Source organism: Tardiphaga sp. 768_D3_N2_1, assembly GCF_052076105.1.
Lineage (GTDB): Bacteria > Pseudomonadota > Alphaproteobacteria > Rhizobiales > Xanthobacteraceae > Tardiphaga.
Genome location: NZ_CP197245.1, coordinates 3,737,819 through 3,850,326, shown reverse-complemented (window position 1 = coordinate 3,850,326; position 112,508 = coordinate 3,737,819). Strand labels below are relative to the sequence as shown.

Below are 112,508 nucleotides of genomic sequence, written 5' to 3'. Positions count from 1 at the left end.
AGCGTCATCTCCTTGTTGCCCGTCAGATAGAGCAGGGCATAGAGCAGCATCGAGCCGTGACCGGCCGAGAGGATGAAGCGGTCGCGATCCGGCCACTTCGGATCGGCAGCGTCAAATTTGAGGAACTGCGTAAACAGCACGGTTGCGATGTCGGCGGCGCCCATCGGCAGCCCAGGGTGACCGGATTTGGCCTTTTCCACGCCGTCCATGGCGAGGGCACGAATCGCATTGGCCATTTTCGAGTGATCAACCTGCGCCATGTCGGTTTCCGTCTAAATTGAAAGGAATGGAATATTTTGCGTCCGCGAGAGGGGCGGTCTGCAGCGAGATGTTGGGATCGCTTTGGAGAAATTGGTGGATAGCATCTGGGTTCTTGGGAGTCCAAGGTCTCCCGGACAGTTCTGGTCTGTGGATATATACCGGCGGTTTTTGTCGGCTTTGCGGTGCATAGCTTTTAAGCGGCGTTGCGTCCGGCTCGCTTGCAACCTAAGATTCGGGGCCTAAAGGCTTGCGGAGCCGTGGTTTTTGAGCTCCGGTCGCATCAAACCCAAGGTCCCGCGTAATCCAGTATGATCGAACGTCCCGCCCATCTCACAGCTTCTGAACCCGCCAATGGCGGTGCAGCCGAGATCGACGCCGCCACGCGGCGGTTGATGGCGGCGCTGGATGCTCTGGAAAGCGCGGTCGAGCGCCGCCGTGAGGCGGATCGCGACGAGGATGAGTTGGCCACCCGTATTCAGGCGCTTGGAGCCGACCGGTCCCGGCTCGCGGACGAACTCGACGGCACGCTGGTGAAATCGCGCCGGCTGGAACGCGCCAATCGCGAGATCGCCGACAAGCTCGATACCGCCATCGGCACCATTCGCGCGGTGCTGGCGACGGACAACGCGCATGAGTAAAGCGAGATGAGCCACGTCAACGTCACCATCAATGGCCGGCAGTACCGCATGGCCTGCGAGGAGGGGCAAGAAACCCGCCTGCTGCGGCTGGCGGAAAGTCTTGAATCCCGTGTCGAAAACCTGCGCGGCAAATTTGGTGAGATCGGCGATGCGCGGCTGACGGTGATGGCGGCGCTGACCATTGCCGACGAACTGGTCGATGCCAATCAGCAGATTCGTGCCCTGCAGGAAGAACTGGCCGCGTTGCGCGATGTGCGCGTTGTCGCTGCGGACCGTGCACGTGCCACGCAGACGGCAGTGGCTGCGGCGCTGAATGCGGCGGCCGAGCGGATCGAGAAGACCACGCAGGTGCTCAACCGCACCATCGGCGGCGGCGTTGCTATTGGATAAGGCAGGCTTCGGTCCTAACGGGCACTGGCGCATCCGTCTCATAACCCCTACATTACGCAGGCGAGGCTGCGTCGCGCGTCAGGAGCCATATATCCCCGGGGCCTTATCGATCCTTCAGGGAACTGTCCCTGACCAGGTCCGTGGACCTGGTCACATGGTGCCCACCTACTTTCGTAGGTGCTCCGGGATCGAGTGCTTCAACGGCCATCGCGGCTTCGCGCTTTCACTTGCTTGATGGCTGCAGCCCTCTAGGTGGCATTTGCCGCGCATCTTAACCTCGCTTTGCCAAAGGTGATGGCGAAGACCGGTCCTGCGCTTCCGCAGGCTCTTCGGACAGCATATCGTGCGGCATGTCCGATACGCCGCCCACTCCGACAAAGATTGAACTCCGCATCGCCGCGCTGGCGCGCCGAACGGCGCTGAGCGAGGCCGAGCGGTCGGCGGCCGCGCAGGCGATCGCAAGGCGGGGGCTGCCTTTCCCGATTAAGGCCGGGAGTATCGTTGCTGGCTATTCTCCCATTCGCAGCGAAATCGATCCGATCCCGTTGATGCAGCATCTCGCCGCCGCCAAAGGGGCGCGACTGGCGCTCCCGGTGATCATCGCCCGCGATGAGCCCCTGATGTTCCGGATCTGGAGCCCGAACGATGCGCTGGTGCGTGGTTCACTAGGCATTCCGGAACCAGCACCGGAAGCGCCGTCACTGACCCCCGATGTCCTGCTGGTACCACTCGCGGCCTTCGACCGCGCTGGCCACCGCATTGGCTATGGCGCAGGGCATTACGATCGCACCTTCGCGCAACTGCATGCCATCAAGCCATTTATCTCCGTGGGCGTGGCCTTCGACACCCAGGAAATCGAGACTATCCCCATGCAACCGCACGACGTGGCGCTGGATTATGTGCTAACCGAGACCCGGACGATCGATTTTCGGAGCATCTGACTTGCGTATTCTCTTCATCGGCGACGTGGTCGGCAAAACCGGCCGCGTGGTGATCCTCGAAAAACTGCCGGGCCTGATCCGCGACTGGAAGCTCGATCTCGTCATCATTAATGGCGAGAACGCTGCCGGCGGCTTTGGTATCACCGAGACGATCTACAATGATCTTGTCGACGCCGGCGCCGATGCAGTGACGCTCGGCAATCACGCCTGGAATCAGAAAGAGGCGCTGGTGTTCATCGAGCGCGCGCCGCGCCTGATCCGCCCGCTGAACTTCCCACGCCACACGCCGGGCCGCGGCGCCGCGCTGATCGATGCCAAGAACGGTGCGCGTGCGCTGGTGATCAACGCCATGGGCCGCGTCTTCATGGAGCCGCTCAACGATCCGTTCAGCGCGGTCGGCAAGGAGATCGATGCCTGTCCGCTGGTCGAAGCCGCTGATGCCATCGTGGTGGATTTCCACGGCGAAGCCTCGAGCGAAAAGCAGGGCATGGGTTACTTCTGCGATGGCCGCGTGAGTCTCGTCGTTGGCACGCATACGCATGTGCCGACCGCTGATCATCAAATCCTCGCAGGCGGCACCGCCTACATGACCGATGCAGGCATGACCGGCGACTATGATTCCGTGATCGGTATGCAGAAGGAAGAGCCGGTCAGGCGCTTTACGACTGGCATTCCCTCCGGCCGTTTCGAGCCCGCCTTCGGCCCCGCGACCTTGTCGGGCGTTGCAGTCGAGACCGACGACAAGACAGGGCTTGCCTCGCGCATCGCGCCGGTGCGGCTCGGTGGCCGACTATCGCAGGCCGTGCCTGAGTTCTGGCTGAACTAGTTCGGCCTACTGCTCCGTCTGCTTGCGTAGCTCCGCGACGTCGCTTGCCGTGATCTGGGATCCCTTGCTGCCGAAGCGCGCCGTTACATAGTTGGCGACGGCCGCAATCTCCATATCTGAATGGCTCTTGCCGAAAGCCGGCATCGACAGTGCGCCTTGCGGCGTATGCCGCTTGGTGCCGGAGATCACGATCTGGGCCACGTTCGTCGCGGCGGGATCGTTAACAGCCCACGCGCCGGTCAGCGTGGCCATGGGCGAGAGTGCGCTCTCGCCGGTCCAGCCATGGCAGCTCACGCAGGCGCCCTGGAAGACTGTCTTGCCAAGCGCGTTCGCCGTCATGCCATCCCTGTGCGAAGGCGGTGCGGGTGCCGCGAGTTTGGCGGGCAGATCAGGCGAGGGCACCGCCGGCACGGTGCGCAGGAATGCGACCATCGCCTTGATATCCGTCGGCGCCATCTTGCTGAAACTGTGGTCCACGGCTTCGCCCATCGGGCCCGACGCGGTGCCGTGACCCTTGGCGTGTCCGATCGACAGATAGGACACGACATCGTCGTCGCTCCAGCTACCAAGACCTGTCGTCTTGTCCGAGGTGATATTGAAGGCCCGCCACCCGGCGGTCAGGGCGCCAGCGAATTTCTTGCGGTTGTCGAGCGCGAAGCCGAGATTGCGCGGCGTATGGCATTCGCCGCAATGCGCCAGCGCCTCGACGAGATAGGCGCCCCTGTTCCATTCCGGGCTTTGCGACGTATCGGGTTCGAAGCGCGTATCGGGATTGAACAATGCCGACCAGAAGGTCATTGCCCAGCGCTGATTGAACGGAAAGGCCAGCGTATTCTCGGGCGGTGCTGCGCGTACCGGTGCGAGGCTGAACAGATAGGCTTTGACCGCGAGCGTGTCCGCATCGGTCATGTAGGTGTAGGACGTATAGGGCATCGCCGGATAGAGCCGGGCGCCGTCGTGGCGTTTGCCGCTTCGAACGGCGTCGAGAAACTGCTGATCGGTGTAGTTGCCGATGCCTGTTTCTTTGTCCGGCGTGATGTTGGTCGAGTAAAGTGTACCGAACGGAAGTTTGAATGCGAAGCCGCCGGCATATTCTTTGCCGCCGGGCGCAGTGTGGCAGACCATGCAATCCGCCGCACGCGCGAGATATTCACCGCGCGCGATCGGGCTGGCGTTGGTCATGTTGGCGGGAACGCCGGTGGGATTGGGGCCCTTGTAGTCGGCTAGCGCCACCTTCGGCCCGCCCGAGAAAGCCATCGGTCCGGGGCCCCGCACATAGAGCGCAGCGCCAGCGGCACCGACAACACCGATCAGGATGACGCTGCCGAGAATGCGGCGTGCGGCGGGCGTCATGACTTCTTCCTCTCGGCGATCGCATCGCGGTCGATCGGCATCCTCCGCAGCGCAACGCCAGTCGCGGCATAGATCGCATTGCGCAGTGCCGGCGGACCGCCGATCACGCCGCACTCGCCGATGCCGCCGGGCGCTTCAACGCTCTTGATGAGGTGGACATTGATTTTCGGCATCTGGTCGATCCGAAGCATGCGGTAGTCGTGGAAATTGGATTGCTGCACGCGTCCCTTCTCGATGGTGATATCGCCATAGAGCGCGGCGGTGAGGCCGAACACGATGCCGCCTTCGATCTGCGCCACGATGGTGTCAGGGTTGACGGCGATGCCGGTGTCGACCGCCACATTGACCTGACGCAGACGAATTTCACCCTGTGAATCGATCTCGGCTTCGACCACGGTCGCGATCGAGGTATCGAAGGTGGGCTGGATGCTCACGCCGCGTCCGACGCGCGCTGGCAGCGGCTGACCCCAGTTGGCCTTCTCCGCCGCGAGATTGAGCGCCGCCAGCATCCGCGGCGCCTTGCCGAGCAATTCACGCCGGAACACGACGGGATCCTTGCCGGCCTTGCGAGCGAGCTCATCCATGAAGCTCTCGATCGCGAACACGTTATTGTTCGGGCCGACGCCGCGCCAGAAGCCGGTCGGCACCGCCGGCGGTTCGACGCGGATATATTCGCATTGGAAATGCGGGAAGTCGTAGGGCGTGTCGGCGGCGCTATCGATGGCGTCGATGTCGATGCCCTTCTGGAACGCTGGCGGCAGCCAGCGCGCGAGAATGGCCGCGCCGGCGATCTTGTACTTGAAGCCGACCACTTTGCCGCCCGACAGCGTCGCCGAGATGTTGTCACGATAGACCGGGCGATAGATGTCGTGCTGAATGTCCTCCTCGCGCGTCCACACCACCTTGACCGGTCCATTGACCTGTTTGGCGATGCGCACCGCCGCCACCACCATGTCAGGCTCAAGCCTGCGGCCGAAGCCACCGCCGATCATGTGCTGGTTGACCGTCACCTTGTCGACCGGCAAGCCAGCGGCCTTGGCAGCCTCGGACTGCACCCGCGACATGATCTGCGTGCCAGTCCAGACCTCGCAGGAATCTCCCTTGAAGTGCACTGTGCAATTCAAGGGCTCCATGGTCGCGTGGGCCAGGAACGGCATTTCGTAGGACGCGTCGATCCGTTCGCCGGTGGCGAGACCCTTGGCAATGTCGCCGACGGATTTGGCGATCACGCCGTCCGTCTCGCTGGCGGCGCGCAAATGCGCCCAGATGTCCTTCGAACTGATCTTCGCGTTGGGGCCTTCGTCCCAGGTGATGTCGAGCGCTTCGAGCCCGGACTTGGCGGCCCACATGTGATCGCCAACCACGGCCACGAGGTCGTCGAGCACCACGATCTGCCGCACGCCCGGAATCTTCTTCGCCGCGCGGTCATCGACCTTGGCAACCTTGCCGCCGAACACCGGGCATTGCGCCAGCGTAGCGAATGTCATGCCAGGCAACATCGCGTCGATGCCATAGATCGTCTTGCCGTTGACCTTGTCCGGCGTGTCGAAGCGCTTCAGCGGCTTGCCGATCACCGAGAAGTCTTTCGGGTCCTTGAGCGCGACGTCCTTTGGAGGTGTGAGTTTGCTGGCGGCGTCGCACAACTCGCCATAGGACAGTTTACGCCCGCTGGCCGCATGCATCACTTGCCCGTTCGACGCCGTGCAGCTCGCGGGTTCAACTTGCCACTGTTCAGCTGCGGCTTGCACAAGCATGGCACGCGCGGTTGCGCCGGCATTGCGCAGCGGCTTCCAGAATGCGCGCACCGAAGTCGATCCGCCGGTCGCCTGGATGATGAAAATTGGATTTCCGTAGAGTTTGTCGCTGGGCGGCGCATGCTGCAGCGTGATCTGCGCATAATCTGCGTCGAGCTCTTCAGCGAGGATCATGGCGATGGCCGTATAGATGCCTTGCCCCATCTCGACTTGCGGCATCACCAGAGTGGTCTTGCCGCTGGTGTCGATCCGGATGAACGCGTTGGGCGCGAATTTACCCTCCGTCGTATCGGCAGGCTGCGTCGGCTCATTGGCCGCGCGTACCGGAAGATGGAAAGCGAGCATAAAGCCGCCGGCGAAGGCGCCAGCGAGCAGATTGCGCCGTGACAGGCCGGAAGGCTTGTTTGCAGGACCGGCCGCAACAAGCATGTTGTTTGCAAGTTTCATAGCCGACTCCTAGGTTTGCCGTTCGGAGGCAGCATGTTTGATGGCTTCACGCACCCGGACATAGGTGCCGCAGCGACAAATATTTCCGGCCATGGCGGCATCAATGTCAGAATCGTCGGGGGTCGGCGTAGAAGCGAGGAGCGCCGCCGCCGACATGATCTGTCCGGATTGGCAGTAGCCGCATTGAATGACTTCGAGATCGAGCCAGGCCTTCTGCACCTTGGCGCCGACTGGCGTGGCGCCGACGCCTTCGATGGTGGTGATCGCTCGCCCGCTCACCGCGCTGATCGGCAGCAGGCAGGAGCGCACAGCCTTGCCATCCACATGCACGGTACACGCACCGCAAAGCGCGACGCCGCAGCCAAATTTCGTGCCGGTCATGCCGAGAATGTCGCGCAGCACCCAGAGCAGGGGCATGTCGTCCGGTGCGTCGAACGTCTTCTGTTCGCCATTGATCGTGAGATTTGTCGCCATGGTGCCCCCATCGACCAACACCCACTGCGACGGAAGCGTCCACAACGCCCGTCAGAAGGTCGTTTGGAATGAGTATAAGCTTGCGATCATCATTTCAATAGAAGGAATATCGCAACTATGTGATGCGGGCGTGGTGTTTCAGCATTGGGCTGCAACTGCAGGCAATGACGCAACGTTCGCGAGCGTGCGATTACGGGCGTACAGGCGTTTTATTCAAAACGGAGGCGTTTTGTTCAAGGCACAACGTTGCCCGTCGGCAGGCCGCCATCCAAGGGCCGCCTGCCGCCGAGATGCTCAGTATTTTTCGGGCACATACATCTCGGCTGGTACCGGCGTGCGGTGATAGTCGGGATTGCGGACGCGCGCGGGCAGGATCACCGGCGGATGTTCGACATCCTGATAGCGGATCTGTTCGAGCAGGTGCGCGATGCAGTTCAGGCGTGCCTTCTTCTTGTCGACGGCCTGCACCACATGCCACGGGGCTTCCGGAATATGCGTATGTTCGAGCATCGCTTCCTTGGCCTTGGTGTATTGCTCCCAGCGGGTGCGCGCCTCAACGTCCATCGGGCTGAGCTTCCACTGCTTCAGCGGGTCGGCGATGCGCATCGAGAAGCGCAGGTGCTGCGCTTCGTCGGTGATCGAGAACCAGTATTTGATCAGAATGATGCCGGAGCGCACCAGCATGCGTTCGAATTCCGGCACCGAGCGAAAGAACTCCTGTACATCGTCCTCGGTGCAGAAACCCATTACGCGCTCGACGCCGGCGCGATTGTACCAGCTGCGATCGAACAGCACGATCTCGCCGCCGGCAGGCAGGTGCGAGACGTAACGCTGGAAGTACCACTGGGTGCGTTCGCGCTCATTCGGTGCGGGGAGGGCGGCAACGCGGCAGACGCGCGGATTGAGCCGTTGGGTGATCCGCTTGATCACGCCACCCTTGCCAGCGGAATCGCGACCCTCGAAGATCACCACGACCTTGAGCTTGTTCTGCTGCACCCAGCTCTGCAGCTTCACCAATTCACCCTGCAGGCGGAATAGTTCCTTGAAATAGAGGCGTCGCTCGATGGTCTCCGCCGGGCTGTGGTCGGACATTTCGTTGGTCAGGGCGTCGAGATGATCGTCATCGATCTCGAGCTCGAGTTCTTCGTCGAAGCCGTCCAGCATTTCTGCGCGAATGCGGTCGTGAATCGCTTGCGCGTCGTCGAGGGAATGTTCGGTCATGGCTGCTCCGCTGGTATCGAATGGGTCCACGGTTATGGACCGATGCAAATGTCAGCGGTGTGACACTGCCTCCCAACTTTATGGCGAGCGGTGAGAATGGCCCCCGACGGGTCTCGTCGCTGCTGTGTCGATGCAGGACGGGATACCGCAAGCTGAAATTCAACTACGCGTGATTGGCGCTGCCTTGAGGGCCAAGCGTGCGCATCTGAGGTCGCGGGGCTCATTGAGTTGGGCGCCGCTTTACTGATCGCCAGCACTACGAGCTGGACCGCGCAGGCCAAAGACGGGCATAGCGCTGCCAGCAAGCATCGACGGATCATGTCCTCTCACGCCCGGTATGAAGGAAGCGCCCCCGTCATGGTCTATCCCGGATTTGGTGCCGGCCCCGGTTCATATGGATACGGCGCGCCATACGGATATGGCGGCGGTTCATACGGCGGAGATGACAATGCGGAAGGCCGAACGAGCGGCGGCTAGGAGGGCTTGGCAGTTTTGGCCGCTAGCCCGCTCACAGACGGAATATGCGGCGCTGCGCCAGGTCTCAGGTGACAGCGCAGCGCCGTGTGCAAACTCAAATCATAATTTGTACGCCGTACGGAAGCCGCCCCAATGGCGTCCCTGTATGCGCACAGGCACGTCGATCTCGCGCATCATCACGGTCTGGCCATTGCCCATGTCGCGAGCATAGCTCTGGATCAGATAGGAGCGGGTGTTGCGACCGGCGGCCAATCCAGCCGGATCGTTGAAGATGCGGCGGTTGCGGCTGTTGGCAGTGTTCCAGGCGACGTCGCCGGGGCGCTGCGGCTTGGAATAGATGCTGTTATGCACCGGCAGATAGCCGTTGCGGTCGATCATGGCGCAGAACGCCATGCGGGAGTCTTTTGCCAGAAAGGCATCCTGGAATTCCGGCAGCGCGCGGTCGGCCCAGCCGAGAATCTTGGTCCGGTATTGTACCGGATTGGAGCCGGGGATCTCGACGTAGTTGTCATCGAACATGTCGTCGATGCTGATAGCACCGGATGCAATACCGTCGGCAAAGATCTTGTTGAGCACCGCGCCGGCATCAATGGCGCGGGTAACGAATTCGGTGTTTTCGTCATGAATTGCCCATAGCCGGTCTTCGATCCGGCTGATGAGATGGTTGTCGGGCGCGACGAACAGTGCCTGTGCCCCCGCGGGGGAATGTTCGGCAATGCGCAGGCGGCAGGGGCCGACCTCGCTCAGTTCGGCAGCAACGATGTCGTGCAATGGAAGCCGGTTCGCGTCTGGTCCGCCGATCAGGATGCCGTCCATCGAGATTTCATAGACCGGCGCGCTGATCTGGCCGGTGCGCGTCTGAAGATCGACATTGAGGTGACATGGCAGCTTTTCGCGTCGTCGCTCGTCTTCGCGCTCGCTTTGTTTAAGCAGCACTGCGCAACGCGACTTCAGCCGCGAGGCAAACATCGTCACGGCCTGACCGGCCAGCGCGACATGTTCGCCATGGGCGGCCGCTTCCTTTGCTGCGCTATCGATTTCCGCGGCGCTGTCGCCGACCGAGACGATGAATTGCGAGGCTGTGGCTGCGTTATGCGACATCTCGCTGGTTGTTGCGTTCTGCTCGGCGACCGCGCCGTTGACATTGGCAAAGACCGGGCGGATCGCGTCGATGGCTGTGGAGATGCGATGCACCGCGTCGACCGAACTCGCTGCGTCGCGCTGCAGGGTGTCGATCTTCTTCTTGATCTCTTCGGTAGCGTTCTCCGTCTGCACTGCGAGCGCCTTGACCTCGGTAGCGACCACCGAGAAGCCGCGGCCTGCGGCGCCGGCACGTGCCGCCTCGATAGTCGCGTTCAGCGCCAGCATTGTCGTCTGCCGGGCGATCTGCGCGATCAGGTCGAGGACGTTGCTGATCGCGGCAGAGGAGTCGCGCAGCCGGTCCACATTGGCGCTGGCTTCATGAGCGGCGGCGCCGGCCTCATCCGCGAGCCTAGAGGCATCGCGCACCTGCGCGCCGATGCCCTCGGCCGAATGGGTGAACTTGTCGGCAGCCTGCGCAAAGGTGGTGGCGGTGGATTGCGCGGCGCTGCTGCGGTCGGCCAGGACATCGGTGCGGGCGCGGATGGCGGAGAGGGTCGTCGCGGTCGATTCGGCGCCGCCGGCCACCGAAGTTGCCGCGCGCTCGAGCTGGCGGATAAGCGCGCCCAGTTCGAGTTCCAGCAACTCCAGGATGTCGCTTGCAGAATCTGCTTCCGAGGTCGTCGAAACCTCTGCTGCCACGATCTTTTCGGGCGGAGGTACCTGCGCAGCCTGATCGGGCTGCCGCTTGCGGAACAGTCCAAATGCCATAATCAAATCTCGCGGGGGTACAATCTATGCGGGTATCCTTACACCCGAAGGTGAAGTGAGTGTTAAGGATTGCAGCAGCGCCGGTTTTGGCCTGCGAGATTTCGACGCATACTTTTGATTTTGCAGGCTTTGCGGCCTATAACCCCGCGCCGCAGCCCCTAAAGACACCTGACGATTCAAGAGAGACCGCATGGCCGGACATTCCCAATTCAAGAACATCATGCACCGCAAGGGCCGGCAGGATGCCCAGAAGTCCAAGCTGTTCAGCAAGTTGGCGCGCGAAATCACCGTAGCTGCCAAGATGGGGACGCCGGATCCGGCGATGAACGCCCGGCTGCGCGCTGCCGTGATCGCCGCGCGTCAGGAGAATATGCCGCGTGACAATATCGAGCGCGCCATCAAGAAGGCGATCGGGACCGAAGGCGAGAATTACGATGAAATCCGCTACGAGGGCTATGGCCCCGGCGGCGTTGCTGTCATCGTCGAGGCGCTGACCGACAACCGCAATCGCGCTGCCTCCGACATCCGTTCCTATTTCACCAAATCCGGCGGCAATATGGGGGAAACCGGCTCGGTGTCCTTCATGTTCGATCACGTCGGCATTATCGAGTATGACGCCGAAAAGGCCTCCGCCGACGAGATGCTGGAAGCCGCCATCGAGGCCGGCGCCGATGATGTGGTGTCTGGCGAAGGCGGCCATGAAGTCTACGCCTCGCAGGAAACCTTTCGCGAGGTGGCAAGGGGACTGGAAGCCAAGTTCGGCGAGGCCCGCAAGGCCGCGGTGATCTGGAAGCCGCAGAACACACTCTCGGTCGATGACGAGACCGGCGAGAAACTGATCAAGCTGATGGACCTCCTGAACGAGCATGACGACGTGCAGAACGTTTATGCCAATTTCGAAGTGTCGGATGCCTTGATGGCCAAGATGGGCGGCTGAGCAGGAGCTCAGCTTCCCTCTCTTTCCCTTGGGACGGGCGCGCGTTTCTATTTCGTTCCGTTCCGACCGGCGTTATTCCTGTGGGATGACACACCCCGCGATTCGCCCACCTGTCCGCGTCATCGGCATCGATCCGGGCCTGCGCCGCACCGGCTGGGGCGTCATCGAGATCGACGGCAACAGGCTGACCTATATCGGCTGCGGCTCGGTGGAGCCGCCGGACACTCTGCCGCTCGCGAGCCGGCTGCTGGGCATTCATGAAGGGCTCGCCAAGATCCTCGGCGATTTCCAGCCGGCCGAGGCTGCTGTCGAGCAGACCTTCGTCAACAAGGACGGTGTTGCCACGCTGAAGCTTGGTCAGGCGCGCGGCATTGCGATGATGACGCCGGCGATGTTTGGCATCGCAGTCGCAGAATATGCGCCTAATCAGGTGAAGAAGACGGTGGTCGGTGCCGGTCATGCCGACAAGAACCAGATCCAGGTGATGCTGAAAATCCTGTTGCCGAAGGCTGAGCCGAAATCCGCCGACGCGGCCGATGCGCTCGCCATCGCCATCACCCATGCACATCATCGCCAGAGCACGATGCTGCGTCTCAAGGTCGTCGGCGCGTGACTATCAACACACACTGTCAGCTCCCTCCCCCCTTGCGGGGGAGGGCCGGGGAGGGGGGGAGCTGCGGGCGACTTCGCTTGTGGCTAACCCCTCTCCCGGCGCTGCGCGCCACCCTCCCCCGCAAGGGGGGAGGGGACGATGAACAGCGGCGTCGGACGCGTATGTTGGTTGGAGTATTGGCGTGATCGGCAAGCTCAAAGGTCTGATCGACAGCTACGGCGAGGACTACGTGATCCTCGACGTACAGGGCGTCGGCTATCAGGTGCATTGTTCCGCACGTACGTTGCAGGCATTGCCGCAAGCGGGTGAGGCTGCGGTGCTCTCCATCGAAACCTATGTCCGCGAAGACCAGATCAAGCTGTTCGGATTCCGCAGCGACTTGGAGCGCGAATGGTTCCGTCTGCTGCAGACCGTGCAGGGCGTCGGCGCCAAGGTCGCGCTTGCAGTGCTCAGCACGCTGCCGCCGGCTGACCTCGCCAATGCCATCGCGCTGCGCGACAAGACGGCCGTGGCGCGCACGCCGGGTGTCGGTCCGAAAGTCGCCGAGCGCATTGTCAGCGAATTGAAGGACAAGGCGCCGGCCTTCGCATCGGTCGATCCGGTGGTCGCGCAACTCGCCGGTTCGATCGACGACAGAAATGCACCGCGCCCGGTCACTGATGCGATCTCGGCGCTGGTCAATCTCGGCTATGGCCAGCCACAGGCTGCGGCTGCCGTCGCATCAGCGTCGCGCAGCGCAGGCGAGGGTGCGGAAACGGCGCAACTCATCAAGCTCGGGCTGAAGGAATTGGCGAAGTGAGCCTTGCCAGGATCGCCCGCGTGATCGGCATTGTCATGATCTTCGGTATTGTCGGTTCGCTGTCCGTGGCTGCGCTCGTGTCGTTGCTCGTCGTCGGTCTGGGGGCGTCCATCCTGCAACTGATCTTCTCTATCGCCGATCTCGATGGTTTCAGATCGCTTCTCTCAATTGCACTGTGGCTGTTGGCATTCGTTGCTGCATTGGCGGCGCTGCTGCCGTCGCTTGGTGCCGGCGTCGTCTTCGCGCTGTCGGCTGTCTATGCCGGGCAAAACGCGATCTGGATGGCGTGGCTCGCTGCGGCTGTCGGCATTGCCGGTTTCATCGGTTTTGGAATGTTCGTTCAACCCTCGGAATCGTCGGCGGTGATTTTGCCCGGCGTTCGATCGTTCACACAGGCGCTGTCGCTCTCGGTATTGCTCGCTTGTATTGCCGTGATTCCAGCCAGCCTGTGCTGGTGGTTCGCGCGGCCGTTGCACCGTGGTAACGTCGCATCATGAATACGCCACCCGATCGCATGATTACGCCTGAACGCCGTTCCGACGATGTCGGCGACACCGCGCTGCGCCCGCAGTCGCTCTCCGATTTCGTCGGCCAGGCGCAGGCGCGCGCGAATTTGCAGATCTTCATCGATGCCGCTCGCAAGCGCGGTGAGGCGCTGGATCACACGCTGTTCGTCGGCCCGCCGGGCCTTGGCAAGACCACGCTGGCGCAGATCGTCGCGCGCGAGCTCGGCGTTGGATTTCGCGCGACATCCGGCCCCGTGATTGCGAAGGCAGGCGACCTCGCGGCGCTGCTCACCAATCTCGAAGAGCGCGACGTTCTGTTCATCGACGAGATCCATCGCCTCAGCCCTGCCGTGGAAGAAGTGCTCTATCCGGCGATGGAGGATTTCCAACTTGACCTCATCATCGGCGAAGGTCCTGCCGCACGTTCGGTGAAGATCGAATTGTCGAAATTCACCCTGGTTGGCGCGACTACACGCGCGGGCCTGCTCACCAATCCGCTGCGCGATCGTTTCGGCATTCCGCTGCGGCTGAACTTCTACACGATTGAAGAACTCGAAAAGATCGTCACCCGCGGTGCGCGCGTGCTGGAGATCGGCATGACGCCGGAGGGCGCCAACGAGATCGCGCGCCGCGCCCGCGGCACGCCGCGTATTGCCGGGCGTCTCTTGCGCCGCGTGCGCGACTTCGCCTCGGCGGCCGATGCCGCCGCGATCAATCGCAAGATCGCCGACCATGCGCTCTCCGCATTGGAAGTCGACAGTGCGGGTCTCGATGCGATGGATCGCCGCTATCTCACCACCATCGCCATGAACTATGCCGGCGGCCCGGTCGGCGTCGAAACCATGGCGGCCGCTCTGTCCGAGCCGCGCGACGCCATCGAGGACATCATCGAGCCCTATCTGATCCAGTGCGGCTATCTGCAGCGCACTCCGCGCGGCCGGCTGCTGACCTCGCATGCGTTCAAGCACCTGGGACTGCAGGAGCCGAAACGCGATGCGAGTCAGATCGGGTTGTTTGGCGAAGAGGAGTAGCGCGATGACCGATAAGATTATCGGCGTGGTAGCCGCGCTGATCCGCGACGATAACGGGCGCATGCTGGTAGTGCGCAAGCGCGGCACCGAGGCCTTCATGCAGCCGGGCGGCAAGCGTGACGCTGGCGAAGACGATCTGGCCGCGCTGGAACGCGAGATTAGCGAGGAGCTCGGTTGCCGGATGGTGCCAGGCTCCGCGCAAGCGCTTGGGCAGTTCAACAGTATTGCCGCCAATGAACCGGGATGGCAGGTGCAGGCGAGTGTCTATGCGGTGAAGGTCGATGGCGCGATCATGCCGCAGGCCGAGATTGCCGAAGCGCTCTGGATTGATCCGGCTGCACCGGAGGCCATCGTTTTGGCACCTTTGACGCGCGATCACGTGTTGCCGCTCGCATCTCACGGTTTTTCGCAATGACAGTCTCGACGACCTCCCATCTTGACGGCGCCATCGCCGACGGCTTGCATCGCATGCAGGTGCGCGTCTATTACGAAGACACGGATTTTTCCGGCATCGTCTATCACGCCAACTACCTGCGCTTCATGGAGCGCGGTCGCACGAACTATCTGCGGCTGCTCGGCGCCGATCAGCGCGCGCTGTTTGCCGAGGCCGAAAGCGAAGCGCCGGGTTTTGCGTTCGTGGTGCGTTCGATGCAGCTTGAGTTCCTCAAGCCGTCGCGGATGGACGATCTGCTGGAGATCGTGACGCGGCCGCTCGATGTGAAGGGTGCCTCGATCACGTTGCATCAGGAAGTGCGGCGCGGCGATGAGTTGTTGCTCGAAGCCAAGGTAAAGGTGGCTTTCGTGTCCGGCGGCCGCGCCAAGCCGATCCCGAAAGCGCTCCGGATCGCCATGAAGGCCGATCAGATTTAACAATCGTGCGATAGGCGAAACGGCATCGACTCCACATGCGGCAAGGCTACAATCCCCGGCACATCGCAAAGCCGAGGGTCCCATGTCGCGTCCACCGTTTCCGCCCTTCACCCGAGAAACCGCCGCCCAGAAGGCCCGCATGGCCGAAGACGCGTGGAATTCACGCGATCCGGTGAAAGTGTCGCTCGCCTATACCGAGGATTCGACCTGGCGCAATCGCGGCGAGTTCTTTCAGGGGCGCCCGGCGATCGTCGAATTCCTCACTCGTAAATGGGCGAAGGAGCACGAATACCGGCTGATCAAGGATCTGTGGGCATTCGACGGCAATCACATTGCCGTGCGCTTTCAATATGAATGGCACGACGACGCCGGCAACTGGCATCGCTCCTATGGCAATGAGCAGTGGGAATTTGATGAGGCCGGCCTGATGCGTCGCCGCGAGGCAAGCATCAACGATGTGGCCATTGCCGAGAAGGATCGCCGTTTCCTGTGGCCGGCGCCGGGGCCGCGTCCGGCGGATGTGCCGGGTCTTGGCACCGATCCGTTCTAACTAGAGCGAGCCGCTATCGACCACGAATTCGACGCGCTCGGCGACGAAACGTGAATGTGTGGCGCTCAGCGGGGTGCCGTCGGCATCCACATCGATGGAATCGACAATCAAGATCGGACGCCCGAGTGCGACACCAAGCCGTGTCGCATCGGTGGCATCGATGATCCCCGCGGTGACCCTCGTCGAGGCGCGGCGATAGTCCTTGATACCGTAATGCGCCAGCGCCTTGGTCATCGAGCGCACGCGCTCATAGACCTTGCCGAAATCGGGAAAGCGTTCGGCCGAGAGCCAGTTGGTGCCGACGCAGATAGGCGTCTTGTCAGCGAGGCGCAACGCCTCGATGCGGATCAGCGGAGCGCCGGCTTTGAGGCCAAGCTGCCTGGCGAGATCGCGTGTTGCCACATCGTCCCAGGCTCCGATCAACTGCGCTTGCGGCTCGCGCCCGCCGGCACCGGCAATTTCCGAGAAGCGTGTACGTGACCGCAAGGGATATGCAAGCTTGGGAGATTCCACATAGGTGCCGCTGCCGCGCTCGGCGCGCACCAGGCCGCGTTCGGCCAGGGTTGCGAGGGCGCGGCGCACCGTGTGGCGATTGACGCGGTAGATGTCAGCCAGTTCGGTCTCGCCGGGCAGCTTTTCGCCAGCGCCATAGCGGCCATCGGCGATGCCGCGCTCGATGCCGTCGGCGACGTGCCGCCACAATGCAACGCCTGTTGGCTTGTCCTGAATGGTCACAAAATCGGTCCCGGAATGATGTCGACCACGCATTAGCGAAAAATCGTGCCGCTGTCACGAAACGGTCATTGCCTCCGCCTATAAAGTTGTCTAGTAAACCATACAACTTGTTGAGCGACGGTGACATGACTTCATCCTCCCTGAACGACCAGCAGACCCGGCGCCGTGAGGCAATGGGGGTCCTTGGGCACTGCGCCACGGCGGATATCGCCGGATATCTCGATGCGGTCGCTGTTCCCGCCCATGAACAATTGCGTCAGCCGGAAAACGGCCTGGTGATGCTGCGTGGCCGGATCGGCGGCGATGGCGCGCCATTCAATCTCGGCGAGGCGACGGTGTCGCGTGCCGCTGTACGGCTCGCAAGCGGCGAGGTTGGCTTCGGTTACACGCTCGGCCGTGACGGTGCGAAAGCGCACCTGATCGCGCTCTGCGATGCGCTCATCCAGACCGCTAAATTTTCAGATGCTGTCGAAGCCCAGGTGCTGACCCCGCTGCGTGCGCGTGTCGTTGCGGATGTCAAGCGGAAAGCCGCAGAGACGGCGGCGACCAAAGTCGATTTCTATACGCTCGTGCGCGGGGAGGGCTGATCATGACGACAGTTGCGGAAATGCCGGCCGGTTTCGCGGACAAGGTGCTTGCGGCGCAATCGACCTTCCGTTCGGTGATGGATGCGATGGCGCGTCCGGGTACCGTGCAGCGCATTCAGGCTGTTTCGGGTGTACCCGCGCCGATGATGCGCGGCGCGGCCGCCATCGCGCTGACGCTGTTCGATCAGGATACGCCGGTCTGGCTCGATAGCAGGTTGGCGGCGACGATGGATGTCGCCAAGTGGATCAAGTTTCACACCAGCGCGCCCGTGATTGCAGATCCGGCGGTATGCGCCTTTGCCGTGGTGGCGGATCCCGCGGCGCTGCCGTCCTTCGAGCAGTTTGCATTCGGCTCCGGCGAATATCCGGATCGCTCCACCACGATCATTCTGCAGGTGGCGAGCCTGACTGAAGGCCCGGCCTATGAATTGCGTGGCCCCGGTATCGACGGTGCCACAATCCTGCGTGCTGCGATCGGCGTGCCGGACTTGCTGGATCGTCTTGCGCTGAATGCTTCACTGTTTCCGCGTGGTATCGATCTCGTGCTGGTGTCTGGCGAAGCCATCGTCGCGTTGCCCCGCACCACGCGCCTCGTCCCGAAGGAGGGCTGAGCATGTATGTTGCCGTCAAGGGTGGTGAACGTGCCATCGAAAATGCGCATCGTCTGCTGGCCCATGAGCGCCGGGGTGATCGTGCTGTGCCGGAAGTGTCGCTGGCGCAGATTTCCAATCAGCTCGGTCTCGCCGTCGATCGCGTGATGACCGAAGGCTCGCTCTATGACCGCGAGCTCGCGGCGCTGGCCATCAAGCAGGCGCGCGGCGACATGATCGAGGCGATCTTCCTGCTACGTGCCTTCCGCGCGACGCTACCGCGCTTCGGATCGAGCGAGCCCGTCGATACCTCGCAGATGCAGGTGCGTCGCCGCGTGTCCTCGACCTTCAAGGACATGCCGGGTGGTCAGGTTCTCGGCCCGACCTTCGACTACACGCATCGCCTGCTCGATCCCGAACTGACCGGCGAATCCTCACCCGAACAGCCGGTCACGATAAATGCAGAGCCGGGCGTGATGCCGCGCGTGATGGATATTCTCGGTCGTGACGGTTTGATCGAGGCCTCGCCCGCAGAAGATCCGGAGAAGCCGGTCGGAGATCTCACCCGCGACGCGTTGAGCTTCCCGGCGGATCGCGATCTGCGCCTCCAGAATCTGGCGCGGGGTGATGAGGGTTATCTTCTCGCGCTCGGTTATTCCACCCAGCGCGGCTATGGCCGCAGCCATCCGTTCGCCGGCGAAATTCGCCTCGGCGAAGTCGAGGTCGAATTCATGGCCGAGGATGTCGGTTTCGCGGTGCCGCTTGGGTCGATCACGCTGACCGAATGCCAGATGGTCAACCAGTTCAAGGGCTCGGACACCGAAGCGCCTTGCTTTACTCGCGGCTACGGTCTCGTCTTCGGCCAGAGCGAGCGCAAGGTGATGTCGATGGCGCTGGTGGATCGTGCGCTGCGCGCGCGCGAGCTCGGCGAGGACGTCAAGGCGCCGGCGCAGGACGAGGAATTCGTCATGTCGCATTCCGACAATGTGCAGGCGACCGGCTTCGTCGAACATCTGAAGCTGCCGCATTATGTCGACTTCCAGTCCGAGCTTGGCTTGCTCCGCAAGCTGCGCAAGGAATTCGCCGATGCCAACGAGACGCCAGTTGCTCTTCAGGAGGCTGCGGAATGAACGCGCCGACATATAATTTCGCCTATCTCGACGAGCAGACCAAGCGGATGATCCGCCGCGCGATTCTCAAGGCCATCGCGATCCCCGGCTATCAGGTGCCTTTCGCTAGCAGGGAAATGCCGATGCCCTATGGCTGGGGCACCGGCGGCGTGCAGGTGACGGCAGCAATTCTCGGACCGATCGACAAGCTGAAGGTCATCGACCAGGGCTCTGACGATACGACGAACGCGATTTCGATCCGCAAGTTCTTCGAGAAGACCGCTGGCGTTGCGGTGACGACGATTACGAACGATGCGACGGTGATTCAGACCCGACATCGCATTCCCGAAGCGACGCTGCAGGCGCATCAGGTGCTGGTCTATCAGGTGCCGATCCCAGAGCCGCTGCGCTTTCTCGAGCCCCGCGAGACCGAAACACGCCGCATGCATGCGCTCGGCGAATACGGTCTGATCCACGTGAAGCTGTATGAGGACATTGCGCGCTTCGGCCATATCGCGACGGCCTATGCCTATCCGGTGAAGGTCAATGCGCGCTATGTGATGGACCCGTCGCCGACGCCGAAATTTGACAATCCGAAGATGGATAATTGCGCGGCGCTGCAACTGTTCGGCGCCGGCCGCGAAAAGCGCATCTATGCGATTCCACCTTACACATCGGTGGTGTCACTGGATTTCGAGGACCACCCGTTTGAGCCCTACAAGCACAAGGCCTGCTGCGCCCTGTGCAACGCCGAGGATAGCTATCTCGACGAGATCGTCACCGACAACAAGGGCAGCCGGATGTTCGTCTGTTCCGACACCGACTATTGCGAAACGCGGCAATCGCAGGGACATCGCGGCAGCGAGAATGCCGCGCCTTATGCGGAGAGCGCAAATGCTTGATGTGACAGCGAATTCAAATGCATCGACCACGCGCGTGCCGGTCATCGACGAGCCGTTGCTTGTTGCGACAGACCTAGGAAAATCCTATGGCCGTCTTGCGGCATGTCGCGACGTGTCGTTCGAACTCTATTCCGGCGAAGTGCTGGCCATCGTCGGCGAGTCCGGTTCCGGAAAGTCGACGCTGCTGCAAATGCTCTCCGGCCAATTGACGCCAGGCACCGGGAGCGTCTCCTATCGCATGCGCGATGGCGTGACGCGCGATCTCGCGGAGATGGGCGAGGCTGAGCGGCGCTTCCTGTTCCGCACCGATTGGGGCTTCGTGCATCAGGATCCCGCGATGGGTCTGCGCATGGCAGTTTCCGCGGGAGCCAATGTCGGCGAGCGGCTGATGGCCGTCGGCCAAAACCACTACGGCAAGATTCGCGACACCGCGACTTCGTGGCTCGAACGCGTCGAGATTTCTCCCGATCGTATCGACGATGCGCCGCGGACCTATTCGGGCGGCATGCGACAGCGGCTGCAGATCGCGCGTAATCTCGTGACCGAACCGCGCCTCGTCTTCATGGACGAGCCGACCGGTGGCCTCGACGTGTCGGTGCAGGCGCGCCTGCTCGACATGATGTGCACGCTGGTCTCGGAGTTGGGTCTCTCGGCCATCGTCGTCACCCATGATCTCGCGGTGGCGCGGCTGCTGTCGCACCGCGTGATGGTGATGCAGGGCGGCCGCGTGATCGAAACCGGACTGACCGATCAGGTGCTCGACGATCCGCGCGAGCCCTATACGCAATTGCTCGTTTCCTCGATCCTGCCGGCGTGAGGTCAACATGATTCCGATGATCGATATCCGTAACGCCGAAAAGACCTTCGTGATGCACCTGCAGGATGGCGTCCGGCTGCCGGTGGTGCGCAACGTGTCGTTTCATGTCGCGCCCGGCGAATGCGTGGTGCTGTCCGGCCCCTCCGGTGCCGGCAAGTCGTCGATCCTGAAGATGATTTTCGGCAACTATCGCTGCGATGGCGGCGTGATCGGCGTGCGTCACAAGGGTGATGTCGTCGATATCGCTACTGCCGAGCCGCGACAGGTGCTGAATGTGCGCCGGGACACCATCGGCTATGTCAGCCAGTTCCTCCGCGCTGTGCCGCGTGTGGCCGCGATCGATGTCGTGGCTGAGCCGCTGCTGGCTGCCGGTGTCGTACGAGAGGAAGCGCAGGCCCGTGCTAGTGTATTGCTGCGCCGTCTCAACATTCCCGAGCGCTTGTGGAAGTTGCCGCCTTCGACCTTCTCCGGCGGCGAGCAGCAGCGCGTCAATATCGCGCGCGGCTTCATTTCCGATCTGCCGATCCTGTTGCTGGATGAACCGACCGCGTCGCTCGATGCCGCCAACCGCGCCGTGGTTGTCGAACTGGTTGCCGAGAAAAAACGTGCGGGTGTTGCCATGGTCGCCATTGTGCATGACGACGAAGTGCGGCACTTGATCGCCGACCGGCTGGTGGATGTCACGTCATTCGCCGCTGCTGCTGCCTGAGAAAGAGAACCATGACCGCATCACCGACCGAAACCGTCATCGGCAACGCCAGGATCGTTCTCGCCGACCGCGTGATCGACAAGGGCTGGGTCGCCTTCGTCAATGGACATATCGCTGAATTCGGCGAGGGCGATGCGCCGCGGGGCAGCGACGATGCGAAGGGCGACCTGATCATGCCAGGCCTCGTCGAATTGCACACCGATCATCTCGAAGCGCATTTCATGCCGCGGCCGAAGGTGTTCTGGGATCCCGTCGCGGCGGTCGTGTCCTATGACGGCCAGCTCGCCACCTCGGGGATCACCACCGTGCTCGACTCGGTGCGGGTCGGCTGTGAGGATTCCAGCCAGGGCATCGACAGCTATGCCGGCGTGCTGGTGGATTCCATTGCCTCTGCAAGCGATTCCGGGTTGCTGCGGGTCGATCACTTCCTGCATCTGCGCTGCGAGATTCCGATGCCCTCGGTGGTCGAGGAAGCCAAGGCGCTGCTCGGGAAGACGGAAGTGCGGCTGATGTCGCTGATGGATCACACGCCGGGCCAGCGCCAGTTCCGCGACGAGGAAAAGCTGCGCACCTATTACCGCGGCAAAAGCGGCAAGACCGACGCTGAACTCGATCTCCTGTTCGCCAATAGGCTCGCATGCCAGCAGCAATATGCTGCCAGCAATACACGCGCGATTGTGGCGCTCGCGCATGGACGCAATATTCCGCTGGCGAGCCATGACGACACCACGGACGGTAATGTGAATGAGGCGATCGCCGACAAGGTGTCGGTGGCGGAATTCCCGACGACCATGGAAGCGGCACATGGTCTTCACAAGGCCGGCATCGGCATCCTGATGGGGGCGCCGAATGTCGTTCGCAACGGCTCGCATTCCGGCAACATCGCGGCGATCGATCTTGCGCGTGAAGGCATGCTCGACATCCTGTCGTCGGACTATGTGCCGTCGAGCCTGCTGATGGGAGCGTTGCAGCTCTCGAGCAAGGTCCCTTCGATCGATCTGGCCAGGGCGATCCGCACTGTGACCAAGCGGCCCGCGGAAGCCGTCGGCCTCATGGACCGCGGCGAAATCGCAGTCGGCAAGCGCGCCGACGTAATCCGTGTCCATGTCGCCCGTGATGTGCCGGTGGTGCGCAGCGTCTGGCGCGAAGGACATCGCGTCGCATGACCGACACCGCGGCGATATCCGAACCGCAATCAGGTCGGATCGGCCCCGGCCGGTTGGTGCTGGTGGTCGGCCCGTCGGGTGCCGGCAAGGATACGCTGATCGGCCTGGCGCGGGCCGCCTGCGCGGATGACGACAATGTGGTGTTCACGCGCCGCGTGGTGACGCGCGAGGCGTCGGAATTCGAGAATAATGCGCAGGTCACGCTGGAGGCGTTCCGTCAGGCACAGGCCAGCGGCGCCTTTGCCGTCCACTGGGAAGCGCATGGTCTTTGTTATGCGCTTCCGCGCTCGATCGATGACGCGCTTCGTGCCGGCCGCAATGTCGTTGCCAATATCTCGCGGACGGCTATCCCGGCGCTACGTGCCGCTTATGAAGATGTCGTCGTGGTGTCGATCACGGCGCCGCCGGAAGTGCTTGCGGCGCGACTTGCGGCGCGGGGACGCTCAAGCGATGGCCCGATCGGCGATCGGCTCAAGCGCAGTGTCGAGACATCAGGTGCCGACGTCACGATCAACAATATCGGTGTCGCGGAAGATCATGCGGATGACCTGATACGGGTCATCAGGGGTCAATAGATACGGCGAGGGGGAGTACGGCCATGTTGGTGATCGAAACCATCGAGCAGCTCGAAGAGATCTACGGCCGCCTCGATGACATCGGCGAAGCCTCCACCGCCAAGGTCGCGGATTGCGTAACGGCGCAGTACCGGCGGTTGATCGAGGTCTCACCCTTCGCCGCTCTGGCGACCACCGGGCCGGAGGGGCTGGATTGCTCACCGCGCGGCGACAGACCGGGCTTCGTCCGCATCCATGACGAGCGCACTTTGATGATGCCGGACCGCCGCGGCAACAATCGCGTGGACTCCCTGCGCAACATCGTGCGCGATCCCAACATCGCGCTGCTGTTCCTGATCCCCGGTGCCGGCACCACGCTCCGCATCAACGGGACGGCGCATCTCTCGACGGACCCGGACCTGCTGGCGTCGTTCGCGGTGGAGGAGAAGGCGCCGCGCACGGTGATCGTGATGACGGTCGGGGAGATCTATTTCCAGTGCGCCCGCGCCATCGTGCGGTCCGATCTCTGGAATCCCGACAAGCGCATCGATCCGAAGACCCTGCCGACGCCCGGCGAGATCCTGGCCGAGATGAGCGAGCGCCGGGTTGGCGGTCCGGAATATGACCGGCAATGGCCGGAGAGGGCGCGCCAGACCATGTGGTGAGGGGGGCGAATCTGCGGGTGATTTTTGCGGTGCGTTTCCGTCACTTCCAGCGAATCCGTAGGCCCTTTATTTCAAGTATTTTGCGCTTGCGAGGTGCCCGAAACCCTGCCGTACAAGTCGAATCGGGTCCTGACGGTCAAAAAACACCATTTTTCCCGGCAAAATCTGTGAAAATTTCATTGAGCACGGGTTTTTTCCCGTAATTCCTCATAGTGTCTGTCTCACCGAATCACGGCAAACCAAAAGGTGCAAAATGGCAGACCAAATGACGAAGTCGCAGCTCATCGAGAAAATCGCTGAGACCACCGAGCTCTCGAAGAAGGACGTCAAGGGCGTCATCGAGACCATGGCGACCCTGGGCTACAAAGAGCTGAAGAAGAGCGGCGTGTTCCTCGTTCCGGGCTTCGCCAAGTTCGTCGTCATCAAGAAGCCCGCCACCAAGGCACGCAAGGGCACCAACCCCTTCACCGGCGAAGCCATGACCTTCAAGGCCAAGCCGGCTCGCAAGATCGTGCGCGCCCGCCCGGTCAAGGCTGCGAAGGACGCGGTCTAAGCGGACCTCCGGCGCGGTCGCCATAAGGTGACCGCAGCCGACCTGAATTGAGAACGGCGCGGCACTCCCGAGGGAATGTCGCGCCGTTTTCGTTTGGGGGCAGGATCTAGTCGTTCAGTCGCTTCTTGTAGGCGACGGGGTCCATGTCCCGGATATCGACGCTGAGGCTCTTGGTCTGTGGCAGCAGTTTGGCCATCGCAGCCCGCAGCGCTTCGCTGACGGCAACCTTCTGCTCGGGCGTGCGGCCTTCGAGCATCGATACGGTGACATGGCAGAAGCCGTCGCGCTCCCTAGCAAGCAGATAGTCCGTATAGGCCATCGCGCGGACCTTGATGTCCCCCGCCTGCATCACGCCGGTAGCAGCTGCTGCATCATGCAGGGCCTGCATCAGGCTGGTGGCGTCGAACAGGCCGCCATGGCCGTCGGTGGAGTGTTCGATGACGAGATGGGGCATGGGCTGTCCAGTCGGATCAAAGAAGCAGCGGTCTCACCGAGTCGGCGGCATCGCGCAGCAGCGGCAGGAAGCGGTCGATCATTTCCCCGGTGGAGACGCGGTCCACATGGGCGCCCATATTGATGGCGGCGACGATGGCGCCATCGTAGCGCCGCACGGGCACGGAGATTGAGCGGAAGCCCGGTTCGGCCTCGCGGTCGACCAGCGAGTAGCCTTTCTCGCGATCGGTGATGATGGTGGCCTTCAGCAGTTCCTTGTCGGTCACCGTGAAGGGCGTCATCGCCACGAGATCCATGGCATCCAGCGTTGCGGTGAGGTCGTCGTTGGAATACTTGCCGAGCATGGCGCGGCCCACCGACGAGCAGAACGCGGGCAGCCGGTAGCCGAGATCGATGCCGGCGGAGAACACCCGCGCCGGGCTGGCGCGGGCGACGAAGATCACCTCATGGCCATCGAGCACCGCGAGCGACGAAATTTCCTGTGCGTCGCTGGAGATGCTGTCGAGCACCGGCTGCAGGATGGTGACGACCTGATTGGAGGTCATGTAGGAGCCGGCCAGCGCCAGGACGCGCGGCGAGAGCGCAAACAGCTTGCCGTCGCTGGTCACATAGCCTTTGCGTTCCAGGGTAAACAGGATGCGGCGCGCAGTGGCACGTGGCAGATCGGCGGCCTTGGCGACATCGCTCAGCGTCATCGGGCGCGAATGCGCGCCGAACAATTCGAATACCCGTAAGCCGCGATCGAGGCTCTCGATGAAGTCGGTATTGCCGCGTTCGTCGTCGGGGCGCTTGATCTTGGGCATGAGCCGCGGGTCCGACCTATTTTCCTGCTTCGAACTTTTTCAGATCGAATGACAGATCGGCGGCCTGCTCCGGCGTCGGCGACAGCGATGCGGTGATCAGGCGACGCGCGATCATCTGGTCGCCCGGCCGGTTGATACTGTCGACGGCGGTGAGCTTGCCGTCGCGATAATAAAACACCGAGAACTTGCCATCATCCATCGAACCGCGGATCACCGCGCTGTCGGTCGGCGCAGAGAGGCCGACGATCTGCAGCTTGGCGTCATATTGATCCGACCAGAAACGCGGCACTGCGTCATAGGCTTCCGGCTTGCCGGCGATTATCGCGCCCACAGCCTTGCCCTGATCGGTGGCGTTCTGCACGGCTTCCAGCCGCACGCGGCGGCCGGCAAAGCCGTTGTGGTGATTGCTGACGTCGCCGGCGGCATAGATGTTCGGCGCGCTGGTCAGGCCGTGTTCGTCGACATCGATGCCATTGGTGCAGGTGATATCGGCCTGCGCGGCCAGCTCGTCATTGGCGATGCCGCCGATGCCGGCGACGATCAGGTCGGCGCGCACCCGCACGCCACTGGAGCAGACGACCTCATGCACGGCGCCATTGCCTTCGATGGCAACGACGGATTCGTTGAAGCGGATGTCGAGACCATGGGAGCGATGGCTATCCAGAAGGAATTGCGAGATCAGCGGCGACACCGCGCGTTCCAGCAGGCGCGACTGCGCCTCGATCAGCGTCACCTTCTTGCCGGCCTTGGCAGCGGTCGATGCCACTTCGAGGCCGATGAAGCCGCCGCCGACAATGACGACGTCACTTGCCGCTTCGAGCCGGGGCTTGAGATGCAGGGCATCGTCGAGCGTGCGCAGATAGACGATGCCGTCGCGCTCATGGCCGGGTACGCTGAGGCGCCGCGCGCGCGAGCCGGTGGCGATGACGAGTTGATCGAAGGATAGGCTGTCGCCACCTTCCAGCGCGATCCGGCCGGCTGCACGATCGAGCCCGATGGCGCGATGGCCCAGCACCAGCTCGATCCCCTGGGTCTTGAAATAGTCCTCGCCGCGGAGGAAAAGGCTGTTGTGCGCGACGTCGCCAGACAGAAATGCCTTGGACAGCGGTGGTCGCTGATAGGGCAGATGGATTTCGTCGGCTACGATGCGGATCGGCGCCTGATAGCCCTTCTCGCGCGCGCTGATGCCGGCCTGGACGCCCGCGTAAGAGGCGCCGATGATCACGAGGCCGCTCACGAGCGCGCTCCCTGAGTCCGATCCTTCCGCGAATTCAAAGTCTTCGACATCATCAGCTCCTGAATTGCGTCCGTATATTGAACAAGTGTTCGTTCTGCGCAAGGTGATGCTTTAGGCGTGAATTGCTGCATTTGCTCACTAACGCATCAGTTCATGCTGCAAAATTCTGCTTGCTTAGAATTAGTCCAACGCTAATATTCGCACGTTCGTTCGTCTATTGAACATTTTGGTGGAGCGGCGAGATGCACCTGGTTGCGAAATCCATCATTGCGGGGGCAATCGCCGTTGGCGCCTCGGTCTTGCCGGCTGTGGCGCAGCAATCTGACCAGAACGCCCCTCAGGTTGTCCTGACGGGCGGCAAGATCCTCACCCTCGACGGCCAATCGACGATCGCGCAAGCGCTGGCGATCCGCGACAGCAAGATCCTCGCGGTCGGCAGCGACGCTGTCATCAAGCCGCTCGCGGGTCCGCAGACCCGGGTCATCGACCTCGCCGGCAAGTCGGTGGTCCCTGGCCTGATCGACACCCACGCCCATTTCAGAGCGGCCGGGCTCGGCGACTATGTGGTCAATCTCGGCGGCGCCAAAGACGTGGCCGGCGCGCTCGAGCTCATCAAAGCGTTCGTTGCGAAGAAACAGCCCGGCGCATGGATTACGACCGGCGGTTGGCATCCGCCATCGCAGCTCGCGGAAAAGCGCTACCTGACCCGCCAGGAGCTCGACAGCGTTTCGCCGAACAATCCGGTCTATCTGCGGACCGTCGGTCACTTTGCGATGGCCAATTCGCTGGCGTTGCAGAAGGCGGGCATCGGCAAGAGCACGCCCGATCCAGCCGGCGGCTCATTCGAGCGCGACGTAAGCGGCGACATCAATGGCGTGCTGGTCGAGACGGCGATCCCGCTGGTCGAGAACATCGTGCCGCCCTTCACCGAAGACGAGGAGTTGCGGCAATATCGTCTCGCCGAGGCCGCGCTCAATCGCCTCGGTATCACCAGCGTCGTCGAGGGGGCGACAAGCGCGCGCGAGACGCAGATCTTGCAAAAGCTCGCTGTGGCAGGCGATGCGACTGTGCGGGTCGGAACGATGTTTCGACCGGAACCGCCCGCAGACTCGGCCAGTTGGGACGCCATCATGAGCGGCAACGGCGCCACGTCGGGCTTCGGCGACGATTGGCTGAAGCTCGGCGGCATCAAGATTTTCTATGACGGCGGCATGACCCTGAAGACGGCCATGATGCGCGAGGCCTATCCGGACTCGCATGACGATTATCATGGGATCGCGCAGGTCACGCCCGAGCGGCTGAAGCAGCTGGTGTCGATCGCCAACAATCGCGGCTGGCGGGTCGGCGTTCATGTCGTCGGCGACCTCGGCATCGATCAGGTGCTGGATGCGTTCGAGGCCGCCGACAAGGAAAAGTCGATCAAGGACCGCCGCTTCGTTTTGATCCATGCCAGCCTGATCCGCCCCGAACAGATGGAGCGGGCGCGCCGCGTCGGGGCACGGATTGATTTCCAGAACGCCTTCATGTGGGACAAGGCGGCGACGGTCGCGCGTTTCCTCGGCAGGCCGACAGCGGATCGTGCGGTCCCGACGCGCACCCTGATCGAGAAAATGGGACTGGACAATCTCGGCGCCGGCACCGATTTCCCGGTCAATCCGCTGAACCCGTTCCTCACGATGTATATCATGGTGACGCGGAAGGACCCTGCCGGCCAGGTCTATGGCGCGTCCGAAGCGATCGGGCGCGAGCAGGCGCTTCGTCTCTATACCAGTGCGGCATCGCGCTACATGTTTGAGGAAACGCGGAAGGGGACGCTGGAGGCCGGCAAGCTGGCCGATCTCGTGGTGCTCTCCGCCGACTTCATGACGGTGCCGGACGACCAGATCAAGGACATCACTGCCGATATGACGATGGTCGGCGGCAAGATCGTATTTCAGCGTTAAGCGGCGCATCGCCAGAGTTAAAAAGGAAATCTTGCCATGATGAGCCAAGAGCAGAACGACCTGATCACCCGCATTGGGCCCAAGGCGCCCGCCGGCAAGCTGATGCGCATGTATTGGCAGCCCGCTGCGCTTACCGCCGAGCTGGAAGGCGAGCGTCCCATCCGTCCGGTCAAATTGCTCGGCGAAGATTTCGTCCTCTTCCGCGATGAACAGGGCCGCTACGGTCTGCTCGATCGCGACTGTCCGCATCGCGGCGCCGACCTCGCTTTCGGTCGTCTCGAAGGCGGCGGCGTGCGCTGCGCGTTTCATGGCTGGCTGTTCGACGTCGAGGGAAAGTGCCTGGAGACGCCGGCCGAACCGAAGAATTCCCGTCTGTGCCAGGGCATCAAGCAGCGCGCTTATCCAGTGGTCGAGAAGGGTGGCATCCTGTGGACCTATCTCGGCGAAGGCGAGCCGCCGGCTTTCCCGGAAATCGACTGCTTTGCTGCGCCCGAACAGTACACCTTTGCCTTCAAGGGCCTGTTCGAATGCAACTGGCTGCAGGCGCTGGAGGTCGGCATCGATCCTGCTCATGCCTCGTTCCTGCATCGCTTCTTCGAGGACGAGGACGTCAAGGCGTCCTATGGCAAGCAATTCCGCGGTGCATCGGCCGGCACGGAAGTGCCGATGACCAAGATCCTGCGCGAATATGATCGCCCGATCATCAATGTGGAATCGACTGAATACGGCCTGCGTCTCATTGCGCTGCGCGAGCTCGATGAAGAGCGCACCCATGTGCGCGTCACCAACCAGCTGTTCCCGCATGGCTTCGTCATTCCCATGAGCTCGGAAATGACAATCACCCAGTGGCATGTGCCGGTGGACGACGAAAATTGCTACTGGTATGCGATCTTCACCAGCTACACCAAGCCGGTGGACAAGAAGAAGATGACCGACCAGCGGCTCGAACTTTACGAGCTGCCGAATTACACCTCGCGCAAGAACAAGCGTAACGACTACGGCTTCGATCCGCACGAGCAGAAGCACGAGACCTATACGGGCATGGGCGCCGACATCAATGTCCACGACCAGTGGGCGGTGGAATCGATGGGCAAGATCCAGGACCGCACCCGCGAGCATCTCGGCTCCAGCGACAAGGCGATCATCGCCTATCGCAAGCTGCTGCGTGCGGAGATCGAGAAGGTCGCCGGTGGCCAGAAGCCGATGCTGTTCCTCGACGCCGACAGCGCGCGGAGCATTCAAGGGCCGGGGACTATGGACGGCATCGGGCCGAGCAAGGGCTGGGAAACCTACTGGATGGAGGTCGACGTCGCCCGTCGCCGCGGCGCGCCCTGGATGGCGCCTGTGCCGGCGGATCAGACCGAGCCGGGATCCAACGTCGTGCATCTGCCGGCGGCAGAATGAAGATTGATCAGAACAGCCGCGGGAGAGTGCGTTGAGTTTCGTTGAACGTCACGGTTTGTGGTCCGCGGAGCAGAAGGAAGCAGCGGTCCGGCTGCGCAGGATGGTCGAAGAGCACAAGCTCGAAGTGATCCGGCTGTCGTTTCCGGACCAGCACGGCATCCTGCGCGGCAAGACATTGATCGCCAGCGAGGCATTACGCTGCCTTGAAAGCGGCTGCTCGATCACCACGACCATGTTCGCCAAGGACACGTCGCACAAGACGGTGTTTCCGGTGTTCACTGCGGGTGGCGGTTTCGGCATTCCCGAAATGCAGGGCGCGGCCGACGTCCTGATGATTCCCGATCCGACGACGTTTCGCATTCTGCCCTGGGCGCCGGAGACCGGCTGGCTCCTTTGCGACGTGCATTTTGCCGATGGCCGCCCGGTGCCGTTCGCGACGCGCAATCTCTTCAAGAGGGTGCTCGGCGATCTCGGCAACCGCGGCTACGATTTTATCGCGGGCCTCGAAGTCGAATTTCATATTTTCCGCGTCGAGAACGAGCGGATGAAGCCGGAGGATGCCGGCCAGCCCGGCAATCCGCCGGAAGTGAGCCTGCTGTCGCACGGCTACAACTATCTCACCGAGCAGCGCTACGATCAGATGGAGCCGGTGCTGGAGATCATCCGGCGTGATGTGCTGGCGCTCAATCTGCCGCTGCGGTCGGTGGAGGTCGAATACGGCCCGAGCCAGTGCGAATTCACGTTCCAGCCGACGGTGGGCCTTACGCCCGCCGACAGCATGGTGCTGTTTCGCAGCGCCGTGAAGCAGATCGCGCATCGCCACGGCTATCACGCCACCTTCATGTGCCGGCCGAAAATTCCCAATGTCGTGTCATCGGGCTGGCATCTGCATCAGTCGATCGTCTCGCGCGACACCGGTGCCAATGCATTCATGTCATCGGATGAGACGCAGCCGCTATCGCCGTTCGGGCGCGGCTATCTCGCCGGTTTGCTGGCGCATGCGCGCGCGGCGACGGTGTTCACGACGCCTACCATCAACGGCTACAAGCGTTATCGCTCCTATTCTCTGGCGCCGGATCGTGCGATCTGGGGCCGCGACAATCGTGGCGCGATGCTGCGCGTGCTCGGCGGCGCCGGCGATTCCGCGACGCGCATCGAAAACCGTGTCGGCGAGCCTGCGGCCAACCCTTATCTTTATATGTCGTCGCAGATCCTCTCTGGTCTTGACGGCGTCGATCGCAAGCTCGATCCCGGCCCATCAGCCGATACGCCTTACGAAACCAATGCCGATCTGCTGCCGAAATCGCTCCGCGAGGCGACCTTTGCGCTCAAGGAAGATCCGTTCTTCCGCGAGAAGATGGGTGCGACGATGGTCGACTATTATACGCACATCAAGAATGCTGAGATCGATCGCTTCCAGGCGGAAGTCTCCGACTGGGAGCAGCGGGAATATTTCGAGATGTTCTGACGCTGCAATCTGTCGCGTCTTGTCGAATTGAAACGCGCCAGTTAGGCACGTTTATTGAATACAGGTTTGCCGAATAGCTTTCCAACTTTTGTAACGGGGACTACTGCAATGAATAAAGGCGCTCAATCGATCCTGGCTCTGGCCATTCTTGGCCTGATGACCGGTACTGCATCCGCCGACGTCATCAAGGTCGGCGTCATCGGCACGTTTTCGGGCCCGTATGCGCTGTTCGGCAAGAACTTCAAGATGGGCATCGACGCCTGGGTTACGCAGAATGGCAACAAAGTAGGCAATCACACGGTCGAGTTTGTTTACAAGGACGAGGAAGCCCCGAACCCCGCCAAGTCGAAGGCGCTGGCGCAGGAGCTGCTGGTCAAGGACAAGGTGCAGTATCTCGCCGGCATCTACTTTACGCCGAACGCGCTGGCGGTTGCGCCGCTGCTCGAAGAATCCAAGACGCCGCTGATCGTGATGAATGCGGCGACCTCGGCCATCGTTGAGAAGAGCCCCTATATCGTCCGTACCTCCTTCACCATGTGGCAGAACACGGTGCCGGCGGCAAAGGTCGCGTTCAAGAACGGCGCCAAGAAAGTCGCAATCGCGGTCAGCGATTACGGTCCGGGTATCGATGCCGAAGCAGCGTTCAAGAAGACCTTTGAAGGCGAGGGTGGCGCCGTCGTCGAGGCGGTCCGTATTCCGCTCGCCACCACCGACTTCAGCCCGATCATGCAGCGTATCAAGGACTCCGGCGCCGACACGATTTTCACCTTCCTGCCGTCGGGTCCGCCGACCCTTGGCTTCGTGAAGGCCTATCTCGACAACGGTCTCAAGGCCGGCGGCGTCAAGCTGATGTCGACGGGTGACGTGGTGACCGAGCCGGATCTGCCGAATATCGGCGACCCCGGCATCGGCATCCTGTCGACCTATCACTATTCGGTGTCGCATGACTCGAAGGAAAACGCCGCGTTCCTCGCGGAGCTCAAGAAGGGCGGCGCCAATGTGGACGAGGTCACCATGACCTCGGTCGCGGCTTACGATGGCGCGCGCCTGATCTACAAGATGATCGAAGCCACCGACGGCAAGCGCGACCCGGCCAAGGCGGTAGACGCGGTGAAGGACATGAAGTGGGTCTCGCCGCGCGGTCCGGTATCGATCGATCCCGCCACCCGCCACATCCGCCAGAACGTCTATGTGCGCAGCGTGGCGAAGGTGGACGGCAAGCTGATCAACAAGGAAGAGCAGACCTTTGCCGATCAGCCCGATTGGGCGCTCAGCAAGCAGTAAGAGCTAGCCAATCCGAGGCGCGTGCAGCACCGGCTGCGTGCGCCTCGGAATCTCCAGATGTTTAAGTCTCCGATGACCCATGCCGTGCCTTCCATCCTGCTGACCAACGGCCGTATCTATCGTTCCGCCTGGGACGAAGTTCCCGCGGAAAGCATCGTCGTCAGCGATGGCAAGGTGATCTGGACCGGCACCGCCGATGCCGCGCCAGCTGCCGACGAGACCATCGATCTCAACGGCACGACGGTCATCCCCGGCCTGACCGATGCGCATATCCATCTGTTCGCCATTGCGCATGCGCGCTTGCAGGTGCCGGTGACGCCGCGTGATGCGGCATCGATCACTGGCGTGCTCGATCTGCTCGCTGCCCGCGCGACGGAGCTCGCCGCTGGCAAGTGGGTCTATGCCGCCGGCCTCGACGAGAACGGTCTTGCCGAGCATCGCCTGCCGACGCGTGCGGAGATCGATGCGGTCATTCCCAATCATCCCGTGATGATCCGCCGCTTCTGCGGCCATATCGGCGTCGCTAACAGCGCGGCGCTTGAGTTGCTGAATATCGATGATCGCACTGCCGATCCGGAAGGCGGCCATTTCGGCCGCGATTCGAACGGACGTCTCGATGGCAGCGCCGTGGAGAGTGCGGCTGAACTAGTGTTCCGTTCGGTGCCGCCGCTGGATACGCTTGAACTGATCGACGCACTGCGCAGCACGATCATCGACAGCACGAAACTCGGCCTCGTTGCCGCCGTGGAAGCGGCCGTCGGCTTTACCGTCGGTTTTGACGAAGAATTCGCAGTCTGGAACACAATGCGCGCTCAGGGCGCCACGCAGCCCATGCGGCTCGGATTCATGAATCAGCTCGATCCCTCGGAGGCTGCTGAGCGTCAACTGAAACCAGCGCTGGATGCCGACTGGCAGTCCATGACCTTGAAATACTTTGCCGACGGCATTGTCGGAGGGCGGACCTCTGCGGTCAGCGAGGATTTTGCGGATACGCCGTCGCGCGGCATGTTCATGCGCGACGAGGCCGAATTGCAGCGCGTGATCGGCGAGGCCCATGCCGATGGCTGGCAAGTTGCTGTGCATTGCACGGGTGATCGCGCCATCAACTGCATTATCGAGGCCTATGAGAAGGCACAAGCCACGCATCCGCGTGTTGATGTCCGTCATAGGGTCGAGCATTACTTCGTGCCGCCCGCAGGTGGTTTCGCGCGAATGAAGGCGCTCGGCGCACTCGTCGTCACACAGCCGAGTTTCCTGACGCGGATGCGACGCTCGATCACGGGTGCCTTCGGGCCGCGCGCCGATGTCTGCTATCCTGGCCGCACCGTCATCGATGCCGGTGTCACCTATATCGCAAGCTCCGATGCGCCGACCGGATCATGGTCGCCATGGGACGGCATCGGCGATGCCGTGGGCCGTGCCTTCGACAGCGGTGCGCCGATCGGGACAGGCGAGGCGGTTACCGTCCGTGAAGCCGTCCACAGCTATACCGTTGGCGGCGCCATTGCGATGAAGCAGGAGAACTGGCGTGGTACATTGGAGAACGGCATGGCGGCCGACCTGATCGTGCTCGACCGCGACCCCTTCACCACGGATGCCGCTTTGCTGAAATCGACACAGGTTCTGCTCACAATGGTACGAGGCGCCGTCGTTCATGACGTCTTGAAGCAAGACGCCATGCCGCACCAGGGCGAATGGCGCTCGGCTGCGCATTCGGCATAGGATCACTCATGCGCACCATTTTCAGCATCATGACCGACGCCGTCGCCTACGGGATGGTGCTGTTCATCATCTCCATCGGCCTGTCGATCATGATGGGCCTCATGCGGGTGGTGAACCTCGCCCATGGCGCCTTCGCGATGATTGGCGGCTATCTCGCTTCCTATGCGCTACGCGATCTCGGTGTGCATTACGGCGTCGCCATCCTGATCGCCGTGGTCGGGACGATCCTGGCCTCGATCCCGTTCGAGTTGCTGCTGTATCGCCGCATCTATCGTAAGTCCGATCCGCTGATCCAGGTGCTGATGACCATCGGCATCACCTTCTTCATCATCGGCATCGTCAATTTCATTTTCGGCCCGTCGCTGAAGCCGATCCCGCTGCCGCAGACCTTGAGCGGCCCGCTCGATATCGGCTTCCGCATGCTGCCGACGCACCGCGTCTTTGTCATCGCCTGCGGTATCGTCGTGGCGCTGGCGCTCTGGTTCCTGATCGAGAAGACCGAATTCGGCATCAAGCTGCGCGCCTCTGTCGATCACAGCGACATGGCCGATGCGCTCGGCATCCGTACCGAGATCATCTATGCGGCGACTTTCGCGTTGGCCATCGGGCTTGGCGCGTTTGGCGGTGTGGTCGGTGCGGAGATCCTGCCGATCGAGCCGTTCTACGCGCTGCGCTACATGGTGACGTTCCTTGTTGTCGTCTCCGTGGGTGGTGCCGGCTCTATCCTTGGTGCGTTGTCGGCGTCGCTTCTGCTCGGCCTTGCCGACACGACCGGAAAATATCTCGCGCCGGAATTCGGTGATTTCTTCTTCTATCTGTCGGTGATCGTCATCGTGTTTCTGTTTCCGCACGGCCTGTTCGGCAAGGCGCACGCATGAGCGACGTCGCCGCGACTCACGTTCCGCACAAGCGCAGCATCCCGTTCGCCCAAGAGGCCGCGGGTGCACTGGTCATCCTGGCGCTCGGTGCCATCGGCTATTTCCTCTATCCGGATGATCTCGCCTTCCTGACGCGGCTGATCGGCATCGCCTTCCTGGTGCTGTCGCTCGATCTCGTCACCGGTTATTGCGGCGTCGCCACGCTCGGCCATGCCGCGCAGTTCGGAGTGGGCGCCTATGCCGCCGGCATCGCCTGTATCCGCGGCGTCAGCGATCCCATTGCATTGCTCGCCGTCGGCCTGTGTGCCGGCACGGTGATGGGCCTCATCTCCGGCGCATTGATCACCCGCTTTCGTGGACTGCCGCAGCTCGTGCTGTCGATCGCGGTCGGTCAGCTCATTGCCGGTCTCGCCAACAAACTATCCTGGCTCACGGGCGGGAGCGACGGCCTGTCGGGCATCGAGCCCGGCAAGGTGTTCGGCGTGTTTGGGTTCGACATGTATAGCCGCACGGCTTTCGTGTTCTCGCTCGGCGTGCTGGTGATTACCTTCGTGGTGCTGCAGCGTTTCGTCCGTTCGCCATTCGGCCTCATGTGCCGCGGCATCAAGGATGACGATCTGCGCGCCAAGATGATCGGTGTCTCGATCTATCCGCGCCTCGTCGTGATGTATGGCGTTGCTGGTGCCGTTGCCGGGATCGGTGGAGCGCTGACAGCGATCTCGACCGGCGTTGTCGGCCTCGACAGCGTCAGCTTCGAACGATCAGCCGAAGTTCTGGTGATGCTGGTGCTCGGCGGTGCAGGGCATCTGTGGGGCGCGCTGGCCGGCACGGTGATCTTCATGATCTTCGAGCATATCGTGGCCGCAGCCAATCCATTCCACTGGATGACTCTCGTGGGCCTGCTGCTCATTCTCATCGTGGTGTTCGCTCCGCGCGGTTTGATCGAGCCGGTTCTGTTGCTCTGGGCGAAGTTCAGGCGCAAGGGGAGCGTCGCATGAGCGATCTTCTCGAAGCCCGCAGCGTTTCGCGCTCCTTCGGCGGTCTGCATGTGACGCGCGACGTCAATTTCAAATTGACGACAGGCGACCGCGTCGCGCTGATCGGCCCCAATGGCGCTGGCAAGACCACGCTGGTCAATCTGATCACCGGCGACATCGCACCGAGCGAAGGCCAGTTCTTCATGGGTGGTGACGAGATCACCGGTCTCAGCATTCCCGATCGCGTGCGTCGCGGTCTGGTGCGTACGTTCCAGACCACGCGGCTGTTCGCCAATCTCACCGTCGCCGACAATGTCGCGCTGGCGATCATGCAGCGTAAGCGGATCACGCGCCGGTTTTTCTCGTCATCGACCGAGTTGCCGGAGGTGCGTGCCGAGTGGAGCGAGATCCTGAGCCATCTGGGTCTCGACAAGCTCGCCTATCGCAAGGTGGTCGAGCTCGCCTATGGCCAGCAACGCCTGATCGAACTCGCTATCGGTCTCGCGCTGCATCCGAAGGTGCTGCTGCTCGACGAGCCCGCCGCCGGCGTGCCGCATGACGAGGCGCCCAAAATCCTCGAGGCGATCAATCGTTTGCCACCTGATATCGCCGTGCTGATGATCGAGCACGACATGGATCTGGTGTTCAAGTTTGCCAAGCGCGTGCTGGTGCTGGCAGCCGGGCGGCTGATCTTCGAGGGATCGCCTGATCAGGTCACCGCCGATCACGAAGTGCGCCGCGCGTATTTGGGGAGCTATGCCGATGCCCGCCGCCCCACTTGAGATACAGAATCTGAGCGCCGGTTACGGCCCGACCCGGATCATCGAGGGCGTTTCGTTCTCGGTGAAGGCTGGCGATCGTTTGGCCGTGCTCGGCCGCAACGGCATGGGAAAGACCACGCTGCTGGCGACGCTGATGGGCCTGACGACGCGCCATGGCGGTGAGATCCGGATCGGTGACCAGGACGTCACGATCAGGCGCACCTCTGCACGCGCTGACCTCGGTATCGGCTATGTGCCGCAGACCCGCGACATTTTCGCCTCGCTGACGGTGGAGGAGAATCTGCGCACCGGGCTGAAGGGGCGGCCGGTCTCGGCGCTCGATGAGGCCTATGCGATGTTTCCGCGCCTGCGCGAGCGCCGCGGCAATTACGGCAAGCAGCTGTCAGGCGGCGAGCAGCAGATGCTGTCTATGGCCCGGACGCTGCTGGGCAAGCCCTCGATCCTGTTGCTCGATGAGCCTCTGGAAGGTCTGGCGCCCGTGATCTGCGACGAGTTGATGGCATTGCTCGCGAAGCTGGCCGCCACCAATGAAGTCACCATCATTCTGGTCGAGCAGCAGATCGAACGCGCGCTGGATTTTGCCAGCAGCGTCATGGTGATGGAGCGGGGCCGGACCAGCTGGAGCGGCACGCCGGACGTGCTGACCGCCGATCGCGCGCTGGTCGATCGGCTAGTCGGCGTCGGCATTCACTAGATCCCGGATTGGCGCGCCGGCCGCCGGCGGGCGCGTCAGGCCCGAAAGATCGTGATCCCCAAGACCAGCAGCACGATACAGATCACGAGGAAAATATAGAAAAGCACGCGCGCGACATCCGCCGTCGCGGCGGAGATGCCGGTGAAGCCGAACAGGCCGGCGGCGACGGAAATCAGAAAGAAGATCAGCGCCCATTTCAGAAGGCTCATCGGGGAACTCCGGTTGCAGCAATTCCGGAACGCCCTGCTGCGACATTTGGTTCCGGCTTGCAACTATGTTGCCAACGTACCTGGCTCTCTAATGCGGCACCGGCCGGGGCGATGCGCGTAACAGCCTACTAATTAGGCAGCGCAAAGGTATTAATTAGTATTTTAAACCCGCCCTTAACCAAAACATCCCTAATGAATGGATAGTAGGCCTGCTCCCGCAGTGGATTTGTGGTTCGGGGGACAAAGGGTTCAGTATGCGTGTCGTGGTCGTTCATGGGTGGTTGCGCTGGGTGAGCACCGTTGCCGCGCAGGGATGTGCGGTGCCAGCGCCCCATAGTAAAGTCTGACACGCATGTTCACCAGACGCGCCATCGTTACGAATACGGAAGCCGCCGATGGCACGGCGGGCGAGAGCCCGCTGCTCAGGGTTTGGCGCAATCGTAGCCTGTTCGGCGCTGTGTTTCTCGGCGTGATGATCCTGACGGTCATTGCGTTGATCGTGCTGCCGGTGCGCTATCTCGCCACAGGTTCGGTGATCGTCGCCGAGCAGGAGCCCAGCAACAGCAACGCCTCGGCCGCCTGGGCCCAGAAAATTGGCGATCCCGCTGACGTCGAGAGCCAGCTCTTGATCGCGCGCTCGCCGCGGGTGATGCGGCTCGCCCTGCAGCAGCCGGGCATCACGGAAGCCGCCATTGAAGAGTGTCAGAGCAGGAGCAGCAGCTCGACCTGCGAAAAGATGCGGACCGATATGACGGCGCTGATCGACTACGTGTCGGGAAATTTCACGATCGGTGCTGTCGGACGTTCCCGCGTCATCAATATCTCCTATACCTCGTCGATCCCCGAAGTCGCGCAGAAGATGGCGAACGCGCTGACCAATGCGTTTCTCGACGAGCAGCGGACATCGGGTGCGAACAGCCGCGAGGTCGCCGCATCCTATCTCTGGAAGGAAGCCAAGCAGCTCGATGCAGAACTGCGCGACGCTGACGCCAAGATCCAGGCGTTTCGCCGCAACAAGGGCCTGATGCGCGGGTCGCTTGCCCCGATCAGTTCGGAACGCCTGACCAGTATCAGCCAGCAACTGTCCACCGCGGAAACCGCGCGTGCCGATGCGCTCGCCCGCTTGCAGGAGATCAAGACCAATCAGGCGCGCGCTGTCGATTCCCCTTCAGTGCTGTCGAACCGCTCGATCGCCGATCTCAAGCAGCAGCTCACGGTCGTCACCGCGCAGCTCGCCAGCCAGGCCAATGTACTCGGGCCGCGGCACCCGTCGCTGCGTGCGCTGGAGCAGGAGCAATCCGCGATCAAGGAGCGCATGGCCACGGAAGTGGCGAGCATTGCGGCCAGCGCGCAGAAGGCGTTCGACGCTAATGATGCTCTCGTGAACTCGCTCAAGAAGCAGATGGATGCCGTGAAGGCGGAAGTCGGCTCGGCGACTTCGGACGAAGCCTCGATCGAGAGCATGGTGCGCAGCACCGAGATCAAGCGCCAGCAATATGCCGATCTCTACAAGCGCGCCAGCGAACTCGAAACCGAGCGCCGCGTGCTGATCGGTAATACACGACTGGTCAGCCTGGCCGAACTGCCGACCAAGCCGTTTTTCCCGAAGAAAATTCCGTTCCTGGCCGCTGGCGGTACGCTCGGCCTGCTGCTCGCATTCGTCGCAGCCTTTTTCGGCGATCGCGTCAATCTTGCGGGTCTGTCCCGGCTGCGGACTGCAACTCTTCGCCCGGCGCGCGCAGCCGCGCCCGAGCCCGCGCCGGTCGCCGCCGTTGCTCCGACCGCTCCGGCTCCTGTCCCGGCAGCAGCGCCCATCCCGGTGGCGCCGCGTCCCGGACCGCCGTTGGCGACACCGTCATCGGAGCTGGCTGTCGTCACCGGCGCGCCTATTCTGGCACGGTTGCCGACCGTCAAGCGCGATCCGTCGGAATCGCCGATCGGTGCGATCCTCACGGCGCAGTCCGGTGCCTCGCTGGCGCGTGCGCTGCCAATGGCGCTGCAGGACCCGCACTATCAGGATGCGCTTCGCGATCTGGCGACGGGCCTGCTGGCGTCGAGCGACGCCAGGACACGCCGCAAGATTCTGGTCGCGTCGCCGACGACCGCCGAGGGCAAAACATTTCTGACCCTCACTCTGGCGCAGCATCTCGCAATGGCGGGCCGCAGCGTTCTGGTGATCGAATGCGATCTCGGCGCGCCGAAGTTCGAGACCGCGCTCGGATTGCGCGGTAACCTCGGCCTGCAGGGGATCTTGCGCGGCGATGTTACGCCGCGTGAAGCGGTGGTCCGCACCACGACGCCCAATCTCGACGTCATTTCAGCAGGACCGTTCTCAGCGTCGTCTGAACTCTTGATGCGCAAACCGCTCGGCGATCTTCTGCTGTGGAGCCAGATCTACGACGTTGTCCTGATCGACGCACCATCGCCGGGCATCCAGACCGATCTCGGCGTGCTGGCCAGGCAGGTCGACGGCGTGCTGCTCTGCATGCGCTCCGGCCGCTCGTCGATCGGGCAGGCGGTGGCGACATCCAGCGCGATCCGTGTCGCCGGTGGCAACGTCTTCGGCATTGCCGTCACCATGATGCCCGATGCCAATACGCCGCGCAGCACAGGCGGGGTTTCGAACAATGCCTATGCCGGGGCGACGTGATGTCCGCTCCGCGCGTTCTGTTCGTCTGCCATACGGGCTCGATCTCTGGCGCAGAGCTCGTTCTGATCGATCTCGTTCAGCCATGGGCGGGCGAGGCGGCCTTTCTGTTCGAGGATGGCCCGCTGCATCAGGCGCTCGCAGCCAGGGGCCTGAAGGTGCGCGTGTCGCGCTGGGGCGAAGGACTCTCGGATGTCAGGCGCGATAGCTCGATCCTGAAAGTCTTTCCGCTGATTGGCCGGCTCGGGGCGATCATCGCCGAATTGACGCGTGAAGCACGCCGCCATGACGTCATCTACGCGAATTCGCAGAAGGCCTTTGTGTTATCGGCCGTCGCTGCCAGGCTGGCGCGGCGTCCGCTGATCTGGCACCTCCACGATATCATCAGCAGTGAGCATTTCGGCGCCATGCAGCGCCGCGTGCAGGTCGCGCTGGCGAATTATTGCACGGCAAAGGTGATCGTCCCCTCGCAAGCTGCTGCAGATGCCTTCATTGCCCAAGGCGGTTGGAAGGAGCTGGTCGCGATCGTGCCAAACGGCCTTGATGTGCCGCCGGACGCCAGCACGCCGCTCGAGATCAGGCGCGAGTTGAAATTGCCCGAAGGACCGCTCGTCGGAGTCTTCAGCCGCCTTGCGGCATGGAAGGGGCAGCATATCGTGTTGCAGGCCCTGGCAAAGACGCCAGGCGTCAGCTGCATCATTGCGGGATCTGCCTTGTTTGGCGAAGAGCCTTATGCCGAGAAGCTGAGCCGGATGGTGGCGGATCTCGGTCTTGGCGATCGCGTGCATTTCCTCGGTCAGCGCAGCGATGTGCCGAGGTTGATGCGCGCCGTCGATGCGATGATCCATCCGTCGATTGATCCCGAACCCTTCGGTCGCACGCTGGTCGAAGCCATGCTCGCGGATGTGCCTGTGATTGCGACGGATGCTGGAGCGGCGTCCGATATTCTCGAAGCTGGCAAAGCGGGGACGCTGGTGCCGCCGGGGGATGCCGACGCGCTGGCCGCCGCTATTGCCAAGGTCATGTCGCGGCCGCCTGAATTGGCGGGCCAGTTGCAATATGCCGAAGCGCGGGCGCGCTCGCATTACAGCGTCGATCAGATGCTGCAGACGGTTTCAAACATCATCGGGCGAGCGGCCGCGGGAGCGCCCGTGTGACCGCGCATCGCCGCTCAGTCTGCAATTTGAATTCCCGGACGGTCCCTGACCGGACCGTAGCGGCGCACCCATGAGCGGTGCCCGGCATTCGACGCGCAAGTTTACGGCGATTCTCATCAGTGGTGCGCTGACGAGCAAGCTGCTGGGCTTCGGCCGCGAGATCCTGATGGCGCAGGTGCTTGGCGCCTCGCTGGTCGCCGACGGCTTTCGTGGTGCGATCACGGCGGTGATGCTGCCGCTCGCCTTCCTGCAGAACGAGACCGTCCCTGCTGTGATGATCCCGATGCACCGGGATGCGCTGAAGGACGGCAACGGACCTCAGCGCCTCGGCGCGATGACAGTGGCAATCACCGGCATCGCCATGATCCTGATGGTTGCACTACAGGCGCTCGGCGAGCGGGCTGTGGACGCGCTGGTTGGTGGCTTTTCCGCCGAAGGGCGCAGCCTCACTCTCGACTTCATTCGGATCATGGCGCTGGGCATGCCGGCCTCGGCGATGATCAATGTGCTCGCCGCGGGGGAAATCGCGCTCGGTCGGACGCGCCTGACGAATGTCCGCGCCAGCATCCTGAACATCGCCGTGCTCATGGGCATTGCCCTGGTTGCTGTCTCCGGCAACTTCCATACGCTGGCCTGGTCGTTCTCGGCTGCCTTCAACGTGCTTGGCGCGTGGGGCCTCTACACGATGTGGCGCGAGGGCGTGCTCAGCTTCAAGGGCCTGTCGCTGTCATCCGTGCTGGCCTCGGGTCGCGACTTCTTCCACCGGCTGCGGCCGCTGCTCGCGCTGCCGCTCGCCGAACAGGCCAATGTCTGGATCGAACGCCTGCTGGCATCGCGCATCGGGACCGGTGCGGTGGCCTCGCTGGATTATGCGCGGACCTTGACCGAGAGCGCATTGCTGCTGATCAGCCAGCCGGTCGGCCTCGCGGTGTTGTCCAGCCATCCATCGAAAGATGTCGGTGCACAGATCGAAGGGATTGCGCGGCCTATTCTCGCACTGGCGGTGCCGGCGTCGGTCTTTCTCGCGATGTTCGCGCCAGAGATCGTGCGGCTGGTGTTTTTGCGTGGCGCCTTTAACGAGCACGCGCTGTTTCTGACCAGTCAGGCCCTGCGCGGGATTGCACTTGGCCTCTGGGCCGCGACCCTCGGCTGGATCCTGATCCGTATCCTGAACGGCGCCGGGCGGAATTTTGCCGCCGCTATCATCATCATCAGTGCCTATCTGGTTAATACCGTAGTTAACCTTCTGACGTCATATCTGCCGGCCGCGCACGAATGGGGCACGCTGTTGCTTGGACTGGGTGAAGCGGCTCGTGGTATCGTTCTTCTGGCTGGCGTCATGATCGTCCTGGGGTCCCGGCGCAAGCTGCTTTACCTGATGCTTCTGGCGTGTTTTCCGGCGGCGCTGATGGCACTCCTCAGCTGGCAAATTCATGAGGTTTTGACGGGCCCGTGGCAGCGGCTTTTTGCCGGTGGCTTTGCCTATCTGGTCTGCCTTGCACTGTCTGTCGGGATGCTGATGCCGGGCGTGTACATTGCGGCATTTGCGCGCGTCCGGGGTCGCTTGTGACTTTTACATGCGTTTTTGTATTAGAGAGTGCCTTGATCGTTTGAGGGCTTTTTGATGAAGCAGCTGTTATCCATCGCCGCCCGACGTATGGCGTCGTCCGAAGCGCTGGTCCGTCCGATCAGCATGGCTGCCGATATGCTCATGGGCACCCGCGGCTGCCTGATGACATTCCATCGTGGCGCTTCCGCTCAAGCCTGGGAAAAGCTGCCGAACCGCGACTTCTATCTCGATACCAATTTTCTCGATCAGTTCCTGTCGCATCTGAAGGAGCGCGGCTGGGACGTCGTGACGATGGAGGAGGCGATCCATCGCTCGAAGGCTGGAAAGCCGAACGATCGCTTCGTCAATTTCTCCGTCGATGATTGCTATCGCGATACGTATGAGGAGATCGTGCCGCTGTTTCGCCGCCACAACGTGCCGGTGACACTGTTCGTCACGACGGGCATCCCGGACGGTACGCTTCCGCTATGGGCCGCAGGTCTGGAAGATACATTGCTCAACAACGATCGCGTCATCCTCGAGGACGGTGCGATCGACGTGCCGACGTCTGAGGCGAAGCGCGCGGCGTTCCATCGAATTGCTGATCGCTGGGATGGTCCGCAGGCGTCAGCTTCTTACAAGAAATTCTGCGAGCTCAATGGTGTCGACATCGACGCGATGCACTGGAAGCACGCGATCACCTGGGAAATGCTCGAAGAGTTGCGCGACGATCCGCTGGTGGAAATCGGCGGCCACACCGTGACGCATGCGCGGATTTCGTCGCTGTCGCCCGATGGCGCACGCTTCGAGCTCAAGGGCGGCCGCGACCGGCTGGTCGAGCGCCTTGGCATTCCTGCAAGGCATTTCGCATTCCCGTATGGCCGCTCCGGCGATTGTGGTCCGCGTGATTTCGCAATCGCGCGTGATGCCGGTTATGCGAGTGCAGCGACGACCCGCAAGGGTCTCGTCCGCAATGGCCAGGATGCCTACAATCTTCCGCGCTGCACGATCAACGGCGCGGATCGCAGTCTCGCAACCATGGAATTGCATCTGTCTGGCCTGACGGGCGTGGCCGCGAGGATGACGGGGCGTGTCTAGCAGTCGTCGTCTCACGGTTCTCTCGATTGCACATTCTGCCGTCAGCCGCGATGCGGGGCGTCTGCGATACTATCCCCTCGTCGGGCGCGACGACGTCGATATGCATCTCGTCGTCCCCGCCACCTGGTATCAGTTCGGCCGTACGATCATTGCGGATCCGTCCGACGATCCCGGCATGACCGTGCATGTGATGCCGATCCGCCTGCCGCGTGCGGGCCCGATGAGCTGGTATTTGCATTTCTATCCCGGCCTGCGCCGCATTATCCGCGAGGTCGATCCGGATGTGATCCATCTCTGGGAAGAGCCGTGGGGCGTCGTTGCGATGCAGGCGCGGGTCCTCAAGGGCCGCGCCGCGATGGTCCTGGAAGTCGATCAGAACATCCTGAAGCGCTTGCCGCCACCATTCGAGTTCATCCGCAAGGACGTGCTGCGGAACACCGATCATATTCTCTCGCGCAGTCCGGAAGCGACAGCAGTGGTCCGCGCGCGCGGCTATGCGGGGCCAGTGTCGCCAATTGGCTATGGCGTCGATCTCGCGACCTTCAATCAGACCGGCGCGCGCCAGGCGCCGATTGCGCCGGGGCGGGGACTACGCATCGGCTATGTCGGGCGTCTCGTCGAGGAGAAGGGGCTCGACGACGCGCTCGATGCGATGAAGCGCGTCACAGCGGCGGTGACATTGGCCATCATGGGCGAGGGTCCGCATGAGGGGGCGCTGAAGCAGCGCGTTGCCGAACTCGGCCTGACCGATCGCGTGACGTTTCAGGGCTGGGGCAAGCCGGCCGATGTCGCGACGTTTCTGAGCAGTCTCGATGCAATGATCTTGCTGACGCGCACCACCAGCGCCGTGCGTGAGCAGTTCGGCCGGGTGATCGTCGAGTCGCAGGCTTGCGGCGTGCCGGTGATCGGTTCGACGGGCGGCGCTATTCCCGATGTTGTCGGCAAGGGCGGCTGGACTATTCCCGAGCGCGATCCGGATGCGCTGGCGACACTGCTGGATCGGCTTGCTGCCGAGCCGCAGCAGTTGCTGGATCGCGGCGCGGCGGCACGCGACAACGTGCTGACGCGTTTCACTTACGAGGTGGTGGCGAATGCGCTGGTGTCAGCCTGCCAGCAGGCTGCCGATGCAAAACAGGGAGCTGACCGGCGCCGCCCTTGAAGCAGGCGTTTGCGATCAGGCGCCGACTGCCATGGCGCCCGGCGCAAATTCGTTCTTCGACGCCTGCACCTGCTCCAGCAGTTCGATGTAGCGCGAACCCACATAGTCCCAGCCGTAATTCAGTGCCGTGGCATGCGCTCCTTCGCACAGCCGGGCCAGCGTCGCCGGATCGGAGAACGCCATCGCGATCTTCTCGGCGATGTCTGCGCCGTCCATCTTGATCTGATAACCGTTCACGCCGTCGACAAGGTAATCCTCGATCCCACCGACCGGTGTTGCAAAAACCGGCGTCGAGCAGGCCATGGCTTCCATGCAGACCAGCGAGAAAGTCTCGTAAGCAGTCGGCAGCACGAAGGCATCGGCCGCGGCGTAGAAGGCCGGCATGTCGGTACGCGATCCCGCGAAGACCAGCCGATCGGCGGAGGTTGTCGCCAGTTTGCGATAGGGCGCGGGATTATCCGAACCCACCACAAGCATCCAGACATCGGGGCCGAGGCGTTCGAGCGCGCCAATGGCATGCGCCAGACCCTTGCGGCGAAATTCATGGCCGGCGAACAGCAGCAGTCTGGCGTTTGCCGGGATGCCGAATTCCTGACGGACCCGGAGACCGGCTGCGGTGTCGCGGGCGAAGCGATTGAGATCGATGCCGTTGGGGATCACGCGGATGCGTGACGCTGGCACCTTGTAAATCTGCTGCAGCTCGGTTGCGACGCGCGGCGAGACCGCGACATACATGCGATAGCGCAGGCCACCGATCATCCAGCGATCGCGCAGGGCGACCCACAGATGCATGGGATTCAGCATCCATAACCAGGAACCGGCGTTGCGCTTCTCGGCGAGGCTCTGTGCGTTGACCGCGTGCACGACAAGTACGTCGCCTGTCAGGCTGTCGCCATGGCTGATGATGACGGCCTTGGGATGATGATGGGCGGCGCGCGTCGCCAGCAATGTGAAGGCGGGAACGACAAAAGCGCGACCGAGATAGCGCAGGATGCCGCGCGTCTTGATGTGCGAAAGCCAGGCACCGACGCGCTCGATGCGCGTGCCTGGCGTTACCTTTTCGCCAACGGTGCTGGCGAGAACTGTGTTGGCGATTTTGGCGCGGCTGAACGCGCATGCGAGTTCGCTGGCCACGCTTTCAACGCCACCGACCGAACTCAACTCCTGGACAATCTGGACGATCTCGATGGTCATGGGCCGACACTATGAAAAGGGGTGAACGCCAATTCCGTAAGTGCGCTGATAAGTCGCAATTTCATCAATGTCCTGCTTTCGCAGGCTTTCGTCGCCAAGACAACGTCTAAGATTTGACCTTCGCGATAAGGCATATCGGCAGAAACACTCGGACACAGTCGGGTGAATGCAACCTCGTTGCGCCAAGTAGTATTCTGCTCCACCTGATGTCGGTAATTGGCGCTGTCGCATGCGTCGTATCGGTGCGATCCTACGTCGATGGCGCTTTGTGGGACGATTTTTGCCAGCGCTTTGAGCTGAATGGTGAACGGTGTCCTGAAATGAAATCTGAAACAGAGCGCGCAAACAGATGTTGTGACCCCGATTCAATCTCGAGTCATGCTTAACGCGTGCTGTTCCAAATTGATCACGCAGGTTTCAAAGAGACACAGCGCTGATCGAGGGTGGGACAGTTACGGCCAGGCTGCATAGGACGGGCCGAGCTGACCTGGATCTTGCCGCGCGCGTCGCCGATAGGCGCCTGGCGAGGCGTTTTGATACTTGCGGAAGAAGCGATTGAAATAGCCGGGATCGCGGAAGCCGAGGCCATAGCCGATCTGCTCGACTGGAAGATCAAGCTGCCGCAACCGCATGCAGGCTTCGTGGATCAGGCGTTGATGCACGATGGCGCGCGGGCTGCAGCCCTTCTCACGTTTGCAATGTGCGTGCAGCTTGTCGTCAGTGACGCCGAGTGCGGCCGCATAGCGTGCGATGGGCCAGCCATCGCGATAATGCAGTTCGACCATCTGTAGGAAATTGCCGACGAGGCGAGGGCCGTCGCCGCGCTGTGCTGCATCGTCGGAGGCTTCCTCCGAGATCACCGATCGCCAGAGATGGAGGCACAGCAACAGCACATGCGTCGATGTCATCGTTGCGCTGCCGCGGCCCGGCGTATTCAACTCACGCACCAGCGTGCTGCAGGATTCCGTGATGGCCGCAAAGGTCGTCGCGAGTTGCGTACCTTCGCGCAGGACAAGCCGGTCGATGGTTCGCCGCAGATGCAGCGCCTCGGCACTGCCAGCCACGGTACGGGTGAGGACATCGTCCGACACTGAAATCAGATAGCCTTGCGCGCCGGCTTCGACCTCCAGCGTGCCCTCGTGATCGCCGGGCAGCCACAGCAGGCCGGGGGACTGAATGGCAACCGTGGTGCCGCGCATCGTGGCGGTGCCGCGCCGGGTCTCGACCACCAGCAGATGCGAGCGCCGGGGAACCGACTGCCGGATGGTCCAGCTGCGCGGCGCCAGTCCGGGTACGAATCTGTCGGCATGCAAAGCGGGAAGCAGCTTCTCCATGAAGCCGGCCGGACCTGAAACGATGTGCGCGGTCTCAAGCACTGGGACAATCCGTCGCGTGAAATAGCTCGCCTACACGGATCAATACAATCTTTCCCCGGATGCGTCCAATTCCCAGCCCCAAACGCTGGACTAGTCTCCCGCTGTCGAACGCCACAAGGCGTCGGTGAAAAGAATTCGGGGAGGATAACATGGTGTCAGCAGTCAAGCGCCTTGCGGCGGGACTACTCGCAGTGGCTGGTGTGGCGACCGTCGGATGCGGCGGTGCAGCCGAGGCCCAGACGTCGGTCAAGATCGGTTATGCCATCTCGCGCACCGGCCCCGCCGCCGGCGGCGCTGCGGTGACGACGATTCCGAACTACGAGCTGTGGGTCAAAGAGGTGAACGCGGCCGGCGGCCTCAAGCTCGGTGACAAGCGCGTGCCGATCGAAGTCGTCCAATACGACGACCGCTCGAGCGCCGAGGAAGCCGCCAAGGCGCTGGAGCGCCTGATTACCCAGGACAAGGTCGATTTTATCCTGCCGCCCTGGGGCACCGGCCTCAACCTCGCGGTCGGCCCGATCCTGAACAAGGCCGGCTACCCGCACATTGCATCGACGGCCGTGACCGACCGCGCGCCTGAGCTGGCAAAGCGCTGGCCCAACAGTTTCTGGCTGCTCGGCACAAGCGCCGATGCCGCCAAGACGCTGGTTGAGCTGCTGACGAAGCTGCGCACCGAAGGCAAGATCGGCGACACCGTGGCGATGGCCAGCATCGCCGACGGCTTCGGCATCGATCTCTCTGGTGCAGCCCGGCCCGCACTCACAGCTGCCAAGTTCAAGCTCGCCTATGACAAGACCTATCCGGTCGGCACGCAGGATCTCAGCCCGATTATCAACGAGGTGAAGGCGCTGAACCCCGACGTGTTCATCGCCTTCAGCTATCCGCCGGACACGATCGCGATTACCGAACAGTCTCGCATCTCGGGTTTCAATCCGAAGATCTTCTACACCGGCGTCGGCACGGCTTTCCCGCTGTTCAAGCAGAAATTCGGCGCCAATGCCGAGGGCGTCATGGGCATCGGCGGCTGGAGCGGCGACAGCCCGGCCATCAAGGACTATCTGGCGCGGCACAAGGCGTCGGCGGCGAATGGCGCAGAGCCGGATCGCTGGGCCAGTGCGGTTACCTATGCCGGTCTGCAGATGCTGCAGCAGGCGATCGAGCGCGTCGGTAAGGTCGATCGCGCTGCGGTCATCAAGGACCTGCAGACCGGCACCTTCGATACAGTGATCGGCAAGGTGAAGCTCGAGAACAACATGCCGACCAAATACTGGTGGGTCGGGCAGTGGCAGGACGGCGAGTTCTACGGCATCGGCCCGTCGGGTAACGAGGGCGCGCGTGCGCCGGTCGTGCCGAAGCCGGCATGGAAGGCGCAGTGATCGCGTCGATCCTGTACCTGGTCTGACAGAATGACAAACGCGGTTCTCACCGGCCTCGTGCTGGGCGGCATGTACGCGCTGATCGCCATGGGGCTGACCCTGCAATATGGCGTGGCGCGGATCATGAACCTGTCCTATGGCGAGTTCCTGATCGGCGCGGCCTTTGCGTCCTATTGGCTGTTCACCGGCTGGGCGCTCAATCCGCTCGCAGGACTGGCGTTTGTCATTCCGGTCAGTTTCGGCATCAGCTATCTCCTGTACCGCGTGTTGCTGACGCCGCTGGTGCGCCGTGCGCGCACCCGCGACGCCCTTGAGGTCGATAGCATTCTCGCCACCTTCGGCATGATGTTCATCGTGCAGGGCATCATGCTGACCATGTTCGGTGGCGCTTACTTCAGCTATTCGTTCCTCGCCATTCCCGTGAAGATCGTCGGCGAAGTGTTGGCGCTGAACCGCCTGATTGCTTTTGGCCTCGCGGTCGTCGTTGGTCTGGCGCTCTATCTCACGCTGACCCGCACGCGGATCGGCACCTCAATCCGCGCCGTAGCCGTGGATCCCATCGCGGCGCAGCTCGTCGCCATCGATGTCACCAGGACATCGGCGCTGGCCTTTGCGCTCGGCGGCGCGTTGGTGGCGTCTGCCGGCGTGCTGATCAGCATGTTCCTGACCTTCAGCGCCACCTCCGGCGTGGTGTTCACCATGAAGGCCCTGATCGTGGTCGTGATGGGCGGCGTCGGCAATCTGCTGGGCTGTCTCGTCGCCGGGCTGGCGCTGGGATTGAGCGAAGCGCTGGTGGCGACCTTCATCGATCCCGGCCTGACTTTGGCGGTGAATTTCGCGCTGTTCCTCGGTGTGCTGCTGGTGAAGCCGGCCGGTATTTTCGGGAGGGCGCAGCGATGAGCCGTGCCCAAATGATGACTGGCGCGATCTGTCTCGCAGCAGTGGTTGCGCTCGCCTTCGTCCCGATGATTGTCGATGCCTATCACCTCGCGCTTGCGATCAGCCTCCTGCAATTCACGGTGCTGGCGACCGCATGGGGCATGTTCTCCGGTCCGACGCGCTATGTGTCGCTGGCAACTACCGCCTTCTTCGGTGTCGGCGCATACACCGTCGCTGTTCTGGGCGAACAATTGCCGTGGTCGCTGGTGCTGCTCATTGCCGCCGTGATCGGCGCGGTCATGGCCATCATTGTCGGCCTGTCGACGCTGCGGCTGAGCGGCGTGCATTTCGTCATCTTCACCTTCGGTCTCGCCGAACTCGTGCGCCAGATCGTGGTCTGGTACGAGGTCAACAAGACCCGCGTGCTCGGCCGCTACGTCTTTGTCGATATCACCCAGAACGACATTTACTGGCAGCTGCTGGCGCTGGCCGTCATCGTCTTCGGTACGGGCTGGCTGATCGCCCGCTCGCGCTTCGGCTTCGCGCTGCGCATCATCGGCGAAGATGAGACCGTGGCGCGGCATTGCGGCATCAACGTCACCATCGCCAAGGTGGCTCTGTTTACGATCTCGGCGACATTCATGACGCTGGTCGGTGCGGTCATGGCGCCGCGCTTCACCTATATCGAACCATCAATCGCCTTCAACGCCACGATCTCGTTCGAAGTGGTGATCATGGCATTGCTCGGCGGCGCACATCGGCTGTGGGGGCCGGCGCTCGGCGCCATTCCGCTGACACTGCTGTTCGACTTTCTGTCGGCGCGCTTCCCCAGCACTTCGACCTTGATCATGGGCGTGGTGTTTCTGCTTATCGTCTATGCGCTGCCATCAGGTGTGGTCGGCCTCTGGGAGAGGCTGAAAGCCTGGCGACCCACAGCCTCGAAGATGCGGGGAGCGCAGGCATGACCCCCGACACAACGCCAGTCTTGCGCGTCGAAGGCCTGACCCGCGCCTTTGGCGGTCTCATCGCCGTCAACGGCATCGACTTCACTGTCCATGCTGGCGAGATCGTTGGCTTGCTCGGCCCCAACGGCTCGGGCAAGACCACGGCGCTCAACCTGATCTCCGGCGTGCTGTCGCCCAATGCAGGCGTGATCGCCTTCGCCGGCCACGATATCGCGGGCTGGCCGACGCATCGCATCGCGCGGCTTGGACTCGCACGCACCTTCCAGCTTGTGCGTGTGCTCGATGGCATGACCTGCGGGGAGAATGTCGAGGCCGGACTGGCCTTCCACCATGCGCCGCTTGCACGCGGCGCGATGACGCTCGCTGCGGAAGGTCTGCTCGCGCGGGTCGGTCTCGCTGGCTTTGCCGGACGGCCCGCATCGGAGCTCACTTATATCGATCGCAAGCGGCTCGAACTGGCACGCGCGCTGGCATTGCAGCCGCGCCTGCTGCTGCTCGATGAATGGCTTGCCGGTCTGAACCCGTCCGAATTGCTGATCGGGATCGAGCTGATCCGATCGCTCAAGGAGGAGGGGTTGTCGATCCTGCTGGTCGAGCACGTGATGGATGCGATCCGCTCACTCTGCGATCGCTGCGTGGTCATGAGCAGCGGCCGCAAGATCGCGGAAGGTCCGGTAGACGCTGTCTTGTCCGATCCGGCTGTGATCGAGGCCTATCTGGGAGCGCCGCTGGATGCTTGAGGTCTCCAATATCAGCGTCACCTATGGCCAGCATCACGCACTGAGCGACGCCGCATTGCATGTGGAGCGCGGCGAGATCATTGTCATTCTCGGCGCCAATGGCGCCGGCAAGTCATCATTGCTCAAGGCCATTGCCGGTTTGCTGCCGTCACCAGCCAAGATCGTTAAACTCGCCGGCCGTGATCTGTCCCGTCTGTCGCCTCATGAGATCGTGGAAGCGGGGCTTGCGCTGGTACCGGAAGGGCGCGGCGTGTTCGGCGAATTGACCGTGGCCGAAAACCTGTTGCTCGGCGCCAATCCGAAGCGTGCCCGAGCAGTTGAGGCAGCACAGCGCGCCAAGGTGATGACGCTGTTTCCGCGTCTCGGTGAACGCCTGACGCAGACGGTCCGCACCATGAGCGGCGGCGAACAGCAGATGGTCGCGATCGGCCGCGCGTTGATGTCCAATCCCGACATCCTTCTGCTCGACGAACCGTCGCTCGGCCTGTCGCCGTTGCTGGTGCGCGAGCTCTTCGCGGCGTTGCGCAAGGTGCGTGAGACCGGTGTCGGTTTGCTGCTGGTCGAACAGAATGCACGCGAGAGTCTGGCTATCGCCGATCGCGGCTATCTCATCGAGAACGGCAAGATCACCGGCAGCGGTACCGCTGCGGCCCTGCAATCCGACGACGCCGTGCGCCGCGCCTATCTCGGCGGAATCGCCAGCGGCGCTGCATGATTACTCAACAAGAAAACATCCAACGGAGGACGTCACCATGAACCAGATCAGTCTGTTGCTCGAGAACCAGGATGTGCAGGCCATCGACGGCGCCACCTTCGATCGCCTCAATCCGATGACCGGGGATATCGCGTCGCGCGCTGCGGCCGCGCAGATCGCCGATGCCAAGCGTGCGGCCGATGCCGCCGCTGCTGCTTTCCCTGCATGGTCGGCGACGGGCCCGGGAGCGAGGCGCGCCATTCTGTTGAAGGCGGCTGATATTCTTGCCAGCAAGGCACCTGACTTTATTGCCTTGATGGCATCTGAAACGGGCGCGACCGCCGGCTGGGCCGGCTTCAACGTTCATCTCGCCTCCAACATGCTGCGCGAGGCGGCGGCGATGACGACGCAGATCTCGGGCGAGGTGATCCCGTCGGACAAGCCCGGCTGTATCTCGATGGCGATCCGCCAGCCTGCCGGTGTCGTGCTCAGCATCGCGCCGTGGAATGCGCCGGTTATTCTTGGCGTGCGGGCTGTGGCGCTGCCACTGGCCTGCGGCAATACGGTCATCCTGAAGGCGTCGGAAATCTGCCCGGGCACACATCGGTTGATCGGCGAGTGCCTGCGCGAGGCTGGTCTGCCGCCCGGCGTGCTCAACGTCATCACCAACGCGCCGGAAGATGCGCCCGCGCTGATCGATGCACTGATCTCGCATCCCGCCGTGCGCCGGATCAACTTTACCGGTTCGACCCGCGTCGGCCGTATCATCGCAGAGACCGCCGCTAAATATCTCAAGCCGGTGCTGCTGGAGCTCGGCGGCAAGGCGCCTCTGGTCGTGCTCGACGACGCGGACCTCGATGCGGCGGTCGCGGCGGCGGCCTTTGGCGCCTTCATGAATCAGGGGCAGATCTGCATGTCCACAGAGCGGCTTGTGGTCGATCAAAAGGTTGCTGACGCCTTCGTGGCCAAGCTCGCGGCCAAGGCGGGTGGCTTGGTGGCCGGTGATCCGCGAAAGGGTGATACACCGCTCGGCTCACTGATCGGCAAGGATGCTGCGGATCGTATGCAGGCGCTGATCAAGGACGCCGTGGGCAAGGGCGCGCGCGTTGTGGCGGGCGGCGGCGTCGACGGCACGTTGATGTCGGCGACGGTGCTTGATCACGTCACCTCGGCGATGCGCATCTATAGCGAGGAATCCTTCGGCCCGATTGTTACCGTCGTACGCGTCGATGGCGTGGATGAGGCGCTGCGCGTTGCCAACGATACCGAATACGGATTATCAGCGGCTGTGTTTGGCCGCGATATCGCCCGCGCGCTGGATGTTGCCAAGCGGATCGAGTCTGGCATTTGCCACATCAATGGTGCGACCGTGCATGACGAGGCGCAGATGCCGTTCGGCGGGGTGAAGGCGTCGGGCTACGGTCGGTTCGGCGGCAAGGCTGGCATTGCGGAATTCACCGAACTGCGCTGGATCACCATTGAGACGGGTCCGCAGCATTATCCGATCTGATCGTGGTGGTTACACGCGGCTGTCAGAGGCTGACGGCCGCGTAAGCCTTGCTGATATTCGTGGCCGCATGCTGCAGATGTTCGCGCAGCTTGATCTGGCTGGCTTTCGGCGTACGGAATGCCGGTGTCACGAAAGAGATCGCGGCGATCACGCCAGTGGAATCGCGGACGGGAACGGCGACAGCGTAAACATGCGGTGTGATCTCCGCGCGCGACTCCGACCATCCCAGCTCGCGGATCATGGCGAGTTCACGCACCAGCAGCTTGCGATGCGGCGCGAAGCCGGGATCGCGCCGAATAGCGTCATCGAGGATTGTCTCGCATTCCGCTTCGGGCATATGCGCGAGCAACATCTTCGGGCCGGCGCCGCGGTGCAGCGGCAATGCCGTTCCGACCTCGAAGGTCAGGCGGATGCGTGACGACGATTCAGCGCGCTCGATACATACGGCGCGGTCGGCCGAGCGGCGCAGCAGGATGATGGTTTCTCCGACCTCCTGAGAGACGCGCTTCATGAAGGGGCGCGCAATGGAGGCGAGGTCGGTGCCGGCTCTGGCCGCCTGAGCTAGGCCGATGACGCGTGGTGCGAGTACGAACGAGCCGCGGCCGTCTTCGTCGATGAGGTCGGCTTCGCGCAGGATGCCGATGTACCGATAGGTCGACGACAGCGGCACCCCGATCTGTTCAGACAGGCTTTCTGCGGAATGCCGCGGACGATCGGTGGAGAAGGCCAGCAAGGCGCGAAGTATCTTTCGCGAGCTGCCGTCCGCAGCAGCAGGACGGTCCGTCTGGTCGATGCGTTTCGTTGCAGCTCTCTTGATGGCCAACGGAACCTCCATTCGGTAATGCTTGCCAACGGAAAGGGCAGCATGTGGATATCCTTTGCGCACGAACAAACATTGCCACGCGCTGCTATTCTTATAAGATAAGATGGTGTTCTCAGCAATTGAGAAGTAGCGAACTGGCCCATGAAGCTTCCGCCTCTGGACTACATTTGCCCTGCTACACTGACCGAAGCGATCGCCGCGCTTGCGGTTCATGGCGGCGATGCCAAGGTGATCGCTGGTGGACAGAGTCTGGTGCCGATGCTCGCATTCCGGCTGGCGGCACCGACTGTGCTGGTCGATATCGGGCAACTGCCAGATCTCAAAAGTATCAGTATTTCCGCTGAGGGCATCGACTTTGGCGCCCTCGTGACCTGGCGCGATATCGAGCGTGATGCGCGGCTCGCACAGGCCCATCCGCTCCTGGCGGCGGCCATCGCCCATGTCGCGCATTACCAGGTCCGTAACCGCGGCACCGTCGGTGGCAGCATGGCCCATGCCGATCCGGCCGCTGAAATGCCGGGCATTGCGGTGACCTGCGACGCAATGCTGACGATCGTCGGACCAAACGGGACCCGCATCCTGCGCGCAGATGAGTTCATCACCGGCGGCCTCAGCACGGTTCTGGAGGTCGACGAAATCTTGACCAGCATCCGTCTGCCGCTCTGGAAGAAGACGCGGCGCTGGGCCTTCGAGGAATTCGCACGTCGCCGCGGCGATTTCGCGCTGGCGGGTGTTGCGGCATTCTACGACATCGACGCCCAGGGTCTGGCGTATAATGCGCATATCGGAGTGATCGGCGTTGCCGATCGTCCGATGCGGCTGCCCGGCGTCGAGGTCGTCCTCGATGGTCGCCGGATCGATGCCGACGTGATTTTACAGGCCGCAGCTGCCGCGCGGGACGCGGTCGATCCTGCCGATGATATCCACGCGGAAGCCGCTTATCGGCGTGATCTTCTCGGCGTGTTGCTGGAGCGGGCGCTGGCGCGTGCGGCCGACATCACTTTACCGGAGGCAGCATGATATCGGCGCGCCCCGTCCGTTTGACCGTCAACGGCACGCAAACGACCGTCATCGTCGAACCGCGCACCACGCTGGCGGATGCGCTGCGCAACGAGCTCCGCCTGACCGGCACGCATCTGGGCTGCGAGCATGGCGTCTGCGGCGCCTGTACGGTGATCGTCGATGGTGCCGCTATGCGCGGCTGCCTGATGCTGGCAGTGCAGGCGGAAGGGGCTGAGATAACCACCGTCGAGGGTCTCGGCAGCGCCGCGCATCTCAGTGCGTTGCAATTGGCATTCCGCAAGCATCACGCCTTGCAATGCGGTTTCTGTACCGCGGGCATTCTCACCACTGCCCATGCACTGCTGACAGACGAGCCGCATGCGGACGAGGACCGCATCCGTGAGGTGGTTTCCGGAAATCTGTGTCGCTGCACCGGTTACCTGCCGATCATCGCGGCGATCATGGAAGCGCGTATTGCCTATAGCGATGTGCAATGCGAGGCCGCGCAATGAGTGATGCCGCCAAGCTCCTGGTCGGCAGCGCGGTCGAGCGTATGGAAGATGCGCGCTTTCTGTCGGGATCCGGCAATTTTGCAGATGACCTTGCCGTCGAGGGGATGCTGCATGCGGCAATCCTGCGCAGCCCCATCGCCCATGCGCGGATCGTGGCGATCGACGCATCGGCCGCACTGGCCATGCCGGGCATTCGTTCGGTGATTACAGCCCGCGACATCGGCGACGCCATCCCCATCATCCCGTTGCGCCTGGCGCCACTGCCCGAATTCGAGCCATTCTGCCAGCCGGTCATCGCAAGCGACAAGGTGCGCTATGTCGGCGAGCCTATCGCGGTCGTTATTGCCGAAAGCCGCGCCTTGGCCGAGGATGCGCTGGAGACGATCGGCATCGAATTTGAGGCGCTGTCCGCAGTCACGGAGCGCCGCGCAAGTGAAACCCCGCTGTTCGACTTCGCCGAAGACAACGTTGCACTGCGCTACGATGCCGGATTTGGCGATGCCGATGCGGCCTTCGCCTCGGCAGACTATGTGCGCACCGAGTGCTTCAGCGTGCAGCGCCACACCGCGCTGCCCATGGAGACGCGGGGCCTCCTCGCAGAATGGAATTCATCGGCCGGTCGGCTCGTCGTCACAGGCGCGACAAAGGTCACGTTCTATAACCGGCGCGCGCTGGCGCGGATGCTGGGCCTTGACCAGGATGACATCGACCTGATCGAAATCGATGTCGGCGGCGGCTTCGGTGTACGCGGCGAATTCTATCCCGAGGATTTCCTGATCCCCTTTGCGGCCCGCAGGCTGGCACGCCCGGTCAAATGGATCGAGGATCGCCGCGAGCATCTGATGGCGATCAATCACTCACGCGATGTCGCCTGTGAGTTGTCGCTCGCCTGTCGCAGTGACGGGCTGATACTGGGTCTGCGCGGCCGGGTCTTCGCCGATATGGGCGCCTATATCCGCACCAATGGCGGCGTGGTGCCGGCCAAGGCGGCGCAGTTTCTGCCCGGCCCTTATCGCATCCCCAATGTCAGCGTGTCCGTCGAAGCCTTCATGACCAGCAAGACGCCGGTCGGCACCTATCGTGGACCGGGCCGTTTCGAGGCGAATTTCTTTCGCGAGCGGTTGCTGGATATGGCCGCGATGGATCTCGGTATCGACGTTGTCGAATTCCGGCGCAAAAACCTGATCACCGAACAGGAACTGCCTTATCCGATCGATGGGCTCGTCCCCTATGAAGGGCCGACATCCTACGACACCGGCGACTATGTCGAGGTGTTCGAGCGTGCCTTGAAAGAGATCGGTTGGCACGAGAAACGTCATCTACAGGGAAAACTGATCGATGGCGTACGTCATGGCATCGGGCTGGGCTGTTTCGTCGAGAGCGGCGGTGCCGGCCCGAAGGAAAACGCTGCGCTTACCCTGGAAAAGGACGGCTCGCTGACCGTTGCCGTGGGGTCATCCGTGCTGGGGCAGGGATTGGAGACGGTGCTGGGCCAGATCGCATCGGATACGCTGTCGATCCCGTTCGATCGCATCCGCGTGCTGCATGGCTCGACCACGCTGCTCGATGAGGGTTTCGGCACCTATCATTCGCGTGCGGTGGTGATGGGCGGCTCCGCCGTGCTCGATGCCGCCACCCGACTCCGCGAGAAGATACTGCAGCAGGCGTCCAATCATCTGGGCAGGCCGAACAGCGAATTGAAGGTCGTCAACGCGAACGTCGTCGCTGACAACGGCGGATCCGTGTCGTTCGCAACGCTCGCCGCCGGCGGCGAACTGCAGGCAGACGGCACATTCTCCAATAATGTGCGCACCTACAGCTACGGCACCCATGCGGCACATGTCACCGTCGATCCACGCACGGGCGCGGTGAAAGTTCTCGATTACGTAGCGGTCGAAGATGTCGGTCGCGCCATCAATCCTGCCATCGTACACGGCCAGGCGATCGGCGCCATCATGCAGGGACTGGGTGGCGTTTTCCTCGATCATCTGATCTATGACGATCAGGGACAGCTCTTGAACGCCTCTCTGGCCGACTATCTGGTACCGACCGCGAGCGACTTTCCGGTGCTGCGCGCGGTAACGCTGGAGCTTCGTCCATCGCCGAGCAATCCGCTGGGTGCCAAGGGCGCGGGCGAGGGCGGTATCGTTGCTGTGGCCGCAGCGACGGCCAATGCGGTGGCAGCAGCGCTGGCGCCGCTGAATGTTGATATTCATCACTTGCCGCTGACGCCGCCGCGTCTGTGGCGCCTCATCAAGGATGCGCGTGATCGCGCAATTTACGCTGCATAGGGACTGATCGTGCCGATCGATATCCATGCCCATTATGTGCCGCCGCAGCTCCTGTCTGCGATCGAAGGTCGCGGCGCCTATTGCGGCGTCAGGCTGCTACCGGCCGGGAATGGCAAGCCGCCGGCCCTCGGCTTCGACTACGGATTCCGGGTTCGGCCGTTCTTCCCGCAACTGGTCGAGCCGGTTGAGCAGCGTCGTGCCAGCCTCGACCGCCAGGGTCTCGACAGGCAGCTCGTCGCCACATGGCCTGATATCTATGGCTACGGTTTGGCGAAAGATGCCTGTGCGCATTGGCACCGCATGCTCAATGATACGCTCGGCGAGTGGTGTCATACGAACAGCGACCGTTTTTCCTTTGTCGCATCGGTGCCGCTGGTCGATGCTGCCGACGCTGCGGCTGAACTCGATCGCGCGGTTGATCTTGGCGCCGTTGCAGTCATGGTCCCGGCCAATATTGAAGGTGTCAACATAGGCGAGACGCAGCTTGATCCGTTCTGGGCCAAGGCGGAAGCGCTGGGACTGCCGGTCATCCTGCATCCCGTGCTGGTCGATGCCGCGCCGCGTGCCGCGAAATTCGCGCTGACGCAGATCGCGCAATACACATTCGACACCACGCTCGGTATCGGTTCGATCATCTTCTCGGGCGTGCTCGATCGTTTTCCTACGCTCTCGATCGTCCTCAGCCATGGTGGCGGCACATTCCCTTATCTGCTGGGTCGCTTCGATGTGATGCATGCGCGGATGGACCGCGCGGGACAGGGCGATGTCGCGCAGAGCGACCCGTCGGTCTACGCCTCGCGCATCGGCTATGACAGCATCGTGCATGCGCCGAAAGCGTTGCGTTTTCTCGCCGATACTGTGGGCATCGAACGCGTGGCGCTCGGCACCGATGAATCCTTCCCGCCAGCGGATCGCGATCCCCTCGCCAGCATCAAGGCTGCGGGCTTCTCGAAAAACGATATCGAACTGATTACCGAAACCAATCCGAGGCGTCTGTTTCCACGTTTGCCCTGAGCTGTGCCGCGTTCTGCCGTATCTTTCATGCGAAATAAAGAGGACCGATCATGCTGAAACGTCTGCTTGTTGCCGCTGGTGTCGCGATGTCGATGGCGGGCCATGTGCACGCTCAGGAGATGAAGACGGTCAAGGTCGGGACCACCAATCTGTCATCGGATATCGGCCTGTTCCTCGCCGAGAAGCGCGGTTACTTCAAGGAAGAGGGCGTCAAGGTTGAACTGATCCCGTTCGATTCCGGTGCCAAGATGGTGGCCCCGCTCGGCGCGGGCGATCTCGACGCATCGGCAGGCGCAGCCTCCGCCGGGCTCTATAATGCCGTCAACCGCGGTCTCAAGCTGAAGATGGTGGCCGACAAGGGCACCAATATCGCGGGCTATAGCTACAAGGCGCTGATGGTGCGCAAGGACCTGATCGAGTCAGGCGCGTTCAAGTCGCTCGCCGATCTCAAGGGCAAGAAGGTCGCGATCATTGCCAATGGCGCGGCCGATGAATCGGTTATCAATCAGGCGCTGAAAAAGGCTGGGCTCAAGGACGAGGACATCGAAAAGGTTTTCCTGCCGTTCCCGCAGCATCTCACCGCTTTCGCCAACAAGGCGATCGACGCGGCGATCTCGGCGGAGCCGGGCGTGACGGCGATGGTGCGCAACAATGTGGCAGTTCGCTTCGTCGGCCTCGACGATTTCTATCCGGTGCAGCAGACCGCCATGCTGCTGATCAACGGCAAGTTTGCCGAGGACCGCAAGACGGTGACAGCCTTTCTCAAGGCCTATCTGCGCGGCGTGCGCGCCTATGCCGCGACCCTCAAGGACGGCAAGATCGCAGGGCCCGGCGCCGAGGACATGATCAAGGACATTGCCGAAATGACGGGTATCAAGGACACGGCGTTGCTGCATCAGATCGTGCCGGTGTTCATCGATCCCGACGGTCAGATCAACCTTCCCAGCGTCGAGACCGATCTCGCTTACTTCAAGTCGCGCGGGCTGGTCACCGGCGACATCGAGGCAGCCAAGGTCATCGACATGTCCTATGTCGATGCGCTGAAACCGGTGCTCGGTCCGTTCGCGCGGCCGAAGTGAGACGGTGAAGAGAAGCGTGGCGATGGCGGTGCAGACGACCACAGTAGAACTCCCGGATGGTGGACAGGCGCCTGCGTCGAAGATCAGCCTGCGCGACGTCACCAAGCGGCATGATCAGCACTTGGCGCTGGACCGGATCACGCTCGATATCCCGGCCAGTACCTTCTTCGTCGTGGTCGGTCCGAGTGGCTGCGGCAAGACTACCTTGTTGCGCATGCTCGCCGGGCTGGATGCGCCATCGCAAGGCCAGATCGACATCGCCGATCCAGAGCCCGGCCATCCGCAGAATTCCATGGTGTTCCAGGGCGACTCGTTGTTTCCCTGGATGACCGTCTGGGACAATGCGGCCTACGGATTGAAAATGCGCAATGTTCCGAAGGTGCGCATCGACGAGGTGGTCGGGCACTATCTGAACAAGACCGGCATGTATGGTGCCCGAACGCTCTATCCGCATCAGCTGTCCGGCGGCATGCGCCAGCGCGTGTCCATCGCGCGTGCCTTCGCCAATGATCCCGACATTCTGCTCATGGATGAGCCGTTCTCGGCGCTCGACGAGCAGAACAAGACGCTGCTGCACGAAGAGCTGCTGCGGATCTGGGAAGAAACGCGCAAGACCGTGGTCTTCATCACCCACAGCGTCGATGAAGCCGTGACGCTGGGGGACAGGATCATGGTGATGACGGCGGGACCGGGGCGCATCAAGACCATCGTGCCGGTGGATCTGCCGCGGCCGCGCAATGTCGTCGAGCTCAGGCACATGCCGGCCTATGGCGAACTGGTCTATGATATCTGGGCCCAGCTCCGCGAAGAGGTCGATCGCGCGCGCAGCCGCGAGCCGGGGAGCAAGGCATGAGTTCGGCCCGCACCAGTTCGCTGTGGAGCGACCGGACCATCAGCATCCTGTCGCCGCTGGTGCTGCTCGGCCTGTGGGAAATCTGCGCGCGCACCGGCATCGTGGATGTCAGGTTCTTTCCGGCGCCCTCGAATATCGTGAAGCATCTGTTCGAACTCGCTTCCTCCGGCGCGCTGTGGCGTCATGTGGGAGCAAGCCTGTATCGCCTCGCTGCGGGTTTTGTTGTTGGCTGCGTGCCGGCAATCGTGATCGGGCTTGCCATCGGGCTCTATCGTCCCGTGCGAGCTGCCTTCGATCCCTTGATTTCGGCGACCTATCCGATCCCGAAAAGTTCGCTGCTGCCGCTGATCCTCCTCATCTTCGGCCTCGGTGAAAGCTCGAAGATCGCCATGGTCGCGATCGGCGTGTTCTATCCTGTGGTGATCAATACCGCCGCGGGAGTGCGCCAGATTGCGCCGATCTTCCTCGATGTCGGCCGCAATTTCGGCGCCAGCCGCTTCAACATGTTTCGCACCGTGGCGCTGCCCGGTGCATTGCCGCTGATCATGACCGGTATCAAGCTCGGCGCCGGCATGGGGCTGGTGCTGATCGCCATCGCCGAGATGGTCGGCGCCAAGCAGGGGCTCGGTTACATGATCTGGAATGCATGGGAGTTGTTCGACGTTCAGACGATGTATGTCGGCCTCTTCGTCATTGCGATCATCGGCTTCGTGATGAATGCCGGCTTCGACGCGCTGGAGCGCGCCATCGTGCCGTGGCGGAAGGGCTAGAGCTTCTCCAACTTCTCGCGCACGGCCAGCAACTGTCGCCGGATGTTGGACGCGGCTGTCACTTCCCAGAACGCGCCGCGTGTCGCCGGGCCGATGGCATAGAAGCCGGGCTGAACATGACCGGCGCTGTCACGCAGCTCGCAGGTTGGGGCGACATCGAGACCGAGGCCGTTGAAGCCGGTGCGGACGTAGCCGGTTGCGAGCAGGGATTTGACGAGCGGATCGGCCAGGCGATCATAGCGCTCTTCCGGGCCGGTACAGTTCAGGATCCAGCCAGTCTTGAGATCGATGGTCGCGCCGTGTCCGCGCTTGCGGATCGTGACGTCATGTCCCGACGGTGTCGCAACCGCGCTGGTGATGCGACCTGCGATCACGTCGAGCCGCTTGTCGCGTTGCAACTGCTCCAGCAGTTCGGCGACATCGGGTGCCAGCCGATGCCGGTGCACCATCCAGATCGCACGCAGGTGTCGCGCGAAGCGGGCACGTTCGGTCTCGGAGGCGTTCCTGTAGAGCTCTCCGATGGACAATCGGAACGTATCGACCATCGTCTGCCATGGAATGCCTGCGGCAACCTTGCGGCGGGTGTCCTTGAGCAACGCCGCCAGAAGGCCGCGCGCGGTGGGCACCGGGAATGAGTTCATCGGGTCGGGGTCGGTCTGCGCTGGCGTGTCGATCAGCGGCAGCAATCCGCGCCGCGATACCATGGTGATGGGGGCGCGCGTGCCACGATGGACCAGGTCGATCACCATATCGACCGCAGTGGCGCCGGTGCCGATGACCAGCACGCGATCGTCCTTGCCGATCGGATCGAGTGCGCCCGGCGACCAGACATTGGTGATCGAGCGCGGTGACGCTTCGACACCAGGGAATGGCGATGGCGGCTGGTTGCCGAGACAGAGGAACACCAGATCGGCATCGATGGTCGCGCCCGATGCCGTCGTGACGCGATAGCCATGGTCGTGCCGTGTGACACTCAGCGCCACATCCTGCCGCGGCGTCACACGCCCGGTGCCGGTCAGTTCGTTGAACTTTGTCGAGATGTAGTCGCCATAGACCCGGCGGGGCACGAAAGAGGTTGAATAGTCCGGCCAGTCTGCCTGGCCGGTCTCCGTCAGCCATTCGACGAAGCCATCATCGTCGGCGCCGAGGCCGCCCATCTTGTAGGCGGGGACATTGATGCGGTGCCACCTGGCCTTTGCGGAATAAGCGAGCCCGCGCCCGAAGGCGCCGTCGCGATCCTGCACGGTGATCGATCCGATCTGCGGAAGCTTGGACAGGATGATCGCGGCAAATGCGCCGGCCACGCCGCCGCCGATGACGGCAACGCGCAGGGATGTGGGAGGGGCTGATGTCATGCTGCCAGACGATGCGAGGAAAGGAGACCGAGGGATATCAGGTCGGCGGCGCGTAGGCGGCCGGATCGACCGATGTTGGGCGGCCATCGAGCGCCAGTCGGCCGATCCGCGCGGGCGTCTCGGCAATCACCTTGCCACGGCGGACGACCGCGAGCCGCGTTGCCTTCAGCCGGATCGCCTCGATGGGATCGAGCGCCTGCAGCAGCACGAGATCGCCATTGCAGCCGACGTCGAGACCATAGCCGTCGAGGCCCATGATCTTTGCCGGATTGGTGGTGACGGTGTCGAAGCAGAAGCGCATCGCGTCGCGGCTGGTCATCTGCCCGACATGCAGACCCATATGCGCGACTTCCAGCATGTCCGCCGAGCCCAGCGAATACCATGGATCCATGCAGCAGTCCTGGCCGAAGGCAACGATGATGCCATGGGGCCGCATCTCGGGCACGCGGGTCTGGCCGCGCCGCTTCGGATAGGTGTCGTGGCGACCCTGCAGCACGATATTGATCAGTGGATTGGCGATGGCTGCGACGCCGGCCTCCGCGATCAGCGGCAGCAGTTTCGAGACGTAGTAATTGTCCATCGAATGCATCGAGGTCAGATGCGAGCCGGCGACGCGGCCTTGCAGTCCGAGACGCTGGGTCTCATAGGCCAGCGTTTCGATGTGGCGCGACAGCGGATCGTCGCTTTCGTCGCAATGCATGTCGACGCGCAGTCCGCGCGCAGCGGCGATCTCGCAGAGTGCCTTCACCGACGCGGCGCCATCGGCCATGGTCCGCTCGAAATGCGGAATGCCGCCGACAATGCTGACGCCCTTGTCGAGGGCGCGTGCAAGATTTTGCGCAGCGGTTGGCGAGCGGAAATAGCCGTCCTGCGGGAACGCGACCAGTTCGAGGTCGAGATAGGGCGCGACCTGCTTCTTGACGTCGAGCAGTGCATCGACAGCCAGCAGCCGGTCGTCGCAGATATCCACATGGGTACGCACCGCGAGCAGGCCCTGTGTCACCGCAAGATCGCAATAGCGCAGCGCCCGTTCGACCAGAGCCTCATAGGTCAGCAGCGGCTTCAATTCACCCCACAGCGCGATGCCCTCGAGCAGGGTGCCGGAGACATTCAGCCGTGGCAGCCCGAGCGACAGCGTCGCGTCCATATGGAAGTGGATATCGACGAATGGCGGCGAGACCAGAAGCCCGGCAGCGTCGATCACGCGGCCGGCTTCACCGGTCAGATTGGGCTGCACCGCGACGATACGGCCAGCTTCGATGGCGATATCCTGGCCGGTGCGGCCGTCGGGAAGCGTGGCGTTGCGAATGAGGAGGTCGAACGGCATGAGATCCTTGCTGCGGCCGGCGTGATCAACGAATTATCTCCGTTGCGCTGCAGCAATGCAAGACTGTCCCACGCGGCGGCATCCGCCGAGCCGCGCGCAGATAGAGCCTGTATCAGTGAAAGGATTGTTCTGCCGCACGAAGCAGATCGATCGGGCTCCACGGCTTGGCCATGAACAGCGTGCCGTCAGGCAGGCGCCGGACGCGGGGCGCGCCTGATGTCACCACTACATGCATGTCGGGGTATCGTTGCTTGGCGAGATAAGCGAGCTCGATCCCGTCCATCAGGCCGGCGAGTTCCACATCGGTGAAGACCATCGCGACATTATCGCCGGATTCTTCCAGCACCAGCACGGCCGCTTCTGCGCTCTCGCATTCGATCACATTCATCTCGCTCTCTTCGAGCAGCAGACTGACCAGTGTGCGTTGTGCTTCGTCGTTCTCGACCACCAGTGCTGTCGACCTGTGTGCATGACCCATGGGGAAATCTCCGTGGTTTGTTGCGACAGGAAGGCAATGCATCAGCTGATCGGGAGTTCAGATAAAAGTGAGTTCCCGTGAGCAACAATGTTACTCATGCACAGGCATGCCTGCGCATGATGATGCGCCCGGCAGAACTACAGTCAACCCGTAACGGAAGTTGAAGTCGCAATCTGTTGCATCATCTGCGGCAGCAGATAGGGCGCGCCATCGTCGGTGCGTGCGACGGCGACGTCGATATCGAACACGCGGCGGATCACGTCGCTGGTGATCGTTTCTGCAGGTGTTCCTTCCGCCGCAACGGCGCCGTTGCGCATCACGATGATGCGGTCGGCAAACCGAACTGCGAGATTGAGATCGTGCAGCACTGCGATCACAGCCGTGCCGCTGCGTGCACGCTGCCGCGAAATTTCGACGAGTTCGATCTGGTGACGCAGATCGAGAGATGATGTCGGCTCGTCAAGCAGCAGGATGCCAGCACCATGCGCAGCTTCGCCGCAGGCGAGCTGCACGAGGATGCGTGCGAAATGCGCGCGCTGCTGTTCGCCTCCTGACAGCGTCGGTAATTCGCGATGGCGGAAGTCGCCAAGGCCCACTTCGTCGATCGCGGCATCGACGAGTGATTGCGCAGACGCCAGCGGCAGGTTGCCCCGACCCATCTGCACGACTTCCTCGACCGTGAACGGGAAGCTCACACTGACATGTTGTGACAGCATCGCGCGCCGCATCGCCAGTTCGGCAGGCGACCAGGAATGGAGGTCGCGGCCCTTTAGCGTAATGGCGCCGCGCGACGCACGCAGATCGGCCGATAGCAGGCGCAGCAGCGTTGATTTGCCGGCGCCGTTGGGACCGACGATGGCGACCATCTCGCCGCTGTTGACGATGAGATCGACATGATTGAGCAGCGTGGCCTGGCCAATGGTCAGCGAGATGCCGGATGCTGTGAGGACAGGCGTATTGGCCATCTGTGTCATAGCCCCACCAGCCCGCGCTGACGCAGCAGGATTAGCAGGAAGATCGGCGCACCCACGGCAGCGGTCAGGATGCCGATGGGCATCTCGGCCGGAGCGACGATGGTGCGGGCCAGCGTATCGGCGCCGACCAGCAGGCTGGCGCCGAGACCGACGGATGCCGGTAGCAGCAGCCGATGGCCCGGGCCGATCATCAGCCTAAGTAGATGCGGCACCACAATGCCGACAAAGCCGATCACGCCACAGACGGAAACTGCAGCACCCGTCATGACGGAGACCAGCACGATGCAGATGCGCTTGAGGCGCTCCACATCGACGCCGGAATGAAACGCTTCGGATTCGCCGAGGATCAGCACGTCAAGGCCGCGGCTGGTGAAGAACATCCCGATCAGGCCCAGGGCCAGCATGGGCGCAATCGTCGCCGCCTTGCTCCAGGTCGCGCCGCTGAGCGAGCCGAGCAGCCAGAACGTGATGTCGCGCAATTGCCGGTCGTCGGCGATGAACACGAGAAGGCCGATGCCCGCATTGGCAATCGCGGCGATGGCAATGCCGGCGAGCAGGAAGAGCGCGATGGAGGTGCGTCCGCTGCGGCTGGAAATTCGATAAAGAATAATGGTGGTGAGCAGCGAGCCGATGAAGGCAGCCAACGGCAACAGAAAAGGCTGCAGAAAAGCAACGTAATGCGCAAAGCGGCTGTCGCTGATGACGATGGCGCTCGCTGCAGCAAACGCGCCGCCACTGGAGACGCCGACCAGCGCCGGGTCGGCGAGGGGATTGCGAAACAGGCCCTGCATGATCGCGCCGGCCGCGCCCAGCATGCCGCCGATCATCGCGGCGATGGCAATGCGGGGAATGCGGATCGACCACAGGATCAGTTGATCACGTGCGGCAAAGGTATTGGCGGGATCGGCGGCCGAGAGGCCGAGTGCTGCAGGCAGGCGGGACAGCGGGATGCCAGCGGCGCCAACCGTGGCGGCAAGCAGCACCGTCAGCAGCAGTGCTGCGAACAGGCCACTCAGGACGACGATCGTCGCGGGGCGCCGCACCCGGCCCTTCGTTCTGACAAACGCAGTCAGCTTGGCATCGGCGGCAGTCATCCTATTGACGACAGTTGACGGCGAGCGAGGCGGGCTTGAACGAGGCCGCGTCAGCGGTCAGTGCCGGATCGAGCTTCACGGCAAGATCGCGCGCGGCGGCTGCCGTGCGCGGGCCGAAGCCGAGCAGATAGAGGCCGTCCATGGCGACCAGGTTCCTGGTCTTCGCGGCCGGCGTCAGTGCGAATGCCGGGCTGGCAAACACGGCGTCGGCCTGCAGCGTATCCTTGCCGCGCTCCATCGAGAGCACGGTATCCGGCTTGGCCGCGGCGATGGCTTCATCGCTCATGATCTTGTAGCCGTCGAAGCTGTCCGCGACATTGACGCCGCCGGCCAGTTTGATGATTTCGTTGGCTGCCGTCTTCTGACCTGCGACCATGGTGCGGCCATCGAGGAAGGACATCACGAACATCACCCGTGGCGGGGTCTTCACCTTGGCGCGCAATTCACGCAGCGCGGCAAGATCGCCGGCTACGGCAGTGGCAAGACATTCGCCGCGGGTCTCGACGCCCGCGACCTTGGCGACCAGCCGGATCTTCTCCACCATGCCGGCCTCGGTGAACGTATCCGGCACCATGATCAGCGGAATCTTGGCGGCGTCGATGACGTCGATGGTTTCCTTCGGGCCGGAGCCTGCGATGGCCAGCACCAGCTGCGGATTCAGCCCCAGTACGCCTTCCGCAGAGAGCTGGCGCATGTAACCGACATTGGGTTTGTCGGTCATGGCCTTCGGTGGATACAGGCTGGTCGTATCGACGGCGACGATGCGGTCGTCAGCGCCCAGCGCATAAAGAATTTCGGTCACCGCGCCGCCGACCGAGACGATGCGGGTGGGATGGCCGATTGTGACGTCGCGTCCGCGTGCGTCGCGCACAACGGCGTCTTCCGCCGCAGCCGCGGCGGACAATGCCAGCGTGCTGGCAAGCACTACACATTGCAGCGCATGCGCGATGCGATGACGTCGACCGGGGAGGCCGGGAACAGGGAGGCCGGCGGTCATTTGGTGAGGATCAACTTGTTCTGGAACGTCAGGCGCAGGCGATAGGTCTCGTCGCCATGCGTAATCAGCAACTCACGCTGATCCGCGAACAGCTCCTTGCTGTCCATCCGGTCGCCATTTACGACCACATTGCGTCCGGCTGAGGATTTGGTGTGAGCGGCAGCGCTGCCGTCGTGAGAACCCGTATCCATAGCGCCGATCTATCCCGTCCGTGAAAGTCTCTGTCATCGTTATAGGTTTTGTCGCACCTCATCGCCAAGCACTGCAGTCTATAATCAATATAAACAGGAGCGGGATTGCTTGACCCCCCTGTTAATGAACCGTAATCGAAAATGGCAACTTGGTGGCAGGGGTCCCCGAGTCGCATTCGAGAGCCAGCAAGCTCCCTGCCTCGTGCAGCGCCAGCCAGCCACGATCCGTTGAAATTTGTGTTTGGGGATTAGGCTATGGCTCTTGGGGGCATGACTACGCGCGCCTTGTTGTTGGGTGTGTCGATCGTATCGATGGGGGCGTTGGTCTCCGAGACCGCCTTGGCACAGGCCGCCGCGCAGGCAGGCGACGTGCAGAAGCCGAAGCCAGCCAAGAAGAAGCGTGCTGCCGCCAAGCCGGCTCCGATGCCCACTCAGGTCGCCAACGCCAATGCGCAGGCCGGCCGCACCGGCCAGTCACTCGATGAAATCACGGTGACGGCTTCGAAGACCCAGGAGCGCGCCATCGACGCGCTGGCCCCGGTCAGCGTCGTGACGCAGGAGCAGATCCAGCTGCAGCAGCCGAGCCGGCTGAGCCAGCTTTTCTACAATGTTCCGGGTGTCTGGATGCAGGATCGTGGCGATGATCCGTCCACGGCGATCAATATCCGCGGCTTGCAGGACTTCGGCCGTGTCGCCGTTGTGGTCGACGGTGCGCGCCAGAACTATCAGCGCTCCGGTCACAATGCGAATGGCTCGTTCTTTCTCGACCCCGAACTGATCGGCGGCATCGATATCACGCGCGGTCCGACCGCCAATATCTACGGCTCCGGTGCTATCGGCGGCGTGGCCTCGTTCCGTACCAAGGACATCAATGACGTGTTGCGGCCCGGTGAGCGCTGGGGCGTGGATATGAGTGGCTCCTACGGCTCCAACAATGCCCGTGGCATGGGTTCGGTGTTCGGCGGTGTGCGTGTCGACCCGTCCGTCGACGTGTTTGGCGGCGCGGTCTACCGCACGCAGGGTAACTACAAGGACGGCGCCGGCACCGAGATTGGCAATACAGGCAACGATATCGCTGCGGGCCTGATGAAAGTTACGGTTCGCCCCGCCGACGGCCATGAGGTGAAGTTCGGCGGCCTGTTCCAGGACTACAGCTATACGGTTGGTCAGTTGAATCGTGGTCCAACCACAACGCAGGCTCTGATCGCTCTGAATCAGGGCTCGTCCGTCTACGCTTCCAACGCAAAGAACTACACCGGTACCGTGACGTGGAAATACGCGCGTCCGGAGGACATGCTGTTCGATTTCAACGTCTCGCTTTACGGCAATCGCGTCGACAACGACCAGACCAAAACCTACCACTATTCGACGGCCGGCGCCGCGCTCTGCGGTTCTGGTAGCGCCGGTAACAATATTTCCGGTTGCGTTGGCGATCAGCGCGGTTACCTGCTTGATACATTCGGTGTCGATATCAACAACACGTCGCGCTTCGATGTCGGCAACTGGCGCAATGCTGTGACCTATGGTTTCGACGTGTTCAAGGACACGGTGAAGACCTTCGATTCACGCGGCAACTCGAACATCACGACCCCGAGCGGCGACCGTACGGTCGGCGGCGGTTTCGTTCAGATGAAGAGCAATTATTCCACATGGCTCGAGGTCATCGGTGCACTGCGCTACGACTACTATGAGTTGAATTCCGCCGGTACGGCGCTCGGTGCCAACAACACGTCGTCGAGCGGCGATCGGCTGTCGCCGAAGATCACCGTTGGTGTTACGCCGGTGGCGGGCTTCACGCCCTATGTGAGCTACGCTGAAGGCTATCGTGCGCCATCGATCACCGAGACGCTCATCGCAGGTGGCCACGCTTCCGGCGGTGGACCGACTTTCGTCACCTGTGCTGACGGTACGTCCGGCCTGTTCTGCTTCTTGCCCAACCCGAACCTCCGGGCGGAGGTCGGCAAGAACAAGGAAGTTGGCGTCAATCTGAAATATAACGACGTCTTTACGTCGGGCGACAGTTTCCGCGCCAAGTTTAACTTCTTCCGCAACGACGTTGATGACTATATCGATCTGGTCGCTTCGACGCCGGTACTTGTCAGCTATACCTTCATGGGGCGCCCGGGCACCATCCTCAATAGCAATTTCTATCAGTACCAAAACATCGCCAATGCCGAGATCGAGGGTTTCGAAGCCGAGACGGCCTATGACGCCGGCCTGTGGTTCCTGGGCGTCGGCGCGACGGTTCAAAGTGGCAAGAACACCCAGACCAATGTCGGCCTGGCGACGATTCAGCCGCGCAAGATCACGACCACCGGTGGCGTCCGCCTGCTCGATCGCAAGCTGACAATCTCGGCTCAGTGGGCTTCGGTCGCGGCCAATACCGACATCCCGGCCGGGTATGTGCCATCGACCTCCTACGATCTCGTCAATCTGTACGTCGCCTATCAGCCGACGCAGGACATCACGTTGAATTTCGGGATCGACAACATCCTGAACCAGTACTACCGCCCCTATGCTATTCCCGGGTCGACCAGCGATGGCACAACGCAGAACGACGCGTTGTGGACCGCCCCTGGCCCGGGCATCGTTTACAAGGGTGGCATCAAGGTGCATTTCGGCGGCGCATAACTGTCGCAGATCAAGGCAACCTCCAAGGAAATCGCGCTCATGTCCGGGCGCGATTTCGCCTATAGTGGCCCACGAACACATCAAGGAAGGAACTACCCATGTTCATCGCCATGAACCGCTTTCAGGTCAAAACCGGATCCGAAGCTGCTTTCGAAAATATTTGGGCGACCCGCGAATCCTATCTCTCGGAATTGCCGGGCTTCATCGAGTTCAGCCTGCTGAAGGGGCCGGTGGCCGAGGATCACACGCTGTATTCGTCGCATACGGTCTGGGCCAGCAAGGCGGACTTCGAGGGCTGGACCAAGTCCGAGCAGTTCCGCAAGGCGCATGCCCGCGCTGACAACAAGTCGGAAGGCGCCAGCCTCTATCTCGGTCACCCGAAGTTCGAAGGCTTCGAAGTGATCCAGTCCGAGCGCCGCAAGAGCGCTGCGGCCTGATTGCGGCCTCCGCACCCAACACCAATGATCGATCACGGAGCCATCTCATGCTGAATACGGATCTCGCCGCGCTGAAAACCTATATGGCGGAGAATCCCGGCGCCGTGATCGAAACCGTTGCGCGTGAGCGCAACGTCACGCCGCGTGCGGTGTTGGAAGCGCTGCCTTCGGAGATGGTGACGATCGGCGGCGGTGCCGACGCGTTCGTCACCGCGATGACGGATATCGCCGAGTGGGGCGAGGTGACGCTGATCGTGCATACCGAGGACGGCATCTTCGAAACGACCGCACCGCTGTCGCCGGGCGCCATCGGCCATGGCTACTACAATCTGACACAGCCGAAGGGACTGCACGGCCATCTGCGCCACGAGCGCTGCGGCGGTGTGGCATTCGTCGAGCGCCCCTTCATGGGCAAGTCGTCGGCCTTCGTCGCATTTCTCAATGTCGATGGTGGCGTGATGTTCAAGGTCTTCGTCGGCCGCGACGAGACCCGCGCGCTGAAGCAGGACCAGCTCGAACGTTTCCGCGCACTGGCGAAGAAGCTCGTCGCCTGAGCGCGTCTAGCCGTCTTCACTCTCCTTCATCTGAGCCACCAGCATTTCTGCCACCACGCGCGTCGAGGGCGATGCCATGCGTGCGGCCGATTGCACCAGTGTTACCTGTGTGGATTCGAGTCTGCGGTCGCGTGGCTGGATCGCGACCAGCGTGCCGGCATTGATCGAGGCCATCGCCGAAACCATCGGCAGGAAGGTCGCAAGATCGGTGCGGGCGGCCACCGTCTGGGTGAAGGCGAGCGAGTTGGTCTCGCTGCACATTTCCAGCCGTACATTGGCCTGCGCGCAGGACTTGTCCAGCTCCTGCCGAATGCCGAACGACGTATCTGGCAGGATCACGCGCAGGCCTGCGAGATCCTTCATCGCGAAGGAGTTCTGATTGGCCAGCGGATGGCTGGGTGCGACGATCAGGCAGACCGGTTGCCGCATGCGCCCGAGCTCGATCAGGTCGCGTCGCGGCGCGCGGCCGAAGATCAGGCCGAGATCGACCTCGTTCTGGCCGACCATCTCGACGACGTCGCGGGCGCCGATGGCTGTCACTGACAGTGCGATCCCCGGATATTGCCGCGACAGGTCGACGAAGGAGTTGGGCAGGAAGCTCGACAGCATGCCCTCGACGGTGGCGATCTTGACCTGGCCACGGCGCAGCGACGCGAATTCCTCGACCTGGCTGCGCAATCCGTCGAGCTGGTTACGGTTCTCGACTGCATAGCGATAGAGCACATGGCCCGCGTCGGTCAGGTTCATGCCGCGCGCGCCGCGCTCGAACAGTTTGACGGCGAGTTCTTCCTCGAGCCCCTGCACCTGCCGGCTGATGGCGGAGGGGGCGATGCGGAGCGCTGCGGCGGCCTGTTTGATCGATCCGGACTCGGTAACCACGCGAAAATAGCGAATGGCGGTGGATTCGATCATCGTTGGTCCCTCGCGACTGGCTGCCCAGCGCGATGGCAGGACCTGACTAGCGTTCTGATTTTCAGACCTCTCACTTCGAATTTCAATGCTTTTATTCGAAATCTAAATTTGACAGACTTGTTGCCAGGTCACGGTCCCGTCATCGATGGAGAATTTGGATGTTTCATCCCCGGCTTGTTCTCAGTGCTCTTTCCGCATCCTTCCTGCTGGCTGCGGCTGGCCTGGGAGCGACATCCTCGGTGGCCTCGGCCCAGGACGTCATCCGCTTCGGCGCGCCGCTGCCGATCACCGGGCCGCTGGCGCCGGAAGCCGTGAAGCAGCAGCAGGGCTATGACCTCTGGGCCGAACAGGCCAACAAGGCCGGCGGCATCAATGTCGGCGGCAAGAAGTACAAGGTCGAGATCGTTTATTCGGACTATCAGTCGAACACGCCGCGTTCGGTGCAGACCACCGAACAGATGATCACCCAGGACAAGGTGAACTTCATGTTCGGCCCGTTCGGCTCGGGTGCTGCCAAGGCAGCCAGCACGATCGCCGAGAAATACAAGGTGCCGATGCTGGCCGCGACGGCGTCGTCGTCCCAGGTCTACGACCAGAACTACAAATATCTGTTCGGCACCTTCACGCCGAACGACACGCTGACCACGCCGCTGACCAAGCTCGTCAAGGCCAAGGCCACCGATGTGAAGAAGGTCGCAATCCTCGCGCGCAACGATCTGTTCCCCCTCGCGATCGCGCAGGAAATGGAGAAGTCGGCCAAGGAGAATGGCCTCGAGGTCGTCTATTTCGAGAAATATGCGATCAATACGCTCGATCATTCCGCGACGCTGTCGCAGATCAAGTCGCTGGCGCCGCAGTGGGTGTTCATCACGGGTTACACCAATGATCTTCTGCTGATCCGCAAGCAGATGGTCGATCAGCAGATGAAGGCGGGCGTGGTGACCATGATCGCCGGCCCGGCCTATCAGGAATTCATCGACTCCGCCGGCCAGAGCGCGGAGAACATCTCCAGCGCCTCGTGGTGGCACCCGGCCGAAAAATATGATGGCAAGGACATCTTCGGCTCAACGGCCAATTTCGTGAAGCTGTTCAAGGACAAGTACAAGCTCGAGCCGGATTATGCCCATGCATCGGCTGCCGTCTGCGGCGCGCTGTTCCAGATGGCGATCGAGAAGGCCGGTTCGCTCGATCGCGACAAGGTGCGCGACGAACTTGCCAAGATGGATGTCGTGACCTTCTGGGGGCCGGTCAAGTTCGGCGCCAATGGCCAGATCAACTCGCTCGAACCACCGGTCTTCCAGATCCAGGCCGGCAAACCTGTGGTGCTGTTCCCGGACGCCATCAAGCAGGGCGACTTCAAACTCGGCGTGAACTGAGCATGATCCCGAAAAGTGGATACCGGTTTTCGGACAAGATCATGCTCAAGCAAGTCTGCTGAGACCGGCGGGGAATCGATATGCTGGCCATTCAGGTCCTGATCAATGCACTCGTGCTTGGGTGTCTCTATGCCTGTATCGCGATCGGTTTCTCGCTGGTCTGGGGCGTGCTCAACGTCATCAATCTGATCCACGGCTCGTTCATCGTGCTTGGCGCCTATCTGGCTTGGGGCGCCTATAACGCGCTCGGCCTGTCGCCGTGGTATTCGCTGCTGATCGCTGCGCCGGCCTTCTTCGTGTTCGGCTATCTGCTGCAGCGGTTGCTGCTCAACCGTGTCATTACCGCGCCGGTGCTGGTGACGCTGACGCTGACTTTCGGGCTCGATCTGATCCTGAACAATGCGATGATCTATTACTTCAAGGCGGATTACCGGAAGCTGATCCTCAATCCGCCGACGGGCTCGGTCTCGATCTTCGATGTGGTCGTTCCCGTCGATCGCCTGATTGCGACGGCCTCCGCATTGGCGCTGACCTTCCTGCTTTATCTGCTGCTGCGCCGCTCCAAGGTGGGGCGGGCCATCGTGGCGGTTCGTCTCGATCGCGATGCTGCCGTGCTGATGGGTGTCAATGTCAAGTCGATCTACGCCGTTGCTTTCGGTCTCGGCGCTGCGCTTGCCGGCTGCGCCGGTGTGCTGATGGCGCTGATTTTCCCGATTTCGCCGCTGACGTCGTCAGCCTATCTCGGCAAGGCTTTCGTGGTCTGCGTCCTCGGCGGCCTCGGCAGCGTGTCCGGCGCACTGGCTGGCGGATTGTTGCTGGCGCTCGTCGAAGGCGTCGGCTCGGTCTATCTCGGTCCGGCCCATGCGGTGACGCTGTCCTTTGTCCTGCTCATCATCTTCCTTGTCGTCAGGCCGCAGGGCTTGCTTGGCCGAAAGGGTTTTGAATGACCCGGACCAATATCGCGCTCCTTGTTCTCATCGCCTGCGTTGCCGCGCTGCCGCTGGTCGGCGACGCCTATGCGATGCGCTTGGGCACCATGGCCTGCATGTATGCGATCTTCGCGCTGTCGTGGAACATCGTCGGCGGCTTTGCCGGCTATCCGTCTTTTGCGACGGCCGCCTTCTTTGGCCTCGGCGCCTACACCACTGGCATTCTCATGAACAAGGGCGTGCCGCTGCCGGTGTCCCTGCTGGGCGCACTGGTGCTGTGTCTGGTGCTCGCTGCGGCGCTCGGCGCCGTTCTGCTTCGCCTGCGTGGGCACTACTTCGCCATCGCCAGCCTGTCGCTGGTCGAAGTGTTCCGTGAGCTGGTCAACAACGCCACCGATCTCACCGGCGGGGGCATGGGGTTGAACATTCCGCTGGTGTCCGGATCGAGCGTCCTGTCCGACGCAACGTTCTTCTTCTACGCGATGTGGGGTTTGCTATTGCTGACGGCGATCGTCGTCATCGCGGTCTCGGCCTCGAAGCTCGGCTTCGGCCTGAACTGCATCCGGCAGAACGAGACGGCCTCGAACATGGTCGGCCTCAATTCCACGCTCTACAAGGCCGTCGCCTTCGGACTGTCCGCCTGTTTCGTCGGCGCTGCCGGCGGGCTCTATGCGGCCTGGGTGCATTACATCGATCCGTCCGACGTGTTCGACATTCTCTATTCGGTGAAGCCGATCGTGATGGCCCTGATGGGCGGGCTCGGATCGCCGCTCGGCGTGGTCTGCGGCGCCTTCGTCTATCTCGGCCTCGAAGAGGTGGTCTGGCGCAATTACATTCAGATCCATTCGGGTGTGCTGGGCGTGCTCATCATCCTGCTGCTGTTGTTCCTGCCGCACGGGCTGATATCGCTGCATGTAGGTAAGATCTGGCGCGGGCTGTTCGGACGAAAGGCGAAACATGTCTAAGCCCGGTCACGAAATCCTGCATCTCAGCAATGTCTCGCGTCACTTCAGCGGCTTGAAAGCTCTGAGCGACGTGTCGCTGTCCGTCAACAAGGGCGAGGTGGTCGGCCTGATCGGCCCGAATGGCGCCGGCAAGACCACGCTGGTCAACACCATCTGCGGCGTCACCCCCGCAAGCTCGGGCGTCGTCACCTTCGATGGCCGCGACATCACGCGGATCAAGACCTATCAGTCTGCGCGGCTCGGTCTGTCGCGCACCTTCCAGATCGTACAGCCTTTCGCTGAATACAGTGCGCTCGACAATGTCGCTGCCGCCGCGCTGTTCTCTCAGCCGGGTGAGAGCTTGAAATCGGCGCGCGAAGCCGCCCGCGCGCATCTCGCATTCGTTGGCCTCGATGCGCAGGCCGATCAATCCGCGGCGACGTTGACACTGGCTATGCGCAAGCGGTTGGAACTGGCCAAGGCGCTGGCCATGAAGCCGAAGCTATTGTTCCTCGACGAGGTCAATGCCGGCCTCAACAGCGCCGAGGTCGAACGCGCCACCAAGCTGATCCACCAACTCGCCGCCGACGGCATCACCATCGTGATGATCGAACATCTGATGAAGGTCGTGCTCAATGTCTGCACTCGCATCGCGGTGCTGCATAACGGCCGGCTGATCGCGGACGGCGCGCCGCGCGACATCATCAAGGATCCTGCCGTCGTCGATGCTTATCTGGGCCAGCAATATGCACAACGGAACGCCGCCCGTGGCTGATCATCCGATGCTCGAACTGAATGGGGTCTGCGCCGGCTACGGCGAAATCCAGGTGCTGTGGGGCATCGACATGGCGGTGCGCACCGGCGAGATCACTGCATTGATCGGCTCCAACGGCGCCGGCAAGACCACGCTGATGCGTGCGCTGTCCGGGCTGATCCCGCTGCTGTCAGGCAAATATGTCTCCGAAGGCGTCGATCTGTCGAAGGCAACAGCGGCGCAGATGCTCGCCCACGGCATCGTCCATGTGCCGGAAGGACGCCGTCTGTTCGGCGCCATGAGCATCGAGGACAATCTCCTGATGGGCGCCTATTCGCGCAGCGTCAGCCGCGCGGAGCTGAATCGCGATCTCGACCGCGTCTATACGACCTTCCCCAAACTGCGCGAGCGCCGCAACCAGGCAGCCGCCACACTGTCTGGCGGCGAGCAGCAGATGTGCGCCATCGGCCGCGGGCTGATGAGCGCGCCGCGCCTTCTGATGATCGACGAATTGTCGCTCGGTCTCTCGCCGTTGCTGGTGGAGCAACTGGTCGCGGCACTGCGCCAGTTGAATTCCGAAGGCATGTCGATCCTTTTGGTGGAGCAGGACGTCACCACCGCCCTCGACCTCTGCCATCACGCCTACATCATGGATATGGGCCGTATCGTCCGCACCGGGCAGGGCGCCGAATTGCTGGCCGATCCCATCATCCGCGACGCCTATCTCGGCGTCCTCGAAGACTGACTTTGATTTCATCGAAAGAGGCAAACATGATTGAAACCGTCGAAGCCCCCAATGGTGGCTACCGTTACATGCCGGGCGTGTTCCAGTATTCCTGCGGCGTCGGCGCGCTGCCCGGCTTCGCGCTGGAGCGTGTGCGTTTCTCCAAGGTGGTGCCACTGAAGGAAGGCTTCGCGCGGGTCGCCGAGATCATCAAGGCAGCTGGCCGGCCGCTGACCGCATTCGCGGCTTGCGAGCTGCGCTCGCCGGCGCCGTTCACGGAGCAAGGCTTCATCGACTTCAACGAGATCTACATCAAGACCCTCGAAGAGTGGGGCATCATGAAGGATCGCGTGAACCCCATTGCGCGCAGCAATGTGTGTCCAAAGATCGATCCGCCGTCGGAGCCCGGCTTCCATGCCTTCTCCTTCACGACCGTCGCGCCGAATGCGCCGGCATCCTTCGTGATCGCCGGCAGCGGCGAGGCGGCTGAGGGTAAGGGCGACTATCGCGACAACACGGTGCGCCTCGGCGACATCAGCCCGTCCGGCATGTTGGAAAAGGCCAAGTTCGTGCTCGACGAGATGGAGCGCCGCATGAGCGCATTCTCCGGCACCTGGGACCAGACCACCGGCGCGCAGCTTTACACCGTGCGGGACGTCTATGCGCTGCTGGAAAGCGAACTCGGTCGCCGCGGCGTATTCCGCAACGGCCTGACCTGGCACTTCAACCGCCCGCCGGTGGTCGATCTCGAATATGAGATGGATTGCCGCCGCGTGCATGTGGAGCGCGTGGTCGAGGTCTAATCGCCTCAGTGATGACTGACGCGCAGATCCTGCGAGGTCTGCCGCAGTCGCCGGGTCAGTTCGCGCGCCAGGTTGCCCAGCAGCCTGGTGGCGAGCACCGGATTTTTCTTGAGGATCAGGTCGAAACCGTTGCGCGGAAGCTCGTAGCAGACCACCTCGTCGTCGGCGACGATGGTCGCCGAGCGTGGCACGGATTCCACCAGCGCCATTTCCCCGACCGTCGTACCGCGGCCAAGTCCAGCGATGCGGCGTCGCTCGTGATGTCCGTCGGTGCGCAGCAGCACGCTGACGCTGCCTTTCAGGATCAGCCACATCCGGTCGCCGGCGTCGCCTTCGCGGCAGATCGTATCGCCGCACGCGAATTCGCGTCTGGTCATCACTGCGGTCAGTTCAGCTATCTCGTCGGGTGAAACGCCATCGAGAAAGTCGATCTGCTCGAGCGTGAGCTCGTCCGCTTGTCCCTGCCGGGCAGCGGAGCGGTCAAGCATGGTCTGCTCCATCCACTCCAGTGCGGAATCGAGATCCTGCGTCATCGGCGGCGACGTCGCATCGTGCCCGATCCCGTTGCCGATGATGGCGGCATGAACCGGCCGGACATTGCAGTAGATCACGCGCCGTTTCTTTTCAGTGGCCTTCTGGCGCAGGGTCCGCAGCGCATTGACGCCGGAGATGTCGAGATCGGAGATGGCGCCCATGTCGAGCAGGATCATCTCCGTGCTGTTGAACAGGTCCTTGACCCGTAACGAGAGGTCGTCGGCATTGCCGAAGAAGAGCGCGCCTTCGAGCTGCAGGATGGCGCGCTTCCGCCCGGTCTGCTGCAGGATCGCGAGATCGTCGGCCGAGCGGATGCGCTTGGAGAACAGCGTGTCGCCGAGATGGGCGCGGCGCACCAGCGGCCGGCTCATATTGATGACGAAGATAATGCAGGACAGGATGATGCCGACGATCACGCCGGAGACGACGGAGCTGAACACGGTTACGGCCATCACCGCGAGCACCACGATCAGGTTGTAGACCGCGTGACGGCGAGCCTGCGGCTCGCTGCTGGATCGGATGTCGGCCAGCAGTTGCAGATTCCAGCGATCGAACAGCACGATGCCGATCACGAGCAGCAAGCCGGCGAATACCGCGCGTGGCACCTGTGCGAGCACTGATGACAGCGCGAATGTGATGACGAGCAGGCTGATCGCGACGCAGATGCCGGTCCAGCGCGTGCGGCCGCCCATGCGATAGCCGAGCAGGATGACGGACGGGATCGCCGATCCGCCGATGCCGCCGCCCAGCGCTGCGGCCGCATTGGCAATGCCCTGCGCGGCAAGGTCGCGCACCGGGTGGATATGCGTGTCGTCGAGCTGCTGCGCCACACGGAAGGCCAGCATGGTCTCCACCGTGCCGATGATCGCCAGCACCAGTGACACCAGCACGACATGCGGAAGCACGGCTGTCAGTTCCGGCGTGATGGAGCCGTCGAACACTGGGCCGAGCGGCATGGCCGGCGGGAAGCTGACATGGATCTCGCCGATGGTCGGCCCGAGATCGAGACCGGTCGGGACGCTGATCAGATAGTAGAGCACGGTCCCGGCGATGAAGCCTGCCAGCGATCCCGGTATCTTTCGCAGCCAGTCCGGCAGTCGCAGCCACGCTGCTATTGCCGGATAGTTCAAGACAAAGAGTGCCAATGCCACGACGTAAACCAGCATCGCGGGCTTGGTCGGCCACAGCGTATGCGCGGCAAAGAACGGCTTGAACTGGGAAATCACGATCAACATGCCGACGCCGTTGAGCAGGCCAGTCAGAACCGGATGCGGCGCGAATTTGATGGCGCGTGTCAGGCCGAGCAGTCCGAACAGGACCTGCCACAGCCCGGCGAGAAATAGACACAGCATGATCGCAGTCACGATCATCGCGGGCTGGCTCGCAAGCGTCGGGTCATTCACCAGCGTCGTGGTCAGGCCGGCCTGCACCAGCGCCATGCTGACGCGGCTCGTGGTGACGATATAGGAGGAGGTGGCGACCACGGCCGCGACCAGGCCGACGATGGCGCCGCCATACAGGCCGGCTGCAGCGCCGGCCGCGACATAATCAGGGCCGAGCGGCGCAAACACCAGCAGTCCGCAAGCCAGGCAGAGCGGCAGACAGACGAGGCTGGAGATCAGGCCGGCGCTGATTTCCGATCGCCAGTCGACGAGCGGCTCGGCGGGGGGCGAAGCTTTGAGCACGGGCTGGCCTTCGTCACAGAGGGACCGGCCACGTCTTCACGGATGACAGGTGTTGCCAGCTTTCGCCATTATTGTGAAATGGAACTGATCCGCAAGCCAGGATCGCGGGCCGTTCGCCGATTTCCCGCGCTAGACGCCGGCGACGATGGTCTTGCGATACAGCGAGCTATAGCTGGCTGCAGAAATATTCCAGCTGAACGACTTCGACATGGCGCTGCGGCGCATCGAGTTCAGGCGCTCCTTGGAGCCATAGGTCGCGAAGGCTCGCAGGATGCCGCCCAGAAATGACTCGGTGGAGGGCTGGGTGAACAGGAAGCCGGTCTCGCCATCGACGATGGTTTCGGCGAGGCCGCCGGTCTGGTGACCGATCGGCAGCGAGCCGAAGCGCTGCGCATACATCTGGCTCAGCCCGCAGGGTTCGAAGCGCGACGGCATCAGCGTGAAGTCGCTGCCGGCGAAGATGCGCCGTGCCTCGCGGTCGTTGAAGCCGATGGCGACGCCGATCGCATCCGGACGGCGACGATGCGCTTCCATCAGCGCATTCTCGATCGCGGTCTCGCCGCGGCCGGTGACGACGATCTGGCCGCCCGCGGACACGATGGCGTCGGCGGCCGACAGCACGAGGTCGACGCCCTTCTGATGCACGAGACGGGCGACCAAACCAAAAATGGGCCCGCGGGAGAGCGCGAGCCCAAATTGTTGACGTACCCCGTCGGCGTTGGCGCGTTTGGCTTCCCAGTCGCCCGCGCCGAACGGCCGCATGAGCTCCGCGCAGACGCGCGGATCCCAGCTTTCGTCGATGCCATTGAGGATGCCTGTCAGACGCGACTCGTTGGAGCGCTTGGTCAGCAGGCCTTCCAGCCCGCAGCCAAGTTCTGGCGTGGTGATCTCGCGCGCATAGGTCTCGCTCACTGTCGTCAGATGCGACGAGTAGATCAGGCCGCCCTTGAGGAAGGAGAGCTTGTCGTAGAATTCGAGCCCGTCGATGTGAAACGACTCTGCCGGTGCACCGATCCGGCGCAGCGAGGTCTTCGGGAACAGGCCCTGATAAGCGAGATTATGGATCGTCAGGATGGTCGGGATCTTCACCCCGCTCCAGGCGAGATAGGCCGGCACCAAAGCCGCCTGCCAGTCATTGGCGTGAACCAGATCGGCCGACCAGTTCGGGTCGACCTTGCCGGAGGCGAGCAGCGCGGCCGCAGAGGCAAAGCGCGCAAAGCGGATGTCGTTGTCCGGCCAGTCGCGGCCGCAGGCATCGCCGTAAGGGTTACCCGGGCGATCGTAGAGCTGCGGGCAGAGCAGGATGTAGATCGGCAGTCCATCCTTGGTGGCGGCAAGGCCGACCGAGCAGGCGGGCATTTCCGCCAGCGCCGGGCATTCGCCGACGATCTCGATGTCAGGAAACTGCGTGACGACGTCGCGGTAGCCGGGAAGGATGATGCGAACGTCGGTCCAGATGCGCAAGGCTCTAGGGAGGGCGGCGGACACGGCCGCAAGGCCCCCCACCCGGATGAAGTCGTCAATCTCTGGAGTGACGAACAGTACCCTCAAGAAACGCCCTCGTGCCCGCCACGACTACAAGGATACGAAACTGGTCCAGCGTCTTTGGGTACTTAGGAACCGAAGGGCAATGGAACTCAGTTCTGTTACTTGCGCCGCAAAATATCTGTCTCTGCACTGCAGTATATCACATCACTTAATACGGCATTGCAAAAGAGAAATGTGACTTCGCAAAATTATCTCTGAAATCAGTGACCGGGTGACGACGGGACGATCAGTCGCAGGAAGCTCATGACGCAGCCGAGCGCGGCAAAGCCGGCGCCGAGTGCCAGCGCCCAGGTCGCGCCGCCATGGCCGAACAGGCCGAAGCAGAAGGCGGCGAGTGCCGCGCCCATGCTCTGGCCGGTGAGCCGGGCGGTAGCAACGATACCGCTGGCGCCGCCGCTGCGGCCGGCCGGGGCGCTCGACATGATCGCCTTCATGTTCGGGGCCTGGAAGAAGCCGAAGCCGGCGCCGCAGATCACCATCCGCCAGACGATATTGGCGACGCTCGGATCGGGCGGCAATGTAGCCAGCAGCACCATGCCGATACCGAGCAGCGCGAGGCCGATGCCGCCGAGCAGGCCGGCGGGGTAGTGGTCCGACAACCGGCCGGCGATCGGCGCCATGATGCCGACGACCAGCGGCCAGGGCGTGAGGAAGAAGCCGGTTTCAACCGCGGAGCGATGCAGAACTTCTTCGAAATAGAACGGCAGCGACACAAAGGCGAGGCCCTGGACGGAGAACGAGCACACCGCCGTGGCCGCCGACAGCGCGAATAGCGGGCGGCGGAACAGGTCGATCGGCAGCATGGGCGCGGGATGATCGGCCTGCCGGCGGAGCAGCAGCCAGCCGAACAGCAGGCCGGCAACGAGCTCCGCGACCACGATGGACGGTGCTGTGTGATGCGCCGCGCTGTCGATGCCGAGGATCAGCAGGCCGAGGCAGAGCGAGGTGAGCAGGGCGCCAAGGAAATCGAAAGAATGGGTGGCGCGCGTGGTCTTTGGCAGCGTCTTCAGGCTGATGATAATGGCGGCGAGGCCGAAGGGCAGGTTGATCGCAAACAGCCAGGGCCAGGTTGCAACCGACAGGATGCCCGAGGCGATGGTGGGGCCGAGGGTGAAGGCCGTCGCGACGACGAGGGCGTTATGACCGAGCCCGCGGCCGAAATGGCTTGGCGGATAAACCACGCGGACCAGCGCCGCATTGACGCTCATGGCGCCAGCGGCGCCGAGGCCCTGCAGCACCCGCGCGAACAGCAAAGTGTCCAGCGACCAGGCGAATGCGCAGGCGACCGACGCGATCGTGAACAGGATCAGCCCGCCGAGATAGATGCGCTGGTGGCCGACGATCTCGCCCAGCGCGCCGAACGGCAGCAGCGTGGCGACCATGGCGATCTGGTAGACATTGACCACCCAGATCACATCCGCCGGCGTGGCTTTCAGATCGGTGGCGATGGAGGGCAACGCGATATTGGCAATGGCGGTATCGAGCGAGGCCATGGCAAGGGCGGTAAAGATGGCAAGTCGCGCCCAGCGCTGCTGGCTCGGCGTCAGCCCGTTCGTCGGCTGAGAAGCCTGTGCCGCGATACCGTCTGCCATAGCTGGGGATTCCTGGGTGCGGCCGAATTGGCCGCCGATCCGCGCTATCTAGAATAGTTCGCTTTGTCCCTGCAGGCGTGTAACTGCATGAGGCATATGCACATCTTTGTTCTGGCCGGGGCGTAGGATGGGTAGAGCGCAGCGAAACCCATCATATTGCCGCGGACTCAGCCGATGGGTTTCGCTCCGGCGCGATGCGCCTGCGCTCTACCCATCCTACGCTCAATTCGCCTTCGCCTTGAACCAGGTCCCGGACGCCACCGCCGCGGCGATGATGGTGCCGTAGACGACCAGGGCAAGTGTCAGGCAGGCAAACAGCCAGGTCAGCGACCCCGTCAGGCGCAGCGCCAGCCAGCCGCCGCCGATGGAGATCAAGAGGCGCAGCACGCCGGCCAGCAGCGGATAGAGCATCTTGCCGGCACCCTGCGAGGCGAAATACAGCGACAGGCCGAGGCCGAAGAAGCCATAGGCCGGGCCCACGATCCGCAGATAGGCGCTGCCGGTCTCGATCATCTGCGGGTCCGAGCCGAACAGGCCAAGCCAGGCTGCCGGCCAGATCGCGGCGGCCAGGCCGACGGTTTCGGTGATCACGAACACCATGCCGCCGCCGATCAGCGCTGCCCGCAGCGCGCGCTGCTCCTGTCCGGCGCCGATATTGGTACCCACCAGGGCCACCAGCGGCCCGCCGAAACCAAAGGCCAGCGGCACCATCAGATATTCCAGCCGCACGCCGGTGCCGAATCCCGCGACGGCGTCGCCGCCGGCGAAGCCGCCGACCAGCGCCGTGGTGAGCAGCACCGTGAAGCTCGTCTGCAGCGAGATGACCGCGGCGACGGCACCGACGCGCAGGATGTCGGCCGAGAGATCCCAGCGCAGCCGTGCCAGTTTGAAATGGACGATGCAGCGGCCGGAGAGAATGTAGCCCGCGAGTACGGCGCCCACGGTGAATGTGGACAGCACCACGGCCCAGCCGCCGCCGGCAATGCCGAGCGCCGGGATCGGACCCCAGCCGAAGATCAGCAGCGGGGACAGCGGGATCAGCAGCACCACGCCGATACAGATCGACAGCGACGGCACCAGCATATTGCCGGTGCCGCGAATGATGCTGGCGAAGCCGTTCATCAGCCAAACGAGGACGCTGCCGCCAAACACCACGTTGGAATATTGCATGGCCGCGTCCAGCGCGCCGCCGCTGACGCCCATCGCGGTGTAGATCGCGCGGCCGAAGATCAGGAAGATTGCCGAGCCGATGAGGCCAAGCAGGATATTGATGAGCGTGGCGTGCATCACCAGCGCCTCGGCATCGTCGGTGCGCCGTGCACCGAGCGCACGCGCAATCGCCGAGGAAATGCCGCCGCCCATGGCGCCGGCCGACAGCATCTGCATCATCATGAAGCCGGGAAACACCACGGCCATGCCGGTCAGCGCATCGCTGCCGAGATGCGACACCCACCAGGTCTCGATCAGACCGGTTGAGGCCTGCGCCAGCATCACCAGCAGATTGGGCCAGGCGAGCTTGACCAGCGTGGAGGCGAGCGGCGCTTGCAGCAGCATGCGCGTCCGCGGATTCATCGCCGGAACCGGCGTAGCTGCGGCGGCCACGATGGCCTGCGGCGTTTCGAGTTTCATGGTGATCCGTCCTTCTGCGGGCGCGGTTTGCTCAGCCGCCGTTGCACGCGTGCGCTTGCCGCGGGGCCGGGGGCATTCATATGGGTGGCTTCGGTGATTGGTTTGCCGGTGCGGCGGTCGACGAGAATCGGATCGGCGCGCTCGCCGGTCTCCTTGTCGATCAGGACGACGCTTTCGCCCTCGGGCGCAAAATGCCGGTTACCCCAGCTCTGTATCGACCACAGGACGGAGCGGAAGTCCCGGCCGCGCGGGGTCACGATATATTCGTAGCGCGGCGGTTTTTCGCAGTATTGGCGTTTCTCCAGCAGCCCGGCCTCGACCAGGACTGCCAGCCGGCGGGTCAGCATGTTCGGCGCGATATTGAGGTTCTTCTGAAACTGGTCGAACCGCGTCATGCCGTAGACGGCATCGCGCATGATCAGGATGCTCCACCACTCGCCAACGCGCTCGAGGCTGCGGGCGATCGGGCATTCCAGCTTCTCGAAACTCTTGCGCTGCATGGCAGCAAGATAGGGTAGTTACTTTCATCATGCAAGTTACTTGTCAGGGCGGTATGTCCGAAGATGGCTCTGGCCTCTCAATTGTCGTCCCCGCGAAGGCGGGGACCCATAACCACGGTGCTAGCAATGTGAACAATGGCCTCTGCCACAGCGCTAAATTAGCTCTGTAGAGGCTATGGATCCCCGCTTTCGCGGGGATGACAGAGGTGAGGGCGGAGCTTGGCTTTGATGGTTACGGTGGCCGCCCTTACCCCACCATCCGCTCGCGCCCGACCCAGAAGCTTGCGCGTAGCGCCTTCTTGTCGATCTTGCCGACGCCGGTCATTGGCAGTTCGGTCACGAACTTGATGTGCTTCGGCGCATGGGCCGAACCCTTGCGTGTCTTCACCAGATTGATCAGTTCACTGGCATCTGGCTTCGCGCCGCCACGCGCGACCACGATGGCGGTGACGGCCTCGCCCCATTTATCGTCGGGCACGCCGACCACGGCGCACATCGCCACATCGGCGTGGGTCGTCAACACATCCTCGATCTCGCGCGGGAAGATGTTGAAGCCGCCGGAGACGATCATGTCCTTCTTGCGGTCGAGGATGAACATGTAGCCGCGCTCGTCCTTACGGGCGATGTCGCCGGTATGCAGCCAGCCATTCTTGAGAGTCTCGGCGGTCTGTTCCGGCCGCTTCCAGTATTCCTTCATCACATGCGGCGCGCGGACGCAGATTTCGCCGGCCTCGCCGGGCGACACTTCCTGGTCGTCATCGTCGAGAATGCGGACGTCGCAGGCCGCGATCGGAAAGCCGCAGGACAGAAACAGTTCGGGATTGCTGGGATCGTGGTCGGCCTTGCGCAGCACCGACACCGGATAGCATTCGGTCTGGCCGTAAAGCTGCGAGAACACCGGGCCGATCCGTTCGATGCCTTCCACCAGCCGGCTCGGCGACATCGGCGATGCGCCGTAAAGTACCAGATCGAGCGACGATAGATCGGTCTTTGACAGCGTCGGATGATCGAGCAGCACATAGATCATGGTCGGCACAAACAGCGTGAAATTGATCCGCTCGCGTTCGATGGTCTTGAGCACAGCTTCGGGATCAAAACCTTTCAGCATATGCACTGTGCCGCCGCGCATCAGCGTCGGCAGCACCTTGGTGCCGGCGACATGGCTGATCGGCGCCACCGTGAGATAGCTTGGCGTGTCCGGAATTTCGAAATCCGACAGGATCGCGCTGGCGAAGCCCGATACTTCGCGATGCCGGCGCAGCGCGCCCTTGGACTTTCCGGTGGTGCCGCCGGTGTAGTTCAGCACAGCGATGTCATCCACCTGTGCGAAATCGCGTGCGGTGGCGCTGCCGCCCGAGCCGACGACCTTCAACAGATCGATTCCGTAATCTGCGCGGCTCAGCGTGAACACATGCAGCAGCCCCTGTGCACGCGAGGCGAGCTCTCCGCCGCGCTGCAGAAAATTGTCGGCGTCGATGATCAGGATCGTGGAGCCGGCGTCCTCGATCTGGTCGATCTGGTCTTGCATCGAACCCAGCGGATGTAGCCAGGAGATCGCGAAACGCGACAGTTGCGCGGCGACGCCGGTGCACCATGTGTCGGCGCGGTTCGCGGTCAGCAACGCGACTTTCGTTCCGGGCTGTGCGCCGAGGTTCATGAACACATTCTGTAGCCGGCCGATCAGGTCCGTGGCGCCGCGATAGGTGATGGAGCCGCCGGGCCAGCTGAAGGCGATGCGATCCGGATAGCGCGCCAGGGCCCGCAGGATCTGCGCACCGACCGTCGGAAACGCGTTGAGCACGTCCGTCATGGAAATCTCCCCAAATGTCCTCGGCCTCTGTGGGCCGATGGTTGCGGCAAGGCTAACAACGAATGCTCCGCGCGCAAATACAAACCGTTGGACGCCCTCCCTCCTTGAACGCATTGCAGCATCGCGCAGTGAACTTGTGGCGACGTATGCCATTGCCATGTGCTAGAAACCGCCTGACCACTTGAGCCGCGTCACAGGAGAATTTCATGCGCAAGTTTTTGACCGTGCTGGCAGCACTGGCGACCCTCAGCCTGACCAATTGCGGTTACAACGCGATCCAGACCAATGATGAACAGGTCAAGTCCGCCTGGTCGGAAGTGGTCAACCAGTATCAGCGCCGCGCGGATCTCGTGCCGAATCTCGTGAATTCCGTGAAGGGCTTCGCGCAGCAGGAGAAGGACGTTCTTCTGGGCGTCACAAATGCGCGCGCCAAGGTCGGCTCGGTGCAGGCGACGCCTGATGTGGTGAACGATCCCGCCGCGCTGCAGAAATTCCAGGCTGCGCAAGGCGAGCTCTCCAGCGCGCTGTCGCGGCTGCTCGTGGTCACCGAGAATTATCCGCAGCTCAAGTCGGACGCGCTGTTCAAGGATCTGATGTCGCAGCTCGAAGGCACCGAGAACCGTATCACCGTGGCGCGCAACCGCTACATCAAGTCGGTGCAGGACTATAATGTCGGCGTGCGCACCTTCCCGAACAATCTGACTGCCATGATGTTCGGCTACAAGGAGAAGGCGAATTTCACTGTCGCCAATGAGAGCGAGATATCCACCGCACCGAAGGTCGACTTCAACCCGACGCCGGCGCCCGCGAAATAGGCCGGTGCCGATCAGGCCGATCCGATGAAGGCGATCAAAGCCTGCCTGCTGGCCTTGCTGCTATGCTGGAGCGCCGTCGCTCTGGCCGATGTGGCTGTGCCGGCTCTGACGGGGCGCGTGGTCGATCAGACCGCGACGCTGAGCCAGAGCGAACAGACATCGCTCGACAGCACGCTGCGCGACTTCGAGGCGCGTAAAGGCAGTCAGGTCGAAGTGCTGATCGTGCCCACGACGGCACCGGAATCGATCGAGCAATATTCCATCCGCGTCGCAGAAGCCTGGAAGATCGGCCGCAAGAAGGTCGATGATGGCGCGATCCTGCTGGTCGCCAAGGATGATCGCAAGCTGCGCATCGAGGTCGGCTATGGCCTCGAAGGCGCGCTGACCGACGTCACGACAAAACGGATCATCGACGAGATCATCACGCCCCGCTTCAAGGCCGGTGATTTCGCCGGCGGCATTACCGCGGGCGTCAACCAGATGATCAAGGTGATCGACGGCGAGCCGCTGCCGGCGCCCACCGAGTGGAAAGGCAATCCGGATCTCATCGATCAGGCCATGGAATACGCGCCGTTCCTGCTGTTCGGCGTGATTATCGGCGGCGGCATGTTGCGCAGCATCTTCGGCCGGTTGTTCGGCTCGGCGGCGACGGGCGGCCTCGTCGCCGCGGTGGTCTGGTTCATCGCAGGCAGCCTCTTGATTGGCGGCATTCTCGGCGTCGTCGCCTTCATCTTCACGCTGATCAGCGAAGCCTTCATGTCGGGTGGCGGTGGTGGGCGTCGCGGCGGCGGTTATGTCGGCGGCAGCGGTGGATCGTGGTCGTCGGGCAGCTCATCGGGCAGCAGCGGCGGCTTCAGCGGAGGTGGCGGCAGTTTCGGTGGCGGCGGCGCTTCGGGGAGTTGGTGATGAGCCTCAAACGCATTGGCAAACATCTGCTCGGCAATCGCTCGCGTGTCCGCAAGGCATTTCCGCCGCAATCGCTCGCAAGGATCGAGCAGGCCATCAAGGCCTCCGAGGCCAGCCATGCCGGCCAGATCCGCTTCGTCGTCGAAGGTGCGCTCGACGGTGCGCCACTGTTCCGCAATCAGATGGCGCGCGAACGCGCCATCGATGTGTTCGCGCAACTGCGCGTCTGGGACACCGCGCATAACAACGGCGTGCTGATCTATCTGCTGCTCGCCGATCGCGACGTGGAGATCGTGGTCGATCGCGGCATCGATGCCCGCGTCGGCAAAGCCGGCTGGGAAGCGATCTGCCAGATGATGGAAGCCGAGTTCCGCGCCGGGCATTTCGAGCGCGGCGTGATCAAGGGCATCGATGCGGTGACGCAGCATCTGGCGGCGCATTTTCCGCGCGGTGCCGGTTCGGTGAATGAACTCCCTGATGCGCCGGTGGTGCTGTAGCCGTTACGCCTTCGCTGACTCGCGCGCGCCGACCCGCTCGAACCACGCCGCGACCTTCGCATTGCCCCGGTCCCACGGTTGCTTCACCTTGTCGGCGAAATCGAGCCAGCAGAACAGCACGATATCGGCCATCGTGAACCGCTCGCCGCAGATGAAGGTCTTGCCGCCCATCTGTCCGTCGAGCCAGCGCAGCCGGTCGATGGCGATTGTCTTCAGGCCCGGCGCGCCTTCGGGTACGCAGACGATGCGTGTCTCGAAGCGCTTCAATCCCTCCGAAAAGCGATAGCCGTTGGCGATGTGCTGGCAGATGTTGAGATCGACGCGTTGCCGCCACATCCGCGCCTCGGCGCGTTGCTCGGGCGTAGTGCCGATCAGCGGCGGCGTCGGATGCGTCTCTTCGACATATTCGCAGATCGCCACCGTCTCCGAAACATAAGCGCCGTCATCAAGTTCGAGCGTCGGCATCTGGCCGTGCGGATTGCGCGCCAGATGCGCGGCCTCGCGGTTCTCGCCGGCAGCCAGATCGACGGTCTGGACGGGGAGGCTGATGCCCTTCTCGGCCATGAACATGCGCACCACGCGCGGATTCGGTCCGATGGAATCGTAGAGCTTCATGGCGTTTCCCCGATGTCTTGTTGGCAACTGTTGTGCGGGCCGGGCGGGTGCGCGTCAAGCAACGGTTCCTGCGGCCGGACGAGAGGTGAAATTTTCGTAAGCACGACACCCGGTAAGGATTTGGCAAGCAATGAAAGTTACCAAAGTGTTCATCTATTCCGGAGAATTTGATCGTGAGTGAGCACAAGGCCGATTCCACCCCAGACGTCAGCGGCGATCACGTCGACACCGGCGTGGCGGCGGCGGCCGGTTCCCACGATGCTGACATCCATGTGGAGTCGCCAAAGCTCGCTCCCGAGCAGGGCGACGAGCGCCGCGCCCAGATGCCGAAGCGGGAAGCGCCGAAGCTCGGCGCGCCCGGCCGGATCACCATCATGGCCCCCTCCCGCGACAGCGGCCCGCACGACGGTGCGTCCCGTGAACATGCGGCGCGCGAGCACTCCTGGGAAGACTTCGTCAATTCCGAGCCGAAGATCGAGCCGGCCCAGAAGCCCGGCCAGAGCCGGATGCTGGCGATTGCCGCGATGATCGCGCTGGGTATCACCGTCGGCGCGGTTGGCGGTTCGGTGGCGATGTCGGGCCTGGGCAAGCTGTTTGCGGCCGACGACACCAAGTCCTCCACTCATGCGCTGGAAGAGCAGGTCGCCCGTCTCGATAGCGAACTCACGGCGCTGAAGGCCGAGGTTGACCGCAACGCCAAGCAGTCCATCGCGGCACGCGCGAAGTCTGCCGACCGTCTCGACAAGCTTGAGAAGGCGCAGGCTGAACCGGCCGCGAAACTCGCCAAGCTGAGCGAGACCGTCGAAAAGCTGCGCACCACGCCGCCGCCTGCAGCTGCGCCCGCGCCGGCTCCAGCCCCGGTTGCCTCCGCGCCGGCCAAGGAAGTCACGGGTTCGATCAACGCGCCGGTGCCGACGCCGGCACCGAAGCCTGAAGTTGCGCGCCTGCCCATGGTCGAAGGTTGGCGCATCATCGACATCGCCGGCGGCGGCGCCACCATCGAGGGCCGCGCCGGAATCTTCGAAGTCTATGCCGGCGATCCGGTTCCCGGCCTCGGCCGCGTCGATGCGATCCGCAAACAGGATGGCCGCTGGACTGTGGTTACGAGCCGCGGCCTGATCGTCGCCCGCTGATCTCCTCTTCCTGTGATACAAGCGTTCGGGCCGCTGCTGGTGCAGTGGCCTTTGTTTTGGGCTAGCTTCCCGGCGTTACGTCTGGGATTGCGCCGTGCGACTTCGCTTGAGCTTCATCGCTACCCTGCTGTCCCTCGTGGCTCCCGTCGCGCAGGCGGATGAGGGCAACGGTCTCGCCGTCACCGATCCCGGTGTGTTGCGGGCGCTGGAAACGCACGGGACCCACGGTCTCGGTCTCGCGCAGTTGCTCGATCCCGCGCGATCGATACCGATCCCGAGCGATGCCCTGTTCGCTCTGCCTGCGATGACGCCGGTCCGCGCTGCGCTGGATGATGCGTTCACACGCTATCTCGCCGATCACCAGAGCCGCCAGCCGCGCGTGAGCATTGGCGTCGGCCCGGGCCACGACGTGCAACTGTTCGACAAGGCAATGCTGACATCGCCTGACACGCGGTTCGTTCTCGCTGGAATCGTCAACCGCATGGATCGTGCTTATGTCGCGCCGGATACTTGCGGTGAGATCAGGCTGATCTATCGCCTCACGCGCATGGCCGCTGGCACGACGCCGCCGCGTCTGCCGATGACGCTCAATCTTGTGCTTCATGCGAAGGACCCCGCCGATACGTCGGTGACATGCGCGGATCTCGCCGGGCGCTGGCTCAATTCAGCGTCGTTTACCGAGACGGGCGCAGCGCTCGCGGATCGCTTGCTGAAACGAGATGGCCCGCTTGCGACAATCACGGCCGCGCAGATTGATCGCATCGAGACCAATCTGCAGATCGCGCATCGGCCGAAGTCAGATGCGCAGGAATTCCGCACTGACTATTTGCAGAAGGTGTTTCGCTTCGATGCCAGTGCGAAGCAGTTTCGCGAAGTCCCCATGGAGAACCAGATCGACCGCGACCGGTTGCTGGCTGACGCGGCGCTCGGTCACGCGTTTCAGGAGTGGCTGCTTGCGCCCGCCAATCTGCGCGCCTTCGATCGCGGCACGGTTTTGATCCCTGAGAAATTCCTCGCGACATCGTCGCTGGCGTCGACGCCGGTCGGCTTCGCACCGTCGGCCCTGCAGCCGGAATTCGGATTGATGGAGAGCAAGGGGAGGGGCGTGTTCAGCGAGCGTGACGTCATCGCCGCGCTGGAGCGGGCAGTAGCGCAGGGCGGCCCGTTCGAGAACATCCGCTCGCCCGCCGGCTTCGCGCGCCGGCTGAACGACATCACCTGCGGCGGCTGCCACCAGATCCGTGGCATCGGCGGCTTTCATTTTCCCGGTGCGGATACGCTGGCAGACCAATCGCAGGGAACGGTTCCGTCATCACCGCATTTCATCGGTGACCAGCCTCGCCGTCGCGATATCGTCATGGCGATACGCGATGGAAAGGTGCCGGACTTCTCACGCGGTTTTTCCGACCGGCCGCAAGCGCGTGGCAATAATGAACTTGCGGGTTCGCCTCTCCTCGATGGCTGGGGCGCGACATGTTATCGACCGAAGCCGAAGGGCGTCGCGGACAAGAGCTTCGCGTCCTGGACATGTGCCGAAGGTCTTGCCTGCCAGCAGGTTGGCGCGGATGCGTCGTCTGCGATCGGCATGTGTTTCGTGAAATGAGGGCGCGATGAACGAGACCGAAAAAGAGATCAAGGAACGCGACGCCGTCATCGCCGAAAACGAGAGCGCCAAGCAGACGACGAGCCAAATCCGAGTCAGCGTCTGGGCGATCGGTGTGGCGGTTCTGCTCGGACTCGGTTTCTTCGGCTGGTTGTTGGCGCGGTGACTTTTCCCTCTCCCCGCAAAAGGGCGAGGAGAGGGAAGGACGCTATTGCACAGCTCCCGCCGCCCGTAACCCCTCGATCTGATGATCGTCATAGCCCATGGCGCGCAGGATCTCGTCGCTGTGCTGGCCGATGGACGGCGGCAGATGCGGCTTGCGCTTGGTCTCGCCGCCGATCCAGATCGGGCTGTTGATGGTGAGGATGTCGGTTCCCTCGAACGGGATCAGCACGTCGTTGTCCTTCATCTGCTGATCGTTCGGAATGTCGTCGAGAATGCCGACAAAGCCGAACACGAGACCGTTGCCGTCGAGGCGCTCGCGCCAGTCGGCGAAGTCGCGCGTTGCGAAGACTTCATCGAGGATCTTGATCAGTTCGACCGAGCGCGCGTGGCGATCCGGCTTGGTGGCGAAGCGCGGATCGTCGCGCAGGTCCTCGCGGCCGAGGCATTTGGTGAAGGCCGGCCATTGCCGCTCTTCGGCGAGCAGCGACAGCATGATCCAGCGGCCGTCGCGGCACTTGTAGTGGTTGGTCACGGCGTTGAGCGCTTCCTCGCGCGCGCGGCGCTTCTCGAATTTGGCGCCCACCAGCTTGGCCTGCGCCAGCACGCTCGATGACCACACGCCATTGGCCATCAGGTTGGATTTGACCTGGCAGCCCTTGCCAGTCTTCTCGCGCTTGTAGAGCGCAGTGACGATGGCGCCATACAGCGCCATAGCGCAGGGATGATCGCCCATGCCGGCGATCGAGCGCGCCGGCGTCGTGTCATCATCCGCCCGCACCAGATCCATCATGCCGGAGCGCGCCCACCATGCTGTCGAGTCGAAACCGGGCTTGTCGGCTTCCGCGCCCTTGTCGCCATAGCCGGTGAAGCAGGCATAGATCAGCTTCTCGTTCAGCCGTGCGATATCCTCATAGGCAATCTTCAGCCGCTTGCGCACCGGCGGCGGGAAATTGGTGATGAACACATCCGCCTCGGCGATCAATTTATACAGCACCTCGCGGCCTTCCGGCTTGGACAGGTCGAGCGCCAGGCTCTTCTTGTTCCGGCTCTCCATCATCCACGCATAGTTGTGCTCGCTCTTGGGATAGCCGGGCAGGTTGGGCAGGTTGCGATAGGGATCGCCGGCACCCGGCGGTTCGATCTTGATGACGTCGGCACCGAAGTCGGACAGCACGGTGGCTGCAGCGGGTGCCGCGATGAAGCTCGCGCAGTCCAGCACCTTCAGCCCCTTGAACAGACCGTCTTCCATGCGTCACTCCCGTCGCTTTTGTTCTGCGTGTTGTTCTTGCCGTCTGCCGGAATTTAATTCCATCTGGAATCCGGTGGCGCATTTGACCCATCTTCGACGGGTGATGCAACGGCCTGAAACGGGAAGCAGCGCTGCTACTCGTCACCCGTCATCAATGCTGCATTGCCACCCGCCGCGGCCGTGTTGATCGTGACCGTCTGCTCGGTGGCGAAGCGGGCGAGGTAATGCGGGCCACCGGCTTTCGGCCCGGTGCCGGACAGGCCGAAGCCGCCGAAGGGTTGCACGCCGACCACGGCGCCGATCATGTTGCGGTTCACATAGACATTGCCGACCGGCAGGCGCGCGATTACGCGCTCAACCATATCGTCGATCCGCGAATGCACGCCGAGCGTGAGTCCGAAGCCGGTGTCGGCAATGTCCTGCAACACGCGATCGAATTCCGACGCACGGTAGCGCACCACGTGCAGGATCGGGCCGAATACTTCCTCGGCGAGTTGTCGTGCGCTCGCGAATTCGAAGATATGCGGCGCGACGAAATTGCCTGCAGGTGCCGTGCCCGCAAGATGCACGCGTGCCTCGATCGTCATGCGCGCAATATGCGCATCGAGCTTCTGCTTCGCCTCGGTATCGATGACCGGGCCGATATGGGTTGTAGGATCGGAGGGATCGCCCAGCTTGAGTTCTTCGGCCGCACCCACGATCATCTCGATCATGCGGTCGGCGACGTCGTCCTGCACGAGCAACAGCCGCAACGCCGAGCAACGCTGCCCGGCCGACCGGAAGGCCGACATCACCACATCATCGGCGACCTGCTCCGGAAGGGCGGTGGCATCGACGATCATCGCATTGATGCCGCCGGTCTCCGCGATGAGTGGCACGATCGGTCCGTCCTTGGCGGCGAGGGCGCGATTGATCGACCGCGCGACCTCGGTCGAGCCGGTGAACACCACGCCGGCGATGGCGGGATGCGCGACCAGCGCCGCACCGATGCGGCCGTCACCCTGGATCAGATGGAGTGCTGACCTGGGCACGCCGGCTTCATGAAGCAGGCGTACGGCGCGTGCCGCGATGCGCGGTGTTTGTTCGGCTGGCTTGGCGACGACCGTATTGCCGGCCATCAGCGCGGCGCTCACTTGGCCGAGAAAGATCGCCAGCGGAAAATTCCACGGCGAGATGGCAACGAAGACGCCGCGGCCGCGCAGGCTCAGCACGTTGCTCTCACCGGTTGGCCCCGGCACCACCTCGCCCTCGCCGAATTGCTGGCGTCCTTGTGCTGCATAGTAGCGGCAGAAGTCGATGGCTTCGCGGACTTCCGACAGCGCGTCATCGAGCGTCTTGCCGCCTTCCTGTTGCAGCAAGGCGATGAAGGATGCGCGGCGCTGTTCCAGAAGATCGGCTGCGTGGTCGAGGATTGCCGCGCGGTCTTGGGCCGGTGTGTGGCTCCACGACGCAAAGCCCGCGCGCGCTGCTGTCACCGCAGCACATGCCTGCGCGGCATTGGCATCGACGACCACATTGTCCATGTCTGGCTTGCTTGCCGCAATCTCGGCCAGCAATTTGTCCAACGCGGCGCGTTCTCCAAATTCGATGCCGTGTGAGTTGGCTCGTTCGGGTCGATAGAGATCGGCAGGCAGCGGGATCTTTGCGTGTCCTGCGCGGTCAGGAGAGCCGATGATTGCGGCAGGCCGCTGCAGCAGCGTCGCGACCGGCACGGCATCATCCGCCGCGATCGCCACGAAAGATGAGTTCGCGCCGTTCTCCAGCAGCCGTCGCACCAGATAGGCCAGCAGATCGCGATGGCTGCCGACTGGCGCATAGGTGCGCCAGCGGATCGCGGGATGATCCTTGCCGAGTTGCTCATAGAGCGCATCGCCCATGCCGTGTAGGCGCTGGAATTCATAGCCGCCGCTGCTGCCGTCCAGTTCGAGGATGGTCGCGACCGTGAGCGCATTATGCGTGGCGAATTGCGGGAAGATGCGCGGCCGCAAGGCGAGCAGCTTCTGCGCGCAGGCGATGTAGTTGAGGTCGGTCATGGCCTTGCGCGTGAACACCGGATAGCCGGCGAGCCCGCGTTCCTGCGCGCGCTTGATCTCGGTGTCCCAATAGGCGCCCTTCACGAGCCGCACCATCATCTTGCGATCGTGACGGCGCGCCAGCGCGTCGATGTGGTCGATCACATCCGCGCAGCGCTTCTGATATGCTTGGATGGCGAGTCCGAAACCGTCCCATCCTGCCAGCGACGGATCGGCAAAGGCCGCATCGATCACGTCGAGCGACAATTCGAGCCGGTCGGCTTCTTCGGCGTCGACGGTGAAATTGAGGTCATAGGCCTTTGCCTGCTGCGCCAGCGCGATCAGGCGCGGTACCAGTTCGCGCATCACGCGCTGATGACTTATCGCCTCATAGCGCGGATGCAGCGCCGAGAGCTTGACCGAGATACCCGGTCGGTCCGGCAGCGACCTGTTGCCAGCGGCGTGGCCGATGGCTGAGATGGCCGAGGCATAGGAGTCGAAATAGCGCTGCGCGTCGTCTCTGGTGCGCGCGCCTTCGCCGAGCATATCGAAGGAATAGCGCGCCGGGCGCTCGGACGGTGCACGGGCGCGGGCCAGCGCCGCATCGATGGTTTCGCCGAGCACGAAGTGGCTGCCCATCAGCCGCATCGCCTGTCGCGTCGCCGTGCGCACCGCGGGCAGGCCGATCCGCTTCGCCAGCCGGCCCAGTGTGCCCTGCGGCGTCTCGCCGGGCTGGATCGCGCGCTGGGAAATGCCGAGCGCCCAGGCAGATGCATTGACGAGGAAGGCGCTCGACTTCGTCTCGTGATGGATGAAATCGCCCTGGCCGAGCTTGTCCTCGATGAAGGCGTCGGCGGTGCGCGCATCCGGCACGCGCAGCAGCGCCTCGGCCAACACCATCAGGGCAAGGCCCTCCTTGGTGGAGAGCGCATATTCCCGCAGCATGTCCTCGACACCGCCGAAGCGGTCGTCCTTGGCGCGGATCGCGTCGATTAGGCGCGTGGCCGTCGCGTCGATCCGCGTATCCTGGGCGGGCGTCATGACTGCGTCGGCCAGAAGCCGGGCGGCGATCGCCGCATCATCCGGGGCGTAGGGGGCAGTGAAGGGCGGGAGGAGGGAATCGGGCGACATGGGCGTTTCCTCGGGTCTTTCCGAAGGGTAATCCCGGCGCGGCCGTAGTTCGATAGGGTATTTTGAGATTTATCCTTAGATAATCCGGAATTGATCGTGCTATACACCCGATATGAGTGACATCGACAAGATCGACCGGAAAATCCTCGCCGTCCTGCAGGCCGATGGCCGAATCGCCAATGTCGAGCTGGCGGAGAAGGTCGGCCTGTCCCCGACCTCGATCGGCGAGCGGCTGAAGCGGCTGCAGCGCGATGGCTATATCGAGGGTTATGGCGCGCGGCTCAATCCGCAGATGCTCGGTCTCGGCCTCCTCGTGTTCGTCGAAGTTCTGCTCGACAAGACAACGCCCGACGTGTTCGAGCGCTTCGCCCGCGCGGTGCGGCTCGCGCCGGAAGTGCTGGAGTGCCACATGGTCGCTGGCGGTTTCGATTATCTGGTGAAGGCGCGCGTTGCCGATATGAGCGCCTATCGCCGGTTTCTTGGTGAACGCCTGCTGGCGCTGCCCGGCGTGCGCGAGAGCCGCACCTATGCCGTCATGGAAGAAGTGAAGCGCGACGCACCGCTGCCGGTGGGATAGCGAGCCGGGATAACGCCGCCGTTGCCATGCCGTTGTCTTGGCAGCCTGAAAGCGCTGCGTTAGGTTTCCGCGCGTTTCTCTCGGAGCAGATCATGCGGGCAGGCTACTTCAATCTTCGTGTCGCGATCGCGGCGGCAATTTTCGCTGCGGCAGGACTCCTCTCGGCGTCTCATGCCCGCGCGATCGAAATGTCCCGTGAGGTCAGCGATCTCTACACGTCGGTGTCGATCTACCCGCCATCCGCCGGTTCCATGACCATCTGTTACGGCTTCGTCTGCCGGCGTCGCCACACCTTCGATTTCACGCCGGCCGACAAGGCTGCGCTTACCAAGCTTCTTGCCGCGGGCAAGGCGTCGGCCGCGGCGGAACGCGCCGCCGTGCAGAAGGCAGTCGTGTGGTGGGACCGCCGCGTCGGCCCGGTGCTCGGCACCGACAAGCGCATCGCCAATGCGGATTTTCGCTATTTCGACGACAAGCATAATTTCGATTGCTGGGACACGACGCGCAACGTCACCAGCCTGCTGCTGATCATCCAGGACTGGGGTTTGCTGAAGCATCACACGGTGGGCAATCCGCGTTATCGCGGCAATGCGCTGGTGCTGCAGACGCCGCACAACACCGCCGTGCTGCTGGATCGCGCGACGGGCACCGAATGGGTCGTCGACATGTGGACGCGCGGCTATGCGCAGCTGCCGGACGTCAAGCCGGCCGATCAGTGGGTCAAGGAAAACTGAATTGGGGAATGGAGTGCCGTCGCGTCGCTGAGATATGCGTCACGTCAACTGGCGGCTCTAAGGAGCGGATCTTCGAAAGATTCCGGCTCGGGTTTTTGGAATTAGGCTAGAGCGCACACCGCGGATCGAATTAGCGCAATCCTGCGTGAACCTGATTGCGTTGCAGGAGAGGTGTCCCTTTGGAGGAAACCGCCCTTGCCGAATGCGCTCTACATTGTTGAGGCGTGATCTGGAAAACTTGCCTGACGAAAGTCTGGAGAAGCGGCCGGATCACACTGGTATCAAACCAACTGGTATCAAACCAGATGTCTCAGACCTTGAGGTTCTCAGCCGAGGTCTTGCCGCGGTTGGCAACTTCCTCGAATTCAACGGTCTGACCTTCGTTCAGTGTAGAAAGGCCAGCCTTCTCAACTGCCGAAATATGAACGAACACGTCCTTGCCGCCATTCGCCGGCTGGATGAATCCGTAACCCTTCGTCGGGTTGAACCACTTCACAGTACCTTTAGTCATCACGTCGTCTCCGCGGGATCAAAATCGATAACGAACTGCCGGTCCCCGCAAACCGGCATATCCGACATGCGCACGTTACGCGCGGATTGCCAAGCTTGATAGCTCAAACGGCGTGCAGAAATCGCCCAAACCGACCGTAATCTGTCCAATTTGCCGGGATTCGTCGCTATTGCGGATATTTCCAACGCGGCGGAAGGTCGCAAAAGCGAAGCGCCGGGCTCGGCCGCGCTACGACCATGCGTTGTCTCCTGCACGCGGGTGATATCGCTGCAATGCAAAACCCCGGCCGAAGCGGCCGGGGTTCGCAGCCCTCATGCGAGGATTAGTAGCAGATGTTTACCGTGCGCCAGCGCAGGCCGTAGGGCGTCATCACGCGGCGGCTCACATAGCATCCGGTGCCGCCACCGACATAGCCGATGCCAAAAGTGGGACCGTAGAAGCCGCCGCCATGGAAGTGGTGGTGATGGCCATGCCAGCCCCAGCCATGGGCGGATGCGGTGGATGGCGTCAGCGCCACCGCGCCGAGAGAAGCTGCTGCAACGAATGCGAGTGCGAGTTTGCGAAACATGGTCATTCTCCTTCAGTGCTGCGCGAGGCGCCGGTTGCGGGATCTGTCTGTTCGATCCATCGCAAATTCGTCGCACCGGTTTCGAAGCGGGTTCGAAGAAATTCTCGGGGAATTTTCTGAATACCTGTTCAGGCAGGCAAAGCGCGTATGTTCTGCAGGAACAGCGTTAAAGCGCGGAAACCATGTCGCTGGTCACGAGAGATGAAAGTACCTTGGCGTCTGTGATCGTGCGTACATTCATCGGTGCGGCGCGGCCGCGGATCGCGACGTCCTGCTGCGGCAGCGCGTCGCTTGCGAGACCTGCAGTAATGCAGACTTCTTCGGAGATGATGACTTCGCAAGCAAGACTCTTGGTCATGTCCTGCAGGCGCGCAGCGACATTGACCGGATCGCCGAGTGCGGTGAACACCATGTGGTCGCGATAGCCGATATCGCCGACGATGACTTCGCCGCCGTGAATGCCGATGCCGAAACGCAGCGGTTGCGACAGGTCATGGGCAAGGGCGCGATTGAGTTCGTCGATATTCTCGGCGATGAGCCGCGCAGCCTCCAGGGCCTGGCGACACGCGGTCTGCGGATCGCAGGCGAGGCCGAACAGTGCCAGTTCGCCGTCGCCGATGAACTGATTGGGCTTGCCCCCGCTGGCGATCACGGCTTGCGAGACGGCGTCGAGAAAGCGGTTGACGATGAACACGGTGTCGTAGGGCAGCCGCTTCTCGGCGAGCATGGTCGAGCCGCGCATGTCGACGAACATGCAGACGAGATAACGCTCCTGGCCGATCCGCGCCGGCTGCGATGCGTGAGCATTCGCGCTGGTCACTTGCGGCGAGAACAGTTGAACGAAGGTGAGGTCGGCCGTCGGTCGCAACTGGCAGGCCAGCCGGACCGCAGGGTCTGCAGTGCCGCCGATCCTGCTCAGCACGAAGGCTTCGCGCGCCGATGGTGGGGGCAATGTCTCGACACCGCTGGTGACACGAATGCGGCAGGTCGAACAGCGCGCGCGGCCGCCGCAGACGCTGGCATGCGGCACGCGATGACGCAGGCTCGCTTCCAGCACGCTGAGGCCCAGGGGAACGCGCAGCTTGCGGCCGTCGCCATAGGACAGGTTGATCATTCCGGCACGGCGTTCGACGACCATGCGGATGGCGCGGGCCGCGAGCACGATGCCGAGCAGCGCGAGATAGCCGATCAGGAGATCGTCGGTGATGTCGCCCAGTGCCTGCTGCTGTGGAACGGTGCCCATCCGGTCCGGACCGAAATTCTCGGCCAGCCATTGCGGCGATGCCAGCCTGGCCTCGACCTCACGCTTGCCCTGAAAGATGCCAAGCAGCGCCAGTGTCGGGATCAGCACGGCAGCCGACAGAAGATAGGGCGCGAGGCTCTTGAAATGTGTTTTCAGCCGCAGCCAGAAATACAATCCGATGCAGCCGTGCAGCCAGGCCACGACCACCACGAGATACATCGACCACGTCTTCGCGGGCGACGTGATCCAGCCATAGAACACCTGAGGATAGCTGCGATTGATGTCGTACAGGTTTTCGCCGAGACGGACGGCGACCACATGGCCGACGATGAGTGCGGGAATGCTGAGCCCGAGCACCAGTTGCAGCGGCTCGACGGCTCGCCAGCGGAACTGCCGGCGTTCGAACAGCGCCCAGATCCCGAGCACGCCATGGATCGTCACCGCCGAATAGAAGGTCACGGCGACCGGAAAGAACTGCCAGAAGCCGGCATGGATGACGACGCCGGTCTGCAGCGCGTCGAGCGAAATATTGCCGAGCGCGTGATTCAGGAAATGGCTGAGCAGATAGGTGAACAGCACCAGTCCGCAGACCAGCCGGATCTGGCGCGGCCCGATGCCGCGCCACCACGCGGCGGCGGCGGCCGTCCGGGGCAGGTTGCTGGCGGGATTGAGCGACGCGTCCATGGCGAAACCCTACGGCGAGATGCGCCCGGACGCCATCCGGCGCTGCGCGCGTGCAGACCTTATCCAGCAGTAAAGTCAACAAGTTGACAGCATGGCGAAGTCCGCCGAAAAGCTCGGCGATGACGTCTTTTCCCGACCCCTACCTCGATCGGAATGTTTCCCGCCGTGCCTTGTGGGCGATCGGTGCATTGCTGGTCGCGCTGACCGCGATGCGGCTGGTCTATGCCGGGCTGTTCGATCTGCGCACCGACGAGGCCTATTACTGGACGTGGTCGAAGGAGAGCGTGCTGTCCTTCCTCGATCATCCGCCGATGATCTCATGGTTCATCCGTGCGGGCACGCTGATCTTCGGCGACACGAATTTTGGCGCGCGTTTCTCCGGTATCGTGGCGATGGCGGTGATGCAATTGCTACTCGCCGACATCGTTCGCCGCGTGACGCAGGATCTGCGTGCGGTGCTGATGGCGGTGCTGATGTCGGAAGCGGCGCTGTATTATGGATTGCTGATGGCCAAGGTCGCGCCGGACGTCGCGTTGATCCCCTTCGCCATGGCGATGCTGTGGTCGCTGGTGCGGCTGGCCGAAAGCCACGATGGACGCTGGTGGCTCGTCGCCGGTGCCTTCGGCGGCCTCGCACTGCTGTCCAAACTCACGGTGGTGATGTTCGTGCCCGGCATTCTCGCATTCATGCTGGTGCCGGAATGGCGCGGGCGCTGGTTGCGCAGCCCGTATCCATGGCTGGCCGTACTGATCGCACTGGCGATCTCGTCGCCGGTTCTGATCTGGAATGCCGGCCACGACTGGGCGTCGTTCAGGTTCCAGTTCATCCGCGCCACCACGAACAACGAGGCATCGCTGCGCACGCTCGGTGATTTTCTCGGCCTGCAATTCGGTCAGGTTGGCTTCATCCTGATGCCGGTCATTCTCTCCGCGGTTGTCGTTACGGCATGGCGTGGCTATCGGCGCCGCGAACCGGTCGCTATCCTGCTCGCTACCTGCGTGCTGGTGCCGTTCTTTTACTTTGCATGGAAGTCGCTGACGCTGCGGGTCGGCGATACCTGGCCGATGTTCCTGTGGCCTGCCGGGATCGCTGCGGCGGCGATCAACCTGACGAAACTGCCGGGCGACGGCTGGTCGCCGCGCATGGTGCGTGCCTCCCATGGCTGGAGCATCGCCGCCATCGCCACCGGGATTCCGCTGGTGGTGCTGGTCTTCCTCTATAGCGTGGCCGCGCCGTGGAACCTGATCGGCAAGAACGATCCGCTCGGCGGGGAGGGCGGCTATCAGGTGCTGGCCGACCGCGCATTGGCGGAGATGAAGACCACCGGCGCCACCTGGATCGCGACGACCGACTACCGCACCTATGCAATGCTGCGCTGGCATCTCAAGGACAAGGTCCCGGTGGTGCAGGTCAACGAGCGCGCGCGTTTCATCGGCTTCCGCGATCCCGGCATGGACAGGATCAAGGGTCACACCGGGCTCTACATCGCACAGACCGCGGACAACCACCGTCCATTGCTGGCGACGACCAGCGCGGTGCTCACGCCCGTTGCCGAAGTCGACACTATCTGGCGCGGCACGGCCATGAAGCACTATGCAATCGACAAGCTCACGGGCTGGACGCCGGACCTGACGCCTGCGCCTGATACACCATTCTATCGCTGGCCTGCGCTGGCGGAGATGTCTGTGCCGACACGCATTCAGCTGGCGGCGCGCTGAGATTACGTCGCCCTGCTCCCTGATATAGCGAAGCATGAAGGGAACCTATGCGTATTTGCATCCAGACGTTGGGGACACGAGGTGACGTCCAGCCGTATCTCGCTCTCGCGCGCGGCCTGATGGCTCACGGGCATGAGGTACAACTTGCTGCACCGGAACAGTTCGCTGATTTTGCAGGCAAGACAGGAGTCGCATTTGCGCCGCTGCCCGGTGAGATACTGTCGTTGCTCGACACGTCCGAAGGCAAAGCAGCAATTGCAAGCGGTGCGGGGTTCAGCGCGGGTTTCAGGCTATTGAAACATGTACGTCCGCTGATAAGACGGCTGCTGGATGTGGAGTGGCAGGTCGTAAAGTCATTTACCCCTGATCTTATTCTCTATCATCCAAAATCGATTGCGGCTCCCCATATTGCCGAAAAGCTTGAAGTTCCGACGATCCTGGCGTCACCGCTTCCCGGCTTCACGCCAACCTCGGCGTTCCCAAGTCCGATGCTTCCCGTGTCCCGTTTGGGGCCGCTGAACAAGGTCAGCCATCTGCTGTCATTGCATGGCGCGGAGATGCTGTTCGGAGCGATGCTGGGCAAATGGCGAGAGGGATCCCTCGGGCTCGGAGGCCGTAGGGCCGGACGCGGACCTATTGGTACGATATACGCCTATAGTCCGAGCGTCCTACCGAAGCCTGCCGACTGGGATCGGTCGGTTGTCGTTTCAGGCTATTGGTTCCTTGACGAAGGTGCGGCTTGGGATGTGCCAAAGCCTTTGAGTGAATTTTTGGCCAAGGGGGAAAAGCCGATCTATGTCGGCTTTGGTAGTATGCCAGGTGTCGATCCTGTTGCCCTTGCTCGAAGCGTCATCGAGGGGTTGGCCAAAACAGGTCAGCGTGGATTGTTAGCGACGGGCGGCGGAGCGCTGCAGGTGACAGACGCCCCGGATCATGTCCATGTCATTTCGTCTGCGCCGCACGATCGGCTTTTCAGGCACGTGGGCGCTGCATTCCACCATGGAGGGGCAGGCACCACGGGGGCCTCGCTGCGCGCCGGCTTGCCGACGATCGTCTGCCCCTTTTTCGGAGATCAACCATTTTGGGCGCGTCGGGTCGCCGAACTGGGGGCGGGACCAGCACCGTTGAAGCGGAAGAACCTGGACGTGGACGCGCTCGTCACTGCATTCAACGCGACGCGCAGCGCACGCATGAAAGAACGAGCAACAACGATCGGCGAACGGATTTCCGGCGAGGCGGGCGTGGCGACGGCGGTGGCCTTTATCGAACAGTCGATGAGATCAAAATTTTTGCGCTAAGTATTCTTTTCCCATCCCGCTTGCCAACAGATCGCCAAGCTGCGGCCGCGGCAACGCCGTGAACGGCAGCGGTCGCGTCACGTCGATGGCGGTCAATCCAAGCCTTGGTTGGCAAACCGTTCAGCACGCCTTCGCCGAGCCGCTGCGAGAGCTTTGCTGCGATGCCGTGGCCGAGGACCTGCTGAATCATGCTGTCGCAGGCGGTCATGCCCTGGTGATGGCCGAGATGTTTGTGCCGTCACGCATTCAGCTGGCGGCGCGCTGACTGCTCTCTCCCAACTGGCGAGGCGGAAGGATCGCGATTGATGGATGCGACGTCCAGATCGACGCCAAACATATCTTTCAATTCAATCTTGCCGGCATCCGTGACTTTAAAGGCGCGCGTCGCGCCCGTTCGGGCAACCCATCCGAGTTCCAGAAACCGCCGTTGAAGCTCGGCGCCGACCAATCCGCCCACATGATAGCGCCGCTCGCTCCAGTCCAGACAGGCCCGACAGAAGATGCGCTTGCTGCGGCGGTCGGTTTCAAGCCGGGCTCCGAAGTCGCAGAGGAAGCGGTGGCCTGTATCGGTGAGCGCTCCGCCATCTGCACTCAGATGCATGTAATCCTGCGCGATCAACGCGTCCGCGACCGCAACGCCGAGCCGTCCGGCCATGTGATCGTAGCAACTGCGTGCAAGGCACAGTGCTTCATCGCGCGCTGAACGCGGTCGATGCCTCGGTGGCATTTCCAGAGCCGCGACGGCGATCATGCTTTCCAGCATCTGGGCCACGAGCGGTGATGTGATCCGATAGTAACGAAACCGCCCGCTCGGGGTCACCGATATCAATCGCGCGTTGAGCAGCCGAACCAGATGTTCGCTCGCGGTGGGGCGGGATATCCGCGCCTGAAACGCCAGTTCGGTTGCCGTGAGCGCCTGACCTCCCATGAGTGCCGCAAGCATGGTCGCGCGCGCCGTATCGCCAACCAGCGCTGCGACTTCGACCATGTTTGCGGAGGCGACCATAGCCCAGCGTAGCGGCTCGCCGGATAATCCGCCACTCCCGTCGGTTCGGCCGGCGCCGAACCAATTGGCCCGGCGCCGGCCGTCGCCCGTGCGATGATGCGATCAATAATGGCAACCGGGAGCGGAAACATGCAGGCACAGTTCATTCGCGTCGAACCGTTCTCATCCTATTTCGAAGCACGGAAGGTTCCTGTCGCGCTGGCCGTGCGCTATGGCGATCTCGTCTATGTCTCGCAACTGCCGCCCTATGATCCCGAGACCGGGGAGATCAGGCGCTTTCCGCTGGAACAGCAGATCGAGATTGTTCTCGATCAGATGGCACTGTGCCTCACGGCTGCGGGCTCATCGATCGACAGGGTGATCAAGTGCAATATCTATTGCACGAGGGCCGATCAGTTCGAAACCATCAATCGGGTTTATGCGCGTTACTTCTCCAGCGATCCGCCGGCGCGCGGCTTCTTCATCGTTGCGGGATGGCATGGTCCGTTCGACGTGGAGGTGGATTGTATCGCGGCGGTTTAACAGGATCGTAGGATGGGTAGAGCATCTTCGCGAAACCCATCACCTGAAACGCGACCGTGATGGGTTTCGCTGCGCTCTACCCATCCTACGATCATTATGCCGAGGTCGGCTATTCCTCCCCATCCCGTTTCCGCAGCAAATCCCTTGCGAGGTCGCCAAGCTGCGGGCGGGGCAGCGCTGTGAATGGCAATGGCCGCGTCACGTCGATGGCGGCGAGGCCCAGGCGGGCCGTGAGCAGGCCATTGAGCACGCCTTCGCCGAGCCGCTGCGAGAGTTTCGCCGCGAGGCCATGGCCGAGCACCTGCTGGATCATGCTGTCGCTGGCGGCCATGCCGCCGGTGATGGCGAGATGGCTGACGGCGTGGCGCATCAGTGCGATCATTCCGAGCGTTCCCGGCCGGCCGCCATAGAGTTTTGCGAGCTGCCGGACCAGCCGGATCGCGGCAGCGGCGACGAACAGAACATCGACGACGGCGCGCGGGCTGACGGCGGTCACCACCGAGACGCGCTGCGCCGCGACCGAGACGAGGCGCCGTGCTTCGATGTCGAGCGGGCTCATCAATTCACGTTCTGCCACGCGAATGAGATCGGCGCCGTCGATGATGTCGTCGGCGTGGCCCTGCAGCGCCGTGCGGGCCCGGGCGAGGCGCGGATTGCTATGCGCGAGTTTCAGCAGGTCGGCGAGGACGGCGCGGCTCTCGGCGCGGTCGTCGCTGGCGATCACGGCCAGCGCGCGGGCATGCAGCTTCTCGATGGTGGCGAGCCGCATCAGGCTCAGCGCCTCGCGAGCGATGATGGCGATCAGTGCGATGCTGACCAGCGCGGCGAAGCCGAGGCCAAGAAAGCCGAGGCCGTCATTGATCGCGAACAGGTCGCGGACCAGTTGCGTGACGCCGAGACCTGTGCCGAGCAGCACGAGGCCGCCGAGCCCGGTCCAGAACAGCGTGCCCCAGCGGAAGCCGGTACGGACCGGCCGCAGGGGCTCGTCGATCACCACGGGCATCGCCATCGGATCGGCTTCGGGCGTGATGCGGATGGTGCCGCGGGCGAGGCGGCCGGCTTCCTCGTCGGCGTCCATCACGGTGACGTGGGGATCGTCGAGCCGGAACGTGGCCGGGCGGCGCGTACGGTCGGTCATTGCAGCCTGTCTCCGATCAGGAACTGGAGCGCGCGGTCGAGGCGGATGTGAGGCAGCGCCGGCTCCTCGCCGCCGTCGCGGGTGAGGAGCGGCGGGCGGAAGCGCAGGAAGCGATAGTCGGCCTTGTCGGCGGCATCTGTCGAGAGGCCCCTGAAAGAACCGCCGGCGAACAAGCCATCGAGATCGGTGGGCAGATCGCCTGGGAAGGTCGCGACTTCGGTCTCGCCGTCGAAGGTCTCGCCATTGGCGACCTCGCCGGCGATCGGCGTTCCCAATATCGACGGCAGCTTGTCGCGGCCGCGTTGCACCAGCGCTTCCTTGGTCGCGCGCACTGCAGCGATGGCGACGACATCGACCGACGCACCGGCCAGTTCCGAGCGCGATACTGCCTTGGTCACGGTGCGCCTGAGCACATCCTCCAGCCGGTCATGGCTGAGGTGATGCAGATGATCGGCCTTGGTCGCGGCAAACAGGATGCGATCGACGCGCGGGCGGAACAGCGTGCTGAGGATCGTGCTGCGGCCGATGCGGAAACAATCGAGAATGCCGGCCAGCGCCGCTTCGAGATCGTGCAGTGCTTCGGGTCCCGCATTGAAGGCGGAGAGCGCATCGACGAGTACGATTTGCCGGTCCAGCCTGGAGAAGTGATCGCGAAAGAACGGGCGGACGACCACGTCCTTATAGGCCTCGTAGCGTCGCTTCATCATCGCCCACAGCGAACCATCCGGTGCGCTGCCATCGCTGGCGACGTCGAGCGGCGCAAAGGTGAGTGCCGGCGAGCCCGCAAGATTGCCGGGCATCAGGAACCGGCCCGGTGGCAGCAGGCTCATGGCGAAGCGTTCGTCGCGGCAGGCGCGCAGATAGTCGGTGAAGAGCCTCGCTGCGATCAGCGTCGCCTGCTCGTTCTCCGGTGCCTTGGCGTCGAGCGTGGCGAGATGTGTGTGAAACGCGGCCGCCAGCGTCCTGCGCGGTCCTTGCCGCGACAGTGCAAGACTCTCCGCCGACCATTCCTCGTAACTTTTGTTGAGCAGCGGCAGATCGAGCAGCCATTCGCCGGGATAGTCGACGATGTCGAGCGTGAGTGTGCGGTCGGCGCCGCTCGCGCGCTGATAGTCGATGACCAGACGCAGCTCGCTGATATCGGTGGTGGAGTTCGGCCAGCGGCGCTCGTCGATCAGCGTGCGCAGATGTTCTTCATAGGCAAAGCGCGGGACGGCATCGTCGGGCTGCGGCGCAAGACGCGCTTTTGCAATGCGTCCGGTGGCCAGCGACTCGAATACCGGAAAGCGTCCGCCGCGCGTCAGGCCATGCACGAGTGCGGTAATGAAGACCGTCTTGCCGGCGCGCGACAGGCCTGTGACTCCGAGCCGCACCGTCGGATTGAACAGACCGTCGCCATAATCGAGCAATGCGCGCGCAGACAGCCGCGCTTCTTCGACGAGTTCGGACAGGCTGGGCATCGTGCGGGAAAGCTCATCATGGTGGTGAACGTGAAAGGGTATTGGCCTGCCTTTAAAAATGGCGATTGTCTGGCTGAAATCAAGTTCGTCACGAAAGCGTCGTCACTTCGTCGTTTGGCTTTCGTTGACGATCTCCAGCCTATGATTTATCGCTGATTTCAGGGGAAGTCACAGGCGGGCTTACGGGGCAAGCTCACCGCATCGCACCGGCCGGGTTGACGCCACCATGACCGTTTTCCGCATCAAAGAACTGACGACCAATTCCGCTCATATGGTGGCCGGCGCGATCCGCTGGAATTACGATCGTGCCGAACTGATCGCCGACGGCATCGTCCACGGTCTCGGCGTGTTCTCTGGCCTGATCGCCGCCACCGTCCTCATCGTGCTCGCCGCTGTTTTCGCCACCGCCTATGAAGTGGTGACCGTCTCGGTCTATTCCGCCGGACTGCTGGCGATGCTGGTGCTGTCGGCCATCTACAACATGTGGCCGGTGTCACCGCGAAAGTGGTTCCTGCGCCGCTTCGATCACTCCGCGATCTATCTTCTGATCGCCGCGACCTACACACCGTTCTTTGCGCAGATCGCCAACACGCGGCTCGCGATCTCGCTACTGGTTGGCGTGTGGAGCGTCGCCATCACCGGCATCGTCATCAAGCTGGTTTATCCCGGCCGTTTCGATCGCCTTGCTGTCGTGCTCTATCTCGCCATGGGCTGGAGCGGGCTGATGGCCTATGACGCCGTGTTCACGCCGCTGCCGCCGCTTACCATGTGGTTCGTCGCCGCCGGCGGCACGCTGTATACGCTGGGCGTCGTATTCCACGCCTGGCAGCGGCTGCGTTTCCAGAATGCCATCTGGCACGCATTTGTCCTGCTCGGCGCAGCATGCCACTATACGGCCGTGCTCGACATGGTGCTGAGCACCTAGAGCATGATCCCGGAAAGTGGATACCGGTTTTCGGATCAGGTCACGCTCTAATAAGAAACAAAAACATCAAGGGGGGAGTGCGGCATGCGGGTAGACGGCAAGGTCGTCGTCGTGACCGGTGGCGCCAATGGCATCGGCCAGGCGCTATGCGAGACATTTCATAAAGCAGGTGCAGCGAAAGTCGTTGTCGTCGATCTCGATGGCGAACGCGCGACTGCCGTAGCAGAGACCATCGGCGGTGCCGCGTTCCAGTGCGACGTCGGCAAGGAAAAAGATATCCAGCATGTGATCGAACTGACCGAACGGCATTACGGGCCGATCGCGCTGTTCTGTTCCAATGCCGGCATTGGCGGCGGCTTCGACCCGATGTCGCCGAATGCCGGTGGCACATCGGATGAACCATGGGCGCGGAGCTGGGCGATCCATGTGATGGCCCATGTCTATGCCGCCCGGCATCTGATCCCGCTCTACAAGGCGCGCGGCGGCGGCTATTTCCTCAACACGATCTCCGCCGCCGGTCTGCTGTCGCAAGTCGGCAGCCCCGCCTATTCGACCACCAAACATGCCGCGGTGGGGTTCGCCGAAAATCTCGCGATCTCGCACCGGGCGGATAACATCAAGGTCTCGATCCTCTGCCCGCAGGGCGTCGATACCAACATGCTGAAGAACATCCCGAAGGGCCCGCAATCCAATGACGGCAACCTGTCGCCGGAGCAGGTCGCGCAGGATGCGCTTGAAGGCATCGAGGCGGAGACGTTCCTGATCCTGCCGCACAAGCAGGTGATCGACTACATGCGCAAGAAGACCGAGAACTACGACCGCTGGATCGGCGGCATGGCCAAGATCCAGGCGAAGATGCGGGAGACGTTTGGGAAGTAGGGGGCGCGGCTCTTTCTTAACCTCGCCCCGCGTTTGCGGGGAGAGGTCGGCGCGCAGCGCCGGGTGAGGGCATGGCACGTAGCCTGACAAGGGCGGGGCGCTTTCGGATACCCGTGAACTTACTACCTGAAAATTTGTGCGATCCGAGAGACCGCGGTCGTGGGAACGACTTGCCTTGCCCCTCACCCGCCGCGAAGGCGCGGCGACCTCTCCCCGCAAAGAGCGGGGAGAGGTAAGATCACTCCGCCGCTTCCAGCTTCGGCGGGCGCGGCCAGATCACCGGGACCGGCGGATCATAGGCCTGGATCGGCGGCAGGTTGCCGGTGAACTTCTCGACATTCACCACCGTGAGCTGACCCGTGCAGCCCTGCGCGAGCCGCGAGGTGCCGGTGTCTCTTGTGAGCACGTTCGGATTGCCGTGCACGCAGAGCGCCTTCTCCTCATTCGGATCTTCCGGATCGTAATAGGCGCCG

The 112,508-nt window shown here is 62.8% G+C and carries 109 protein-coding genes, 1 other RNA gene and 1 pseudogene (2 of these 111 running past the window's edge); 72 read left to right on the top strand and 39 right to left on the bottom strand.

What is annotated here, in order from left to right; translation table 11 throughout:
• Positions 1 to 260 carry the 5' end (the start) of a transketolase gene (gene tkt / locus AB8A27_RS18135; protein ID WP_441243103.1) on the bottom strand. Its footprint begins 1,726 nt before the window's first position, so 260 of the gene's 1,986 nt are visible here — the first part of the coding sequence; the start codon lies at positions 258 to 260; its stop codon lies beyond the left edge, outside the window.
• Between the two features lie 309 nt (positions 261 to 569).
• Here tkt and AB8A27_RS18130 point away from each other — a divergent pair, with 309 nt between their 5' ends.
• The 5 genes from AB8A27_RS18130 to AB8A27_RS18110 all read left to right on the top strand — a co-directional run bounded on the left by AB8A27_RS18130 (position 570) and on the right by AB8A27_RS18110 (position 3,056).
• Entirely contained in the window at positions 570 to 899 is a 330-nt protein-coding gene (locus AB8A27_RS18130; protein WP_115030148.1) for a DUF4164 domain-containing protein, read from the top strand.
• 6 nt (positions 900 to 905) lie between these two features.
• Positions 906 to 1,289 (top strand): cell division protein ZapA, encoded by a 384-nt coding sequence (locus tag AB8A27_RS18125; protein ID WP_068735170.1) that lies wholly within the window; start codon positions 906 to 908, stop codon positions 1,287 to 1,289.
• Positions 1,290 to 1,349: 60 nt separating this feature from the next.
• A non-coding RNA gene (gene ssrS, locus AB8A27_RS18120) (6S RNA) lies at positions 1,350 to 1,509 on the top strand.
• A gap of 130 nt (positions 1,510 to 1,639) precedes the next feature.
• Positions 1,640 to 2,230 (top strand): 5-formyltetrahydrofolate cyclo-ligase, encoded by a 591-nt coding sequence (locus AB8A27_RS18115; RefSeq protein ID WP_441243102.1) that lies wholly within the window; start codon positions 1,640 to 1,642, stop codon positions 2,228 to 2,230.
• Between the two features lies 1 nt (position 2,231).
• A complete protein-coding gene (locus AB8A27_RS18110; RefSeq protein ID WP_092144867.1) occupies positions 2,232 to 3,056 on the top strand; it encodes a TIGR00282 family metallophosphoesterase in 825 nt (274 codons plus the stop codon).
• Between the two features lie 6 nt (positions 3,057 to 3,062).
• On the opposite strand, the gene AB8A27_RS18105 is transcribed toward AB8A27_RS18110, so the two are convergent.
• From AB8A27_RS18105 to AB8A27_RS18085, 5 genes are all read right to left on the bottom strand, one after another.
• Positions 3,063 to 4,409 carry a c-type cytochrome gene (locus AB8A27_RS18105; RefSeq protein ID WP_441243101.1) on the bottom strand — a complete coding sequence of 449 codons (1,347 nt, stop codon included), beginning with the start codon at positions 4,407 to 4,409 and terminating at the stop codon, positions 3,063 to 3,065.
• Positions 4,406 to 6,610 carry a molybdopterin cofactor-binding domain-containing protein gene (locus AB8A27_RS18100; protein WP_441243100.1) on the bottom strand — a complete coding sequence of 735 codons (2,205 nt, stop codon included), beginning with the start codon at positions 6,608 to 6,610 and terminating at the stop codon, positions 4,406 to 4,408. Before AB8A27_RS18100 ends, AB8A27_RS18105 begins: the two co-directional genes overlap by 4 nt.
• A 9-nt stretch (positions 6,611 to 6,619) precedes the next feature.
• On the bottom strand, positions 6,620 to 7,084 hold the full coding sequence (locus tag AB8A27_RS18095; RefSeq protein WP_441243099.1) for a (2Fe-2S)-binding protein: 465 nt from the start codon (positions 7,082 to 7,084) through the stop codon (positions 6,620 to 6,622).
• A 294-nt stretch (positions 7,085 to 7,378) separates the two neighbouring features.
• Entirely contained in the window at positions 7,379 to 8,305 is a 927-nt protein-coding gene (ppk2, locus tag AB8A27_RS18090) for a polyphosphate kinase 2 (RefSeq protein ID WP_441243098.1), read from the bottom strand.
• A gap of 576 nt (positions 8,306 to 8,881) precedes the next feature.
• Complete coding sequence (locus AB8A27_RS18085; protein ID WP_441243097.1) at positions 8,882 to 10,633, bottom strand: methyl-accepting chemotaxis protein; 1,752 nt, start codon at positions 10,631 to 10,633, stop codon at positions 8,882 to 8,884.
• Positions 10,634 to 10,823: 190 nt separating this feature from the next.
• Here AB8A27_RS18085 and AB8A27_RS18080 point away from each other — a divergent pair, with 190 nt between their 5' ends.
• From AB8A27_RS18080 to AB8A27_RS18045, 8 genes are all read left to right on the top strand, one after another.
• A complete protein-coding gene (locus AB8A27_RS18080) occupies positions 10,824 to 11,570 on the top strand; it encodes a YebC/PmpR family DNA-binding transcriptional regulator (protein ID WP_441243096.1) in 747 nt (248 codons plus the stop codon).
• Between the two features lie 85 nt (positions 11,571 to 11,655).
• On the top strand, positions 11,656 to 12,183 hold the full coding sequence (gene ruvC / locus AB8A27_RS18075) for a crossover junction endodeoxyribonuclease RuvC (RefSeq protein WP_441243095.1): 528 nt from the start codon (positions 11,656 to 11,658) through the stop codon (positions 12,181 to 12,183).
• Between the two features lie 181 nt (positions 12,184 to 12,364).
• On the top strand, positions 12,365 to 12,982 hold the full coding sequence (ruvA, locus tag AB8A27_RS18070) for a Holliday junction branch migration protein RuvA (protein ID WP_441243094.1): 618 nt from the start codon (positions 12,365 to 12,367) through the stop codon (positions 12,980 to 12,982).
• Complete coding sequence (locus AB8A27_RS18065) at positions 12,979 to 13,479, top strand: hypothetical protein (protein WP_441243093.1); 501 nt, start codon at positions 12,979 to 12,981, stop codon at positions 13,477 to 13,479. Before ruvA ends, AB8A27_RS18065 begins: the two co-directional genes overlap by 4 nt.
• Entirely contained in the window at positions 13,476 to 14,519 is a 1,044-nt protein-coding gene (gene ruvB / locus AB8A27_RS18060) for a Holliday junction branch migration DNA helicase RuvB (RefSeq protein WP_441243092.1), read from the top strand. Before AB8A27_RS18065 ends, ruvB begins: the two co-directional genes overlap by 4 nt.
• Before the next feature lie 4 nt (positions 14,520 to 14,523).
• On the top strand, positions 14,524 to 14,934 hold the full coding sequence (locus tag AB8A27_RS18055) for an NUDIX hydrolase (protein WP_441243091.1): 411 nt from the start codon (positions 14,524 to 14,526) through the stop codon (positions 14,932 to 14,934).
• Positions 14,931 to 15,389, top strand: a complete 459-nt coding sequence (gene ybgC, locus AB8A27_RS18050; protein WP_441243090.1) for a tol-pal system-associated acyl-CoA thioesterase — start codon at positions 14,931 to 14,933, stop codon at positions 15,387 to 15,389. The genes AB8A27_RS18055 and ybgC overlap by 4 nt, the downstream gene beginning before the upstream one ends.
• Positions 15,390 to 15,471: 82 nt before the next feature.
• Positions 15,472 to 15,939 (top strand): nuclear transport factor 2 family protein, encoded by a 468-nt coding sequence (locus AB8A27_RS18045; RefSeq protein WP_315843247.1) that lies wholly within the window; start codon positions 15,472 to 15,474, stop codon positions 15,937 to 15,939.
• Here AB8A27_RS18045 and phnF read toward each other — a convergent pair whose 3' ends face one another.
• Positions 15,940 to 16,674: a phosphonate metabolism transcriptional regulator PhnF gene (phnF, locus tag AB8A27_RS18040; RefSeq protein WP_441243089.1), complete on the bottom strand. Its 735-nt coding sequence runs from the start codon at positions 16,672 to 16,674 to the stop codon at positions 15,940 to 15,942.
• 125 nt (positions 16,675 to 16,799) lie between these two features.
• On the opposite strand from phnF, the gene phnG reads away from it, so the two are divergent.
• The 10 genes from phnG (at position 16,800) to AB8A27_RS17990 (ending at position 24,326) form a co-directional block, all read left to right on the top strand.
• The gene (phnG, locus tag AB8A27_RS18035) at positions 16,800 to 17,261 is read left to right on the top strand and encodes a phosphonate C-P lyase system protein PhnG (protein ID WP_441243088.1); all 462 of its coding nucleotides are present in this window, start codon (positions 16,800 to 16,802) and stop codon (positions 17,259 to 17,261) included.
• Positions 17,262 to 17,263: 2 nt separating this feature from the next.
• A complete protein-coding gene (gene phnH / locus AB8A27_RS18030; RefSeq protein WP_441243087.1) occupies positions 17,264 to 17,872 on the top strand; it encodes a phosphonate C-P lyase system protein PhnH in 609 nt (202 codons plus the stop codon).
• A 2-nt stretch (positions 17,873 to 17,874) separates the two neighbouring features.
• Positions 17,875 to 18,981 carry a carbon-phosphorus lyase complex subunit PhnI gene (locus tag AB8A27_RS18025; RefSeq protein WP_441243086.1) on the top strand — a complete coding sequence of 369 codons (1,107 nt, stop codon included), beginning with the start codon at positions 17,875 to 17,877 and terminating at the stop codon, positions 18,979 to 18,981.
• The gene (locus AB8A27_RS18020) at positions 18,978 to 19,862 is read left to right on the top strand and encodes an alpha-D-ribose 1-methylphosphonate 5-phosphate C-P-lyase PhnJ (protein ID WP_441243085.1); all 885 of its coding nucleotides are present in this window, start codon (positions 18,978 to 18,980) and stop codon (positions 19,860 to 19,862) included. The genes AB8A27_RS18025 and AB8A27_RS18020 overlap by 4 nt, the downstream gene beginning before the upstream one ends.
• Positions 19,855 to 20,679: a phosphonate C-P lyase system protein PhnK gene (gene phnK / locus AB8A27_RS18015; RefSeq protein WP_441243084.1), complete on the top strand. Its 825-nt coding sequence runs from the start codon at positions 19,855 to 19,857 to the stop codon at positions 20,677 to 20,679. The genes AB8A27_RS18020 and phnK overlap by 8 nt, the downstream gene beginning before the upstream one ends.
• A 7-nt stretch (positions 20,680 to 20,686) precedes the next feature.
• Positions 20,687 to 21,388 carry a phosphonate C-P lyase system protein PhnL gene (phnL, locus tag AB8A27_RS18010; RefSeq protein ID WP_441243083.1) on the top strand — a complete coding sequence of 234 codons (702 nt, stop codon included), beginning with the start codon at positions 20,687 to 20,689 and terminating at the stop codon, positions 21,386 to 21,388.
• A gap of 11 nt (positions 21,389 to 21,399) precedes the next feature.
• Positions 21,400 to 22,554: an alpha-D-ribose 1-methylphosphonate 5-triphosphate diphosphatase gene (locus AB8A27_RS18005; protein ID WP_441243082.1), complete on the top strand. Its 1,155-nt coding sequence runs from the start codon at positions 21,400 to 21,402 to the stop codon at positions 22,552 to 22,554.
• A complete protein-coding gene (phnN, locus tag AB8A27_RS18000) occupies positions 22,551 to 23,129 on the top strand; it encodes a phosphonate metabolism protein/1,5-bisphosphokinase (PRPP-forming) PhnN (protein WP_441243081.1) in 579 nt (192 codons plus the stop codon). Before AB8A27_RS18005 ends, phnN begins: the two co-directional genes overlap by 4 nt.
• A gap of 23 nt (positions 23,130 to 23,152) precedes the next feature.
• Positions 23,153 to 23,773 carry a pyridoxamine 5'-phosphate oxidase family protein gene (locus AB8A27_RS17995; protein WP_441243080.1) on the top strand — a complete coding sequence of 207 codons (621 nt, stop codon included), beginning with the start codon at positions 23,153 to 23,155 and terminating at the stop codon, positions 23,771 to 23,773.
• Between the two features lie 253 nt (positions 23,774 to 24,026).
• Positions 24,027 to 24,326 (top strand): HU family DNA-binding protein, encoded by a 300-nt coding sequence (locus tag AB8A27_RS17990; protein ID WP_068735221.1) that lies wholly within the window; start codon positions 24,027 to 24,029, stop codon positions 24,324 to 24,326.
• 106 nt (positions 24,327 to 24,432) lie between these two features.
• On the opposite strand, the gene AB8A27_RS17985 is transcribed toward AB8A27_RS17990, so the two are convergent.
• From AB8A27_RS17985 to AB8A27_RS17975, 3 genes are read right to left on the bottom strand one after another with little or no spacing between them, the layout of a single operon-like run.
• Positions 24,433 to 24,780 (bottom strand): 5-carboxymethyl-2-hydroxymuconate Delta-isomerase, encoded by a 348-nt coding sequence (locus tag AB8A27_RS17985; RefSeq protein ID WP_441243079.1) that lies wholly within the window; start codon positions 24,778 to 24,780, stop codon positions 24,433 to 24,435.
• Positions 24,781 to 24,796: 16 nt separating this feature from the next.
• Positions 24,797 to 25,582 carry an IclR family transcriptional regulator domain-containing protein gene (locus AB8A27_RS17980; RefSeq protein ID WP_441243078.1) on the bottom strand — a complete coding sequence of 262 codons (786 nt, stop codon included), beginning with the start codon at positions 25,580 to 25,582 and terminating at the stop codon, positions 24,797 to 24,799.
• A 16-nt stretch (positions 25,583 to 25,598) separates the two neighbouring features.
• Positions 25,599 to 26,819, bottom strand: coding sequence for an NAD(P)/FAD-dependent oxidoreductase (locus tag AB8A27_RS17975; RefSeq protein WP_441243077.1), 1,221 nt, complete (start codon positions 26,817 to 26,819; stop codon positions 25,599 to 25,601).
• Between the two features lie 242 nt (positions 26,820 to 27,061).
• Here AB8A27_RS17975 and AB8A27_RS17970 point away from each other — a divergent pair, with 242 nt between their 5' ends.
• The 9 genes from AB8A27_RS17970 to AB8A27_RS17930 all read left to right on the top strand — a co-directional run bounded on the left by AB8A27_RS17970 (position 27,062) and on the right by AB8A27_RS17930 (position 37,971).
• A complete protein-coding gene (locus AB8A27_RS17970) occupies positions 27,062 to 28,762 on the top strand; it encodes an amidohydrolase (protein ID WP_441243076.1) in 1,701 nt (566 codons plus the stop codon).
• A 36-nt stretch (positions 28,763 to 28,798) separates the two neighbouring features.
• Positions 28,799 to 30,166 carry an aromatic ring-hydroxylating dioxygenase subunit alpha gene (locus AB8A27_RS17965; protein ID WP_441243075.1) on the top strand — a complete coding sequence of 456 codons (1,368 nt, stop codon included), beginning with the start codon at positions 28,799 to 28,801 and terminating at the stop codon, positions 30,164 to 30,166.
• Between the two features lie 31 nt (positions 30,167 to 30,197).
• Positions 30,198 to 31,634 (top strand): glutamine synthetase family protein, encoded by a 1,437-nt coding sequence (locus tag AB8A27_RS17960; protein ID WP_441243074.1) that lies wholly within the window; start codon positions 30,198 to 30,200, stop codon positions 31,632 to 31,634.
• 108 nt (positions 31,635 to 31,742) lie between these two features.
• Entirely contained in the window at positions 31,743 to 32,918 is a 1,176-nt protein-coding gene (locus tag AB8A27_RS17955; protein ID WP_441243073.1) for an ABC transporter substrate-binding protein, read from the top strand.
• 57 nt (positions 32,919 to 32,975) lie between these two features.
• A complete protein-coding gene (locus AB8A27_RS17950) occupies positions 32,976 to 34,640 on the top strand; it encodes an amidohydrolase (RefSeq protein ID WP_441243072.1) in 1,665 nt (554 codons plus the stop codon).
• 8 nt (positions 34,641 to 34,648) lie between these two features.
• Positions 34,649 to 35,518 (top strand): branched-chain amino acid ABC transporter permease, encoded by an 870-nt coding sequence (locus AB8A27_RS17945; RefSeq protein WP_441243071.1) that lies wholly within the window; start codon positions 34,649 to 34,651, stop codon positions 35,516 to 35,518.
• The gene (locus AB8A27_RS17940) at positions 35,515 to 36,516 is read left to right on the top strand and encodes a branched-chain amino acid ABC transporter permease (protein ID WP_441243070.1); all 1,002 of its coding nucleotides are present in this window, start codon (positions 35,515 to 35,517) and stop codon (positions 36,514 to 36,516) included. The genes AB8A27_RS17945 and AB8A27_RS17940 overlap by 4 nt, the downstream gene beginning before the upstream one ends.
• On the top strand, positions 36,513 to 37,277 hold the full coding sequence (locus AB8A27_RS17935; RefSeq protein WP_441243069.1) for an ABC transporter ATP-binding protein: 765 nt from the start codon (positions 36,513 to 36,515) through the stop codon (positions 37,275 to 37,277). The genes AB8A27_RS17940 and AB8A27_RS17935 overlap by 4 nt, the downstream gene beginning before the upstream one ends.
• A complete protein-coding gene (locus AB8A27_RS17930) occupies positions 37,258 to 37,971 on the top strand; it encodes an ABC transporter ATP-binding protein (RefSeq protein WP_441243068.1) in 714 nt (237 codons plus the stop codon). The genes AB8A27_RS17935 and AB8A27_RS17930 overlap by 20 nt, the downstream gene beginning before the upstream one ends.
• Before the next feature lie 35 nt (positions 37,972 to 38,006).
• Here the strand turns inward: AB8A27_RS17930 and AB8A27_RS17925 are convergent, their stop codons facing one another.
• Positions 38,007 to 38,180 carry a DUF1328 domain-containing protein gene (locus tag AB8A27_RS17925; protein WP_089265352.1) on the bottom strand — a complete coding sequence of 58 codons (174 nt, stop codon included), beginning with the start codon at positions 38,178 to 38,180 and terminating at the stop codon, positions 38,007 to 38,009.
• Positions 38,181 to 38,532: 352 nt separating this feature from the next.
• On the opposite strand from AB8A27_RS17925, the gene AB8A27_RS17920 reads away from it, so the two are divergent.
• From AB8A27_RS17920 to AB8A27_RS17900, 5 genes are all read left to right on the top strand, one after another.
• Positions 38,533 to 40,830 carry a GumC family protein gene (locus tag AB8A27_RS17920; protein WP_441243067.1) on the top strand — a complete coding sequence of 766 codons (2,298 nt, stop codon included), beginning with the start codon at positions 38,533 to 38,535 and terminating at the stop codon, positions 40,828 to 40,830.
• Positions 40,830 to 41,984, top strand: a complete 1,155-nt coding sequence (locus tag AB8A27_RS17915) for a glycosyltransferase (protein WP_441243066.1) — start codon at positions 40,830 to 40,832, stop codon at positions 41,982 to 41,984. The genes AB8A27_RS17920 and AB8A27_RS17915 overlap by 1 nt, the downstream gene beginning before the upstream one ends.
• Before the next feature lie 70 nt (positions 41,985 to 42,054).
• On the top strand, positions 42,055 to 43,554 hold the full coding sequence (locus AB8A27_RS17910; RefSeq protein ID WP_441243065.1) for a lipid II flippase MurJ: 1,500 nt from the start codon (positions 42,055 to 42,057) through the stop codon (positions 43,552 to 43,554).
• A 54-nt stretch (positions 43,555 to 43,608) separates the two neighbouring features.
• Positions 43,609 to 44,631 carry a polysaccharide deacetylase family protein gene (locus tag AB8A27_RS17905; protein ID WP_441243064.1) on the top strand — a complete coding sequence of 341 codons (1,023 nt, stop codon included), beginning with the start codon at positions 43,609 to 43,611 and terminating at the stop codon, positions 44,629 to 44,631.
• The gene (locus AB8A27_RS17900; RefSeq protein WP_441243063.1) at positions 44,624 to 45,790 is read left to right on the top strand and encodes a glycosyltransferase family 4 protein; all 1,167 of its coding nucleotides are present in this window, start codon (positions 44,624 to 44,626) and stop codon (positions 45,788 to 45,790) included. Before AB8A27_RS17905 ends, AB8A27_RS17900 begins: the two co-directional genes overlap by 8 nt.
• Before the next feature lie 15 nt (positions 45,791 to 45,805).
• Here AB8A27_RS17900 and AB8A27_RS17895 read toward each other — a convergent pair whose 3' ends face one another.
• The gene (locus AB8A27_RS17895) at positions 45,806 to 46,984 is read right to left on the bottom strand and encodes a glycosyltransferase family 4 protein (protein ID WP_441243062.1); all 1,179 of its coding nucleotides are present in this window, start codon (positions 46,982 to 46,984) and stop codon (positions 45,806 to 45,808) included.
• Positions 46,985 to 47,436: 452 nt separating this feature from the next.
• Positions 47,437 to 48,360 (bottom strand): helix-turn-helix transcriptional regulator, encoded by a 924-nt coding sequence (locus AB8A27_RS17890; protein WP_441243061.1) that lies wholly within the window; start codon positions 48,358 to 48,360, stop codon positions 47,437 to 47,439.
• Positions 48,361 to 48,509: 149 nt separating this feature from the next.
• Here AB8A27_RS17890 and AB8A27_RS17885 point away from each other — a divergent pair, with 149 nt between their 5' ends.
• Genes AB8A27_RS17885 through AB8A27_RS17860 form a run of 6 tightly spaced genes read left to right on the top strand, consistent with a single transcriptional unit; the run spans position 48,510 to position 54,524 of the window.
• Positions 48,510 to 49,736 carry an amino acid ABC transporter substrate-binding protein gene (locus AB8A27_RS17885; protein WP_441243060.1) on the top strand — a complete coding sequence of 409 codons (1,227 nt, stop codon included), beginning with the start codon at positions 48,510 to 48,512 and terminating at the stop codon, positions 49,734 to 49,736.
• Between the two features lie 30 nt (positions 49,737 to 49,766).
• Complete coding sequence (locus tag AB8A27_RS17880) at positions 49,767 to 50,636, top strand: branched-chain amino acid ABC transporter permease (RefSeq protein WP_092144790.1); 870 nt, start codon at positions 49,767 to 49,769, stop codon at positions 50,634 to 50,636.
• On the top strand, positions 50,633 to 51,580 hold the full coding sequence (locus AB8A27_RS17875; RefSeq protein ID WP_441243059.1) for a branched-chain amino acid ABC transporter permease: 948 nt from the start codon (positions 50,633 to 50,635) through the stop codon (positions 51,578 to 51,580). The genes AB8A27_RS17880 and AB8A27_RS17875 overlap by 4 nt, the downstream gene beginning before the upstream one ends.
• Positions 51,577 to 52,320, top strand: a complete 744-nt coding sequence (locus tag AB8A27_RS17870; RefSeq protein ID WP_441243058.1) for an ABC transporter ATP-binding protein — start codon at positions 51,577 to 51,579, stop codon at positions 52,318 to 52,320. Before AB8A27_RS17875 ends, AB8A27_RS17870 begins: the two co-directional genes overlap by 4 nt.
• On the top strand, positions 52,313 to 53,035 hold the full coding sequence (locus AB8A27_RS17865; protein WP_441243057.1) for an ABC transporter ATP-binding protein: 723 nt from the start codon (positions 52,313 to 52,315) through the stop codon (positions 53,033 to 53,035). The genes AB8A27_RS17870 and AB8A27_RS17865 overlap by 8 nt, the downstream gene beginning before the upstream one ends.
• Before the next feature lie 37 nt (positions 53,036 to 53,072).
• Positions 53,073 to 54,524, top strand: coding sequence for an aldehyde dehydrogenase (locus AB8A27_RS17860; RefSeq protein WP_441243056.1), 1,452 nt, complete (start codon positions 53,073 to 53,075; stop codon positions 54,522 to 54,524).
• 22 nt (positions 54,525 to 54,546) lie between these two features.
• Here the strand turns inward: AB8A27_RS17860 and AB8A27_RS17855 are convergent, their stop codons facing one another.
• Positions 54,547 to 55,347 (bottom strand): IclR family transcriptional regulator, encoded by an 801-nt coding sequence (locus tag AB8A27_RS17855; RefSeq protein WP_441243055.1) that lies wholly within the window; start codon positions 55,345 to 55,347, stop codon positions 54,547 to 54,549.
• A 141-nt stretch (positions 55,348 to 55,488) separates the two neighbouring features.
• On the opposite strand from AB8A27_RS17855, the gene AB8A27_RS17850 reads away from it, so the two are divergent.
• Genes AB8A27_RS17850 through AB8A27_RS17820 form a run of 7 tightly spaced genes read left to right on the top strand, consistent with a single transcriptional unit; the run spans position 55,489 to position 62,868 of the window.
• Positions 55,489 to 56,367 (top strand): FAD binding domain-containing protein, encoded by an 879-nt coding sequence (locus tag AB8A27_RS17850; protein WP_441243054.1) that lies wholly within the window; start codon positions 55,489 to 55,491, stop codon positions 56,365 to 56,367.
• On the top strand, positions 56,364 to 56,861 hold the full coding sequence (locus AB8A27_RS17845; RefSeq protein ID WP_441243053.1) for a (2Fe-2S)-binding protein: 498 nt from the start codon (positions 56,364 to 56,366) through the stop codon (positions 56,859 to 56,861). The genes AB8A27_RS17850 and AB8A27_RS17845 overlap by 4 nt, the downstream gene beginning before the upstream one ends.
• Entirely contained in the window at positions 56,858 to 59,152 is a 2,295-nt protein-coding gene (locus AB8A27_RS17840; protein WP_441243052.1) for a xanthine dehydrogenase family protein molybdopterin-binding subunit, read from the top strand. The genes AB8A27_RS17845 and AB8A27_RS17840 overlap by 4 nt, the downstream gene beginning before the upstream one ends.
• Positions 59,153 to 59,161: 9 nt before the next feature.
• Positions 59,162 to 60,166: an amidohydrolase family protein gene (locus AB8A27_RS17835; protein WP_441243051.1), complete on the top strand. Its 1,005-nt coding sequence runs from the start codon at positions 59,162 to 59,164 to the stop codon at positions 60,164 to 60,166.
• A 50-nt stretch (positions 60,167 to 60,216) separates the two neighbouring features.
• Positions 60,217 to 61,245, top strand: coding sequence for an ABC transporter substrate-binding protein (locus tag AB8A27_RS17830; protein ID WP_441243050.1), 1,029 nt, complete (start codon positions 60,217 to 60,219; stop codon positions 61,243 to 61,245).
• Positions 61,246 to 61,267: 22 nt separating this feature from the next.
• Entirely contained in the window at positions 61,268 to 62,098 is an 831-nt protein-coding gene (locus AB8A27_RS17825; protein WP_441243049.1) for an ABC transporter ATP-binding protein, read from the top strand.
• Positions 62,095 to 62,868 (top strand): ABC transporter permease, encoded by a 774-nt coding sequence (locus AB8A27_RS17820; protein WP_441243048.1) that lies wholly within the window; start codon positions 62,095 to 62,097, stop codon positions 62,866 to 62,868. The genes AB8A27_RS17825 and AB8A27_RS17820 overlap by 4 nt, the downstream gene beginning before the upstream one ends.
• Here AB8A27_RS17820 and AB8A27_RS17815 read toward each other — a convergent pair.
• The 7 genes from AB8A27_RS17815 to hemP form a co-directional block, all read right to left on the bottom strand.
• The gene (locus AB8A27_RS17815; RefSeq protein ID WP_441243047.1) at positions 62,865 to 64,223 is read right to left on the bottom strand and encodes an FAD/NAD(P)-binding protein; all 1,359 of its coding nucleotides are present in this window, start codon (positions 64,221 to 64,223) and stop codon (positions 62,865 to 62,867) included. The genes AB8A27_RS17820 and AB8A27_RS17815 overlap by 4 nt on opposite strands.
• 37 nt (positions 64,224 to 64,260) lie before the next feature.
• Positions 64,261 to 65,550 (bottom strand): amidohydrolase family protein, encoded by a 1,290-nt coding sequence (locus AB8A27_RS17810; RefSeq protein ID WP_441243046.1) that lies wholly within the window; start codon positions 65,548 to 65,550, stop codon positions 64,261 to 64,263.
• A gap of 112 nt (positions 65,551 to 65,662) precedes the next feature.
• Positions 65,663 to 66,028, bottom strand: coding sequence for a response regulator (locus AB8A27_RS17805; RefSeq protein ID WP_092144761.1), 366 nt, complete (start codon positions 66,026 to 66,028; stop codon positions 65,663 to 65,665).
• A 143-nt stretch (positions 66,029 to 66,171) separates the two neighbouring features.
• Complete coding sequence (locus AB8A27_RS17800; protein ID WP_441243045.1) at positions 66,172 to 66,993, bottom strand: heme ABC transporter ATP-binding protein; 822 nt, start codon at positions 66,991 to 66,993, stop codon at positions 66,172 to 66,174.
• Between the two features lie 5 nt (positions 66,994 to 66,998).
• Positions 66,999 to 68,096, bottom strand: coding sequence for a FecCD family ABC transporter permease (locus tag AB8A27_RS17795; protein WP_441243044.1), 1,098 nt, complete (start codon positions 68,094 to 68,096; stop codon positions 66,999 to 67,001).
• 1 nt (position 68,097) lies between these two features.
• Complete coding sequence (locus AB8A27_RS17790; RefSeq protein ID WP_441243043.1) at positions 68,098 to 69,093, bottom strand: heme/hemin ABC transporter substrate-binding protein; 996 nt, start codon at positions 69,091 to 69,093, stop codon at positions 68,098 to 68,100.
• Positions 69,090 to 69,284, bottom strand: a complete 195-nt coding sequence (hemP, locus tag AB8A27_RS17785; RefSeq protein WP_441243042.1) for a hemin uptake protein HemP — start codon at positions 69,282 to 69,284, stop codon at positions 69,090 to 69,092. Before hemP ends, AB8A27_RS17790 begins: the two co-directional genes overlap by 4 nt.
• 270 nt (positions 69,285 to 69,554) lie before the next feature.
• Between hemP and AB8A27_RS17780 the strand changes: the two genes are divergently transcribed.
• The 3 genes from AB8A27_RS17780 (at position 69,555) to hutX (ending at position 72,906) form a co-directional block, all read left to right on the top strand.
• On the top strand, positions 69,555 to 71,915 hold the full coding sequence (locus AB8A27_RS17780; RefSeq protein ID WP_441243041.1) for a TonB-dependent hemoglobin/transferrin/lactoferrin family receptor: 2,361 nt from the start codon (positions 69,555 to 69,557) through the stop codon (positions 71,913 to 71,915).
• A 98-nt stretch (positions 71,916 to 72,013) separates the two neighbouring features.
• A complete protein-coding gene (locus AB8A27_RS17775) occupies positions 72,014 to 72,352 on the top strand; it encodes an antibiotic biosynthesis monooxygenase family protein (RefSeq protein ID WP_068735293.1) in 339 nt (112 codons plus the stop codon).
• Positions 72,353 to 72,399: 47 nt separating this feature from the next.
• Positions 72,400 to 72,906, top strand: a complete 507-nt coding sequence (gene hutX, locus AB8A27_RS17770; RefSeq protein ID WP_441243040.1) for a heme utilization cystosolic carrier protein HutX — start codon at positions 72,400 to 72,402, stop codon at positions 72,904 to 72,906.
• Positions 72,907 to 72,912: 6 nt separating this feature from the next.
• On the opposite strand, the gene AB8A27_RS17765 is transcribed toward hutX, so the two are convergent.
• Positions 72,913 to 73,818: a LysR family transcriptional regulator gene (locus AB8A27_RS17765; protein ID WP_441243039.1), complete on the bottom strand. Its 906-nt coding sequence runs from the start codon at positions 73,816 to 73,818 to the stop codon at positions 72,913 to 72,915.
• A gap of 158 nt (positions 73,819 to 73,976) precedes the next feature.
• On the opposite strand from AB8A27_RS17765, the gene AB8A27_RS17760 reads away from it, so the two are divergent.
• From AB8A27_RS17760 to cnbZ, 6 genes are all read left to right on the top strand, one after another.
• Positions 73,977 to 75,194, top strand: coding sequence for an amino acid ABC transporter substrate-binding protein (locus tag AB8A27_RS17760; protein WP_441243038.1), 1,218 nt, complete (start codon positions 73,977 to 73,979; stop codon positions 75,192 to 75,194).
• Between the two features lie 80 nt (positions 75,195 to 75,274).
• Positions 75,275 to 76,141, top strand: a complete 867-nt coding sequence (locus AB8A27_RS17755) for a branched-chain amino acid ABC transporter permease (RefSeq protein WP_441243037.1) — start codon at positions 75,275 to 75,277, stop codon at positions 76,139 to 76,141.
• Complete coding sequence (locus tag AB8A27_RS17750; protein ID WP_441243036.1) at positions 76,138 to 77,088, top strand: branched-chain amino acid ABC transporter permease; 951 nt, start codon at positions 76,138 to 76,140, stop codon at positions 77,086 to 77,088. The genes AB8A27_RS17755 and AB8A27_RS17750 overlap by 4 nt, the downstream gene beginning before the upstream one ends.
• A complete protein-coding gene (locus AB8A27_RS17745) occupies positions 77,081 to 77,842 on the top strand; it encodes an ABC transporter ATP-binding protein (protein WP_441243035.1) in 762 nt (253 codons plus the stop codon). Before AB8A27_RS17750 ends, AB8A27_RS17745 begins: the two co-directional genes overlap by 8 nt.
• Positions 77,843 to 77,849: 7 nt before the next feature.
• Positions 77,850 to 78,566: an ABC transporter ATP-binding protein gene (locus AB8A27_RS17740; protein WP_441244944.1), complete on the top strand. Its 717-nt coding sequence runs from the start codon at positions 77,850 to 77,852 to the stop codon at positions 78,564 to 78,566.
• Positions 78,567 to 78,592: 26 nt separating this feature from the next.
• Entirely contained in the window at positions 78,593 to 79,348 is a 756-nt protein-coding gene (cnbZ, locus tag AB8A27_RS17735) for a 2-amino-5-chloromuconate deaminase CnbZ (RefSeq protein ID WP_441243034.1), read from the top strand.
• Positions 79,349 to 79,353: 5 nt separating this feature from the next.
• Here cnbZ and AB8A27_RS17730 read toward each other — a convergent pair whose 3' ends face one another.
• The 6 genes from AB8A27_RS17730 to AB8A27_RS17705 all read right to left on the bottom strand — a co-directional run bounded on the left by AB8A27_RS17730 (position 79,354) and on the right by AB8A27_RS17705 (position 88,646).
• Entirely contained in the window at positions 79,354 to 81,567 is a 2,214-nt protein-coding gene (locus tag AB8A27_RS17730; protein WP_441243033.1) for an SLC26A/SulP transporter family protein, read from the bottom strand.
• Positions 81,568 to 81,696: 129 nt separating this feature from the next.
• Positions 81,697 to 83,118, bottom strand: a complete 1,422-nt coding sequence (gene glgA, locus AB8A27_RS17725) for a glycogen synthase GlgA (protein WP_441243032.1) — start codon at positions 83,116 to 83,118, stop codon at positions 81,697 to 81,699.
• 197 nt (positions 83,119 to 83,315) lie between these two features.
• A complete protein-coding gene (locus tag AB8A27_RS17720; protein ID WP_441243031.1) occupies positions 83,316 to 84,707 on the bottom strand; it encodes an MFS transporter in 1,392 nt (463 codons plus the stop codon).
• A 222-nt stretch (positions 84,708 to 84,929) separates the two neighbouring features.
• Positions 84,930 to 86,336 (bottom strand): MATE family efflux transporter, encoded by a 1,407-nt coding sequence (locus tag AB8A27_RS17715; protein ID WP_441243030.1) that lies wholly within the window; start codon positions 86,334 to 86,336, stop codon positions 84,930 to 84,932.
• Complete coding sequence (locus AB8A27_RS17710; RefSeq protein ID WP_441243029.1) at positions 86,333 to 86,836, bottom strand: winged helix-turn-helix transcriptional regulator; 504 nt, start codon at positions 86,834 to 86,836, stop codon at positions 86,333 to 86,335. The genes AB8A27_RS17715 and AB8A27_RS17710 overlap by 4 nt, the downstream gene beginning before the upstream one ends.
• A gap of 247 nt (positions 86,837 to 87,083) precedes the next feature.
• Entirely contained in the window at positions 87,084 to 88,646 is a 1,563-nt protein-coding gene (locus AB8A27_RS17705; RefSeq protein WP_441243028.1) for an AMP-binding protein, read from the bottom strand.
• 206 nt (positions 88,647 to 88,852) lie between these two features.
• On the opposite strand from AB8A27_RS17705, the gene AB8A27_RS17700 reads away from it, so the two are divergent.
• From AB8A27_RS17700 to AB8A27_RS17690, 3 genes are read left to right on the top strand one after another with little or no spacing between them, the layout of a single operon-like run.
• The gene (locus AB8A27_RS17700; protein WP_441243027.1) at positions 88,853 to 89,461 is read left to right on the top strand and encodes a LemA family protein; all 609 of its coding nucleotides are present in this window, start codon (positions 88,853 to 88,855) and stop codon (positions 89,459 to 89,461) included.
• A gap of 24 nt (positions 89,462 to 89,485) precedes the next feature.
• Positions 89,486 to 90,367 carry a TPM domain-containing protein gene (locus tag AB8A27_RS17695; protein ID WP_441243026.1) on the top strand — a complete coding sequence of 294 codons (882 nt, stop codon included), beginning with the start codon at positions 89,486 to 89,488 and terminating at the stop codon, positions 90,365 to 90,367.
• A complete protein-coding gene (locus AB8A27_RS17690) occupies positions 90,367 to 90,864 on the top strand; it encodes a TPM domain-containing protein (protein ID WP_441243025.1) in 498 nt (165 codons plus the stop codon). The genes AB8A27_RS17695 and AB8A27_RS17690 overlap by 1 nt, the downstream gene beginning before the upstream one ends.
• A gap of 3 nt (positions 90,865 to 90,867) precedes the next feature.
• Here AB8A27_RS17690 and AB8A27_RS17685 read toward each other — a convergent pair whose 3' ends face one another.
• On the bottom strand, positions 90,868 to 91,479 hold the full coding sequence (locus tag AB8A27_RS17685; protein ID WP_441243024.1) for a glutathione S-transferase family protein: 612 nt from the start codon (positions 91,477 to 91,479) through the stop codon (positions 90,868 to 90,870).
• 173 nt (positions 91,480 to 91,652) lie between these two features.
• On the opposite strand from AB8A27_RS17685, the gene AB8A27_RS17680 reads away from it, so the two are divergent.
• The 3 genes from AB8A27_RS17680 to AB8A27_RS17670 all read left to right on the top strand — a co-directional run bounded on the left by AB8A27_RS17680 (position 91,653) and on the right by AB8A27_RS17670 (position 94,381).
• Positions 91,653 to 92,612, top strand: a complete 960-nt coding sequence (locus AB8A27_RS17680) for a hypothetical protein (RefSeq protein ID WP_441243023.1) — start codon at positions 91,653 to 91,655, stop codon at positions 92,610 to 92,612.
• Between the two features lie 94 nt (positions 92,613 to 92,706).
• Positions 92,707 to 94,215: a hypothetical protein gene (locus tag AB8A27_RS17675; RefSeq protein ID WP_441243022.1), complete on the top strand. Its 1,509-nt coding sequence runs from the start codon at positions 92,707 to 92,709 to the stop codon at positions 94,213 to 94,215.
• A 7-nt stretch (positions 94,216 to 94,222) separates the two neighbouring features.
• A complete protein-coding gene (locus AB8A27_RS17670; RefSeq protein WP_175500387.1) occupies positions 94,223 to 94,381 on the top strand; it encodes a hypothetical protein in 159 nt (52 codons plus the stop codon).
• A gap of 42 nt (positions 94,382 to 94,423) precedes the next feature.
• On the opposite strand, the gene AB8A27_RS17665 is transcribed toward AB8A27_RS17670, so the two are convergent.
• Positions 94,424 to 95,629: a CaiB/BaiF CoA transferase family protein gene (locus AB8A27_RS17665; RefSeq protein WP_441243021.1), complete on the bottom strand. Its 1,206-nt coding sequence runs from the start codon at positions 95,627 to 95,629 to the stop codon at positions 94,424 to 94,426.
• 134 nt (positions 95,630 to 95,763) lie between these two features.
• A complete protein-coding gene (gene putA, locus AB8A27_RS17660; protein ID WP_441243020.1) occupies positions 95,764 to 98,772 on the bottom strand; it encodes a bifunctional proline dehydrogenase/L-glutamate gamma-semialdehyde dehydrogenase PutA in 3,009 nt (1,002 codons plus the stop codon).
• A 112-nt stretch (positions 98,773 to 98,884) separates the two neighbouring features.
• Between putA and AB8A27_RS17655 the strand changes: the two genes are divergently transcribed.
• Together AB8A27_RS17655 and AB8A27_RS17650 are read left to right on the top strand one after the other, a co-directional pair.
• On the top strand, positions 98,885 to 99,349 hold the full coding sequence (locus AB8A27_RS17655; protein ID WP_441243019.1) for an Lrp/AsnC ligand binding domain-containing protein: 465 nt from the start codon (positions 98,885 to 98,887) through the stop codon (positions 99,347 to 99,349).
• A gap of 92 nt (positions 99,350 to 99,441) precedes the next feature.
• Positions 99,442 to 100,083, top strand: a complete 642-nt coding sequence (locus AB8A27_RS17650) for a hypothetical protein (protein WP_441243018.1) — start codon at positions 99,442 to 99,444, stop codon at positions 100,081 to 100,083.
• A gap of 310 nt (positions 100,084 to 100,393) precedes the next feature.
• Here the strand turns inward: AB8A27_RS17650 and AB8A27_RS17645 are convergent, their stop codons facing one another.
• The 3 genes from AB8A27_RS17645 to AB8A27_RS17635 form a co-directional block, all read right to left on the bottom strand.
• Positions 100,394 to 100,594, bottom strand: a complete 201-nt coding sequence (locus AB8A27_RS17645; RefSeq protein WP_068734210.1) for a cold-shock protein — start codon at positions 100,592 to 100,594, stop codon at positions 100,394 to 100,396.
• A 322-nt stretch (positions 100,595 to 100,916) separates the two neighbouring features.
• Positions 100,917 to 101,162, bottom strand: coding sequence for a hypothetical protein (locus AB8A27_RS17640; protein WP_441243017.1), 246 nt, complete (start codon positions 101,160 to 101,162; stop codon positions 100,917 to 100,919).
• A 166-nt stretch (positions 101,163 to 101,328) separates the two neighbouring features.
• A complete protein-coding gene (locus tag AB8A27_RS17635; RefSeq protein WP_441243016.1) occupies positions 101,329 to 103,089 on the bottom strand; it encodes an adenylate/guanylate cyclase domain-containing protein in 1,761 nt (586 codons plus the stop codon).
• Between the two features lie 119 nt (positions 103,090 to 103,208).
• Between AB8A27_RS17635 and AB8A27_RS17630 the strand changes: the two genes are divergently transcribed.
• Together AB8A27_RS17630 and AB8A27_RS17625 are read left to right on the top strand one after the other, a co-directional pair.
• Entirely contained in the window at positions 103,209 to 104,807 is a 1,599-nt protein-coding gene (locus AB8A27_RS17630; protein ID WP_441243015.1) for a glycosyltransferase family 39 protein, read from the top strand.
• Between the two features lie 47 nt (positions 104,808 to 104,854).
• The gene (locus tag AB8A27_RS17625) at positions 104,855 to 106,105 is read left to right on the top strand and encodes a glycosyltransferase (protein ID WP_441243014.1); all 1,251 of its coding nucleotides are present in this window, start codon (positions 104,855 to 104,857) and stop codon (positions 106,103 to 106,105) included.
• On the opposite strand, the pseudogene AB8A27_RS17620 reads toward AB8A27_RS17625, so the two are convergent.
• Positions 106,088 to 106,334 (bottom strand): annotated as a pseudogene (locus tag AB8A27_RS17620) (DUF697 domain-containing protein); the annotation flags it as partial. The gene AB8A27_RS17625 and the pseudogene AB8A27_RS17620 overlap by 18 nt on opposite strands.
• A gap of 9 nt (positions 106,335 to 106,343) precedes the next feature.
• The gene (locus AB8A27_RS17615; RefSeq protein WP_441243013.1) at positions 106,344 to 107,048 is read right to left on the bottom strand and encodes a helix-turn-helix domain-containing protein; all 705 of its coding nucleotides are present in this window, start codon (positions 107,046 to 107,048) and stop codon (positions 106,344 to 106,346) included.
• A gap of 192 nt (positions 107,049 to 107,240) precedes the next feature.
• On the opposite strand from AB8A27_RS17615, the gene AB8A27_RS17610 reads away from it, so the two are divergent.
• On the top strand, positions 107,241 to 107,633 hold the full coding sequence (locus tag AB8A27_RS17610; RefSeq protein WP_441243012.1) for a RidA family protein: 393 nt from the start codon (positions 107,241 to 107,243) through the stop codon (positions 107,631 to 107,633).
• Positions 107,634 to 107,742: 109 nt separating this feature from the next.
• On the opposite strand, the gene AB8A27_RS17605 is transcribed toward AB8A27_RS17610, so the two are convergent.
• Together AB8A27_RS17605 and AB8A27_RS17600 are read right to left on the bottom strand one after the other, a co-directional pair.
• Positions 107,743 to 108,771, bottom strand: coding sequence for a YcjF family protein (locus tag AB8A27_RS17605; protein WP_441243011.1), 1,029 nt, complete (start codon positions 108,769 to 108,771; stop codon positions 107,743 to 107,745).
• On the bottom strand, positions 108,768 to 110,231 hold the full coding sequence (locus AB8A27_RS17600) for a YcjX family protein (RefSeq protein WP_441243010.1): 1,464 nt from the start codon (positions 110,229 to 110,231) through the stop codon (positions 108,768 to 108,770). The genes AB8A27_RS17605 and AB8A27_RS17600 overlap by 4 nt, the downstream gene beginning before the upstream one ends.
• Before the next feature lie 226 nt (positions 110,232 to 110,457).
• Between AB8A27_RS17600 and trhA the strand changes: the two genes are divergently transcribed.
• Positions 110,458 to 111,156: a PAQR family membrane homeostasis protein TrhA gene (trhA, locus tag AB8A27_RS17595; RefSeq protein WP_441243009.1), complete on the top strand. Its 699-nt coding sequence runs from the start codon at positions 110,458 to 110,460 to the stop codon at positions 111,154 to 111,156.
• Between the two features lie 84 nt (positions 111,157 to 111,240).
• Complete coding sequence (locus AB8A27_RS17590) at positions 111,241 to 112,035, top strand: SDR family oxidoreductase (protein WP_092144690.1); 795 nt, start codon at positions 111,241 to 111,243, stop codon at positions 112,033 to 112,035.
• A gap of 238 nt (positions 112,036 to 112,273) precedes the next feature.
• Here AB8A27_RS17590 and AB8A27_RS17585 read toward each other — a convergent pair whose 3' ends face one another.
• Positions 112,274 to 112,508 carry the final stretch of a molybdopterin guanine dinucleotide-containing S/N-oxide reductase gene (locus AB8A27_RS17585; protein WP_441243008.1) on the bottom strand. 2,108 nt of this gene lie beyond the right edge of the window, so 235 of the gene's 2,343 nt are visible here — the last part of the coding sequence; its start codon lies off the right edge, out of view — the gene reads right to left on this strand; it ends in the stop codon at positions 112,274 to 112,276.

Bases quoted from the DNA above. Each gene is read 5' to 3' on its own strand.
- AB8A27_RS17615 (WP_441243013.1), bottom strand. From the start codon at position 107,048: ATGCTTGCGGCACTCATGGGAGGTCAGGCGCTCACGGCAACCGAACTG.
- AB8A27_RS18130 (WP_115030148.1), top strand. From the start codon at position 570: ATGATCGAACGTCCCGCCCATCTCACAGCTTCTGAACCCGCCAATGGC.
- phnG (WP_441243088.1), top strand. From the start codon at position 16,800: ATGACTTCATCCTCCCTGAACGACCAGCAGACCCGGCGCCGTGAGGCA.
- AB8A27_RS18055 (WP_441243091.1), top strand. From the start codon at position 14,524: ATGACCGATAAGATTATCGGCGTGGTAGCCGCGCTGATCCGCGACGAT.
- AB8A27_RS17935 (WP_441243069.1), top strand. From the start codon at position 36,513: ATGAGCGATCTTCTCGAAGCCCGCAGCGTTTCGCGCTCCTTCGGCGGT.
- AB8A27_RS17670 (WP_175500387.1), top strand. From the start codon at position 94,223: ATGAACGAGACCGAAAAAGAGATCAAGGAACGCGACGCCGTCATCGCC.
- AB8A27_RS18095 (WP_441243099.1), bottom strand. From the start codon at position 7,084: ATGGCGACAAATCTCACGATCAATGGCGAACAGAAGACGTTCGACGCA.
- AB8A27_RS18020 (WP_441243085.1), top strand. From the start codon at position 18,978: ATGAACGCGCCGACATATAATTTCGCCTATCTCGACGAGCAGACCAAG.
- hutX (WP_441243040.1), top strand. From the start codon at position 72,400: ATGCTGAATACGGATCTCGCCGCGCTGAAAACCTATATGGCGGAGAAT.
- AB8A27_RS17840 (WP_441243052.1), top strand. From the start codon at position 56,858: ATGAGTGATGCCGCCAAGCTCCTGGTCGGCAGCGCGGTCGAGCGTATG.
- AB8A27_RS18025 (WP_441243086.1), top strand. From the start codon at position 17,875: ATGTATGTTGCCGTCAAGGGTGGTGAACGTGCCATCGAAAATGCGCAT.
- phnH (WP_441243087.1), top strand. From the start codon at position 17,264: ATGACGACAGTTGCGGAAATGCCGGCCGGTTTCGCGGACAAGGTGCTT.
- cnbZ (WP_441243034.1), top strand. From the start codon at position 78,593: ATGATTGAAACCGTCGAAGCCCCCAATGGTGGCTACCGTTACATGCCG.
- AB8A27_RS17870 (WP_441243058.1), top strand. From the start codon at position 51,577: ATGACCCCCGACACAACGCCAGTCTTGCGCGTCGAAGGCCTGACCCGC.
- AB8A27_RS18080 (WP_441243096.1), top strand. From the start codon at position 10,824: ATGGCCGGACATTCCCAATTCAAGAACATCATGCACCGCAAGGGCCGG.
- phnN (WP_441243081.1), top strand. From the start codon at position 22,551: ATGACCGACACCGCGGCGATATCCGAACCGCAATCAGGTCGGATCGGC.
- AB8A27_RS17795 (WP_441243044.1), bottom strand. From the start codon at position 68,096: ATGACTGCCGCCGATGCCAAGCTGACTGCGTTTGTCAGAACGAAGGGC.
- AB8A27_RS17630 (WP_441243015.1), top strand. From the start codon at position 103,209: ATGACGTCTTTTCCCGACCCCTACCTCGATCGGAATGTTTCCCGCCGT.
- AB8A27_RS18100 (WP_441243100.1), bottom strand. From the start codon at position 6,610: ATGAAACTTGCAAACAACATGCTTGTTGCGGCCGGTCCTGCAAACAAG.
- AB8A27_RS17705 (WP_441243028.1), bottom strand. From the start codon at position 88,646: ATGACGGACGTGCTCAACGCGTTTCCGACGGTCGGTGCGCAGATCCTG.
- AB8A27_RS17605 (WP_441243011.1), bottom strand. From the start codon at position 108,771: ATGACCGACCGTACGCGCCGCCCGGCCACGTTCCGGCTCGACGATCCC.
- AB8A27_RS17985 (WP_441243079.1), bottom strand. From the start codon at position 24,780: ATGCCCCATCTCGTCATCGAACACTCCACCGACGGCCATGGCGGCCTG.
- AB8A27_RS17920 (WP_441243067.1), top strand. From the start codon at position 38,533: ATGTTCACCAGACGCGCCATCGTTACGAATACGGAAGCCGCCGATGGC.
- ppk2 (WP_441243098.1), bottom strand. From the start codon at position 8,305: ATGACCGAACATTCCCTCGACGACGCGCAAGCGATTCACGACCGCATT.
- AB8A27_RS17995 (WP_441243080.1), top strand. From the start codon at position 23,153: ATGTTGGTGATCGAAACCATCGAGCAGCTCGAAGAGATCTACGGCCGC.
- AB8A27_RS17765 (WP_441243039.1), bottom strand. From the start codon at position 73,818: ATGATCGAATCCACCGCCATTCGCTATTTTCGCGTGGTTACCGAGTCC.
- AB8A27_RS17790 (WP_441243043.1), bottom strand. From the start codon at position 69,093: ATGACCGCCGGCCTCCCTGTTCCCGGCCTCCCCGGTCGACGTCATCGC.
- AB8A27_RS17610 (WP_441243012.1), top strand. From the start codon at position 107,241: ATGCAGGCACAGTTCATTCGCGTCGAACCGTTCTCATCCTATTTCGAA.
- AB8A27_RS18045 (WP_315843247.1), top strand. From the start codon at position 15,472: ATGTCGCGTCCACCGTTTCCGCCCTTCACCCGAGAAACCGCCGCCCAG.
- AB8A27_RS17710 (WP_441243029.1), bottom strand. From the start codon at position 86,836: ATGCAGCGCAAGAGTTTCGAGAAGCTGGAATGCCCGATCGCCCGCAGC.
- AB8A27_RS17590 (WP_092144690.1), top strand. From the start codon at position 111,241: ATGCGGGTAGACGGCAAGGTCGTCGTCGTGACCGGTGGCGCCAATGGC.
- AB8A27_RS17755 (WP_441243037.1), top strand. From the start codon at position 75,275: ATGCTGGCCATTCAGGTCCTGATCAATGCACTCGTGCTTGGGTGTCTC.
- putA (WP_441243020.1), bottom strand. From the start codon at position 98,772: ATGTCGCCCGATTCCCTCCTCCCGCCCTTCACTGCCCCCTACGCCCCG.
- AB8A27_RS17865 (WP_441243057.1), top strand. From the start codon at position 52,313: ATGCTTGAGGTCTCCAATATCAGCGTCACCTATGGCCAGCATCACGCA.
- AB8A27_RS17690 (WP_441243025.1), top strand. From the start codon at position 90,367: ATGAGCCTCAAACGCATTGGCAAACATCTGCTCGGCAATCGCTCGCGT.
- AB8A27_RS17895 (WP_441243062.1), bottom strand. From the start codon at position 46,984: ATGACCATCGAGATCGTCCAGATTGTCCAGGAGTTGAGTTCGGTCGGT.
- AB8A27_RS17875 (WP_441243059.1), top strand. From the start codon at position 50,633: ATGAGCCGTGCCCAAATGATGACTGGCGCGATCTGTCTCGCAGCAGTG.
- AB8A27_RS17810 (WP_441243046.1), bottom strand. From the start codon at position 65,550: ATGCCGTTCGACCTCCTCATTCGCAACGCCACGCTTCCCGACGGCCGC.
- AB8A27_RS17820 (WP_441243048.1), top strand. From the start codon at position 62,095: ATGAGTTCGGCCCGCACCAGTTCGCTGTGGAGCGACCGGACCATCAGC.
- AB8A27_RS17745 (WP_441243035.1), top strand. From the start codon at position 77,081: ATGTCTAAGCCCGGTCACGAAATCCTGCATCTCAGCAATGTCTCGCGT.
- AB8A27_RS17860 (WP_441243056.1), top strand. From the start codon at position 53,073: ATGAACCAGATCAGTCTGTTGCTCGAGAACCAGGATGTGCAGGCCATC.
- AB8A27_RS17600 (WP_441243010.1), bottom strand. From the start codon at position 110,231: ATGCCCAGCCTGTCCGAACTCGTCGAAGAAGCGCGGCTGTCTGCGCGC.
- AB8A27_RS17700 (WP_441243027.1), top strand. From the start codon at position 88,853: ATGCGCAAGTTTTTGACCGTGCTGGCAGCACTGGCGACCCTCAGCCTG.
- AB8A27_RS17650 (WP_441243018.1), top strand. From the start codon at position 99,442: ATGCGGGCAGGCTACTTCAATCTTCGTGTCGCGATCGCGGCGGCAATT.
- AB8A27_RS17980 (WP_441243078.1), bottom strand. From the start codon at position 25,582: ATGCCCAAGATCAAGCGCCCCGACGACGAACGCGGCAATACCGACTTC.
- AB8A27_RS18125 (WP_068735170.1), top strand. From the start codon at position 906: ATGAGCCACGTCAACGTCACCATCAATGGCCGGCAGTACCGCATGGCC.
- AB8A27_RS17665 (WP_441243021.1), bottom strand. From the start codon at position 95,629: ATGGAAGACGGTCTGTTCAAGGGGCTGAAGGTGCTGGACTGCGCGAGC.
- AB8A27_RS17845 (WP_441243053.1), top strand. From the start codon at position 56,364: ATGATATCGGCGCGCCCCGTCCGTTTGACCGTCAACGGCACGCAAACG.
- AB8A27_RS17880 (WP_092144790.1), top strand. From the start codon at position 49,767: ATGACAAACGCGGTTCTCACCGGCCTCGTGCTGGGCGGCATGTACGCG.
- AB8A27_RS17800 (WP_441243045.1), bottom strand. From the start codon at position 66,993: ATGGCCAATACGCCTGTCCTCACAGCATCCGGCATCTCGCTGACCATT.
- AB8A27_RS17850 (WP_441243054.1), top strand. From the start codon at position 55,489: ATGAAGCTTCCGCCTCTGGACTACATTTGCCCTGCTACACTGACCGAA.
- AB8A27_RS17830 (WP_441243050.1), top strand. From the start codon at position 60,217: ATGCTGAAACGTCTGCTTGTTGCCGCTGGTGTCGCGATGTCGATGGCG.
- trhA (WP_441243009.1), top strand. From the start codon at position 110,458: ATGACCGTTTTCCGCATCAAAGAACTGACGACCAATTCCGCTCATATG.
- AB8A27_RS17635 (WP_441243016.1), bottom strand. From the start codon at position 103,089: ATGGACGCGTCGCTCAATCCCGCCAGCAACCTGCCCCGGACGGCCGCC.
- AB8A27_RS17640 (WP_441243017.1), bottom strand. From the start codon at position 101,162: ATGTTTCGCAAACTCGCACTCGCATTCGTTGCAGCAGCTTCTCTCGGC.
- AB8A27_RS17645 (WP_068734210.1), bottom strand. From the start codon at position 100,594: ATGACTAAAGGTACTGTGAAGTGGTTCAACCCGACGAAGGGTTACGGA.
- AB8A27_RS17905 (WP_441243064.1), top strand. From the start codon at position 43,609: ATGAAGCAGCTGTTATCCATCGCCGCCCGACGTATGGCGTCGTCCGAA.
- AB8A27_RS17945 (WP_441243071.1), top strand. From the start codon at position 34,649: ATGCGCACCATTTTCAGCATCATGACCGACGCCGTCGCCTACGGGATG.
- AB8A27_RS17695 (WP_441243026.1), top strand. From the start codon at position 89,486: ATGAAGGCGATCAAAGCCTGCCTGCTGGCCTTGCTGCTATGCTGGAGC.
- AB8A27_RS17750 (WP_441243036.1), top strand. From the start codon at position 76,138: ATGACCCGGACCAATATCGCGCTCCTTGTTCTCATCGCCTGCGTTGCC.
- AB8A27_RS17970 (WP_441243076.1), top strand. From the start codon at position 27,062: ATGCACCTGGTTGCGAAATCCATCATTGCGGGGGCAATCGCCGTTGGC.
- ybgC (WP_441243090.1), top strand. From the start codon at position 14,931: ATGACAGTCTCGACGACCTCCCATCTTGACGGCGCCATCGCCGACGGC.
- AB8A27_RS17775 (WP_068735293.1), top strand. From the start codon at position 72,014: ATGTTCATCGCCATGAACCGCTTTCAGGTCAAAACCGGATCCGAAGCT.
- AB8A27_RS17655 (WP_441243019.1), top strand. From the start codon at position 98,885: ATGAGTGACATCGACAAGATCGACCGGAAAATCCTCGCCGTCCTGCAG.
- AB8A27_RS17760 (WP_441243038.1), top strand. From the start codon at position 73,977: ATGTTTCATCCCCGGCTTGTTCTCAGTGCTCTTTCCGCATCCTTCCTG.
- AB8A27_RS17825 (WP_441243049.1), top strand. From the start codon at position 61,268: ATGGCGGTGCAGACGACCACAGTAGAACTCCCGGATGGTGGACAGGCG.
- ruvB (WP_441243092.1), top strand. From the start codon at position 13,476: ATGAATACGCCACCCGATCGCATGATTACGCCTGAACGCCGTTCCGAC.
- AB8A27_RS17780 (WP_441243041.1), top strand. From the start codon at position 69,555: ATGACTACGCGCGCCTTGTTGTTGGGTGTGTCGATCGTATCGATGGGG.
- AB8A27_RS17955 (WP_441243073.1), top strand. From the start codon at position 31,743: ATGAATAAAGGCGCTCAATCGATCCTGGCTCTGGCCATTCTTGGCCTG.
- AB8A27_RS17930 (WP_441243068.1), top strand. From the start codon at position 37,258: ATGCCCGCCGCCCCACTTGAGATACAGAATCTGAGCGCCGGTTACGGC.
- AB8A27_RS17740 (WP_441244944.1), top strand. From the start codon at position 77,850: ATGCTCGAACTGAATGGGGTCTGCGCCGGCTACGGCGAAATCCAGGTG.
- AB8A27_RS17950 (WP_441243072.1), top strand. From the start codon at position 32,976: ATGTTTAAGTCTCCGATGACCCATGCCGTGCCTTCCATCCTGCTGACC.
- AB8A27_RS17715 (WP_441243030.1), bottom strand. From the start codon at position 86,336: ATGAAACTCGAAACGCCGCAGGCCATCGTGGCCGCCGCAGCTACGCCG.
- AB8A27_RS17685 (WP_441243024.1), bottom strand. From the start codon at position 91,479: ATGAAGCTCTACGATTCCATCGGACCGAATCCGCGCGTGGTGCGCATG.
- AB8A27_RS18105 (WP_441243101.1), bottom strand. From the start codon at position 4,409: ATGACGCCCGCCGCACGCCGCATTCTCGGCAGCGTCATCCTGATCGGT.
- AB8A27_RS17915 (WP_441243066.1), top strand. From the start codon at position 40,830: ATGTCCGCTCCGCGCGTTCTGTTCGTCTGCCATACGGGCTCGATCTCT.
- AB8A27_RS18005 (WP_441243082.1), top strand. From the start codon at position 21,400: ATGACCGCATCACCGACCGAAACCGTCATCGGCAACGCCAGGATCGTT.
- ruvC (WP_441243095.1), top strand. From the start codon at position 11,656: ATGACACACCCCGCGATTCGCCCACCTGTCCGCGTCATCGGCATCGAT.
- AB8A27_RS17720 (WP_441243031.1), bottom strand. From the start codon at position 84,707: ATGGCAGACGGTATCGCGGCACAGGCTTCTCAGCCGACGAACGGGCTG.
- AB8A27_RS17925 (WP_089265352.1), bottom strand. From the start codon at position 38,180: ATGAGCCTTCTGAAATGGGCGCTGATCTTCTTTCTGATTTCCGTCGCC.
- AB8A27_RS17885 (WP_441243060.1), top strand. From the start codon at position 48,510: ATGGTGTCAGCAGTCAAGCGCCTTGCGGCGGGACTACTCGCAGTGGCT.
- AB8A27_RS17990 (WP_068735221.1), top strand. From the start codon at position 24,027: ATGGCAGACCAAATGACGAAGTCGCAGCTCATCGAGAAAATCGCTGAG.
- AB8A27_RS17940 (WP_441243070.1), top strand. From the start codon at position 35,515: ATGAGCGACGTCGCCGCGACTCACGTTCCGCACAAGCGCAGCATCCCG.
- AB8A27_RS18085 (WP_441243097.1), bottom strand. From the start codon at position 10,633: ATGGCATTTGGACTGTTCCGCAAGCGGCAGCCCGATCAGGCTGCGCAG.
- phnK (WP_441243084.1), top strand. From the start codon at position 19,855: ATGCTTGATGTGACAGCGAATTCAAATGCATCGACCACGCGCGTGCCG.
- AB8A27_RS17815 (WP_441243047.1), bottom strand. From the start codon at position 64,223: ATGACATCAGCCCCTCCCACATCCCTGCGCGTTGCCGTCATCGGCGGC.
- AB8A27_RS17625 (WP_441243014.1), top strand. From the start codon at position 104,855: ATGCGTATTTGCATCCAGACGTTGGGGACACGAGGTGACGTCCAGCCG.
- hemP (WP_441243042.1), bottom strand. From the start codon at position 69,284: ATGGATACGGGTTCTCACGACGGCAGCGCTGCCGCTCACACCAAATCC.
- AB8A27_RS17910 (WP_441243065.1), top strand. From the start codon at position 42,055: ATGAGCGGTGCCCGGCATTCGACGCGCAAGTTTACGGCGATTCTCATC.
- AB8A27_RS17965 (WP_441243075.1), top strand. From the start codon at position 28,799: ATGATGAGCCAAGAGCAGAACGACCTGATCACCCGCATTGGGCCCAAG.
- AB8A27_RS17805 (WP_092144761.1), bottom strand. From the start codon at position 66,028: ATGGGTCATGCACACAGGTCGACAGCACTGGTGGTCGAGAACGACGAA.
- AB8A27_RS18115 (WP_441243102.1), top strand. From the start codon at position 1,640: ATGTCCGATACGCCGCCCACTCCGACAAAGATTGAACTCCGCATCGCC.
- phnL (WP_441243083.1), top strand. From the start codon at position 20,687: ATGATTCCGATGATCGATATCCGTAACGCCGAAAAGACCTTCGTGATG.